Source organism: Microbulbifer maximicatervae (SeqCode), assembly GCF_056231245.1.
Genome location: NZ_CP174334.1, coordinates 2,440,669 through 2,556,011, shown reverse-complemented (window position 1 = coordinate 2,556,011; position 115,343 = coordinate 2,440,669). Strand labels below are relative to the sequence as shown.

Genomic DNA, 115,343 nt, shown 5'->3' with positions numbered 1-115,343 from the left:
CCCCAGCGGTGAGCACTGAGGTCGCAGATTCCCCTGGAACGCTACCTTACAATGCTGACGTTAGTGCATCTGGGAATGCAATTATCAATGTACCCCTGCAAGCTGCTCCTGGGGTTAATGGGTTGCAGCCTAATATTTCCTTGTATTACACCAGTGCCCGCTTCCAGAAGCGTATGAATGAATCACTTCCTGAAGATATTTTGGGATATGGCTGGCGATTGAGTGGATTGAGTAGTATCCGCCGCTGTGTGGTGAATCGCCCGAAAACTGACAGAGTTAAGCTAGATGAAAATGATTCCCTTTGTCTGGATGGCGAACCGTTGGTGCTTGTGTCTGGTACGCACTGGGAAGAAGGCGCACAGTATCGATCTCTCCGTGATAGCTTCCGGCTAATTGAGTTGCAGGAAGACAGTGACGGCAAGCCCTGGTTTAAAGTGAGGACCCCCAATGGCTCAGTGAATGAATACGGATCTACAGCAGATAGCCGTTTAAAAGCTGAGGAGTCCCCGCATTTCGCCTGGAGCCTGAATAAAGTCACCGATGCTTTTGGCAATACCATGGAGTACAAGTACCACCGGGATATTGTTGAGGGGATCAATTACCCCCTAGAAATTACTTATGGTAATCAGGGTGATGCAAAAATTGAATTTCAGTACGGCACCCGTACAGATGCCCCGCCAGTACCCTTAGAAGATATCCAGCAAGAGCAGCTGGTTCTGCTGCATCATATTCGTGTCAGTCTTGATGGTGCTTTGCATAGGGAATATAAGCTGATATCCGAAGAAGAACCTGCTGATCCTAACCAAGATCACTATCGCCGCCTAAAACAGGTACAGATGTGTGGTTATGGAGAAAATGGCAGTGGGCGTCAATGCCTGCCCCCACTAGAATTTAGTTGGAAATTTACCAACTCCTCTAATCCCGACGATTTTGAAACTGGGATCGAAACAATAACTAATGGTCTGGGGGCACAGACAAAATTTATTCTGGAGCGAATCTCCGATAATTCTGGAGAAGAGGAGATAGGTCGCTTTGATGAGGGGGCTACCCTGTTTGGATCTGTTGGCTCGATTCCAGATGCCAGTCAAGAGCTGGCTGTCAATGGGGACTATCGAACTGTTGTTACCAAGTTACAGCGCTCCAATGGTTACACTCAAGGGTGGCATACTACCGAATATGCATATCAAGGCGTGGGACTGACTAGTGACAAACACTGGGGTTTCCTCGGCTATACCGCCCAGCGTATTTACGATACCGAAGCCAATATCGTCACCTACCGCCAGTTCCGCAAAGATTTTCCATACTTTGGAAAGGTAGCGCGGCAGATCCAATACCACAATAACTATCAATTTGGTGAACTGCTGACTAATCAGCGATTCAGCTACGACACGCTTGAACTTGAAGCGGGAAGTAGCACCACTTATTTCCCCTATGTTGCCCAGAGCCTGGACGCGCTTCTGGAGGGGGGAGAAAACCTGGGATATGTCTTAACTGATAGTTTTCCACAAACACTGTCTTTTGGAGATGCTGGTGATTTGCTCAACGGTACTTCCAATACCACCCGTATTGTCGGAAGTACTCAATTCAGCGATACCCAGAGTGTTTGGGGAGAGGTTCTACCAGCTACAAGTTACAGCGATATTCAGCGCAGTGTAGAGAGGACGACCCTGTTGGACAATCGTGTCAGCGGTCAATGGTTGATAGGCTTTCCTAGTGTTCAGGAGCAACGCTACTTTAGTGGTGATGTTACTGGCACGCCGGACCAGGAAGCTAGTAGCACGATGGTTCCTTATTCCAACACAAACAGAGTACAGACACTAACTCAATACCCCGGCGATGCTCAGTACCAAATGGTGGTGACCTATGACTACGATGCATACGGCAACATAAAAAGTGAAACCGCTACAGGTAAGATCGATGCCTCTATCAATGGTGCAGGCACCCAAACCCGCAGTGCCACAGTAGGGGGCGCCTTTGCAGATCGGCGCTACCCCACCAGTCTAAGTAATAGTCTGAATCACTCAATGACTTTGGGCTATGACACCCGCTTCGGCAGTGTTACCCAGATAACGGATGCAAACAGCCAATCCAGCAGCATCCAATACGATCCCTTTGGTCGCGAAGTAGAGCGTACCAACGCCGACAACGTCGTGTTTACCAGCCAGTACAATTTCTGCCACGGTATCTGCCCCACAGTTGGTGGCATAGAGGTTCCTTTCTGGGTGCAGACCGACTCAGATATTACTCCCACCTCAGAATACTATTACGATCAACTGGGCCGTCTGGTGCAGCAGGATATTCAAGCGTTCTCAGGTAGCAATGTATCCCGTCGAGAGTTTAAGTATGACCTGCAAGGCCGCCTTGCCTTGGAAACTGCACCTTTCTTTGCTCAGGGAGCTGTAGCGATAGACGGTTACAAACCTATCGCCAGTTATGATTACGATTTGCGTAACCGCCTCAATTTTATTGAAAAAGCAGATGGCAGCACGGTTGACATCGACTACGCAGTGAATCATGGAGGTAGCGGCAAACAGGTCAAGGTCAGTGTCACCGAGTCTGTTATGGGAGGCAGTGGAACCACATATCAAGTGAAGGAGAGTTACTATGACTCTACTGGCAGCCTGGCTCGCACGGTAGATGACGCTACCGGTGAAGCGGTAGCTACCGACTACACTTACTACGCCACGGGCCTGCCAAAAACGGTTATCGTTACCGGAAGCGGACGTAATATTGAATCCAGTTTTGTGTTTGATTACGCCGGCTTCCGCACCAGCCTGAATGACCCGAACCTAGGTACAGTGACCAGTAATTATAACGCCTTTGGCGAATTGGACCGCCAAACCGACAACAAAAACCAGAGCATTACCTATCTATACGACCAAATGGGTCGCCTGCTGGAGCAGGAGGACGAAGAGGGTCTGGCTCAATGGGAATATGACGCCGCCAATGCAAAGGGGGCTTTGGCGAGCCGCAGTTACACAGAAAATGGCACTCAGGTATTTCTTGAGGAGTATAAATACCGAGCAGATAGCAAGCTGAATAATATCAACACTCATTTAATCATTAATGGGAATAATCCTAGCTATCAACACATTTATAGCTACGATAGCTACGGTCGTATTAATAAGACCGTTTATCCCAATGGCTTGGAAGCGCACTATCAATACAATAACCGTGGGTTTATGCAAAGCCTAAGCAGCGATGCTGCTGGCAATAACTCCCTTCAGACATTTGATAACCTTAATGCCTGGGGACAGGTAGAACAGGAAACCTACGGCAATGGCTTGATTACCAACCGCACCTACAATGCTGATACCGGACGCCTGGAAAGTATCAACACCGACAGCGGGCAGATACAAAACAATGAATATCGCTGGCGCTCCAATGGCACTCTCGAAAGTCGTCTCACTTATAACAGTGCCAGCGTATTACAAAAGCAGGAAGACTTTAGCTACGACGGCCTCAATCGCCTGCGCAACGCCTCCATGGTTACAGGTGGTGACCGTGTGTTAAGTACTCAGTACGACAAGCTGGGCAATATCCTCTCCAAAACCTCCAGCGTGAATAGCGATACCCAGGTCACCGGGTATCAGTACGGCGAGTTTGGCAATGCCGGCCCCAATGCCGTGAGCAATGTCACTATCGACGGTCTCTCCCACAATTTGCATTACGACGCTAATGGCGCCATTGAGCACTACGATGCCGCCACTGGCGATGACAAATGGATCAGCTGGAACGCCCGGCAACTGCCCACAGAAATTGTGGTGGGTAGCAGTCAAAGTGATAGTACACCTACTGCGAAAGACCACTTTAAATATGGGCCGGATGGCCAGCGCTACTATCGCGAAAGTAGTTGGATGGAGAATGGCCAGCTCAAAACAGAAAAGGTCTTTATTATTGGCAGTTTTGAAGTGGTTTGGCCTGAGCACGATTCAGCAATCTGGCGAGTGCAGCGCACCAACCTGAGTGATTCCGTCCAGCATATTGCAATCACAGATCCCGCAGCGATTTCAGATCCCTCAGGCATCACCAGCGAATACCAATACTTACACCGAGACCACCTCGGTTCCATCGAGAAAATCACCGATAACACAGGTACTGAAATCTTAAGTACCGCCTTTAACCCAGACGGCAGCCGCCGTCAGGAGGACTGGAGTGCAGACCTAAGCTCACTGCTGATGTCTGATTTGTTAGCAGTGCAACATGTCACCACCAACCGCGGTTATACTGGCCACGAACAGCTAGATAGAACTGGCCTGATCCATATGAATGGGAGAATTTACGATCCCACACTAGGCCGCTTTCTCAGTCCAGACCCGATTGTGCAGGCGCCAACCTTCAGTCAGAATTGGAACCGATATAGCTATGTATTTAATAATCCTCTGAGTTTTACGGATCCTAGTGGGTATGAGGGGGATGAAGTGGACTCGAAGAAGACCGTGCATCCCATTGATGAAGGGTCGACACCGGATGGTGGACGTGGGCCAGAGTCTGATATGGAGGAGGTTAACGTTACGGGGCATAGGCTTCCCACATTAACCCTTTTCGTTTCGTGGGGGCCAGTACATATGGGGGATGCTACTATAGGTGGAACACGGTATAGTATATATGCTGAGTCGATAGACTCGGCATTAAAGAAGATTTTGAACTCAATTAATTTAGATTTGGCTAATGAGTCTTCTGTGAATGGTATTCCTTCTTTCCATATGAGCGGTGAGCCAGTGCTTAATAATGGAGAGGTAAGTGCACAAAAGGGGATAAGTCCTGTCGCCCCGTATCGCTCGGCAACCTATCCTGGGGGGCCAGGTAATCCAGTTTATGTTGATCCAAACTCTTTGACTGCCACCACCTCCGAATGGGGTAGCCCTGGTATGGCAGAGACCTCTGTATGGGGAGCATTTAAAGGGCTATTTGTGGCAAGGGCTTCGCAGCTACTTGGAATTGGCGCAGCGTCATCATCTCTTGCTGGAACCGGCTTTTGGGGGGCCACCGGGGAGAACTTAACCGTTCAGGTTCAAACTACGACTTATACTGCCAGTGTTTCAGATTGGCATGGCACAGTATATTTTGGGTTAATGGGTGGAGTAAGAGCGATTGATTTTCACGGTTTATCAAATACTAGAACAATGACCTTAGAAGTCACTCGAAGCTATAGAGTTATGGCTGGATCCTCAGTACTTTATACCTCCTCGCCAGAGACTATATCTATGTCCCGAGTGTCAAATTTCATTCCAAACAGTAATGGATATCCAATTAATGATGTCGTTTATTAAAGTTATTTTTAAAGCGAGATTATCATTTATATCCGCTGTTTTAGGTGGGGCATTTATATATTTATGTGTCCCCTTAGCTTTAAGTTTCGGTAAGGTTTTTCTTTCTGGTCCGATGGCTAGTCCGGAACAGATTAGTGGGATTGCACATTTTATAGCCGGAACTTCAGTTTTTATTTTCGGAGTAAGTTTTATATTTGGTGTATATTTTTTTCTTTCAAAGAATATCTCTTTATGGGGTAGGGTTGCTGAGGAATTTTTATTTGTATTCTACATCTCTCAGCTCTTATGCATATCAATTTTGATTGCTGGTTTGTTTTGGTTTGACTTTGAGCCAAGTTTTGCAGCGGAATATATTGGGATTACAGTAGTGATGTTTATTTTTAGTTTTCAGAATTCTTACAGGAAATTCCAAGCTAGGAGCTAGTACATGTTTCAGTTTCAAGAAACTGAATAGAGTAAGCCCTCAAGAAAAAGCGCTAACTATCAGCAGTTAGCGCTCCAATGGCCGCATAGCATGTTCGACCTGACGCTGAGCGATAATCGCATCAATCACCCGAATCACCGTGTCCTTGTCTTGTTCATCAAAAGTCTCCAGTAGCTTGAAGCGCTTAAATAGCACTTCGTTGCGGATGGGGCTTTCCTCCATCGGCTGGCCCATCACCAGATAGTCCAGTGACACCTCAAAAATGTCCGCCAGCTGGATCAGCTTCTCCAGCGGCGGTGCATGCATACCGCTCTCGTACTTGTTGAGGTGGGAGTAGCGGATATCCAGTTTGTTGGCCAGTCCCTTCTGGGTCCAACCCTTCTGTTTGCGCAGTTCCTTGAGTCGTTTCCCGAAGGCTTGCCTGATGTCCTGATCCTGCATGACTTGCATAAGCTCATAAACCATAGAGGCCTCCTAGTGTACGGGTGGGTTCGTAAAGCGAATCCCTTGACTGCCGAAAAACGAAAAAATCCTCAACACCGCCAACAACCTGCTTAAAACCGGCACCACCGGAGCCAGCACCGGCGAACAGATCGCCGCTGCGTTCGTACTGGAGCGCATGGAATACCTGCCGCAAGGCTGGAGCGTTATCGAAGCCTGGGAGCGGCTTGATACCGAATGGCAGTACTACGTGAAGCTGCTGCAACAGGAATGCCGGCACCTGATCGAAGCCATCGAAGAAGCGGCACCACCGTTCTAACGAAGCACCAAGAGGGGCAAACGCCCCTCCGCTTTAACCGCCTGTCGGCGGCCAGGCGCTGGCGCGCCTGCGCCAAACAGAAGGGACCGTTGCCTCTGGAAAAACATCCGGCTAAGGTAAAACCCGCGTCGGGGCAAAAAAAGGGTGAAGAGCCGATGGCGTCGGGAAAAATGGTTGTTAACTCGTTGATTGTGCTAGGGAAAATGGAAAGTTAAGGTACGACTGGCCTCGGGGTGATGTCTTTGCACAAAAGGATGGATGTGCGGTGCCCATGGCTTGCGCAGGATCGCCTGTAAGTTCTACTCCCAATGTGAATAACCCCACTTATCCGCAACCTCATGAGGATCCACTTACTGTTGGGTCAACTCTATTTTCCGCTGCGGGCCTCTTACTTGTTGGAGAAAAAACTTTTCTGGCAGGGTCGAGTAGGCTTCCAATAACCCCCATAAAATATGAATACATAGGTATGTATAATTATGCTGATAAGATACGGGCTGCTAGAGCGCTGAAAATTGGTGGCAACGTTTTAGGTGGTGTTGGATATGTAGTCAGTGCAACTGACTATAGCATTCAGTTTACGAGCGGAAATTATCGTGGAGCACGAAAATCTGGAGTTGATATGTTAATGGGAGCATTAATGTTTAAAGGGCCAGCTGGATTGGCTGTTGGAGCTGCAGGGCTGTATACAAATGCTGAATATCATTCCGATCCAAATAATCCATAGATCATGAAAGTTATTTATAAGCTATTTTTATTAGTTTTCTGGCAGATATTGTTTTCTGAGAAAAAACGTGAGAAAGATATTTTTGTAGCAAAAGTATCCGCTTCAGTTCAAGTGGCAGTGTTGATAACTTTGAATTTTGTGTCATGTTTCTTTGTGGTATATGCATTGCTGAGCATCTATTTCTCTATCGATGCGATTAATACCCAAAGAGAGGTGATTTTGACAATTGTCGGTTTACTGGTACTTGTGCTGACTTTGATCGTATACCGTAAAGTTTGTGCCATTGGTGATGTTGATAGGGCATGCGAATCTTTGTTAAATTCTGAAGCTACTGCGAATTCCAGCTTACCAAAACTTGCAAAAGCTTATCCAGTGGTTTCACTGTTGAGCCTTGTCTGCTCAGTTGCGCTGCTAATTATGGTATGAAGAATTTGCACAAAAGGGTCGAGTAACCAAACGTGGGTTGTCTGCAGGAGAAAGAGAAGTTGCAATTCGTCTCCATCCAGATTTATTAGACTCTGAGTTAGATAGCATAACTATAGACTTTAGCCTAGATATGGAGTGTGCTGGGAATACCGGTATGACCTGCGGTGGTTTTACTCCGTATAGACAGATGAATTACCCTAAGGTCTTGTCGCACTGTGCAGATTTAACTACTTGCGATGGTGGCGCCTATATTGACTTATTTAATCATGAGCTTACTCATGCCTGGACGAATATAAATACGGTCAACTTTTTGGGAATATCGGGGTCGGTCAGAGGATTTATAAGTAATGGGGCGAAAGCTCAAGCATATGGAAGATATTTACCATATAACCAGTATTTGAAGCATGATACTCCAGTAGGGTTAAATTCTGAGAAGATGGCTGATTGGTTTATGTGGTTTGACAAGGATAGGCGTAGGGGAGTGGAGTAATTAATAATGCAAAATCGTACTAATTTTATCTTGATTTTCATCTGTGTGGTTACTTTAATGTCTGCATGTTCATCGCTAGCGAATGATAGTTGCACAACTGTACAGTTGTTTAATGAGGTGGATGCAATGAATTCAATAGTCATTAAATTGAATGCGTCGCAAATAAAAAAACACATAAGATCTATTCATGGCGTTAAGCCTCCTATAGAAGGAGTGGATTTTTATATAAGTATTTTCCCTCCTATGATGAAAGATGGTGAAAAAGTAGATGACATTGAGGATATATGGATTTTACCGAAAGTGAGTGATAGTGATGATTCAGTTGGATGTGAAGAAGTATTAGGGGAAGTGGACAAATTGATCTGCGGTTTTCCTCTCACAAAATCAACTAATATTGCTGTGTTTTTTAAAAGTGTGAATGATCGTAAGAGCAGCTATATTGAAAAGACCAAGTTAATAGCGAATGAAATAGTAAAAACTGGTCTCTGTGAATGGTAAATCCTTGATTCCGGATAATAAGTAAAATTGGTAATGCAAAGAATTCTAGACGCCCAAATATTAGAGAGAGGCACGAGCTGTGTTATTAGAACCAGCTCTAGCGACTATTTCTTTCTGATTTAGTGTTAAGGTGCAGTGAAAGACTGAGAAAATGTACTTGGGGTTGAAAAATCGTGGTTTGGATACAAGCCGGGAAGAGAAGTATCGATAGGTTGAGTGGTAACTAGCAGGATGCTGCAGAAAGGAGGCGCCGACAGTCGCCTATACCGTGCACCCAACGTTTATTGAGCTGTATACAGGCTTGTTGTACTGTCTCCATTGATCCCACCAATCCTTTAAAGCGACTTTCAAAGTTTCTGTTGAGGTATTGCCAGTGTATTGGTGAGATACCTAGTTGTTTGAGGGTGGGTGGCGTACTCTCAGCAATATAACCTCGTTTTCTGGGGTCTAGATGTCGACCACTCCCGTCCACTAGCCCTAAATAGTGATCCAGCCGAAAGGGCAGCCCTTTCGGCATGTTCAGTTTCTCACTTCCCGCTCCTTTTTATACGCACATAAATCTCTTCGCGGTAAACGGAAAGGGATTTGGGAGCTTTGATCCCAACCTTCACTTGATTGCCTTTAACCTCCAACACTGTAACTGAGATATTGGTTCCAATTCTCAAGTTCTCGCCAGTCTTACGCTTTAAAATCAACATATTCATTTCCTACAGAGACTAAAACTATGTACGAATTTTCCGCGATGGGAATGCTTAGTAAGTAATGTGTGATGGAAATGAGAGGCGGTGCACGAGAACGGTAGGCGTAAAAGTAGAAAAGACGGACGCAACGCTGACAGAGCTTGAAGAACCTCTTCAAGCCTCTGAATCTACTCCACTTTATTGAAGACGAGCGGGTTTCTAGCGTATTATCCACTGAGCCACTTTGATAGTTTGCTTATCAATTTGGTTAGCTGGCCCCGGGTGTTGGCGCACCTTGGGTCAGCGCCTTTTACTTACACTTACGTCACGCTACCGTTCTCCTTTGAGAGATGGGTTTTAAAACTCTTGGGTTTCTTGATCTTTTGGTTGCGAGCCTATTCAGGCATGCTCAATTACGGCCAAAATATCGATAAATATCTATCAATTTTACGCAGCTTTGACACTAAAACAAACTGAATAAAATCCAATAAGATCATTTTCGTGCCTATATTTTTACGGCCTTTCATCCATAAAAATCTCAATTTCCTATTAAAAATTGCAGCTTAAATTGGAACCTTCTCTGATTTAAAAAACAGCGTTAAAAAAATAAAAATTATTAATGTCTCAATAGCGGCCGCAGCAGTTTTGAATACAACACCTTCGGCGAGCGTATTGTCAGCACCGATGCCAATAACCGCATCACCGACACCTTCTACGATAAACTCGGCCGGGTCACCGGTACGGTCAACAATGGCGATACCATTGCCAGGTTATACGACCAGAATGGCCACTACGGGCTCTTAACCACCGAAGCCCGCAACGAAGAATACATTCGCCTGTTTGAATACCAGTCGGGCACTTATCATCCGACGGCTACTTACACGGTGATTGACGAAGCCAAGGCCTTCCTGGAAAAAACCGCTTGGGATACCACTTACCACCGGCCCACCGTCACCCGTGCCGCCGATGGGGAAATCTTCCGCAGCCGCTATAACAGCCGTGGCCACGCCTACCAGCACCAGCACTACCAAGCGGATCAAAGCTGGGTCACCACCTGGACGCTCACCGATACCACCGTCAGCGGTGCTCCGGTTATCCAACAGTTTATGGGCGGTATTGAGCAAAAGATCAGCCGCTATGCCGGCAGCGATATTATCGACGGCATCTGTGCCGGCGGTGTCAATTGCCTGCAATCGGACCAGATCCAATCCATCGACTACCGCCACAACGCCTGGGGCAGCGTTACCGGTGAAGCCCACCAGCACAACGGCTTGGATTACGCCTACAGCTACGACACGCTGCACCGCCTGGAAAGCCAGACTGTCACCTCCAGTGACTACCCCCAGTACGACCGCAGCGTAAGTTACGCCTACGACGCCGTCGGTAATCTCACTTCAAAAAGCGACTACGCCACCAGCGTGAGCTACGGCAACAGCGCTAGAAGTGCCGGCGGCAATGCCGGTAACCTGATTACCGGTATTGATGGCCTCAGTGTGGGATACGATAACTACAACCAAGCCAATCGTATCGAACGCAATGGTATCGTCACCGAGTATTTCTACGGCACCGGTATCGATGCCTATAAAAAAGTGGAGACAGAAGGAAGCAACGTTACCACCACCCTCTACATCGGCAATTACGAAGAGATCACTACCAGCAGCTCTACCAAAGAGCGCACCACCCACGGTGGCTACCTGGTAATTACCCGTGAAAACTCAACCACCGAGCAGAGCATCCTACTGCAAGACCGCCTCGGTAGTATCACCACCATTGTCGATGCCAACCTGCAACCCGGTGATAGTGATTTTGTACGGCAGTTCCGCAGCTGCGATCCCTTCGGCCAAAGTCGGGACTTCCAGGGCCAGGACAATCTGGATAGCTCTAACACCACCGATCAGGGTTTCACTGGCCACCGCCACCTGAACGACCAAAAGCTGATTCATATGCGCGGCAGGGTGTATGATTACCAGCTCGGCCGCTTCCTCTCTCCAGATCCGGTTATTTTGGACCCGCAGGACAGCCAAAGCCTGAATGCCTAAAGCTATGTGATGAATAACCCATTGGCGGCGACTGATCCTACGGGCTATGCCCCAGAGGGCGGTGACACCGGGCAGAAGCACAATGGGCGCTCTAAGAGCGAGGATAATCCTACAACTGAGAGTGGGCAGAGAGCATTAAAAAGTCAGAAAAAGAGAAGAGGTCCCCCGAGCCACAGTACTGCGGCGAGTAGGATTGATCGCAGTAAAGGGCAGAAAGCTGATGTATCAGGTAGTGGGGGTAGCATATCGGCTTCCTCTATAACCGTAGGGCAAGAGGCTATTACTGATGCCGGTGAGGGGAGTCGTTCTGGTGGGGCAAGTGAGGAGAGTCAGGCTGATGGGCAGAGTAGAGGGGGGGATGTAACTACTGCTAATCAGTCTCAACCTGAGGGAGGTGCTTCTGCTGCGAGTTCAAATGATGGTGCACAAGAGAAGTGGAAACAGCGCTACGAGTTACTTAGATTTAAGGTTTTTAAAGGTGTCCAGGAAGGATCCGATACGCCTATTCAGTTAAGTCAGCTAGATATAATTACTATCGCAGAGTATATGAGTATTAAGGCTGATGGAGTTAACCCTATAAATATTTCTGAATTTTCAGAAAATTTCATTAGCAAGGCAGACACATTTTTATATGGATATGCTAATCAGGAATTTTATGTTGATAATATTGGGGTCTTCAAAGGGGGTTAAATAAACTATATTGGTGTTGGTGTATTTGTTGGGCGTTATGGATTTTCTGAAGCTACTCTAAATACACTCGTAGGCGCTTGGAATGTAAATGATGTTCTTGCTGGTAAAGGAAGCTACAATTTATATTAGGCACAAACCGGGGGGCTTTGGTCAAGATTTGGTCGAGACTATTACAATATTAAGTGATGATGTAAATGATTAATAAGCTTTTTAACTTTACTGTTATTTTTTTTCTTGGGCTATTCCTAATTGCATCATATTTTGTGATTCAGTTTAATTCGGCTACTAGAGCCCCTTGTTCTAATTTGCAGTCTTTATCTAAAGACGAAGTGTTATTGGAGCAGTTATGGAGTGGTGTGGAAAATGTACTTAGTAATTTCTCAAATTATCGAGTAGATCACTCAAGAGTTGGATTGATGTACGCTGAGAATGCGTACAATAACTTTGATATTGATTGGGAATTATTTGATATCCCCGTTAATATTGCTTCACTAGAATTTCATGGAAGAAATATCGATTATGGTCATTTTGAAGTCTCACAGGTTGAGAGCATAAAAGTTGGTTATGGTTATAGACACTATTTGGAATTCAAACTAGCTCCCCACTCGGTTGGTGCAGATCAAGAAAAAGTAAATGATAAATTAAGATATACGGAAGTTCTTATTGAGTGTAGGGAGTAATTGCACAAAACATGCGACAGCAAAGGGCAAATGAAATTGCTGCTGAGGTAACGAAACAGGGGTACTTCCTTAATAAAGGAGAAACGGGTCTACTATATGAGTTAAATTCGGACCTTGAGTTAAAGGTAAAGTTGGATGCACGGTACTTAACTGTTGATATGAAGAGTTGGTTAAATCAAGGAAATTGGCTCAGAAATCTAAACACGTTAACTGGACCTACTTCTTGTTTACATTGCGGTACAGGATATAAAACAGATTTTTACGGAGATGTAAATGTGAGGATTTTCAAATGATGTTATCTAGAAGAGTCTATTTGATTGGCTTACCTCTATTACTAGCTCTGTTAGTATTTGGGTATTGGGTTGTGGGTGACCCACTATCTCCATTTATTTATACTAAAACAGATGATTTTTATAGCCATATATCAAAAGAAGACTCTCCAGATCAGCAACTAAAAATGGTAGTTCCTTATGGAGTGTTTTTTGTCAAAAAGGAAGGGAGTTGGGTGCATGTAGCACGAATGGATGTTTCGGTTATTGAGTGCGATGCTTTCAATGGAAAACGGGACGAAGGCACGATATACAAAAAGCATTTGGAATATTGGTTTTTAGATTTAGATACAGAGAAAGTAATTGGTCCGTTGGATGAAGCTAGAAGGCAGCAATTTATAAAATCAAATGAATTGCAAGAATATGCAACCAAAATTCCTGAGTCATACTTAAAATATGTAAATGACTATGAGTCGGCGTGTGGCGACTAACCCTTAGTGTATAAGCTATTATTCTGGACACCCAAAGACTGGAGAGAAGTGCGAGCCGTGTTTTTAGTGCCAGCTCTAGCGACTATTTCTTTCTGATTTAGTGTTAAGGTGCAGTGGAAGACTGAGAAAATATACTTGGGTTGGAAATCGTGGTTTGGATACAAGCCGGGAAGAGAAGTATCGATAGATTGGGTGGTAACTAGCAGGGTGCTGAAGAAAGGAAGCGCCGACAGTCGCCTATACCGTGCACCCAGCGTTTATTGAGCTGTATACAGGCTTGCTGTACTGTCTCTACTGATCCCACCAATCCTTTAAAGCGACTTTCAAAGTTTCTGTTGAGGTATAGCCAGTGTATTGGTGAGATGCCTAGTTGTTTGAGGATGGGTGGCGTACTTTCAGCAATATAACCTCGTTTTCTGGGGTCTAGATGTCGACCACTCCAGTCCACTAGCTCTAAATAGTGATCCAGCCGAAAGGGCAGCCCTTTAGGCCTATTCAGGCGCTCATTGCCAACAAACGGTATTAAGTCTTTGGGCTACTCACCTGAGATTGCTGCACGAATGCGTTGTTGGATCGAGGTGTGATTAGAATCTTCTGGCGTTTTTGCCATATTGGCATGGATAGGGTTGAGGTCGACATAGGTCATACAGGCGGCGAGGGCTCTTTCATCTAATAAAGCCTGGGACTTGAAACGACCTTCCCAAAAGCGGCCTGTACAATTATCTTCAGTATTGGCCTGACGGGCTATAGACTCGTTTAAACAGCGCAAAAACCAGCTAAGATCCATCAAGCGATCTCGCCATAGAGCGATGATTCCCTTTAGTTATCAGTGATCGCGGGTACCCCTTTAAGACTATGCAGCTCCAATTTGTAAGTCTTGAATAGTTTTTGCCTATGAAAGATCACATCGGAGTCAGGCCAACTCAACGCTTTCTCTTGGTCGATAAAAATTACGATATGGTAGCGGTTACTCATTACTGCATAGACCACGATATCAAGAGCGAAGATTGAAACTAGATCATCCATCCTGGATTCAATCCGCTTGCGGTCATGTTCACAGTCATTGCAAGATTATGAATACACGGCAAGCTCAATTATAGCTATCTATAGATTGGTACTATTTGTGTGTAAAATTAAAAAATATCAAGAAAATTATCTTGACCTCTTTCCACTCTATATGGTTAATTTAACTCCATAATATGACAAATAAATAGTATCTTATTGTTTTTAATATTGAGCCGATTTTTATATGGGCTAAAAGAGAAGAGTATTTCGATGATCAAAAAAATAGGTGTGATTACTTTATTGCTATTTTTAGCTTCATGTGGATCTCTCCCTTTTAATATTCCAAGCAATTACGTGCTTAATCCACAGTCCGGAAAGGGAGTGGCTGTTTTTTCAGTTACTGAAAATTGTCCTTCCAATATAAGTATAAAATATAGAAAATTAGGAGGAAGATCAGAGGAAGCTATTGCTATTAATCAGGAGAGTGCTCTTCGCCCTGCACCTTTGCAGTGGGAGTTTCCTTGTGGCAGGGTAATAATGCGAGAGCTTTCTGCAGGCGATTATGAATTCTCCTCGTTTATTTTAGTTGATCCCATCCCTGGAGTTACTTATATAAAACCAAGGAGGCTACCTGAGAAAAAGTTTACTATTGAGTCAGGGCGGATTACATATGCTGGTCATTTGAAGTTTACTTTCAGTGATAGCTTTGCAACGTTCTCATTAGAAATTGAGAATCAATGGGAGAGAGATTCTGAATACCTCCACTTACATGCTCCAAAAGTTGATAGTAGTCTAACTATTTTTCAGGTTGATCTTGAGGGTGAGGTTTTTTCTGGGAAAGCCACAGGTGTAAACATTATTTACTAAATAAATGACAGTGAATTTAGTGTTCTGCATGTGTTGGAGTAATTGATTCGGAATCCTCACATGTTAAGGGTGACTTTTGTGGGTGTCTTAACTTATTAAACTGATCACCGGTATCGATGGTCTCAGTGTGGGCTGCGACAGCAACAACCAATTCAGTCGCATCTAACGCAACGGCATAGTGGTCAGTGCTTCTATGGCACCCATATTGATGCTTATAAGGAGATTGAGACAGAAGGGAGTAACATTACCACCAGGAGTTTCGCTAAAGAGCGCACTGCTTAAGGTGGCTATCTGGTAATACTCATGAAAACGAAACCACCGAGCACAGCACCCTGATTGCGATAAAGTCAATGTTTTGCTGGTATACTCAGTCGTGCGAGTACGGGGGAACTCTCTCAGAAATGGCGCCGTACTTTCTGGGGTTTCAATGTCGACCACTCCAGACTATTAGCTCTAAATAGTGATCCAGTCGAAAGGGAAGCCACTTAGGTATATTCAGTCGCTCATCTCCTACAAGTGGTAATAGCTCTTTAGGCTGTTCGTCTGTAATTGCTGCATGAAAACGTCATTGAGTCTAGGTGTGATCAGAACTTTCTGGGGTTGTTGCCATTTTGGCTCAGATAGAATTGAGATCGATATAGGCCATGCAGGCGATGAGGGCTCTCTCATCAAGTAAAGTTTGGAACTTAAAGCGTCTTTCCTAGAAGCAACTTACCTATTGCACCGGTATCTATGAGCTTTGTGCAGATCTAGTGGTTATGTAGAATCGATTATTATAAATGTTGCGTGGGTGTAGCGCGTCCTCGTTCTATACTATTGGCAGTAATCTCCCGACTGGGAAGAGCCTGCAATGAATAAAGTAAAACCTTTTCGGAAGCTTGGGGCTCAGGAAGCACTCTTTGTAGAGTTGACCGAAAAGTCTAACGGTGCAGTTCAACTAGCCGTCTTCTTCAGGACCTGTAGGTCTCTGGGTGTTGAAGAATTACTAAAGGGAATGGAATTTCTCCATAATCTGCACCCAATGCTCCGTTCTCGTGTAGAAAAAAATCATCATGCTTATTGGTTCTGTGATGTAGCTTTTAAAGCTATTCCTTTTGAAATAAAGCATGATGCATTGCCTTTAAATTATCAGGAAGAGTTTAAGCGATTAGGAAGTAAAGTTCTTGAGCTGGATAAATATGCTTATCGTTTCACGGTTTATGTGAATGAGCATGAAGAAGTAAAGTGGATTGCTTTTATGGTAAGCCATGCTGCCATGGATGGACGCTCCTTATTACTCCTAGTTAGAGATTTGGATCGGTACTTGAGAGGCGGGGCTGAAGATGAATCCTCTGCTTCGATAATGAAAAAATCGGTGGTGGATTATGTTAGTTCCATAAAACACCTTAATAAAAGACAGTTGGCAGTTGGTGACGGAAATGATATTTCTCCAAAGTGGCCTGTAGAGCAGGCAGTAAATGCTTCCCTTCGAAAGGGATGTTCTATGTATCGGGTCCTACCCAAAAAATTATTTTCTCTTTTGTATTTACTTTCAAAACATGAGAATGTGCAGGTCACCTCTATCTATAATGCCATTGCGATTATAGCCGCCCAGTCATTACCAGGTTTCCGCTCAACAGCAGAGTTAATGTTGCCTATAAATGCACAATGTTTGTGTAAACACCAGATAGAACGGGATGTTATTGGGGAATGTACAATTGCGTTAACTATATCCTTATCATCAAATGAAACTAGTCTTGACTTATTGAGCCTCGCACGTTTAATTCAAAGAAAATTCTATTTACAGGTGAGGCGAGGGAATTTTTTTAAACCTCCAATTGTGCCCGATTACAGCCTTGTTGATATTAAACATTTGGCTAAAGATTCTAGTGCTGCTAAAGGTTACTTTCCCTCTGGGATTTGCGTATCCAATGTAGGAGATATAGGTGAGTATACGGGCCCTTTGGAGTTCTTTGACTTTGGTGTAGTTATGACGGTACAAACACATGGAGAACACCCGATCATGCTAGTGACTTGTACAATAGATGGAGAAGGGGTGTTCGTTTTTGGATATTGCGAACCGCTAGTTAGCAAAGAAAGTGCTCTAAAGTATGTAGAAAAATATATGAAGACACTAAGAGACTTTTCCGAGAGCAATGATTTACATATAAGTTATTGATCTGCAAAGGATAATGTGAGATTACAAGATCTACCCACAATATCTATATTGAGATCAGAATAGGTCAACACTTGTGTTTTACTGCTTCAACTATCCTCTTCATTAGTCTGGAAGCATCAGTTTTCAAAATAATTCAGGAGGCCTGAATGTTGAATGAAGATGTTAGCAGTGGTGGTAGTGGACCGGGTGTTGCGGTAGTAAGCGATATCTATATAGGGGGCATGTGCTTGCACAGTATTTGATCCTGCTGGTCCTAATGTGTCAATATTTGTAACGCTTTCGCTACGAATTGTGCGACTTTTTTTAATCTAGTTGGATTGTATCTGTACCAAGGAATACTGATGGTGGTAGTAGGTTGCTTTGGAGGGCTTCCATATACTCTGTTAATAGTGCGATATAATTACTTTAGAAAAAAGATTGAGTTATGGGCAAAATCAAATAACGTAGAAATTTTAAGTATAGAAAATAACAACCTAATCAAGAGTAAGTTGATTTGGAAGGTGTCCGATATTCAAGATGTATTTTATTTGCAGGGGCGCGATGAAGAATATTGGGTGGCATGTGGGTCATGGTTTTGGGGGCGTTCAATCGTGAGTTGAAAGTACATAGAGAGTCTAACGGGAGTTTAAGGTTAGTTGCTTCCTGATGAATACAATATTTGACTAAAGGGAGTGGTTGATCCTAAATGATAAATCCAGGACACCAAAAGACTAGAGATGAGAGCTAGTTATATTATTGTAACCGGTACCGAGGGATGTTTCCCTTCAAGTCAGGGCAAAGGTATGGTAAAAAATTAAAAAAACCTAGTTGTGCGATGGAACCCATTAGGTTCGATAAACGCGGCAAGGAGAAGTAACTAGAGGTTGGGGTGATAGTTAACAGTCGCTGAGGAAGTGGATTGATATTTATGAACCTTAATAGGCTCTTATTGTTTTGTTATTGGTTGGTCATATTCTTAATGGTTGTGTTGATTGATTTAACAAATGTTATTGCACATGTGTATTCACTGTTTTTTGATTCAGAGAATGAAAAGTCAATCAACTCAATTCAGATGGGGTGCAAGGTCGGATTTGTAGTTGTTGCTTATCATTTGTTTGTATTTGTTAGGCGGAGAATATTGAGCGGCGTTGACAGTAAGTGAAAGTTCATGAAGGTCCTGAAAGATATCATCAATAAGTAGGTGGAAAGAGATCCCATTACCTATGGCGCCGAGATCTATAAGGTTTGTGAGAGTCTCGTGGTTATCTAGAATCGATTGTTATAAATGTTACAAGGGTATAGCGCTTTCTCGTTCTATACTATTGACAGTGATCTCCCGACTGGGAAGAGCCTGCAATGAAAAATACAAAACCTTTTCGTGAGCTTGGAGCTCAGGAAGCACTCTCTGTAGAGTTGACTGAAAAGTCAAATGGCGCAGTTCAACTAGCTGTCTTCTTCAGGGTATGTAATTCTCTCGGTATCGAAGAATTACTAAAGGGAATGGAATACCTCCATAACCTGCACCCAATGCTCCGCTCTCGTATAGAAAAAAATGATCATGCCTATTGGTTCTGTGATGTGGGGTTTGAAACTATTCCTTTTGAAATAAAGCATGATGCAATGCCTTTAAATTATCAGGAAGAGTTCAGGCGCTTAGGAAGTAAAGTTCTTGAGCTGGATAAATATGTGTATCGTTTCACGGTTTATATGAATGAGCAGGAAGAAGTAAAGTGGATTGCTTTTATGGTAAGCCATGCTGCCATGGATGGACGCTCCTTATTAATCTTGGTTAGAGATTTGGATCGGTTCTTGAGAGGGGGTTCAGGAAGTAAACCCTCTGCTTCGATCATGCAAAAATCGGTGGTGGAGTATGTTAGTTCCATGAAACACCTTAAAAAAAGACAATCGGCAGTTGGTGGCGGAAATGACGTTTCTCCAAAGTGGCCAGTAGAGCAGGCAGCAAACGCCTCCCTTAGAATGGGATGTTCTATGTACCGTGTCCTCCCTAAAAAATTATGTTCCTATTTACATTTAATTTCAAAGCGTGAGAATGTTCAGGTTACCTCTATTTATAATGCCATTGCTGTTATTGCTGCCCAGTCATTACCAAGTTTTCGCTCAACAACAGAGTTAACGTTACCTATAAATGCACAATATTTGTGTAAACGCCAGATAGATCGAGATGTTATAGGGGAATGTACAGCTGTATTAACCATATCCTTATCATCAGATGAAAATAGTCTCGACTTATTAAACCTCGCACGTTTAATTCAAAGAAAAGTTTATTTGCAATTGCGAAATGGGCATTTTTTTAAACCTCCACTTGTGCCTGATTACAGCCTTGATGAGATCAAAGATTTGGCTAAAAATTCTAGTGCTGAGAAAGACTATTTCCCCTCTGGGATTTGTGTATCCAATGTAGGGGATATCAGTGAGTATACAGGCCCCTTAATGTTCTTTGACTTTGGTGTGGCTATGACTGTTCAAACACATGGAGAACACCCCATAATGCTAGTGACTTGTACAATAGATGGAGAAGGGGTGTTTGTTTTCGGGCATTGTGAACCGCTAGTTAGCAAAGAAAGTGCTTTAAAGTATGTAGAAAAATATATGAAGACACTAAGAGAGTTTTCCGAGAGCAGTGATCTTTATGCAAGTTAGCGATCGGTAGGGCATAACTCGATTTTAGTAAACAGGGTGTGGGTACAATCGTCATATTCAAGCGGGCGGCTATAGATTCTTACGCTCCACCACCAATTTGAAGTAACTTAGGGCTGCCAACCACCCTTGTGCGGTGAAGTCCAAAGGGTTTGATATAAACCGCAAGGAGAAGTAACTAGATATTATGTGGGGTTACGTCTGGCAGAAAGGAAGTGCCGACAATCGCTTATGCTGTATATCTGTTGAGGCAGAACTGGGGACAGGATTAATACTCTTGATCTTAAAGTGGTCAAAGCTCAGATTTCATATTATGAAGTTCATATTTTTTGTTACAGGGAAACTGACGCCGGCAGGCAAGTAATTACTGCGTCAAACTCTTTGGCTTGCCCAATAGGAAATGAATCAATCGGGGGCTAATGTTACATAGAGTCCTGCTCTGTAATGACCCGCCCGATACATAAATGAAGGCATCATTATTACCCCTCAGGCAGGTTTGACCTCTAATTGCCAAAGGTAGTGACAGTTTGCCATCTACTTATCAAAATCATTCCCTGGGTGTTGGGTTAGCTCTTCTCGGCGGAGTGCTGATGGGGTGTCTTGGTATTGCCGGTAAGCTGGGTTCTGGTGCAGGCCTTAGCCCATTTCTGCTATTGGCTGCACAGGTCATATTGCTTGCTCCATTGTCGGGTATGTTTCTTCTGATGCGACAGGGGGTGGCGGGGATAAGGCCGGTGAATCCCCAGATCCTTGTCCTTCGCTCCATATCAGGTTTTGTCTATTTTGCTGCCTTCTATTGGGCGGTCAAGGGCATACCCATCGCAGATGCGCTGGTGCTGGAAAGCACGAATCCATTCTTTGCCATGTTGATGGCCCGAGTATTCCTCGGTCACCGGGTTAGTATCGCCACTATCTTTCTTGCGATATTGGCATTCTTGGGCGTATGCCTCATTTTGATCCAGCACAGTGTTCAGGGCATTTTCAATCCCTACTCACTCCTTGCGTTGCTAGCGGGAGTAGCGCGTGCAGCGGGTAGTATCACAACCGGTGTCGCAGGCCGGACCGAGCCACCTGAGCGCATCATGTTCTATTTCGCTGTTGGGATGTTGGTCTTTAGCTTATCTATTGTATTCTGGGAGGATGCGAAGGTAGAGACATCGTCGCTATGGATTCTCGCGATTCCAGCGCTGCTGTTTGTTCCACAGAATCTTGCTTACACGATCGCTAATCGTGTTGCACCTGCTTACCTCGTTGGGGCACTGTTTTACAGTGCGATCCTCGTCGGTGTGTTAGCTGATCGTTTTATGTTTGACACAGAATTCGGTATCCGTGGTGTGATAGGCATGGGTATTACGGTTGCCGCTGGTCTTGGGTTGGCTTGGTTGCGGGCGAAAGAGCTCAAAGAGTAACTTGGTGCTCAGTACTCCAGCGTCAATCAAGTGCCTAAATACTCAAAAATCTATGGAAAAATTTGGTGGGTTAGGGAGCGGTTGTTTACTGGGCCACTTTTCTCAATGACAGAGGCCTCTCCAGAGCTTCAATTTGTTACCTTTTTTGCCTGGTAAATCGCTAAGTCAGCTATTAGACGATAGGAGTTTTCGGAGTAGCCGCCACTGGTTACGGTGACCATAGGCGCATCCAGCGATTGAATCTGGTCAACTAGCCATTGGTCCCTTTTTCTGGCCCCATCGATACTGACCTGGAGCCCCCCCAGCTTGTCCTGGGCAATAATATCTGTGCCTGCATTGTAGATAACCAGTTTAGGCAGTGGGCTCTGCTTAATGAAGTCCGAAAATTCTGACTCCAACCGACTGAGGTAACCTTCAGTATCTGTTCCTTGCTTTAGGGGTACTAAAAATGGCCAGCGAGATTCCTGCTCATCGGGGTGCAAGCCGGGGTAGGCTTGCATATTGTACATATCAAAGATATGTATATTGGGGTCCTCCATGGCCCAGTCAGCAAACCCATTCCCTCTATGGGCATCAAGGTCAATTACCCAGATATTGTCATCTGGTGAGAGCAGGTGCTGTTCGCGGGCACGATTAATAGCAATGGCTACATCGGCGAAAGCACAGAACCCCTCACCGTGACCAGCGAATGCATGGTGATAACCTCCACCGAGATTCAAAGCAGAGGTTTTCTTGCTCAAGGCTTCCCGTACCGCCAAGCAAGTGCCTTCTGCTGCAAAGCGCATTGGTTTCATGAAATATTTATTTAAAACGCCTGCGGGCAGCAAGCGCAGTAGCGGCATCTCTATAACGCGAGCCAGTGTTTTCGATTGATGTAAGCTATCTAAATAGGGCTGCGTATGTACAGATAATAGCCAGTCTTGACTAAGAGGCTCTGAAACAACTCTTAACTCAATGTTCGCTTCTGACTCGGCATTAATCAGTGCCAATGCTTTCTCATATTTACAGCCATCAAAAGGATGCAAGCTGGAAAGCAGCGGCAAGCTGATGTTGTAATTTGGCGAGTAGAATAGCGGTAGGCTCATGAGGTTATCTGGCTTCGAATTTGTAGCGCATAAGCTAACACATCATTGGGTGTCCACATATCAATATGATTACCAAAAAAGCGTAACTGGAAGAGAATACGATGAATAGGACTTGCTGCCCAGTCACTGATTTTGATTCCTCCTTTTCCAGGTGATGCGAACCCTGAGCCAGTCTCAAGTAACCAGGCAACGACCGTCGAGCAATTCTGATCCTTCATATTGTAATGCTTCTGCTCGCCCTTGAAGTTTTCCCAGGCTTCAATCATTTTTGTTTCATTCAGCCCATCGATAAGAATGTTCTGATCCGCATCACCACCCTCGAGGCGTCTATCAACTCGATAACCACTTGGAAAGGAAGGGCTGTGAGATCGGCCGATTTTAAAGTCCTTTTTCCCTGCTGCTGAAGAAGGCCAGTAGCTGATATAGGTGTTATCAATGGTGATGGAAGCATGTCCGACATTCCCGGTCTTTTGCTTCCAGACATGAACAGTAATAGCCATCGCGATCTCCTTATTGCGTAGTGGCTTCTAAATTCAAAACTCAATGAAGAAAGGGCAGTTAGTTCAGTGACTAATTTTATTTAGGCGGGAGGTTAGCATACTTGTATCTGGGTACGTAGTTTCAAGCAATTACACTGAGCTGTTGCCGTATTATTCTACCGATCCAGTAGTCATTGTGTGAAGAAACAGTAGTTTTGAGTTTTTTATTCGACAAGGTTTTGCTATTGGTCGATAAATAGGTGAATAGCACTTCTTTATCTTTGTAGCTTCTTGAGGTCTATTAGTTGTGTGATAAAAATAGAGAGCAAAATCCTCTATTTTTATCACAGCTAGTTTTACTTTCTATGAATGAATCAATTGGCGCTATTTGAGTGGTAAATCATCGCTTGCCAAACGTTTTGCTTGCCGCCGCCGTAACTATCAATTGTAGGGTTCTTGATATATGACCAAGCGACTTTGCCGTTGCCCAGGAAGACAGGCTCGTCAAGTCCGCCCCAACCAAAATTCGTCAGCTTTACAGGGCCTTCCAATACATTTAGGTCTGCATCAATTTCCATAACATAGTAGGCTTTCGGAACAAGCATCCGCATTGCCCCATTTTTAGCGGAACTGCGGTTATAAGAAAGGTTGTCGGAAATACACTGAAATTGAGCATAGCCAAATAGGTAACGCCCATTTTTCAAGTCGATAAGTTGTGGATCACTGATTTGACAGTCGGGCTCTTCTACAAGCCATTTAAAGCCTTCCCCCTCGATACTTCCTTCACCATCCGCTTTAGCAATACCAATGCGAGTCAGGGATGAGGATTCCAGAGCATCCCCACTGCGTAGCCCTTGTCTTGAAATGGTTGGGTTATCGCTGTTTGACATGTAGGAAAAGAAGCAGTTCGTATCATCGGATGAGCATTGCTGGTCAAAAGGCCCTTCAGTGCTGGTATCAATGCCGTATTCGCTTTGCAGGAAGCGATTCATTTCCTCGTCATCAATGTACTTGGGGGAGACGATGAGAGATAAGTTAGTATCTTCATCCACAGGGACTACAGTATGTCCACCTCCGTTAGAGAAAAATGCATTGTCGGAGGGGATCAGGTAATTGTAGTAACCTTCAAATCTACTGGTAGAAGAAATATCCTCCATTTTGATGGCAATAGTATTTAATCCGCGCGATTGATTATATTGACCACCATCGCTAGTGCAAATTGCTCCATACTTTTCGGTACCAGGATTATAAAATGCCCGGATATTCAAGACATGACCGTAGCCGCAAAGCCAATACCAGCCTCTGTTATTACTGCCACTCATATTTAAGGACCAGTTATCGCGATCAATAACAGTCATTCCAGCAGAATAGTGGGAGCCACCATAGCTGCTATCAAAAACCCGAGCAGTTACTGAGAAAGCGTAGCTGGTGCGGCCTTGGCTATCATTCTCGACATAGATAAGCTCTTGGGCTCCGGCGTGGCCACCTCCGTGCATCTTGTTTACAACGTAGGCCGCAGGCTTCTCGCTAAGGGCTAAGTTATCCCACTCCATTAGCCAGATTTGATCATTATATTTATAGCCATTCTCGCGAATATACTCGACCATAGCGTTATAGTCGGCTTCAGAGAGTTGATCGACAATATAAGCCATCTCTTCTTGCATTTCGTTACCTTTAATTGTCTTAAAGGTCGGGGAATTGCCGAAGTCGGTCTCGGGGAAATTTTCTTTTAGCCCAGGTAGGAAGTCCTCGAACTTTAGTGTGGGATGGTCCGTAAAATAGCCAATGTATTGACTGTGATTGGTAGATATCATCAGGCCGATATCCCTTTCAATACGTCCGTCAATAGCACTGATATTATTTTCCATCTTCATCCAGTCGCTACCGTATTGCTCAACCAGATCCCCTTGAACATCATAGCGCTCGTTTGCCTGGTATTCAGTGTTGCACAAGACCGCAACCCGTGAGCAATCAGCGCTAGCTGCGATACCATGGGCTTCGTAGCATTGTTTTAGAACTGTGGTATTGCCGGTTTGGTCGAAGCTTAGAGTTTCAGGATTATATTGCAGCTCATAAACAGTGCCATAAGTGGTTTCATCTTCTCCACTACCTTCGCTAAGGGTTTTGGAAACAAACATCCTGGGTCTATCAGTGTCGGTTGCGCAAGCTGTGGTGTAACTTCGCATGGGCACAGAATGTAGATTGTCATCCTGATTACTATCTGTTCTGGCTATATAGTGTGGGAGCCCATGGACTTCTTCGGCATTGGTTTGGCCATTCGGCAATGTGATATCCCGGGAAGTAATCTGCGCAAACCCCAGATCAGCCGTTTCTATATCGCCAACAGTCACAGTGCCAGGTTCGTTGTCTGGAAGGGTCCCCGATCCGCTATCCCCAGAGCCGCTACCACTACCTGAACCGCCACCATCCCCAGAGCCTTGGCCCCCGCCATTGTCGTCAGATGATTGGGCTGGGTCCGAATCTGAAGAAGAGCCTCCACCTCCTCCACATGAAGCCAGTATGACTGTAAATGCCAGTGCCAAAGTTTTCTTGCTGAATAGCTTGCTCATAATTTTGCCCGTAAATGTGCGATTGGAATCGATTGTTATCTGTGAAATTGTCGACAAAATCTCATTTTTTGAGTTATTAGAATTGGGAGCGCCATTCTAGTTTTCTTGATCTAGCTTTCTGTGGATTACTTAATAATTTCTCTAAAGGGGCATTATTTTGATAGGAAATCTGGTGAAGTCTCTCTGTTTGAGCATTTGAAGAAGCTTTACATGGAATCACTAGAATTTTTGTCGAAGGCCAAGTAGGGTGGTTGCCATCTTAATTGGTATTGTTGATCCTATAGTTTTTACCAATGATTCTGGCTAGCGCTTTGATAAGGTTTTCAAGAGTGAAAGGGTAGGGGGTTAATTTGTTGCTGGAATAAATTCCATTAAAGTTGATGTGGCTGGAGATAAATGTATTAAACGGTTTGAACTAAGTTGCAGCGTGCGCAGGGGAGGAAGCATCGGCAATAGCCCGCGCTAAGATGTCAGCATTTATTGAACCAAATATAAGTTTTCTGTACTGCTCCCACTATCTCACAAAGTCTGCGCAAAGCCTCAAAAAATTCCGGTTCAGAAATGGTCAGTGCCTGATTGATATAGTGGGCTGTGCCGAGATAGGCGCTGTGCTCTCGGCAACACGGTATTCTTGTCTGAGGTCTAAAAATCTCCAGCCCGTATGTATAAAATCTGAATAGTGGTTTGGTTGAGGCGGCGACTGATAAATAGCTTTAAGGTTTCTGTTTCTTCTTGATACGTATATAGATCTCTTCACGATGAATGGGTAGAGACTTGGGTGCATCTATACCTATCTTCACTTGACTGCCTTTTACTTCAATAACTGTTATTACAACATTTGTTCCAATTCTCAGGTTTTCACCAGTCCGGCGCTTTAAAATCAACATGCTCATTTCCTTCGGAAGCTAAATTATGTGCGGATTCCACACGAGGGGAAGCTGGAAAGTGGTGTGTGGAGGAGGGTTAGGAGGCGCACGAGAACGGTAGGCATAAAAGAAGAAAATACGGATGTAACGCTCCCAGAGCCTAATGAAACACCCTAAGCTCCTGAGTCTAGTCAACTTTATTGAAGACGAGCGGGTTTCTAGCGTATTATCCATACAGCCACTTTGATAGGTCTGATATCAACTTGGTTAGCTGGCCCCTGGTGTTGGCGCACCTTGGGTCAGCGCTTTTACTTTTCTCTTATGTCACTTTACCGTTCTCCTTTTGGGGGGGAAGCTTTGATAAAAAATCTTGGAACGATTGATTCTGTTGGACTATTAGCCCTGTAGAAAACCCCTGAATTGCGAACCAAGTACTGATAAATATCTATCGATTTTACGCGGCTTTGACACTAAAACAAACTTAATAAAATCCAATAAGATTATTTTCGTGCCTATATTTTAATGGGCTTTCATTTTTTAAATTTCAATTTCCTGCTGGCAATTTGAACTTGGATCGAAGTATTTTCTAATTTGAAAATAGAGATTACTAATGGCTAAAAATTATCTTTGCCACTTTGAACGCATAATTTTTGGTTGGCATGTATTGGGGGAAAATACAAATCATTGTATTACTAATATCCTATAAGGATGTTTCAGTCGCGTAATCTGAAGGGCTGGCAAGAGTAATTCGACCGGGAGCCTTTAAGACCAGAATGTTTATTGCGAGCATCTGATAATAGATGCTTGGGAGGAATAGACTGTTTACTTCCAATCCGCTAAAAACAATCCAGAGGGTAGGTCTAGCCTAGTCCAGCTAAGAGATTGAAGTTTTGCCAGATAAAACGAACCCCGATAATACAAAGCAGTAAGGCAAAACACAGCTTTAAGCGCTTAGCAGATATTCGGTGAGCAACGCTGGCACCAAGCCTGGCAAAGAGCACGCTGGTAAGTACAATTCCCACAAAAGCCGGCCAGTAAATATAACCACTACTCCACTTTGGTAGTAACTGATTGTCCCACCCTTGCACGGCAAAGCTGATTGAACCAGAAATCGCGATTGGCAGACCAAAGGCAGCTGAGGTTCCGACAGCGCGCTGCATTTTTGTACCAAAGTGCGATAAGTAGGGGACCACCAATGCTCCTCCACCAATACCGAAGATCGCTGCGAGCCAGCCGATTACTCCTCCGGAACAGATCAAGGGTACTGCTCCGGGTAAGTGATCGCCATTTTCTTGCGAGGTTGCCGAAGCCAATCCACCTAAGCCCATGCGCACTGCCATAAATATGGCAAACACGCCAATCAATAGCTGCAGCCAAGCACCAGGTAACATGTCTGCTGTCACGCCGCCCAGCCAAGACCCTAAAAGTATCCCTGGAGTCATAATCCAAAATAGGCTCCAGTCAACGGCACCTTTTGCGTTATGTGCCCAGACCGAACTGATTGAAGTCACGATAATGGTTGCCAAAGAAGTCCCCACCGCCATATGGGTCAGCACCTGCGGGGAGATACCCGTGGCAGAAAAAATCAACACCAAAGCAGGCACGATGATTAAGCCTCCGCCAATCCCCAAGAGGCCTGCCGCTGTACCTGCAATGGCACCTAGTAGAATGTAAACAAATAGCATTTCCATAGTGCATTAGTTTAGTCACTCCTGAAGGTAACCAAATACACCGAATCGGGCCGTTTGATATATTAAATTGTTCCTTAGAATTTTTGTGCTCCAGTTAATTGACTTTCAGAAAAATATTCGAAAGCCCATAAAATGGAGAAGGGTACCTAGCTAGGAATTTCACCCATCAAGTTTGGGCTCTAGACGAGGTTTATATTGGATCGTATAGGGGGGGTAGTTAACGCTTGAGTTAGGTAAGCAAGCTATTTGCTCATATTCCATCCTCACTACTACTAACCGGTGTTACCGCCTCTATAGGTATTGAAGCAGCTGGCTATTTTTGGCCTTTGGTGAAAGCAAACTTGCTTATATATTTGTGCGGTTAGGTCTGAGAAAGTGTAGGAATCAGAGCAGTGAGTATTTTACCAAGATCAAAATATATACTTACCTGACCAGACTAAAAGGTGCTTGAAGCTTCTTTATCTGCGAAATTCCAGATGGGCTTAAGTACAGGGTAAGAGTGACTATTTGCATTAAACAATGATTGCTTTGGATATTGCAAAAAATAGCGTTCATATTTTTTGCACAGTGTGCAAATAGAATCAGCAACTTAATATGTAATATTGTGGTAATAAAAAAGTATGCCAAATGATGATGGAGCCTCCAATTTCGGTGGTCAGAAAACGTGGAAATTCAGCCAGGGAAATTACAGTAAAATACTCAAAAAGCACCCAAATTCTAAAGATGGAATTTGTGAAGCTTTGGCAGTGAGTTGGATTAGTAAGGGGCTTCAATCCGGTCTTCAGGATGCACTATCGACGGGAGGTGATATCGACAAAACGAAGGTGGCAGTAGTTGCCCAGCGTTTTGCCTCTATGTATCGATTTAAGTTTAAAGATGGAAGTGAGGGCGACCCAATGAAGTCTTATCAAATGATACAAGAATCCCAAAAATATTTAGAATCCCAAGGTTTTAAACACATAACTCATTTAGGAACTGCATCAAGGCAAAAAACGGGAAACCCTCCCTTGGATGAACAATTCACCATAGTGTTTGATGGTATTGAGGCTGAACAGTGTTTCACGCAGCAAACGCAAACAATTTATAGTATGTTGAGGTTTTCTGGGGTTAAATGGGCACATGCAACAGCATTTAGGATTGAGCCCACTGCAGATAAAGCTACTTATTATTTTGACCCCAATGCGGGAGAGTACAAATTCCTAAAATTTGCACAGTTTCGAAAGTGGTATGAAAACTACCATAGGAGCTCCAGGTTATATCGGACATCCGAAACAATAGGGTTTCAATTGCTTACTCATAATGATCGCTAACTTGCACAATTGGTCTTTTCAATAAGGCTGACTAGTACAGCAACTAATAACTACCAATAGCTCAAGAATTGATTACACTTCACCTTGATATTCTGCACCTCCGAGTACTTTAGTATCTACTAAATAGATGTGTGTTCTTAGTCATCTTTTAGTTTTCTTTGTGGGCATGGCGCTGATTGTCAAGGTGGATAAAGGTTGGCCGCTAATACTTGGCAATCCCAACTTACGTTGCTACTAGAGTGAAAGTGATGAAAAACATGAACGCTCGGCAATCAGTATTTGAGCATTAAGCTGTAGCTATCGTATAGCTTTTATTGTCATCATCTAACCATTTTGTAGATAGCGACAGTATGAGGTGCTAATTTGACATAGGGTGTGTAGTGGCTCGTACCATCGTACAAGGGATCCGTAAGCGATAAGCAGAAGAAATAGACTTGATTATATTTGTGTCTTGCTATGACCCAATCAAGAATTCATGGGCGTGTAGCTCCTCTAAGTGATATTTGGATGCGGATTCCTGAGCGTATACAGTTGCGTTAGTAAACTCTATTTGTCTTATATTTTGCTTCCTACGCTTTATGCTAGGTTACTCAAATTAAACTTACGGAGTAATTGTTGCCATAAGGGTAGTTGACTAAATTTAGATGGTATGTGATCGACTGAAGTGACAATCCCTCCCTTGTAAGGTGGTATCGTGGCCGACAAATCCAACTTTCTGTCCAGATTATTCACGCCGATAGAAGCGCCAGAGAGCTTTGTCCAGCAGCACTTAAAAGGTTATGGCTGTGTATCTACTCTGCTTATAAATGTTGTCACTAGAAGTAACCAAGATGAAATTACTGATTGTCTAGATAAGCTCTATGACTTAGTTGCATTGACTACCGCGCCTCACCCAAAACGCTTTTACTTAGAAAAGATAGAGGCGCTGAGGAAAGAGCTGACAGGTGTCGTTGGAAGGAAGGCCTTATATAAGAGGTTGGAGGTTGAAAAGATCCCCTTCTACATCCACTTTGATAGCACGTCTGTATGCTTTATAGCAAATCATGATTTTTTTTCCGGTTACACTGGTCTGCTCTTTTCTAAATATGCCAATTGCTTGTTGAAGAAAGATCAGGAAAAGTCAGATGCATATTGCTCTTCAATAATGCATATATACAAGGGGAATGGGCAATGCTCAAATTTTCACCGAGTTATAGGGCTGGCTCAAGCTATATTTATAGGTTTAAGTCTGAGAATGTTTAATAGGAAGGAGAATAAGCCAAATCCATTTCTCTTGGAGGAAAAGGGTTGTATAAAAGGAGATCTAGATGACATCGTATTGGTGTCAGCTAAAGTTGAATCTAGCGAGATATCTTTCGAAAATGTTTTGAAATCTTTTATAGATAATTTTGTCAGTACTTTCGAAAGGCAGCGAGCAAACATATTGATTACCCAAGAGTTTATTCACAACATTCCGGATCAGGGTGAAAGACTGGCCGGGGTAGGAAATACGGCGTCTGGTTTCTATTTTTCTCTAAATAAACTCTCTAGGTATCAAATATACCTATTAAAAAGGTACCATATTGCATATTATGCAATGGTACTCCTCAACATGTTAAAAGTTGAGAAGCAAGTTGCATCAAGTATTAACGAAGACTTTACATTTAGTTATTTGCCTGCTCGAGAGGTCGACTGTATTGCGACCTATTCAATCACAAGAGATGCACTGGTTTTTGTTATTAGTAAAGCTTCTGATGGTTATCATATAGAGGTTGCTGTTAATGAGGCTATTTTCTCTCTTGATAAGGTTGTTCTGTTTCTGAAATCTTTCTCCAGTGAGATTGAACTATCAGATATCTGATAGACGCTTGAAAAATGTATACTAATATTTAGGTGCGTTTAAGTTGGTCACTCATGTCAATTGCTAGCTTGCAGTAGTTGTTAGCCCAAATCGTTTGAATTCGCGATTACTAAACTCATAATAACCGGAAATCCTCTTGCAGATATATTGATAGTTTGGGTTGCTCAAATCTTTAATTTTGTTCTTCTTGCCATTGATTGTCTCTGTTAACTTTATGTTGTCCTGGTGGTAGACAATGGCTTCTTTCATAAAAATTGGCTGTACTTTGAGCTCATTGATAACTCGATAAGCCAGGTCTATGTCATCGTAACCCCAGGTTCCATCGTATTTTTCATCGAAAAAACCAACCTTGATGACATCCTGCCTTTTAAACACCATATTACAGCCATAAAAGTGCCCCCAGGGGTGTTCTGTATTCGGTAATTGCTCTATTTTCCCTAGGCGCCTATCTTTACTGAGTCCATAATTTGATGGGCTATTAAATCTAGGGCATGCGTCAAGGTACTTGCCGTCGCCGTCCATTTCTGCTGGGACAATATCTTTAGAGTGAATAAACTCCCTTATCCCGGTCATGCAGATACTAGGCCCATAATCATTGATTATTTTTTGAATCTCTGCCAGATAGTTCGGGGCGGGGATACAATCACTATCTGTAAATACACACCACTCGTATTTAGCAATCTTTACCCCTAAGTTTCGCGCCGAGTTAAGTGCAAATGGGTCTGGTAATTGAGGTCTGAATAGTAAAGTTAAAGTAAGGTGGTTCTTAAACTGGTTGTAACATGACAGGATGTTGGGGTCTTGCGAGTTGTTATCTACAATAATGATTTCAAAATTTTCCTTTGGAAAGGTTTGTAAAGTGTAGCCTTGTAATAGGTTATACAGAAGGTCAGAATCGTCGTAGCATGGCATAATAATACTGAATCGATCGGACATGCACCTAAACTTCCTGTTGTCTATAGCTTAAAATAATTTTAAGTGAATCAAGTGAAATACAAGATAAGCGATAAATCAAATCTCCTTAACTTGGTGACTGGATTAATCGGCTATCAAACCTGATCCTTGCATTTTAGAATACTTAGAAGTTTTAGCACTTTTGATAGTGAATTAGAGGATTATTGGCAGGGTATATCTTTGTGCAGCTCACTTGGACATTTGCAGGTGAAATAGTGGAAAGCTAGAGCAATTGTCTGCCATGTTATTTGACTTCTTGGTAAAGCTACCTCCTTTCAATTCATAAACTGGAACGTCAAATCTAATTATATAGGGCTATATAATTAAGGCTTTTAACTTGCTCTAGTCTTTAGGGGGTAGTAAATGTCGAGAAGTGAATATTCAAGTCAATTTACTGCTCTTGGAAGGAGGAAATACCTGTTAGGGATTAACTTGTTAATTACATCTCAAGCGATAGACAGGAAGTATTGGATGGAATTTTAACTTACCCAATAGTTTGTGTTGAATTACACGGGGGAACCTTTGAATAAATGATTGAGGCACAGCAAATCCCCACTAACGATGGGATAGTGCTTGGTGCAAGGCTATTCTCCCCTATTGAGGCGCCCAAAGCCGGCATCATTATTAATTCTGCTATGGCGGTTAAGCAGAGCTACTATCGGGATTTTGCTTGTTTCTTAGCCCGGAATGGCTATCTGGTTCTTACTTATGATTACCGAGGTATCGGTAAGTCCGCTATCGAGAGTCAAAGGGACAAACGGCTGACCTTAAGAGCCTGGGGGGAGAGAGATTTGGCGGCAGTGATTGACTGGTGTAGCAAACGAGCTAAAAGCTTGGAGTGGCACTGCATTTGCCATAGTGTCGGTGGTCAAATTGTAGGTCTTGCATCAAATAATACCCGATTTGCAAGTGTGTATTGTGTTTCCTCTCAGAGTGGTTATTGGGGGCATTGGGATGCAAGGTATCAGCCAAAGCTATTATTCGGATGGTACTGCGCATTTCCTTTGCTATCGAATGTTTTGGGATGGGTGCCTGGAGTACTTTGGGGGGGAGAGAACCTACCTGCAGGAATAGCTCGTGAATGGGCTTTCTGGGCTCGACATAAGGATTACGTCGTCGATCAGCATGGTCTGCCGATTCGTGAGGGATTCGAGCGCTTGCAGTGTGATATGAAGTTCCTGCTAATAGATGACGATAAGGACTTTGCACCAGAGAAGGCTGTCTACGCATTGCGAGATTTTTACTGTAATGCGAATACAGATATTGAGGTGATTCAAACCAGCTCTATTGGAAATACATCAATAGGCCACTTTGGGTTTTTCCGAAAGGAGTTCAAGGAGAGTCTTTGGCGAAACGTATTAGGTTGGCTGGACTAGTTTCTCCTGGAGTTGATACGCCCTCGCATCAACAATGATGCCTTTTTAAGCAACTTGAGTCTGTGGTCGTTAGCATGGAAAGACAAGTACTGTGTAGAAGCTTACAAGAACCAGAAGGGCCCGTTTGCCTGCCTGATGGTCGCATTTATGTCACTGAAATGGCAGCCGGTCGAAACTGTATAAGCCGTATTGACTTGCAGGGGCAATATCAACGGATAGGGTATCCTGCTCGGCGTCCTAATGGTATGGCGATCGATGGGTATGACAATTTATGGATCGCAGACGGAGGGGGTAAGCAGCTTGTTTGCATGGGGCTAAATGGGGATCTTATTGAAGCTTATGACGGACCAAAAGATCAGCCCTACTTATGGCCCAATGATCTGGTTTTTGGTGAAAATGGCTTACTTTACATAACAGACTCGGGGATTGACCCGGATATTTTTGTTCAGGGGCAGGTGATTCGAGCTGATTGCCGATCTTGTCGCTACGATGGACAGGTATTAGAGATAGATCCTCGCAATGGAGATGTGTTGCGACAGCTTGATTCCGGATTGCGTTTTCCCAACGGTATTGCCATTGATGATCGGGGCCAGCTGTATGTAGGGGAGACTATTAGCGGCAATATCTACCGCTACGATCTCGCTTCGTTAACGCACCCCAAACGGGAGCTTTTCGGCAATGTAGTTGTTGGGGCGCCAGAGGGATTTGTAGGGCCAGATGGGATGGCTTTCGGTAGTGACGGGCGATTGTATTGTGCAGTTTTTGGTCAAGGTGACGTGACCGTTCTTGATGGTGAGGGAAGGGTGGCCGAACGTATACCCACCTGTGGTAAACGCCCCACGAATATAGCCTTTTGCGAAGACTCGAGAGGTGGGGCGGTAGTAACGATTCTGGATGCAGGGTGCTTAGAGTGGATAGGAATACCGTGCCGTGGTAGGGAGCTATATCGCCCAAAGATATAGACTTAGTGGATTGTCTACCTAATGATATTGTTTAGGGGCAAATAAAAGCAGCTTCAACGTCAGTTTTTAGATTTCTGTTGTATATAGTTGCGCCATCCATGAAATCGGGAAATATCTTCTTGTTGCTGAGTTAAATAGTTTTCTCCTAATATTCCTAAAACTTGCCCGCCATTTTCTAAGACTACTTTACCCAAAGTTAGTCCCGTCGCCTCTAAATTAAGCACTTCAATTAAACTGGCCTTGGGTAAGGACCAAATTTCAATGTTGAACCATGTTCCACCAGTACGCACTCTCTGCATCGAAGGATATTCGCCTTTGATTGCCCACATCCGGTAAATGGCTTCTGTTTTAGCCTCCCTGACAAATGTTGCATTGTTTTGTATTAAGTTTTTATCTAAGGCCAGGCCACGCATCAATGGTCCATTTACTGCGACTTCTGTGTGTGTACTCATTTCGATTGTCTAAATCAAATATTTGATATTAGTGCTACTGACCGGTTTTATTACTACTCATACCCATACTCTCAGCATAGGCTCGCCAGCCATGCCACTTGGATATATCTTTCTGGTTTTGGACAATATAGTTTTCACCCAGTATGCCTAATACTTGTGTTCCATCCGCTAAAGCAACTTTACCTAAAACTAACCCTTTGGCCTCCTCCTCTAATAGATTGACCAAGTTGGCTTGCGGAATCGACCAGATCTCCAGTGTAATCCATGTGCCGCCGTTGAGAACTCTTTCCATTGCGGGGTATTTGTCTCCAATTGACCACATGCGATAGATCGACGCCGTTTTAGCCTCTCGTACAAAAGTGGCGTGATTTTTAAGCATATGTTTTTCGAGGGCGAATCCACGCATTAGCGTGCCATTAACTGCGACGTCAATAGATTCTGCATTCGCTAGTGGCACCAATACCATTAAACTAGCAGCAATATATTTGAGTATCCTGAGCATTTATTTATCTCGAGTTGACGCCTTATGAATTTAGCTTAGATATGGAGGCAAGAAGACACTAAATTATGCTTGTGCCTTCCTTATTATTTTAGAATGGTACCAGAGATATATTTTGTCGCTTATCAATAAAAACCAGTGGAAACATATTATGAACCTGACAGATTTGTTGTTACCTACGTATATACAACTATTGGAAGCACTTTCTAGTTGGTTGGATAAGGCAAAAACAGAATTTCCAGAAGATGAGTCTGAAGCCCTCCTTAAAGCGAGGCTTGCCCCAGATATGTTTCCTTTATCATCCCAAGTGGGGTTTAGTTGTTTACAGGCGCAAGAGGCAATATTTCGATTGAAGCGGTGTGCGCTTCCAGATTTTCTGGAGCAGTTGGCTCGTGAAGGGCAGAGAGCTGATGAAAACCCCGGGTCCATTTCCGAAGCTCAAGAGCGAATTCGAGAGGCACTGGCATTTTTAAGAAGCGTTACGCCAGAAGCAGTGATGGTAGCAGTGGATGAGCCTGTGACGATTAAGCTCCCGAATGGGATGACTTTCGATATGACTAATGAGCAATATGCCAGGGACTGGGCGCTACCTCAATTTTATTTCCATATCAACACGGCCTATGCAATCTTGAGAGCCCAAGGTGTTTCCTTAGGTAAAGCCGACTATGTACAGCACGCTTTTGCTTATCTCAGGCCAGAGATGATTTCAGATTGCTAATGGTTAACAACGCTAAGTTTTTCAAGTTCATAGCTGATGGGGAGGGGGACTTTGCTTTTCTCCATCTGACTTTTGTGTATTAACTCCATAAGTGTTAATTTCGAGAGAAAAAGAGATTACTAGATAAAAAGTCAAACTTCTTTGTTGGTACGTTCTTCTATAGAATCCGCTCCCTTTCCGATTCTTCATGCGTACGATAACAGGAAGTTTATATATGACCATCTCCCGCCGAACCTTTGTCCAGGCTATGGGTGTTGCACTTTTGACTCCCTTTACGGTCCGTTCTCTCGCGGACACTGATAGTGAAACCTATGCACGTTTTGTACTGGGCGGCACCACATTTGCTGATCAAATTGATAACGACGGAATTGTTTTTGATTTATCAGTAGCCTCGGGAGATCCCAGTCAAACTGGAGTGGTCCTTTGGACGCACATTAACCCTGACTCCTATATCGCGGGTCAGTCGCTGTATGTAGATGTCGCGCTGGATGAGGAGTTTACCCAGCCAATTCTAAGTGCTGAGATTAATGCTAGCGATATCACGGCAGACCGTGATTACACCGTTAACATTGACCTGGAAGGCTATTTATCTTCTGACCAACGTTACTATTACCGCTTCAAATACGGGACTGTCAGTAGCCGCGTTGGTCGTTGTCACACACTGCCTACCGGTAGCCTAGAGAATCTAAAGATGGCTGTGGTTACCTGTCAGGATTACACTACCGGTTATTACAACGCCTACAACCATATCGCGGACGAAGATGTACATTGCGTACTGCATTTGGGTGACTTTATCTATGAATACGCCCAGTACGAGGGCTTTGAAAGCTCAATAGTGCATTCGCTCTCTCTGCCTTCTGGCGGCTCTGTTGCGATGGATCTTGAGGACTATCGTCATATTTACAGAGAGTATCGCAAGGACAAGAACCTGCAGCGAGCGATGGAAATGCACTCATTTATCATCACCTGGGATGATCATGAAACTGCAGACAATGCTTACTGGGATTACGAGCGGGATACTCTGGGTGTGCCATCTCATCCCTACCAGACTGGCGATAACAACCCTGACCAGCTGCGCCAGTTGCGTCGCGATGCTCAGCAGGCCTGGATCGAATATGTTCCAGCGCGGGTAAAAGTCGATGAATCCGCAAGCCACGCTTTTGACTACTTGCAGATTTATCGTTCTTTCCAGTTCGGTGACTTGGTTGATCTGTATATGACAGATAGCCGCACCTATAGAACCAAGGAGCCGTGCAAGGATGGTACAGCTTGGGAAAACTACTGGTGCACAGATTATGAAGAAGATACCCAAACCATGCTGGGTAAGACTCAGCGGGATTGGCTGATTGATGGAGTTGTTAACTCCAGTGCCCGCTGGAAAGTGTGGGGGAATCAGACTTTGCTGGCACAATTGGCTGGTACTATTTTGGGGCGCTCTCTTGTGTATGCCAATTATGATGCCTGGGATGGTTACCAGTGGGAGCGGGAAAAGATCCTGTCATCTGTTAAGGACAGCAATGTCGATAACTTTGTAGTGCTGACAGGGGACCTCCATTCCAGTATCGCTTCATACCTGAAGGTTGATTTCAGCAAAATTAGCAACTGGGACTACGACAACCTGGTCGGCGTTGAGCTGATGACTCCTTCCATATCTTCTCCCAATATGAACGATACGATTGAGAAAGGTATTGATGTTGGCAGTGTGTTTACATCATTGCTAAATGGTGGGGTTCAGGTCAATAACCCACATATCAAAGATTTTGTTAGTAATATCTATGGATATGCAGTGATTGAATTCAATGTCAACGAACTGAACTGGACCGTATACAACATCGATAAGAAGAGTGATAACCCGGATACCGAAAAAGCGGTATATAAGAAGTTTAATTATGAGCCTGTTGGCATGTGGTTAACCGAAAAGTAGCTGGTTCCCAGTTAATATGAAGTTGTGGGGCGCTTGCCCCCAACTTCACAAGATTCCTCTATTTCTATCCCTTCTGCATCATATTTAGCTTGAACAAGTAAGAAAGTCCTTCCCCGGTAGCAAAACTAATAAGCCATTGAACACGCATTTGATATATGCCTGCGGGTCATCTATACCCGACGATGGGCACAATGCTGTATCTAGCGTTGGGGCACTCTTGATAGATCAAGACATCAAGTAAAAGGATATTACCTTGCTGCAAGAATCTTACCCTTACTACCTGGCCAATGAAGCAGTGCATGCCAACACCGATCTGGAAGTTACTGACAAGTATTCAGGGAAAGTAGCTACCCGGGTTGCAATGGCTGATGCCAAGGTTATTGACAGTGCCATCGACTGGGCGCTTTTGGCAGAAAAACCGATGGCTAATTTGCCGTCTTACAACCGCCAGGAAGTTTTACAGCATTGTGTTGTACGTTTTCGTGAAAGGTTTGAAGAGCTGGCCGAAGCGTTGTGTATTGAAGCTGGTAAGCCGATTCATGATTCGCGGGGCGAGGTGCTGCGTCTAATCGATACATTTCATGTGGCCGCTGAAGAGGCAGTACGTATCAATGGTGAGATTATCAATCTTGAGATATCCAAGCGCTCACGGGGCTATCGCGGATATATCAGGCGAGTGCCAGTAGGCGCATGCTCATTTATATCGCCGTTCAATTTCCCTTTGAACCTTGCCGCTCACAAGGTGGCACCTGCCATCGCTGCCGGATGTCCCTTTGTACTAAAACCCGCTAGCCGCACGCCCATAGGGGCATTGATCATCGCTGAAGTTCTGGCCGAAACACAGTTGCCGAAAGGTGCTTTTTCTGTATTACCCTGCCATAGAGAGGGAGCAGAGCTGTTTACAGTGGATGATCGATTTAAGCTGCTGAGCTTTACCGGCTCACCGGCGGTCGGCTGGGACCTAAAGGCCAGGGCGGGACGAAAGAAAGTGGTTTTGGAGTTGGGAGGTAATGCAGCCTGCGTTATCGATCGGGATACAGATCTTGATGATGCTGTAGAGAGGTTAATTTTTGGTGCTTTCTATCAGTCGGGTCAAAGCTGTATCGGCGTCCAGAGGATCTATGGACATTGCAGTCTATATGAAGACCTGAAGCGACGTCTGGTTGAGCGTACCAAAAAGCTTAAGAAAGGCGATCCTCGATCAGAAGATACATTTATTGGCCCAATGATTTCTGAGGGAGAGGCTACCCGCTTGCATTCCTGGGTGGAAGAGGGGGTTCAAGCCGGGGGAACCCTGCTTTGTGGAGGTACACGAGATGGCGCCATGCTTGATCCAACGCTATTGGAAAACGTGCCCCATGACTGCTCCATTGTGCAGCAGGAGGCATTTGGTCCAGTTGCAATTCTGGAGCCTTTCGATAGCTTTGATGATGTTTTAGACAAGGTGAATGACAGTGCCTTTGGTCTGCAGGCTGGCATATTCACTCGTGACCTTTACAAATCCCAGCAAGCCTGGGATACCTTGGAGGTGGGTGGTGTGGTTATTGGTGATGTACCCAGCTGGCGGGTAGATAATATGCCCTATGGTGGTGTTAAGGATTCGGGTCTTGGTCGGGAGGGAGTACGCTGGGCTATTGCGGATATGACCGAGGAGCGGTTGATGGTGGTGCGTGAGTTAAATAGCTAGAAAATTAATAGATCACCAGGCCCACAACTCTCTTTGCAGCTGTGGCCTTGGACTAACGATTGACCTTACTTATTAGTTTGGGTATGTCTGGCTGAGATGCTGGGCATGAAACCGAAGATGTTCCTCAATAAAGCTGGCGATAAAGTAATAGCTGTGGTCATAACCTGAATGACGGCGAAGTTGGAGCGGGTAGTTACTTGCTTTGGCAACCGCTTCGAGCATCTCGGGTTTCAGCTGTTCAACAAGAAAGCTATCGGCTTCCCCTTGATCCACCAACATCGGCACAGACTTCTCGGCATTTTTGAGCAGTTCGCTGCTATCGTAGTCTCGCCAACTATCCCGATCTTTGCCCAAATAAGCTTCAAAGGCTTTTTGTCCCCACGGACACTGAGAAGGATTGCTGATGGGGCTGAAGGCTGATGCGGAAACATAACTTGCCGGATTGCGTAGGGCGATCATCAGTGCACCATGGCCGCCCATTGAATGTCCTGCAATAGCGCGCTGTGTTGTCACAGGGAAGGTGGTCTCGATAAGTGCTGGCAGTTCTTCCACCGCATAATCATACATGTGGTAGTGGCGACTCCAGGGCGCTTGGGTGGCGTTGATATAAAATCCAGCACCTTGCCCCAGATCATAGGCTTCATCATCGGCAACAGATTCTCCACGGGGACTGGTGTCGGGAGCAACGATGGCTATCCCTAGTTCGGAGGCAATCCGCTGGGCTCCTGCCTTTTGCATAAAATTCTCATCGGTACAGGTCAGACCTGACAGCCAGTAGAGCACCGGAACCTTGTGCATTTGTGAAGCTTGCGGTGGCAAATAAATAGCAAAACGCATTTTGCAGTTAAGTGACTGAGAGTCGTGAAGGTATTGCTTGTGCCTGCCGCCAAAACTCCGGTTGGCACTGATATTTTCAATAGACATGATGGATAGCCCTAATTGGACCACCTCCAAGGGATGGCCCAATTGATCATTGCTAGTTATTGATCGAAGTGAATGACGGTGCGGATACTTTCGCCTTTATGTAACAGATCGAAAGATTTATTGATGTCATCCAGGCTCATGGTGTGGGTGATAAAGTCGTTGAGCTGGAATTCGCCATTCAGATAGCGCTCTACGTAGTCTGGTAATTCGGAGCGTCCTTTAACGCCGCCGAATGCGGACCCGCGCCAAACTCGGCCTGTTACCAGCTGGAACGGACGGGTGGAGATCTCCTGGCCGGCACCAGCTACACCGATAATGACCGATTCACCCCAGCCCTTGTGGCAGCACTCCAGAGCGGAGCGCATCACATTGACGTTGCCGATGCATTCGAAGGAGTAATCCACACCGCCCTCGGTGAGTTCGACAATGACTTCCTGAATTGGCTTATCGTAGTTGTTGGGGTTGATGCAGTCCGTCGCCCCCAGTTTGCGGGCTAATTCAAACTTGCTTTCATTGATATCGATGGCAATGATTCGCGAGGCCTTTGCCATGGCAGCTCCGATAATCGCCGAAAGGCCAATGCCCCCAAGGCCAAAAATCGCAACAGTATCGCCTTCTTGAACTTTGGCGGTGTTCATCACAGCGCCCATACCAGTAGTGACACCACAACCCAGCAGGCAGACTTCCTCTAAAGGTGCAGCCGGATTTACTTTTGCCAGTGAAATCTCTGGCAGTACGGTGTACTCCGAAAATGTAGAGCAGCCCATATAGTGATAGATGGGCTTGCCATCTTTATAGAAGCGTGTGGTGCCGTCAGGCATCAGGCCTTGGCCCTGAGTTTCACGGATCTTTTGGCAGAGGTTCGTCTTGCCGGACTTGCAGAATTTACACTCGCCACATTCCGGGGTGTATAGGGGGATAACATGATCACCCGCTTTGACACTGGTAACCCCTTCACCGACCTGCACGACGATACCGCCACCTTCATGGCCCAAAATACAGGGGAATTTGCCTTCCGGGTCGTCGCCAGACAAGGTGAAAGCATCGGTGTGACACACTCCCGATGCAATGACCTTGATCAATACTTCACCAGCCTTTGGCAGCATGACATCCACTTCTTCGACCGATAACGGTTGGCCAGGCGCCCAAGCGATGGCGGCCTTCGACTTGATAAATTGTTCAGACATAAGATTACTCGCTGTTAAATCATGTCATTCAGGGCCTGGAGTTGGTTGGCCCCGCTGTGACGACTGGGGAGCCATTATATTGATTACAGAATTGATTATAATTGGGTGTTTTTGAAACTTACTTTTACATATTTGCAATAATGAAAGACTGGGAAGGTATTACAGAGTTTGTTTATGTCGCTGAAAGCGAGAGCTTTACCCTCGCAGCGCAGAGGCTGGCTATTTCCACCGCTAAAGTCAGCCGCCAGGTCAGTGCTTTGGAGAGCCGCTTGAATGTCAAACTGCTATATCGAACCACGCGCAAGGTGTCACTGACACAAGAAGGTACGCTGTTTTACCAGCATTGCCGGGGGGTGCTCGATGGGCTGGAAGCGGCGGAACGAGCAGTAACTCAATTACAGAGCCACCCACAGGGCAAAATCAAACTGACGGCACCGGTCACTTATGCTGAAAAGAAGGTTGCACCACTGATCAATGATTTTGTGATTCAAAACCCTAAGATTGAGGTCAATGCCTATTTCACCAATCGCCAGGTTGACCTTATAGATGAGGGTTACGATATCGCCATACGCCTGGGTAAGTTGCAGGACTCAACCTTGATGGCAAGAAAGTTGGCGGACCGGCGAATTCATCTGTGCGCCTCACCGGATTATCTTGAAGAGCACGGGACCCCACACTCGTTGTCGGAATTGAACAGGCACAACTGCCTGCTGGGCACACTGGATTACTGGCGATTCAATACCAGGGAAGGAGAAAAAAACCTTAGGGTCAAAGGTAGCCTTCGCTACAACAACGGCGGGGCGCTTTTAGATGCTGCGCTTAAAGGCCTGGGGGTTGTGCAGTTGCCCGATCACTACGTCGAGCAATATATCGCTGAAGGAAAATTAATCACCCTCTTAAGTGATCTCGAAGATAGGGATGAAGGGGTATACGCAGTTTACCCCGGCAATCGATATATCGCGCCGAAAGTCAGGCTGCTGATTGATTATCTAGCCGAGTATCTCACTTGAGAAAAGGGAGGAGGCAGATTAAGGGTTTGGTGTAGTAAAGGGTTCACAGTGATTTATTGCTAGTGGAGGTGGTTTTTTGAAATTGTTGGCTTACCCACGTGCTGCAGAATTCCGCAATCCGTTTCCATTTTGGCTCCAGCATTAAATAGTGACCATAACCTTCTGCCCGGTAGAAGGTGGTATTTTTACCTTGCCGCTCCGCGATTAACTGTGCTGTGGAAGGGGGAATTGCCAGGTCATCGGTTCCCGAAACTATTAAAGTGGGGCAATTGATTTTTTGATAGTCAATTCTGGTTGTTTTATTGCTGTCAAAAATCCAGAAGAACAATTCAAATAGGACTTGCCCAGATTCAGGACCTAATCGATCGAAGACCTTGTGCTGGTCGTCTGGATTAAGTTTATTCAACCCGAATTTCGCCATTGTCGCGAAATCCGGTAACAGGACATCATTCCAAAATTCACCCGCAGCCATAAACAGCTTGCCCAGCGCACGCTCTTCTTCTGTGGTGGGCAGTATTCCCCAGTTCACGCTTCCGTTAAGCAATACGATTGCCCGTGCCAAATCCATAGTTGCCAATTTTTGTGCAATAACACCGCCCAGGGAGTGGCCGACTACAACAGGTTTTTGATTTAAAGATTGTACAAATGCCCGGATGTCATCAACGTAGTCGGCAATACTCAGTCCTTTAAGGTGTTGCTGATTTTGTTCTGACTTTAGATCTTCATGGTAGCGGTAGCTTGGGCTGTGACAATAGAATCCTTCCTCTTCAAAATGCTGGTGGAAGTTCTCCATTGTCCAGGGGCCGGCATTGGTTCCGTGGATAAAGACGATAGGGGTATCCAAAGCCAGCTCCCGGTTTTTCAAGGCTTCCTTAGACTTTAGATGCGAGGATATCCGCAGTCATAATTTGTGGTTCTGATGCGAGCAGTTCATCCGCTTTGCCAAGCAATGCTGCAGCGATCTTGCCGTTAAGGTGTGCAGTTAAGCCGTCTTCATCGCTAAACGTGTCGAAAATAGCAAATCGCGTAGCGTTGATTTGTACGGCATACCAGCTCAGGGTTCCTTGCTCTTCCACAGCGAGCGGTTGGGCTGAGGTGAGCAGCGCCTTTACCTCATCAGCCTTATCCGCTTTGGCGTCGATCAGTGCCACGATGGCCAGCTTAGCTTCAGTCATTGTTTTCTCTCACGTTGTTTGGTGATGAGTATCCTAGGGGAAGCTCAGGCTTGACTATCAGTGTCCAAAAAGACAATGATCAGACAAAATTCGCCACTTTGAGGATTTATGGCCCAGATAGTCATCTTATCTATGCCAGGAGTTTTGCCGTCGGCTCTTGCTGGCGTTCAAGATATGTTTGCCCTGGGTGGCCTCCGCTTATCTGAAAGCCAGCACTCCCTGGACCCTGCCTATCAACAATCCTGGTCCCCCGAAATCATAGTCGCCAGTGCTGATGGCGCCGACATTGTAGACGGGCAGGGCAGGCACTTTGCTGTAGGCTATGGGGTATCACAAATATCCAGTTGCGATGCCGTGATAGTCCCCGGATTTATGCCCAACCAGTTTGGTGTGCCTTCTGAAAAGTTACTGGACCAGCCGACTTGCGAATGGTTGCGAACCCAATATAGGCGCGGGGCAATTATCGCGGGTTCTTGTAGTGGCGTTTTGGCGCTGGGTGAAGCGGGTTTGCTAAATGGACGACAATGCACAACCACCTGGTGGTTACACAATGAGTTGAAATCCCGCTTTAGCAATTCCTGCCCGCTATGGGCCAGTGGACTATTGGTAGATGAAAATATAGTGACAGCGGGTGGCCCTTTATCTTGGGTAGATGTAACTCTACAAGTGATCAAGATGCTAGCTGGCGAAGAAGTTGCAACCAAAGTGGCTGATCTCGCTGTTGTGGATTCCCACCCGCGTTCGCAAACTTTGCATGTACCAAAAGGCTACCAGGTATCAAAAGAGCAGTTTCTGGTGGATGCTGAAAATGTGGTTCGTCAATATTTTGGTCAACAGTTAGGCAGTCAGTTGCTGGCAAAAGAACTGTCGATATCCGAGCGAACATTACACCGGCGGCTAAAACAGTTAACAGCGCAAGCACCCAAACAATTTATCGATAGCGTCCGTATGGAGTACGCTCGCAGCCTTTTACTAAACCCAGCCAATAAAGTTGCCAGTGTTGCGCAAGAATTAGGCTATTCCGATGATGCAGTATTCCGACGTGTATTTAAGTCGCATGTGGGTATGAGTCCCAGTCAATTTAGGCAGAAATACCAGAAAAGCTGATTTTCTTGGTGATAGAAGTCAGCGCCCCAGGTTCCTGGAAAAAGCCAAGCTAATTTGGCGGTAGATAGACATTCACCGTCTGTGCAATCTCCTGCGATAGTTCTTTCCCAAATAAGCAGGTGACGAGTTCAAAAGCGAACTCGATAGCGGTCCCGGGTGATTGGCTGGTGACCAAATTCCGGTCGACAACCACTCTCTGATCACTGGTTTCCTTTACATATTGACTAAGTTCACCGCGAAAAGTCTTGTAGCAAGTGGCCTTGAAATTGGTAATTAACCCTTGCCGACCAAGAACGATTACGGGAGAAGTGCAAATTGCCCCTAGCCAGCGGCCCGACTCAAGTTGTTCTCGGATGAGCTTTATTAGGGGGGCCGAGTTATGCATTTGCTCGGCACCTTCCTTACCGCCTGGCAGGGCTATTAGATCCCACGTAGAGTCTAAACAATCCTCTATGGAGCAGGGGGCTTCAATAACAAGGTTACGCAGGGAGTTATACGCCTACTTGGCATAATCGATGCTAAGGCAAGCTCTGCATCCGTGCGGCTCAAAATATCGTAGATGGCAATGGTTTCGATATCTTCATTACCATCGGCGACGGGAATCAGTATTTTAGGCACGGTCGCAGCTCCAAAACGATGGGGTTTACCTATTTATAGGCTTTTTGGGCTAATCCTACATCTTTGAGTTGGTAGAACCCCTAACGGGCTAAGATCATTCACCTGAAAGGCCTACCTTAGGGTGCATCCCGCTCGAAATTTACGTCCTTCCAACTTTATTAAGTACTCGTGATGCTACATTTCACTTGATCGCCACCGGTTATGGCAATCAGGATATTGCCGGGACAGGCCTTTTTCTCGTTGACGCGATCGATTTGTGTGGTAGCCATCGGCGCCAGGAAAGGAGGTTCGCTCAATATGCTTGCTACTAGCCGAGTATTTGGATTAGATAGTGGGGCTTGGGGGCAGATTTATACGAAGCAGGTTGTGGGCTTCCTCTCGGTAAAAGAGAGGAGGCCCATAGGGTTGAAGCGAATTTGATTGACTGGTTATGAACTTTATCATTCATGTATTTTGCGTCGACCCTGCTGATACTTTAAATGCTCTTTCAGAGACTGGTCAGGTTCTTTTTTAAAGCTTTTGAGCCTGTTGATTTTTTCGTTGACTTTAACTTCTGACTCTATTTCCTGAGAGAACGTTTCGTCTATCTCGTGATGTGTTAGCCGTGCGAGATTGGAAGCAGCTCTACGAAATAATTGCGAGCTTTGTTTTTTCCTCTTACGGATATTTTTACGGCTGCTCTTGTCATTCTCACGATAGGAGTTTCTTCTATCTTTTTCATAGCTAAGATTTTTCTTTTCTTGTGGATTCTTAACTTTACTCATTTTTACTTATAACGATGTATTAACGGGCGCACATATTTCAGTGTATTGCTGATAAGCGATAGTGAATGAATTAAACACTTGGTTACGTCCTTTTTTATATGAGGCATATTACTAATATTGCTATTAGCCAAAAACAAATGCCTAGAATACAAACGGCCATAGCGCCTAGGTATACTTGGCCTGACCTCTCGATAAGTGTAAAGCCTGTCTGGTGCTTTCTTTTCTTGCCGGTTCCCTTGTCCTTTATAATTTTATCAGCTCTCCACTTGCCAAATGACACTATAGGTGTCAACAAGTAACCAGTACTATACGATATTCCCCAGTATAAAACTTCGACAAACAGCAAAATAAATATGATTCCAATAAAGTCTTCCATAGATACTTCCGTTGTAGGCTACACATAGCCCTTCAATAATGGGCAGCTGCACGTAGTGTAGAGGTCTAGCCCTATAAGGGCGATATTGATTAATTTGTTAAACATTTTGCTCCAATGTTTGACCGCATGCTACACACAATTTAGCTTTTGGTGTGCGGAACAATTTGCTACACTTATTACACTTTGGGCCATAGTTACTACGCCTTAAGTAAGGCATAACGTCAGAATCCATGTTCTGATACCCCGTTAATTCCTCGAACTTCACCACTGCTTCCGCGCTGCAGTTGGTTCTAGCTGTTGGAATATCACAACCGTGTTTACCACGATAAGCCTTAATTTTCTTAATGGTATCCGTAAGTAGTGGACCGAGCTGTGACCACTCCTCTTCGTTTAGCATTGGTAGCTCTTTGTCTACCCTCCAGCAATACTCTATATTCATGACTAGTAGTTCTTAACGCTCAGCTAAGGGGCGAAGTGCGCAGTACTTAATCCTACACTAGTGCGAGTCTCAGTGTTATTCCTTTTTCCCTACTTATAATTTCGTTGGTCTAGTTAATGCCTTTAATAGCAGTCAAAGCAAGAGCTTGGCTGCCCAGTTTAGCCGTAGGCGGAGATGGATAGGTTAAATATTTTAGTTGTGATTATTTATGATGTATTCCAGGTGCCTTGCATCAGTGCCGCAACAGCCGCCTAATATATTGAACCCGCTATTCTGATTTAAGTGAAGCATAAGATTACCCCATTTCGATATGCTGTCGGAGTGCGTTGTTTTGCTGTTTTCTAGTTCAGTATGCGTTAGTGATGAAGCATTGGCTTGTATGCCGATTAGTCTGTCAGGTAATTGACTTGAAGCGTTTAGAAAAGAAGGATGAGAACAATTAATAAAGTACCCAGAAGGTTTAGGCGAAATCTGATGATCAATATGTGAAATTGCTTCTTGAATGGTATGGCCATCTAAAAGGCGACCATCTGAGCCAATGACAAAGCTAATAAAATATGGCTTAGAGTGCTTTGACATTAGAGATGCAATGCCAAGTGCCTCTGGTACAGCTGGTAGGGTTACTCCCATGAGGTAGTCAGCATTAGAGGCTCCGAGCTTATCAATTTGCCAACGATGATAAGAAATAGATTCTTTGTAAGTTAGGCCTTGTTCTGGTTTGTAGCAGTCATTTTTACAGCCGACTAGGCCTCCTACATATACATTTCCCTCTTTTGGCAAGATATTCGAAAGAAAATTAACAGCGTCTTCATTGATAGACGTAGGCGCCTTGGCTAGAGAAACTCTCTCTGAGCTGGCCCTCCATGTGGGAGTTGCAAGCAAAAGAGGGAGTTTTGCATCAATTGCAAGGTTTATGTATTCACAGTAGATTCGTTTAAGGCTTTCAGCACCAGTTTTGCTATAGATTAATTTAGCATGATCGACATGGCTGCAAAGGCTTATATCTTTGTTACGCCTGACTCTTTCGAGTATGGCCGCTTCAGTAAGAATCAATTTCTCTGAAAGAATTCCTTGCATGATGCTCCTCAGTGTAAGCTGTCGGACGCCGAAAGCGCGAAGTGAATTGACTTGTTATGAATTACCTCGCACCTTGCTTTTTACTCCAGTTAGCTCCAAGGGTGCGAGATACATTTTCGAAGTTTTTAATATAACTGAAGTGACTAAAGGTGCCACCAAAAATGTCACCACTACAAAGCTAATTTGATTTAATCTTGCATCTTCTAGAAGCGCTAGAGCCGCTTGAAGTATCAAAAAATATAGGAAGCCCGCTCCAATAATCTGCACAAATCTGAACCAGCCACGAACCTTAAAGATAGATACACAGTTCCGGCAGATTAAAGTTGTCGAGAACAATGGAATTTCCAGAGTCCTACTCTTACACTCTGAGCAAGTTCGTTTAAGTACTCGTAATTTCAACGGATTCATAATAGTGCTAGCGGGCATTTTGTGTGAAAAGTGTACAGGGTGATCTGCCCCGTGAAGGGCCAGATGAAGCGACTTGAGCAAAACGTACACCGGGTAAGTTATCTCATGGAGGGCCGAAGACCTGAACTGAATTGTCGGGCATTGTTATACATGGCCACTACACTATCAGCTTCTGTCCTGCCAAAACTATGGCAACAAAGAGCCCAAGGTAGTACGCACTCCACAAGTTGAATTGCCTATCACGTAATTTCTGGATACCACCAAACAATAGGAAAATGGAAGGTATAAGAGCGAAGTTCATTACAAAGCCAAATATTGCAGGTAAGACTGCCTTCTCGTTTTGAACAATGGCAATTGGTGCAAGTGAAACTAGTGCAGCGACTATAGTTAGCGCAATTGCGATTTCCTTAGGAAATTTTTTCTTCTCTTGTATCTCAAATTTATCCACTTTAATTCTCTACGATGCGTAACGCCCCAAACACTGGCTTGGGGAATTTGGCGGCTTTCTTGGTACAAAATAGGTGACAGCTTTGCGAAATCCGCGTGCTTTGACTTATTATAAGTGATTTCCATGATGTACTCATAGGTTTCAGCAATTTGAAATAAGCATCAATACAACAAGTTTCTTCATGCTTGACTTCTTTCTAGCCTAAGACTCAACTGGCCCAACTTGGGCGTAGCGTAGATCGTACCGCGAATGGTTAAAGGCCCGTAGCAACCTGTTTGTACTTGTTAGGCATCGGGTTTGACTATTCTAATGAACGGTTTAATATCCCTAGGAGGTCCATTTGGTGAAACAACAGGGCGGTAACTAAGAAATTCTGACAAAACATAAGAAATTTCAAAAGCAGAACTGCCATCTAGCTCCAAGTTAATAATTAGCTTTTGGTGTTTATTAATTTTGAGGCCAAACATACAGCTATAAACTTTACCAATTGCATCTTCTGAACGTTCGATAACATCGCAAGAGCCTCTATTAGTATTCAAAATCGAAACCTTTACCGGGGCAATATCAAAGTTTCCTGACTTAGAGTAGGTTCTAAAGCGAAAGTATATATTTTTCTCTTCACTCGAAGGCACCTCATTGCCACCCAAAGGAATGATAGGCAAGCCCAGAGGGCCCACTGAAAGCTCTTCATGACTCAAAAATATTGGATAGATAACAAGGAAACCATCATCTATGGGCATAGAGTAAAGAGGCGGATTGTAAATTCCAAAACAATGCTCGCCAAAAACACCTAATGCAGCTTGGTCTTCTTCGCACCAGTCGTAAACATAGGTTCTATGATACTTTGGAGAAGGCTCAACTTCAAAGTTTGCAGTTTTACTAAAGGTGGAGCAACCGGAGCAAACTAAAAATACAACAAGTACTGAAAATAGCTTCAATTTCAAAATTCCTTATAAATGCCTAACACCTCGATCGCGGGTTAACGAAGCACGAAGCATTTTGGTTGTCCGAGCACGTTTGTGTGTAGGTGTGTTGCAACTCGTTATACGTTCTAGTTAACCTCGACACCGAAACTATCTCCTTCTGCCATGTTAGATAGCTCTTTATGTATATCCACAAAAAAAGCTCTTCGTTCAAAGTTGGACCTAATATAAATAAACACCATTTTCTGCTTCTTTAGTACAGAAGAGCGGGTATTCGAACAGAAGCTTCCCAGGGTTGCTTGCGGTAAGAAGTTTTCGGCAGCGTCAGTATCACTGAATAAAGCGGCTCTTTGGGACTCCATTCTAAGGTTTCTGGTGGCCCTAGAGAAACATGTACTTCACTTTGCTTCCGTGATTTACGTAATCAGCTAATTCTTTTCTACTTATAAAATTCAAGCTAAATCTGTTTTCGATGGTTTTGACGCTTAACGCAGAGTGTGTGGGCGGTAGTGCAGGCCGCCCAGCACGCCGTTTATGTTTTGTTATAACTGTCCTCTAGATAGGGAGAAGCTCTTTAACCAATTTATCAATTTTCCCAGAAACCCTGCCATGTTTGGAAAGGTCTGCTCTAGGAGCTCTATATTCGGCTCTACCAACAAGCTTGTTATTTTTGAATACTTTCAAATCTGCGGTTGCAAGATATACACCCCAATGCATTCCATAAGTTGCAGTGTATGTTGAGGTGACATCACAATCGTGGCCTGTGGGTTTCTTAATAGTAGCCTTGTAACCGAGTTGTTCCACACTCTCTTTATAGGCATCCAAAAATGCTCTTCGAACACTTGGGTTTTCAATGATGCAAACTTCGTCGCCTTTGGAAACGCTAACGGCCCTTGATACTGTTTGAGAAATACAAGCTGTCAATAACAGTACGAGGGCTCCAATAAATATGATGGTTTTCAATATACTCTCCGTAGTTTCTTGTTATAACTACTTATATAGTAATCATACTGATCACTATTATCCTGATTACTATTTTAGAATCAATTTCTTTGCTAAAACGAAAATACTGTTAAAAATTATTGGTTGAAACTTAGTTGTCACGGCCGTGCAAACTACGGGAACGATCACTTTGACCACTGTCCCATTTTTTTATCACTCTGTAACCCTTAGATTTCCAGCTGATTTTTCTATAATTCTTGCCAGCTCTCTAAATAACGGTTAGGAGAGCAATAAACCAGAAGCGAGCGCAAAAGGGCAATCCCCCGGCGTCGCCAGGGGATATTCACTCGGCTTACCCTCGAATACGCCGCACTCGAAATTTACGTCCTTTCAACTTTCCGTTTTCAATTTTCTTAAGTGCTTGTGATGCCACATTGCGTTTAATTGCAACATAGGCAGTCATATCCAGTACGTTGATCTTGCCAACATCTTTACCGTTAATCGGGCGGTCGCCGCCGGTTAGGGCACCGAGGATATCGCCGGGGCGGACCTTTTGCTTCTTGCCGCCATCGATTTGCAGGGTAGCCATCGGTGCCTGGAAAGGGGGTTCGCTTAATATGCTGGCTGGTGGCGGTGTATCTGGGTCGGATAGTGGGTCCTGGGTTAGGTCCATACGAACCAGTTTGTGGCCTTCCTTCTCGGCAAAAAAGGAGTAAGCGCAACCGCGCTCACCGGCGCGGCCTGTCCGCCCTATACGATGGGTATGAACTTCCGGATCTTTGGCGATATGGAAGTTGATAACCGCATCCAGCTTGTCGATATCAAGACCGCGTGCCGCTACATCGGTGGCCACCAGAATTGAAGCGCTGCCATTGGCAAATCGAATCAGGGTTTCATTGCGCTGGCGCTGCTCCATATCACCATGCAGGGCGAGGACATTGAAGCCAGCCTGTTTCAGATCATCGGCCACCTCATCGGTTTCGCGTTTGGTGTTGCAGAAAACCAGGGTATTGACGGGTTTGTCATTGAGCAGAACACGCCGTGTCATCTCCAGGCGATCCTCGAAACTCTCAGTTCTGTAAAAGCGTTGTTCGATCACCTCGTCACTATGGGCAGAGTCAATTTTAACCATCACCGGTTTTTGCATCACTCGGGTGCTGAGCTTTTCAATTTCATCGGGATAGGTCGCGCTGAATAGTAACGACTGTCGCCCAGTTGGAACCTGCGCCAGAATAGTGTCGATAACGTCCTGGAATCCCATATCGAGCATTCGGTCGGCTTCGTCAAAGACCAGAGTATCGACATGCTCTAAGGAGAGTGTTCCTTTGCGCAGGTGTTCTTCGATGCGTCCTGGAGTACCAACGATGATATGGGCACCATGGGCCAGGGAGCCGATCTGCGGGCCGAAAGGCATGCCGCCGCAGAGAGTCAGAATCTTTATGTTGTGAATTGCCCGGGCCAGTCGGCGCAGTTCCTGCGCAACCTGGTCTGCCAATTCCCGCGTTGGGCACAGAATCAGCGATTGAATCCGAAAGCGGTTGACATTGAGCCGATGCAGCACCCCCAAACCGAAGGCGGCCGTTTTACCGGAACCGGTTTTTGCCTGGGCGATTACGTCCTTGCCGTCAAGAATGATCGGAAGCGTTTTGGCCTGAACCTCGGTCATGGACTTGTAGTTGAGTGACGCCAGGTTTTTCAGCAGGGCGGGGTTTAGGGGAAGATCGGAAAAAGGTGCAGTCAAGGTGAATCCTGGAGTCGTTAAATGTCAAATACACGTATTACACAAGCAGTAGGGAAAGTGATCGTCACCTACTTAGCCTTTGTGATCGCTGCAATTTTGCAGTTTGTGCAATACAAAATTTGTATGGAATTTTAACAGTTAACCCTGAAGAAACCTATGAATCACCTTGTTCCCGTCAAAGTCTCTTCTATCCAGATTACCTTCTTGTGAGAAGAGAACTGGGGCATTGGGTAGCATAAACCCGGTGCCCCAATTTACTAACGTCAGCTTTGCTTTCCTTCGCGGGCCTTCCACTGATAGAAAACCCCGGGCATCACTAACAATACAAACAGCAGTGTGGTTATGGTGCCGCCCACCATTGGTGCTGCGATCCGTTTCATAACATCTGCACCGGTGCCATCGGAAACCATGACTGGTATCAATGAAATTAACAGTGTCAGGCTGGTCATTAGCATCGGGCGAATACGGCCAGCTGCCGCTTGGGCAACAGTCGCAGTATTGCCGCGATCAGAGTTATTTCCGGCGGCAGATAAGTAATGCAGCATTAACAACCCCATCTCAGCGGCGAGACCAGCCATGGCAATCATGCCTACCCATACAGCAACGCTCAGTTTGTAGTCGAGCAGGTACAGCAGCCAGAAGGCGCCGATCAGTGCCATTGGCATGGCGGTGAGTACAAACAGGGTGTCGGATAGCCTGCCTCGATGCAGATACAGGAGGAAGCACACAGCCAACAAAGTCAGGGGCACTAACCATTGCAGGCGGGACTTGGCGCGCTCCAGGTATTGGTATTGGCCGGCCCAGGCGATACGTTGCCCGGGAATCAGATTAACCTGATCGGCAACAACCTGCTTTGCGCGATTAACATAATCTGCAACGCCGATATCGCCCTTCAAGTCGACAAATACCAAGCCCACCAACTGCCCATCCTCATTGCGGATCATGGGCGGGCCAGTGCGGAAGTCCAGATCAGCCAGCTGGTTCAGGGGCACTTGGGAACCATCAGAGGCGGGGACCAGGATTTGTTCCAGCTGTTCAGGAGTATCCCGGTAGTCGCGGGCATAGCGCACTAACACATCGTAACGTTCGCGGCCTTCGATGGTCTGGGTTGCGGCCAGGCCACCAGCCGCTGCGGCGATCACATCTTCGATATCCTGTACATTCAAGCCGTGGCGGGAAGCCCGTGCGCGATCGATATCAAAGTCCAGGAAGTAACCGCCGGTTAGACGCTCGGCGAAGACGCTTCGGGTTTGCTCCGAAGTGCGTAGGTCACTGCGCAGTGCTTCTTCGATGGCCAAAGCAGTCTGTTCGATTTCCTCCAGGTTATCCCCAAACACTTTGATGCCGAGCTGGCTGCGAATACCAGTGGCGAGCATCTCAGTGCGGGTTTGGATGGGCATCCACCAGATATTGGGCATGCCCGGATAGCGCAGCTTTTCATCCATTTCCGCCAGCAGGTCGTCCCAAGTCATGCCGGGGCGCCACTCACTTTTAGGCTTCAGAGTGATTACGGTTTCTACCATTGAGAGCGGTGCAGGATCGGTGGCGCTATTGGAGCGGCCAATCTTGCCAAAGACATGCTCAACTTCTGGGAAGGCTTTCAGTTCCTCGTCCATTTGTTGCAGCACCTTGCCCGCTTCGGTAACCGACATTCCGGGTAGGGCGGTAGGCATATACAGGATGCTGCCCTCATTGAGCGGCGGCATAAATTCACCACCTAGCTTGCTAATGGGGTAGGCCACAGAAACCAGAGCTAGTACCGCGAGAGTGGCTACAACTTTGCGTTGCCGCACACAGAAGTGAATCACTGGCTGTAGTGTATGGACTAAAACGCGGGAAATCGGGTTTTCCCTGTTGCGAATTTTGCCGCGCATTAGCAGTACCGCGAGCGCTGGAATCAAGGTGATTGCCAATAGGGCGGCGAAAGCCATGCTGTAGGTTTTGGTGTAGGCGAGGGGTTTGAATAATCGGCCCTCGGTAGCTTCCAGCGCGAATACCGGCAGAAATGAAACCGTGATAATAATCAGGGAGAAGAAAATACTCGGCCCGACTTCCTGCATTGCCCGAACGATTAGCGTTCTTTTCTCGCCTGGAGACAACTTCTTATCCCCATCGGCTGCCAGCTTTTTGTGGATGTTATCCACCATTACCACTGCCGCATCCACCATGGCACCGATGGCTACGGCAACACCTCCCAGTGACATAATGTTGGCGGTAAGCCCTTGTAGGGACAGTGGAATAAAGGCCAGTAAAACTGCAATCGGCAGAGTGATTACAGCTACCAATGCGGAGCGGGCGTGGAGTAGGAAAATAGCGATCACAGCGGCGACCACTAGCATCTCTTCAATCAGGGTGTTCTTGAGATTGTCGATCGCGCTGTTAATTAATTGTGAGCGATCATAAGTTACTACCAGCTCAACGCCTTCCGGTAAGCCCGCACGGACTTGCTCGATACGCTCTTTAACTCTCTCAATAACCTTGAGGGCATTTTCACCGTAGCGCATCACCACGATGCCACCTACGGTCTGGCCCTCGCCGTCCAGCTCGGCAATACCGCGCTGCATCGCAGGCCCCAGGGTAATATCCGCTACCTGATCCAAAGTCACCGGAATCTTTGCCGCATTGACCCCGATCACCACCTCTTCGAGGTCGTCAACACTGCGGATATAGCCACGGCCACGCACCATATGTTCGTGGCCAGCAATCTCCAGTACCCTTCCTCCGGTGTCATTGTTACTGCGGCGAATGGCCTCGACCACTTTGCCAAGCGGAACCTTAAACATCTGCAAGCGATGGGGGTCGATTTGGACCTGGTACTCCTTTTCGTAGCCGCCAATGGAAGCCACTTCGGCCACGCCCTCGACAGAAGTGAGCCAATAGCGCAACTTGAAATCCTGTAGCGCGCGCAGTTCTTGCAGGTCGTTATTACCGCTTCGATCAACCAGCGCGTACTGGAACACCCAGCCCACTCCGGTAGCATCCGGGCCAAGCTTTGGCTGAACACCTTCCGGGAGCTGGTCGGCTACCTGGTTGAGGTACTCCAGAACCCGTGAGCGGGCCCAGTAAATATCGGTGCCGTCTTCAAAGATGGCGTAGACAAAGCTGAGACCAAAAAAGCTCTGGCCCCGCACATATTTGACTTTGGGCAGCCCTAGCATTGCGGTGGAAAGCGGGTAGGTGATTTGATCTTCGACCAGGTCAGGGCTGCGCCCCGGCCAGTCTGTCATCACAATCACCTGGGCGTCGGACAGGTCCGGAATAGCATCCAGGGGGACACTGGTTAGCGCCCGGTATCCAGCCAGGGCTGCGATCGCTACAAGAATCAAAGTGATCCCCGGCTTACCGGCGCAGGCCCCAATAATTCGGGCAATCAGCCCTTTGGGTTCGGAATTTACCACTGCTGTACCCCCGACTTCAGGCGGCTTTCCGCCGCGATCAGGAATACTCCAGAGGTGACAATTTTATCTCCGGCCTGGAGGCCAGAGCGGATAACAATCCTATCGCTGTCGCCATATCCGGTGCGTACTTGTACCGGTTCAAGACGACCCTGGCCCAAGTCGCGGAAAACAATGCGTTTCTTGCCGGAGATCAATACTGAATCCCTGGGTACCACCAAGAGGTTTCCCAGTTCGGCGGTTAACATGATGTCCGCAAACAGTCCCGGGCGCAGTTCACCATCGGTATTGGGCAGGGTCACACGCAGCCGTGCACTGCGGTTATTGTGATTAAGGAAGGGATCAATCTGGGTGAGGGTGGCAGGGATTTCCTCATGGTAGACGTTGGTTAAACGCACCTTGGCCGGCATGCCTTTTTCTATCAGCGGCAACTGATCTTCGTAGGCGTGGGCTTCAATCCAAACCTGGCTGAGGTCGGCTATACGCAGCAGGTTGTCGCCCTTTTCAAACGCAGAGCCCGCGACAATATTCTTCTCAATAATCACACCACTGGCGGGTGCAAAAATCGGGATATAGTCCTGCGCTTTTTGCTGTTCAACCAGCCAGTCGATTTGCTCTTCAGAGAGACCCCACAACAGTAGACGCCTTCGTGCTGCTTTCTCCAGGGCATCGCCACGACGGCGGGCCTTTAGATACTCGTCCTGGACTGCGAGCAACTCCGGGCTGTAAACAGAAAACAGTACTTCGCCGCGCTTAACCTGCTTGCCTTCAAAATCTGCATCTAACTCACCAATCCAGCCGTCGAAGCGCAGGCTGATATCCCGCAAGCGGGTTTCGTCATAGGTAACCTGGCCGTGCAGGTGAATGGGCAGGGCGAATGGCTGTCGCTCGACGATACCGGTTTTGATACCAATGGCCTGGCGCCGGCCGCTATCCACTACAATGCTGCCACTTTTCAGTTCATCGTGGCTCACAGGCTGGAGGTTCATACCGCAAATAGGGCAGCTACCGGCTTCAGCAGCTCTTACCGATGGGTGCATTGAGCAGGTGTAATAGGCGGTATCTGAAGCCTCAGGCGCAGATTTCAGGCGCAGGCCTTTGCGATTGGTGCTCATATCAAAGGCCAGATCGACGTGCTTATCGTGGCCTGTCGCTACATCTACCACCATGGGCCAGGAGCCCACCATTGCCAGCTCAATTTCACCGGTGAAAATACCGGGGCTGGATTCACTGATATCGGCGACGGCACGCATAGCTGGCATGGCGCCCATGGCGGGCATCTCGGCTACCGCGCGAACTTCAGCTCCAGATACCGGCTCATTGTCAGCATTGCGAACTTCAATTCGAATTTGGTTTTTACCCGCTTGGGGTTGCAGCGGATCGACAGACACCGCGATCTGGAAGGGGCCTGCTTGCACAAAATCGGCATTTGGAGCTTCGGCTTGTACAGAAGTTTTCTTCCAATAAAAGGCCGCGCCGGCAGCGGCTAACAGCAGGGTAAGGGCGATTAAGCTCAATGTTCTTTGCTGGCTCATAGGGCACCCTCCTGAATGAAGGAAAGGGGCATCTGCGCGCAAAGCACGTTATCAATGAGCAGGCCACAAATGGCCGCTATAGCTTGTTGGGAAATCAAAAGGTTCACTCCTAGAACAATCTTTCTGAAGCCGCCAGCAAACATGGGCTGGGGGCATATTTCGCTAGTCAGAGAGAAAGGGAGTGATCAAATACGCAAGCGCAAAGTGGCAAGCCAGGTTCGGTTGCCGGGGTGGGATTCTGTCGCAGTAGGAGATAATTCAGGGGTACCGAAAGGCGGAGCCAGAATTTGGGGCCATTGGTAAGTTGGCGGTGGCGCCAACTGGGGAAGTTCCAGATTCAAGTATGCGGCGGTGACGGCAACTTGATGGTCGTCCAGCGAAGTCTTCAGGGAGACTTGGGCGTCATAGCCACAACAGTCATCATCTGAGTCTGACCCCTTGGCCATATCATCGCAGCAACATTCCGCTGATGGCTTGGGGTCCTCCATCATTTCGCAGGCGAGCACGGTCTGCACCTGCAACATCAGCAGGAGCAGGGCCGCCATAGCTATCAGCTTGGCGCGAAATGTGGACGAATAGTTTTTCATTACTGATAAATCATACACCAGAGATCGGTTGCTCGACAAAGGTTGCTTTCGCTATGTGACCAAGGGGTACTTCCAAGTTTTTCCTTCTTCCATTAAGGGTAATTACGGCACAGGTTAACCCTTCGGCAGAGATTTCTTAACGATAGTTAGTAGATTCCCTTGGATAAATGGGACTACAACAGCACCACAAGGTGTCTCTATGAAATTAACTCCTCCGGTTTGCCTCCTTCTGATCTGTTTATTGGCGGCACCTTCTTTTGCAGATTCTAAACGCACATCTCTCGAGGAGTTATTTGCGACTACCTATAAGCACAATGAAGAGATTAACAGTGAATGGGTGCTGAGTAGGGAGCGGAACTGGGCTGCCTGGCAAAGAATGAGGGCTGTTAGGGAAGCTGCTAATAGGGGGGAAGACTTGTCATACCTCAGCAAGTATGGGCTTGAGAGAAAGTCCGCGTGGTACGAGATTGATTTAGGAAAGCAACGAGCGTGGCTGACGTCATTCAGACTGCTAGGGGTACTCTCTTCTTGGTATATGTTAAAGACGAATCAGGAGGAGCTTTATGAGCTTGGTATGACTGTGGCTGAAGTGGAAAAGTTGGGTCGCTATGTTATCGCCAATGACATCAAAGAAATAAACATCCAGGCAAGATTGGATTATTTCCACAAAGAGGAAGCTGGTTACATAGGCCGGATCCTTCAAGGCGGTGAGGACTTTGCCGCTATCTATTTAGAGCTTCAAGGTAATCTTGAAGCTCTTGAACACCTCTTGGAAACTAATTGGATCATAGATCTATTCAGAAAGTTTGATAGTGAAGCTCAAGAGATATTACTGACCTATAGCTTATCGAAATATAACTCACGAGAGGGAATGGGACGTAGTAGTTACAGTCTGGATCAAGAAGCCGAAATGTTTGTAAATCAATTTCTCTCTGGAGAGATCAGCGCAATGATGAGGGAGGGTTTGGAAAGTCATAGGGAAAGTAGATTGGCTCAAAAAGCTAAGATCAATGTGGAATTTAAGCCCCCGGTTGATTCGCCCGTAAATGAGTGCAAGTGTCCTCCCGATCAATGTTCCTACAATAATTCTTGATTATACTTAATTTAATAGATTTCCCGTCATAATCGACCGCGTGGCATGGTCTTCACTTCGAGTGGTAGTTGTAATGACTGTAACAAGGATCTGTTTTTGGCTTGTCGCGCTTTTCTATTCCTTATCCCCCTTTGCAGATGAATATATAGTCCAGAGCGAGGACTACGACCCGTTTACCCAGATGACAGAACTCTGGCTAAAGGGTGAAATATCAAATCGTCAGATAAGGGATTTGGCACTAAGAGGCCGATATCAAAACAGCTCTGCCGCTAATAGTGCTCATGTCTCCTTCTTTCTTGATGAAATGCAGGTGATTGCGCGGGGGAATTCTGTATCGGGTCGTTCGGCCCAGATATCCGTCCAGGTTGATGAGTCAATTTTTGACTTGGATTATGACCTTGTTTCTATGCATATGATGATCAATGGTCATGGAAATGGGTTATCAAGCAAGCAGAAATTCCTTTTGGTTACTTTTATGTACCGGTTAGCAGCAGAAGGCTGGAGCAAGTCTTCTGGAGTCGATGAAATGGAGAAACATCTTATTTATCGAACTCTCGATTACTTATCTGAAATGCCTGCAGATTATAAAATGTGGGTGATTGCCAAAGAAATACAATACCCGGTTCATTAGGTTGTTAATCTATAACTTCATTAAAGTTTAAGTGGCTTAAATGGCCACAACAGACTTTAACTGAAGGGCTAAAGGATAAGATTCCTGGCAGTTATTCAGATTATTGGTAGAGGTTCAATTTATTCAGTTTTTATTGCTGTGAATAGCTATATATCAACTATTTAAGGATTCGGTGAACCTAAACTTCTTAGTCACGCTGAATGTACTGTAAAAAGGGAATTTATGGATTTGTCTGATAAAGTTGCTGTTGTTACAGGAGCGGGAAGTGGGCTAGGGCGGGCTTTAGCAATACGTTTAGCCGAAAAAGGAATGAAGTTGGTATTAGCCGGATATACCCTAAGTCATCTCGAATCAACAGCCAAGTTGATAGCACGAGAAGGTGCTGAGTGTATATGCGTACAAGCAGATGTATCTAAACTTGGGGATGTGCAAAACATCGCCGATAGAACTTTAAAACACTTTGATAAGGTACACTTGCTCTGTAATGTGGCCGGAATAGGTCCTTTGGGGGCTATAGCAGAAACCTCTATGGATGAGTGGGAGTGGATTTTATCAGTGAATTTGTGGGGACCTATTAACGGTATTCATGTATTTCTCCCTCATATCGAACAGAATGACGAGGGCCATATATTGTCTGTAGCATCGGAATCCGGCCTATATGGTATAGGGTACTTAGGGGCCTACAATGTTTCAAAATTTGGTGTTGTAGGTTTAATGCAAAGTTTAGAGCGGGATCTTCGTTTGGCTAACTCGCCTATAAAAACTTCTGTATTTTGTCCTGGTGCTATAAAAACTAATATTCTCGACTCTTCACGTAATAGGCCTGCAAGTGTAGCGGTAATTCACCCTGAGTCTGAAGTCGAGAAAAAAGTTAAAGCCAAAGTTGTCAAGGTGGTTTCTGAAGGTATGAAGCCAGAAAAAGCTGCTGATATCATTACTAGTGGTATAGAAAGCGGGCAGTTTTGGATTTTCTCCCATCCTTATGTACCCGAAACTGCATTTCAGCAGGCGAAGGCGATGCTAGATAGTAATACGTTAATTGATATTTAGCTTAGTTAGGGAACTTCTGATTAATTTCGAGCCAACTTGGTAGTATTCCGCTATTCGTCAAGATCTTGTACCTAGCCACCTTTGACGAAGCAGCATATAATCTGAAGCGCCATGGAACTCGCTGCGAGAAGTTTTTTCTCAAATGCATGCTCTCATCCCATGGGGGTGGCTAGAAGTCCATTTATCAAAGCTTCCTTAGAAAGGTCCTAGTTGGTACCTGCGATCAGAAAAAATATAGCGATTTCTTCCTCTTTTCCTGTAATCTCCACCTCTTTACATCTGTAACGTATTTTAGTTTTAAAAGGACTTATATGCAGGATCGAATATCACAGCTGGATTTGTTAAGGGGAGTCGCTTTGTTGGGGCTTCCTTTAATGAATATGATAAATTTCTCTATGCCTATGGCGGCTTATTTGAATCCAAAGGCCTATTTGCCAAATGGCCCTTTGAATGATTTTCTCTTTAGCTTTTTCCATTTGTTTGCTGATCAAAAGTTCATGGGGCTTTTTGCCATGCTTTTCGGCGCAGGCATCATACTTTTAGCTGAGAAGCGCGAGCAACAGAATAAGTCTGCTGCAAAAATTCATTACAGTCGAAATTTCTGGCTGTTATTGATAGGCCTTTGTCATGGCATCTTCATTTGGGAAGGCGACATCCTGATGATCTATGCCTTTATAGCCATGTTTGCCTATTTGTTCCGCAAGTTGCGCGGAAGCTGGCTGATTGCATTGGGGGTGATTACTCTTGCCTTGTCAGCATATAGCTCATATCTGGCAGGAGCTTTTATACAACCCCTAACAGGGGAAGCTCGATATGCAACGGCAGCCATTTTTGCCCCTGATACAGCGCAGATCCAGCAAGATATAGAAATATATCGAGGAGGGTTCTGGGATCTGGTCGGGAGTCGATTAGTTGCTGGTAATTTAGCTTCTAGTCCGGAATCAGCAATCGTTATTTCCTACTTTAGTCTCTCCATTGTTTTAAAAGCTGCCGCTATGATGTTGCTGGGAATGGGCCTGTTTAAGTTGGATATCCTACGTGGCAAAGCCAGTTCGTCTGCCTACAAAAAACTAGCTATTGCTGGGGTGGCTATTGGTGTGACATTGACCGGTATAGGGCTTATTTGGAACTATAGTCATGACTGGAGTATGGATGATTATTTCACCTATGGTGCCATTTTTAATTTGGTAGGGTCCACATTTACCAGTATCGGTTATATCGGCTTGATCTGCCTTTGGTTCAAATTAGGTAAACACCTATGGATCAAAGGCAAGATCCAAAGTGTTGGGCGGATGGCATTTACCAATTACTTGGCTCAATCATTTATTTGCATTTATATTTTTTATGGCTTTGGATTGGGTTTATATGGTGAGCTGACACGTATAGAAGTACTTGGGGTCTGTGTGCTGCTGTGCCTGTTTCAGCTGGCCTATTCGGATCTTTGGCTTAAAGCATTTCGTATGGGGCCGCTAGAGTGGTTTTGGCGAACTTTAACATATTTCAGGTTTGCACCGATGATAAAGGAAAGGGGCGTACCGGCGACCGAACAGCGCTTATAGAGTTCATAGCTAAAATTAGGCGGGCTGCTGTTAACCTTGAGAATAGGAGTCATCGGTAGCTCGTTACCTGTACCACAGATTTTTTATTGTGAGGTCTTTTAAATATTTTTATAGGATGATTGGCCGTAAAGATAAGATGTTATCACATTAAAAATAGGCATGATTGAACTTGATCTGACAGGGCTTCTTTTAAGAAGCGGGTAACTGTCAGATCAAGTTGAAAGTTAGTAGATCTCTAATTACCTTAAGACAAAGAACCCTATAATATCTTTTTAGTAATCTACAGTTGTTATTATAAAGTCACCTTCAATTGTACCTTCACTATCCTGGTCAGTATAAGCAATCCAGGCTGCTGTCTCACTGGCAGCTGCCAGCTTACTTTTCAATGCGAGTGCTTCCATCATATTGCGAGGCACATCGAAGTGCCATTGAGTACCCAGTGCCTGACATTCACTCTCTCCATTCGACCAGGTAGACTTCCTCGTAGTCAGTGACCACATAACAGGGTAATCGATAGCGCCATCATCTTTTAAGTCGTTTACATGCAGTTCTCCATTTAACCGCCTTTTACAAGCAAATGAATAAGAGCGATCACATTGACGGTCGTTAAAGCGCCCGTCGCTTCTGATAACAGCGCAGTCCTCTCCGTTACCATGATCATTGGGTTCTCCCTCTCCCCAAGACCATAGTCCTTTATTTTGAAATCTGCTGTCTGTAGCACTGACATCATAGTGTTCTACGGTGTTGATACCGTCATCCCAGTTGTCCAGGGAATCGTCATCGCCACTCTTCCAGTGCCGGTCCAGTCCTCCCCATCCATCGAATATTACATCGAATGACTCATTATCATCCCCAATATTGCTGTCATTTTTTGTCCAAAAAAATACGAATCTCTTTTTCCCATTTACACCATCATGTTTACGGACTGTCTCCCGTGATAACTCTTGAGAGGGAAGTGAGGTTCGTTTATAGCTCGTGACTTCAACCCCATTGGGAAAGTCCTCTCTATAGTCTTGGGGTGTGTAAATGTATTCCAGGCCTATCTGATCTATAAGATGGTTTTTAAAAGTTACCTGGGCACCGGACGATACCGCATTTTCGATATGTATGATTACTGTACGGTTAGTGCCATATTGATCCTGCTTGTAAGCCCAATCCCTCAAATCTCCCAATACAGTAGAGATAGGAACGCGTTGAGGATCAAGCCAGAAATTACAGTAGAATGAGCCATGACAAAAATATTGTTCACCACTGAACTGATGCAGGTCCAGCTCAATAATTTCAGCACCAATATCAATTTGGTCTTTAACCCTGGCAGATTGTTCAGAGCCTACCCAGATAGCACCATAGGCATCAGAGTTATAACTGTTGTGTGTTGCAAGGACTTGTGTATAGCGAATTGGTGTTGAGTAAGTCAGGCGCCGTTGTAGCTCGAGTGCATATTTTGCGTGGTCATTGGTACCTTGTTCTGTCTCGTAATCGTAATAGAGGTTGAATTGAACCAACATTGAATAAGGATCGGTCTCTGCAAATAGAGGCGTACTCATCAACGTTATATAACTAAATAAAGCGATACAAATCTTCTTTAGCCCTTTCGAGAGTGACCATGAATAGTTTTTTTTCATTATTATTCCTACTGTTCGCCTGAGTTTGTTATTTTTTAAACAGATTTAATTGCGCTCTCTATTACGACTGCCGAGATAAAAGTAATCGCATGCAGCAATACTTGCGTCTCTAAACGTATGAAGTTTATTTCTACCCGTCTCCCTTGTGAGGTCGGATATCAGGAACTTCAATAATCTTCAAATGTTTCAAGTATAAACCCCTGAAGGGCAATAGAGTGCGAAAGCAATGATATCGAAAAGATATAACCTGTTAGCTACTTTAAATGTATTAACGAGAAGCACCTCACAAAGTTATAGTTTTATAATGCTTAAACCAAAAACTATTTACTATTATTTAAAGGTTAAACACTTTCTAGCTAATACCCTAATAGTCAGTCGGTGACGAAAGGGTAATCAAAAAACGAACTGCTCGTGGAAGTAGCGATAGATATCATATAAGTAAAATAGGATAATAAGGGTAGGGCTAGGGCTTTCTGGCTGATAATACCGAGAAATAGCCGAGTGCCTGGTATGATTGAGGATTTACAAATCCTGCTGTCTCAAGCATCCGATAAAGCGCTTTGGCTGAGTATAGTTGGGAGCCGTGGTTCATAAACAAATGAAAGCAGAACAAGCTTGGCGTTAAACGAGTATCATCGAAGAGCATATCGTGGATAAATACCTGCCCACCTTTTGGTAAAAGTGCGAAGGCTCTGTCGATTAAGATTTGGCATGTAGCATGCTGCCAATCGTGCAACACATTGCTAAAGCAAATGCCATCGAACCCCTCAGGCCATGGGTCTCTAAAGAAATCCCCCTTAACTATCTGGATTTGCTGGTTTTTCTTGAACTTATTTATATACATTGCTGCTATATCGCAAACCGGCGGCAGGTCGAAGAGCAGAGCATTGCGCTCAGGATAGGTATCGCAGAAGGCGAGAGCAATGGTTCCAGAGCCTCCACCGGCATCGAGTAAGGTTTGAGCGTTTTCAAAAATACCGCAGGAAGCAGCCTCAACTGCGGAGGCAAACCCCTGCGAATGCATCAGATGAGTAAAAGCTGCTGCCGAGTCATTGTCCATGTCATTTTTTTGCCACATGTCGGTTACAGAGCGACCTTTACATTCCAGCTCATATTCTCTTTGTAAGCTGGTGAGTATCTTTTTATCCAGGTGATTGATGTCATAGATTTGAAAAGGATCGAGTAAGACTTCCCCCCAATAGTAGTGACTATTTTTGGAGAGGTAGCATTTCCCCAGCTCTGTATTTTTCACTTGTTGTTTGTCGAAGCAGATATACCCCAAATGACTCAGAATCAACAGAAAGAAGCCCATTCCTTTATTGCTGAGCTGCAATTCCTTACTGAGTGCTTCGCAGGAATCGTAACCGCGTTCAATTAGCCCGGTGATATCCAACCTTGCAGAAACCATCAGGCAGGCAAAATTATAGTTTCCCATAAGACGGTCCCACATAGGGCCGTCGGATGCACTAGGGGGAGTTATGATTTGAGTTCTACCGCTATTTCCCATCGCTCATTCTCCAAATTACCCGGGGAACTTTGTTGGTGCGTTCGATACGCTTAAGTCGCTCGGCTTTTTGTATTGTGAAGGACTGAGGGTACTGTCTGACAACAGAGGCGAGGTTGTGAATGTTGTACAAAATACGCTCACAGATGCTCTTGGCACTTGCCGTGCCTGTGAACTGAACGACTATTGAATCGGCAGACTTTTTTGTTTGTGTGTCGCCGCTGAGAAGTAGTTGAACTTCTTCGACGCCTTCACATTCATAGGTGAGTTCTATGATCTTATTGAGGTCCAGAAGGGCGCTGCATAACCCGACATTGTCATCTGCTCTCCCCTGAATAGATAGGCCATTAGGGCGACCACAGGGACAAGTTGCTTTTTGGATTAGGTCACCTAACCGGTAACGCACTATGGGTACTGTCCACCCTGTACCTACACGGGTAAGCAGGGCGCCTTGATCGTCAGTTTCGATCAATTGGTCAGCTAAAAGGTGATATATGTTCAAATCACACTCAGGGGAATTGACAGCAATGCTATTGGTTTCTACCGATCCATAGTCGCACCACAGCCCAGCATCAGGAAAAGCCTTACGTATGACCTTCAACTTTGCTTTGGTCCAAGGTTCCCCCATCCAGATAATTGTCTTTATTGGGAGTTGGCGGCCTGAACCTAGTACACCTTCGGCAAAATCTGCCAGTCCTGTGGGTGCGCCAGCAAGTGAGTCCACATCGATGTTATGTAGAAGTTCCAGCCAATTCTCCACCTCACCGGGTATAAAGGGGCCTGTAGGTGCAATGGTGCATTTGGAAGCCTCTGCCAGTGTTTGAATAAAGTAGTGTGCACCCCATAGCCGCCCAGGATTAAAGAGATTAAGAAGAACACTTTGAGAGCTGAGCGGGCGCCATTCCTTGAGCAATCTTTGAATTGCCTGGTGATAAGGTGTATAGGCCAGCTTCGGCTTTCCAGTTGTGCCGCCGCTAGACATGATAATGGCTCCGTGTTCCTGCGCGGCATTTTGGCTGATATGTTTCAGTTCAACGGGGCCACAAACGGGAATGTCATCGAGACATACGGCAGAAACCGGTATATCTGGTCCACCGTAGAGTGAAAGACTGCGGGCGTGGGCGAGAATGGCATTCCAATCCAGGTGGCCGATGTTCATAGCGTTAAGGTAGCTCCCGTTCAATCCCGTCTTCCTGGGGTGGTGAGGTATCGGGTGGAACTGAGGAAATTGTAGTAACAGGGCGCCTAGGTAGAGGGTGGTCTGGCCAATTGGGAGTTATCCTCATCAGTACCGATGCATTTCAGCAGCAATAGATCACGCCAGCTTTTGCCAGGGACTCCACTTCATCTTGTAGGATACCCAAGTCACCAAGGATCTCTCGAGTGTTCTCTCCGTAAAGTGGTGCTTGCTGGAAAGGCACTGGAGGAGTGTCGGGAATAGAGAAGGGGGCGTTTATAAATTGTATTGAGTCACGGCTTGTACTGCGTGTATAAGGAATTGATACAGTCTTGTCGTTATCTTGGACATAGGGGTTGTTAAGCGCCTCGGCGATATCATAGACCGGGGCACAGGGGATTTTACCCTCCATTTGAGCGCACCATTCTTTTGTTGTTCTCTTCTGGAAGTGCTGGTCTAGAGCTTCTGTCAGCAGCTCTCTGTTTTGCATCCTGCTTTCATTGGTCAAAAAGCGGGCATTAGTTTGTAATAAATCGGAGCCTAGTTCGTGACAAAGCATTTCCCAGAATTTCTGGGTTAAGCAGGCCACGTAAAACCAACCATCTGCTGTCTTTACTAATTGGCAAGGTGCTTGGGATGCGTGGGCTGAGCGAGGTTGCTTCCCTGGGACTATCCCCTCGTTGAGAAACCATAACCCTTGGTAGCAGAGGCAATTTAGCGCAATATCGAATAAGTTAGTGTCAAAATCACCGCCTTTTCCTGTGACTTCGGTCCTCAGTAACCCTGAAACGGTACAGAGGGCTGAATAGACACTCCCCAGGAGATCCACTACTGACACGCCAACTTTGGTTGGGATCGATCCTGGTTCTCCAGTCACTGACATCCAACCAGTTTCTGCCTGCATAAGGAAATCATATCCTGGCCAGTGCTTTCTATTGTTGTCTCTGCCATACCCTGAGAGATGGGTACAAACTATTTTGGGGTTCGCCACTTTGAGGTCAGCATAGGTAACGCCTAACTCTTCGGGCAAAGAACCTCGAAAGTTGTCGATAACAGCATGTGAGTTATTCACAAGCTTCAAGAATACCTCCCTGCCAGTGGGATCCCTGATATCCAGGGCCAAGCTCTTCTTGTTGTGGAGCGTCGATTCACTTGTCTCATTGTCTTCGCGAGCTTCATCAAGATAGATAGATCCCATTTTTCTAAGTGGATTCCCACCTTGTTTGGGGTCTTCAATATTGACTACTTCTGCGCCCAGAAAAGCTAGTAAAGTGCCATGAAAGGACCCTGCGCCCCAGGTTTCGAATGAAAGAATACGCTTTCCGTGGAGAGGGAGCATCATGATATACCTGATTTGCGCAAACAAAATTAATGGCCAGCCAAGTTTTGCCACTTAGTTACAAGTGGGTATTAGTTTATAGATCACTGTGTAATTCTGATGTGGGAAAAGAGAGTACGAAGTTTGCATTGGTTATTAGGATCTATTGAAGTTACGGCGGACATTGAGTGTTTAATTATTCCTCTTAGGTTTGACTGACAAATAGTATCCCGATCCGAGAAATAGTTTTTACATAGTAGTAAGTCTAAGTATGCGCCACCAACGCACAACCGGGTATTGCAAACTAGACTCTTTGAGATCCAGTTAATGGCTTTTAAGGATGTGAATATGGATCGTTTTCATATCAGTAGGGTGGAGTTATATGCGATAGCCGATAAATGTGCGCCGCCAAAATGATATTTTTTTGCGTGACAACCCTGGACGCAATTTCGTATTCATTGACCGGGGTTGCCACAAAGAATCTTGATGCTGAGGTAAATGTTATGCCAGCATAAAATAGTTGGTCAAATGACATAAAACGGCAAGGGATCGCGGAGTGTCCTGATTTTCAGCCCTCCTCCTTGTGTTGCTCGGCATCAAAGTATGAATAATATAAGAGTATCGTTTTTGATTGTTGTTTATATCTGAAATTCAGAGTATTTAAACGGCGTGTATAAATCTAACGGCTTCGTTCTTACATTGTTGGTTTATGCCCGTTCATCACTTTGCTAACACCTTTCGCTACCCTGGCAGTAAATTGAGCCCTGGAAGTTAGGAGTAACTGCTATTTTTAAATTTATAGGAGTACAAATTTACTTTGAATCCATAGCTTTTCATTGCATAAGAACACCATTTGTCGATATCAAGATGGGAGCTTTGACAAATTGTTTTTTGTTCCGCTGTAAAGGACTTTTAGTCATATCGACAAATCAATGTATTGGATTCTGTGAGGGTCTTGAGTTGTGTAAAGCGACAAGGAGGTTACTATGCGCCTGCACTCAGCTGTCATTATTGGATCACTTATTTTTTCCATGGAGGCCATAGCTGCTGACTATGGTAGTCTAGAAAACCCGTGGGGGGTTCGTCCATATATTTCACTGAATGGTGGAGTTAATAGGCTGGAGGTTAAGCAGGATTATCGTACTGTGGGTGTATTTTATGACCCATATTTCTACTACGATTATTTTTACGAATATAGTTACTACAAAACCTCAAGTTCAGGAAGTGAGCCTTGGGGCAGCGTCGATATCGGGATCGACTTCAATGGCTACCCGTTTGAACTTCGCTTTAGCTATGGCAGAACAAATTTAGGGCGATCGATATTGGTAGAAAATATCGATTATATCGATGACGAAGTTACAGTTGTTGAGCGATACCAGGTCAATCAGAAACATCGCTTGGATGTATTTTCAATTACAGGAACTCTGGATTTATCTTGGTATTGCGACAGGTCCTGCATGTATTTGTTGTTGGGCTATAGTTTTGCGCAGCTGGACTGGTCATATACTATGGATGAATTTTACGCTGGTGGTAACTATTATGGGTCAAATGAATTCAGTAAAAGCTATTTCCATGTAGGTCTAGGTGCGCGATACAACTTTAATAATTCTTTCCGTATAAGTGCCGAATACATGCTGCATAATGTTGGTAAGGTGGGGGAGTATTATATAAATGACTTTGATCATATAGAATTTGATTTAAGGAACCTTAATGTGTTGCAAGTTGGTATATCCTTTATATTCTGATTTATACTTCTTGTTCATTTAAAATGAAAGTATGGGTTAAAGCCATACTTTCATGAATATGGGTGCTCAATCTCTCAAATAGTACTAATCGATAAGATCTAAGAGCTTCCTCTTATCAACTTTCCCGACTGCGGTAACCGGCAGACGAGATAACACTTTAAGCTGCTCAGGTAGCTTAAAGCTGGCCAGGCCCCTTTCGGTTAAGAAGTCGCGCAACGTTTGCAAGCTTGGCGCTTTATCCGTACATACGATAGTCGCTCCAACTTGCTCTCCCATTTCTTGGTCTGGCAAAGCAATGATAGCTGCTTGTTGGATGCTGGGGTGGGCGAGTAGATGCTCTTCAATTTCGTCACATGCAAATGTTTCCCCGCCCCGATTTACAACATCTTTGAGTCGTCCAGTAACTACAATATTGCCATTGTCCAGAATGCGTACACGATCCCCGCTGCAATAGAATCCATCTGGGGTAAAAGCGCGTCGGTTATGTTCTTCTGCACGGTAATAGCCTCTCAGTGTATAGGGGCCGCGAGTAAGCAGTTCTCCTTCTTCTCCGGCTTTCACTTCCTGCCCGTACTCATCAACCACTTTTAGAGTATCGAGGGAACTCATAGGTCTTCCTTGAGTATTGGTGATGGTTTCATTGTTATCTTCGCGATGGGTGTAACAAATCAACCCTTCGGCCATTCCGAATACCTGCTGTAGTGCACCGGGAAAAGCATCTATCGCAGCATAGGCGTCAGTTGGACTCAGTTTTGAGCCACCAACTTGAAGTAAGCGGAGAGAGCTTAAATCAGCATCTTCCCATTCTGTCGCTGCAGTCCAGACTTGAGCCAGTGCTGGGACCAGGGCTGTGGCGGTTACGCCGTAACGCTCTATCAGCTCAAAGCAGTAGTCCGGGCTTGCATCTTTGGTGAATATTACCTGCCCACCCATGGATAGCGTGCCCAGAATGCCGGGGCAACCCAATGGAAAATTATGGGCGGCGGGGAGTACTGCCAGATAGATTTCATCTTTTCCTAAATTACAAGCAGCCGTAGCGCAGGTAATGTTGTAGCGATAGTCATTGTGGGAGCGTGGAATAAGTTTCGGAAGTCCTGTAGTGCCACCGGAAACGAGGAATAGAGCTGGGGCGTTGGGGTCTACGGGAACAGGGGTGAAGCCTTGGCATTCTCTTCTGGGCAGGGAGGGGAATGTGTCATTTTCATCAGAACTGTATATGCCTCGCAAAGTCGGAGATTGCGAAGCAATTTGTTCTATCATGCTGTGACGGCTTGCATCACTTTCCGCTCCTGAAGTGATATAGATACTGGCACCCGAGACCTGTGCAAAATGGCATATTTCATTTTGGCGATGCGCAGGCAAAGCTAGTACAGGAACCAGTCCCGCTCGAAATAAGCCGAGCAGGGTTGTAATAAAACTGACCTGATTGCTCCACTGGAGTATTGCCCGCTCCCCAACTTTGTAGCCTTGTTCCACCAGGCCTGCAGCAATGCTATCGGCCTCATTAACCAATTCAGCATAAGTTAATTGATCCGATAGGTCCCGAACTGCGCATTGATTGGGAAAGTTTTTCGCATTACGTGTGATCAGCTCCCAAATAGGTTGGTTATCCCAAATTCCTTGTTGCTGATAGAAATCCTCTAGTTCCTTTGGGTGAGGCGTGTATCCATTAAGTAAATTATTTTCCATGCTGGTCTCCTGAAATGTTTGGGTGGAGCAGGGGAGTGTTTTTTTGAATCTTCTTCAGATTTCTAAATTAAGAATTAACAGTTAGTATTCACGGCTTCAAATTTCTTATTGAGATAAATCTATGTCCGGCGCTTGGCTACAAATCCCTCGCCCTCAACCTAAAGCGGCTATCCGACTTTTGTGTTTGCCTCATGCTGGTGGTACAGCATCACTTTATCGACCTTGGGCGAAATTATTGCCAGATTCCATAGAATTGGTGCTCGTATGTTTACCGGGTAGGGAGCAACGCTGTAATGAAACTATGCCCACAAATATGCAAACTTTAATTGCTTTGTTATGTAGGGCTATCAAACCTGTCATCGATAAACCCTGGGCAGTATTTGGGCACAGTATGGGAGCTACAGTTGCTCATGAATTGGCTCTCTCCTTGTATCGCGAAAAATTGTGCGGTCCTGAACACATATTTGTCTCTGCGCGCGAAGCTCCACAATTTCAAAAGATTGGAAACGTACACCAGTTGAGTGATGAATCTCTGTGCCAACAACTCATTGAGCTTGGCGGCACCTCTCCTGAATTATTGGAAATTCCTGAGTTAAGGGCTCTACTACTTCCTGCTATACGCCAGGATTATCGATTGATCGAAACCAGCAAGATGTCCTCGGACCAACTTTTAGATTGTCCCATCACCGCGATGCTAGGACGGGATGATCCTGAGTTGAGCACCGATGAAGCTCGGGGTTGGCAGCAGTGGACCAATGGTGAGTTCCAATTGAAAGAATACGCAGGTAACCATTTTTATCTGTCAGATTGTCCTGATCTGGTGGTTGGCCATATTGTTCAGAAGCTCCGCTTGGCCTAACTGCATGTAAAGTTAAGTTGGCCGTATAAAATCTTTCTGTTTCTTGTAACGCTATCGAAATTAATTGTCGGGAGAATAGGGCTGTTGAGCGGCCCTATATTCTCCATCGTTCAATAGATAGCGGATCTCTGCCTCGATTAATCCGGGATCATTATTTTTGATGATGTTCGAATTATTTCTCTTTAGTAACAAGTAGCACACACTCTCTCCACCCTGACGCCCAAATCCAAAACAAACATCCCGTTGATTTCGAAAATGATATGTTATAACGTTTCATTATCGATGGGAAGATGAACAGCTTAGGTGATGGAGTTTCTATGCAAGCAACGAAGCTACCAATGGAGTGTGAAAATCTGAATGAGATCCGCCAAGGTATCGATTCCATTGATCGTGAGATCATCAGGCTGTTGCAGCGGCGTATGGGGTATGTTTTGTCAGCAGCCCAGTTCAAGCCGGATGAAACGAGTATTCCTGCTCCAGACCGGGTTGCGGAGATGTTGATTGACCGCCGTCGTTGGGCTGAGAAAGAACAACTTTCCGCAGATTATATAGAGCAGCTTTTTACCGGGATTATTCGCTGGTTTATCACTCAGCAAAAGCTGCATTGGCGCGCTGAGCGCGGCTTGCCAGTTGAGGAAGGTGTATGAAGGGCCGCTCTAAATATGCTGGCCTGGAAGCCTGTTTGCAGGAAGCCAAGTCCAGGGTAAGCCAGGGACAGCCAGAGGTTCTGGCATCGTTTTCATCTCCATGTCATAGACGCAGCCCAATAGGGTTGTTTGCCTCCGGCTATCAGCATGAAAGGTTCGCGTCTCTGTGGGGTGTGCCCTCTAGAGATGAATATGCTGTGACCTTTGGCTCTGCCTGTGAATTTAGTTGTGCCCCAGGGGAATCTTGGTCTGAAATCCAAGCCAATTGGCAAAAATTGATGTCCTCCGCTGTGGTAAGCGGGGGGCATCGGCCGGTTTTGTGTGGTGGGTTTGCTTTTGATAGCCAAAAAGATTCCTCATCCTTGTGGCAAGACTTTCCCGCAGGGGCGCTTACGTTGCCCGAGTTGGCCCTTTACTGTGAAGGGGATCGCAGTTATCTGGTAATGAATTTTATCGTTACCGATCAAACAGAATGCAATCAGACTGCGGAGCGGCTGAAGGCGCGGTGGCAGCATATTTTGTCTCGTAGCTCTGACCTTTCTGCGAATGACAATTTGTTTTCGATGGAGTCTGATTTTAGCCAAAATTATGCAGGCCAAATGGCTTGGCAGCAGCGTGTAGTAGGCGCGGTCGAATCAATCAAGCGCAACGAATTTCAAAAAGTAGTTCTCGCTCGTTCTGAATCACTGAGCGCGGATTGCTGCCCGGGAAGTATTCTCGGATATTTACAAGAATCTTACCCCGATGCCTATTTATTTGCCTTTTCCCGCGGAAAAAGTTGCTTTCTTGGGGCTTCGCCTGAGCGCTTAGCGGCTGGTAAAGACGGGCGTATTAGCACAGTGGCTTTGGCCGGTAGCGCACCTCGGGGAAAAGATCCGGCAATTGATTATAAATTGGGGATATCTCTGCTTGACAGCGATAAGGACCGATTTGAACACGACCTGGTTGTCCAACATCTCCTTTCTATTTTGCGCAAATACTGCCACAGCGTAGCGGAACCAGAACCGCCCCAACTCTGTAAATTAAAGCAAATTCAGCATTTGCTGACGCCTCTAGAGGGCTTGGTGAAAGATGGCGTAAATCTGTTGGATATCTTATCGGATTTACACCCCAGTGCTGCGGTGGGAGGCCTGCCCAGGAAAAAAGCACTGAAGTATATCCGTGAAAATGAAGGCCTGGATCGCGGTTGGTATGCCGGACCTGTTGGTTGGCTCAATGCCGAGGGGGAAGGGGAGTTTGCTGTTGCACTGCGTTCTGCACTTATTACTCCGGGCACGGTAACACTATTTGCCGGTTGCGGCCTGGTTGAGGCTTCCCTTCCTACCCACGAGTATCGTGAAAGTTGCATCAAAATGCGTGTTATCCGAGACGCAATAAGGAGCGTATCTCTTGTCGCCGAAGCCGCAGAATAAATTAGAGCCAATCAGCCCGGCCAGCTTGTTAAAGGATTTAGTTTGTCAGGCTATTGATGCCGATATTAATGGTATTCATCCGCAGGCTGACTTAATTGCACTGGGGCTCAACTCAGTACAAATCATGAAGATAGCTGGTCAATTAAGGCAGAAAAAGATCAAAGTAAAATTTGCTGATCTTATTGCAGTGCCTCAATTGGAAGCCTGGCTTTCTCTACCTCAGTTGGCTACTGGAACTGAAGAAAGTACCAGTGAACATTTATCTGTGCCGGGAGCCTTTGATGAAGGCACTCCCTTTGATTTGGCACCGATGCAACATGCCTATTGGATTGGACGAGACCCGAATCAATATTTAGGGGGCGTTGCCGCACATTTTTATCATGAGTTTGATGGTCAGGATGTAGTACCTGATCGATTGGAACAGGCTGTGCGCTCCCTATTCGAGCGGCATGGGATGCTGCGTGTTCAAATCCTCGATGATGGTCGACAGCAGATTCCCGCAGAAGTGAGCTGGCCCGGTTTAAAGGTTCATGATTTCAGGCATCAGGCTGCCGCAGAAGCGGAGCAGAGTCTTATCGCTGTTAGGGAGCAACTCTCCCATCGGCAGCTGGATATATCGCAGGGCGAGGTTTTTGATGTACAGCTCTCAATGTTACCTGCTGAATTAAAAGCTGGCGGCACACGCCTACATATTAATCTGGATATGGTAGCTGCAGATGCCTTTAGTCTGCGCGTGTTACTGAATGACTTGGCCAAGCTCTACCTGGAACCAGAACAGCCTCTGGTTCCGCTTAATTACAGTTATCCGCGCTACCAGGCTGACCGCAGCGCTCTTCACTCAAAGGAAGAGCGCCGAGCTGAGAAGCAGCAGGCCAAAGAACACTGGCAGGATCGCCTGGCAGATTTGACTGGTGCTCCTCAATTACCCACTGCAATAGGTATTGAGTCTAAAGACACTCGTCGCGTTGTTCGTCGCCACTATAGTCTGTCTGCTGATCGGAAAAACCAGCTAGCGGAATTTGCGAGTCGTCACGGTATTACTTTATCCATGACCTTGGCAGCGGCGCTTGCGGAAGTGCTTACGGCCTATAGCGAAGAGTCAGATTTCCTGCTGAATCTCCCCCTGTTCGACCGGGAATCCCTGCACCGGGATGTCAACTCTCTGGTAGGAGACTTTACTTCTTCGATCTTGCTTGCCTGGCAGGGCAGCCAGAGTGGAACCTTTGTTGAGCGTGCACAGCGTTTACAACACAACTTCCGTCAGGATGTAGCGCACGGGAGTTATTCCGGCGTAGAGGTGCTGCGTGACCTCAGCAGGCAACAGGGACAAACGGTGTTTGCGCCGGTTGTTTTTACCAGTGCGCTTGGGTTGGGAGAATTATTTGGCGAGTCAGTTCGGAGTGCCTTTGGAGATGTCAATTGGATTATCTCCCAAGGGCCACAAGTGTGGCTGGACGTACAGGTTATGGAACTCAAAGGTGGCCTGTCCGTAAACTGGGATGCGCGGGAAGCTGCTTTTGCTCCCGGCGTCCTGGATGGCATGTTTGCCGCCTTTACGCAGTTACTGGAATGCCTGATCGGCAGCCCGGAATTCTGGGCCCAGCCGATACCATCGCTGCTGCCAGCGGAACAAAAGCAGCAGCGCCAGCAGGTAAATTCCACAGCCAAGCCATACCAGCCTCACCAATTACACGAACATTTTTTTAGCAATGCCAAAAACTGCCCAGAAGCAGTGGCTCTCTATTGGAGCGGTGATCAAATCCGTTACGGGGAGTTGGCCCACAGTGCTTTGGCGATGGCCGCGTATTTACAGCTTCAAGGCGTTGAGCCCGGTGATTTGGTCGGTATTTTATTACCCAAGGGACCGGAGCAGATTATTGCAGCCTTGGGCGTATTAGCGGCAGGAGCGGCATATCTGCCGCTGGGTATAGACCAGCCACCGCTACGTAGAGAGCGCGTGATAAAGCTTGCTGGAGCCAAGCTGGTTATAGATAACTTGTCTGTGCTCTCCGGTGTCGCGCCTTTATCCAAGCCTGTCGTGGGAGAGGCCAAAGGTCTCGCCTATACCATTTTCACCTCCGGCTCTACCGGTGAACCCAAGGGCGTAGAAATTAGTCACGGGAGTGCCTGGAACACAATAGCGGACATTAACACGCGCTTTTCGGTTAACGAAAATGATCGAGTGCTCGCCGTATCAGCATTGGATTTCGACCTTTCCGTTTACGATATTTTTGGGCTCTTGTCCGCCGGCGGTGCATTGGTATTGGTTGAAGAGGAATCCCGGCGGGATGCTGAGCGCTGGCATCAGCTGGTGTGCCAGCATGGCGTTACTGTGTGGAATACGGTGCCGGCGCTTTTGGATATGCTGCTGACCACGGGTGGTAATACCCCAGCTGGGGAGCTGCGCCTGGTATTAAATTCTGGCGACTGGATCAGCCTTGACCTGCCGGAACGATTAAAGCGCGTAAACCCAGGTTGCCGCTTTATCGCTTTGGGCGGGGCCACCGAAGCTTCTATTTGGTCGAACAATTTTGAAGTCAAAGAAGTTGATTCCTCTTGGCGATCTATTCCCTATGGTTACCCTTTGGCCAACCAGCAATTCAGAGTGGTGGATGCCCAGGGGCGTGATTGCCCTGACTGGGTGACAGGGGAGTTATGGATCGGTGGTGCTGGCGTTGCTTTGGGGTATCGCGGTGCTCCCGATATCACCGCAGCCCGTTTTGTGACAGACGAAGGCGAGCGCTGGTACCGCACCGGAGACTTGGGCCGCTATTGGCCGAACGGGTGCCTGGAGTTTTTGGGCCGCGCCGATAATCAGGTCAAGGTGCGCGGACACCGCATTGAACTCGGCGAGATTGAAGCGGCACTGACTGCGCACAAAGGGATTGCGCAAGCGGTCGCACTGCTGACTCAGCGAGGTGTGGTTGCGGTTGTCGTTCTGGAATCCAAATTATCGCAAGGGAATATAAATCCAGAAAAGTGCTTTGTTGATTTGCAGCAGTTGCAGGAACCTTTGAACGATTTGCGGGAGTTCCTGAGTCAACGATTGACCAGCGCCATGTTGCCCAGTGAGCTTTGGTGTCTCACTGAAATACCGCTTACCGCCAATGGCAAAGTTGATCGCGGCGGTTTACAGCAGTTTGCCGATGAATCCCTGTCGCAGTACCAGACAAAGCAGAACCCACCGCAAGGTAAATTAGAGCAGCAGGTGGCTGCCGCCTGGTGCAAATTCCTCGATGTTAATGATATAGCCCGGGACGATAACTTCTTCGCACTTGGAGGTGACTCCCTGTTAGCAACCCGTGTTGTGCGAGATCTGCGCGAGTCTGGCTTTGAAGGTGTCACACTGTCGGAATTATTTAGCCAGCCCAGCTTGGCCGACTTTGCTGCGACATTAGTTCAAGATCCAACTGAGAACCCACAGCGAAATAAAGACACTACCGAAATTACTGTTACACCCTGGCAATCGGATAAGGCCAATCGGTACGCCGCTTTTGAACCTACCGATGTCCAGCGGGCCTATTGGCTGGGAAGGGACCCGGAATTTGTTTTGGGTGGTATCGGTTGTCATTTTTATCGCGAATACGACGTTGTTGATCTCGATCTGGAGCGTTTGGAGTCTGCACTAAATGCGATGATTGCCCGCCATGAAATGCTGCGGGCTGTATTCGACAGTGAAGGTCGTCAGCGCATCCTTGCCGATGTGCCGAGATTTTCCATTGATGTTACAGAGGTAGACCGCGATCCAGCTTCTGCTTTTGCTCAACTGCGACAGGAGTGCGCTGAGCAGGTGTTTGAGCCCAGCCGGTGGCCACTGTTTGATGTCCGTGCTGTGCGCTGTGGGCGCAATACCCGATTGGCTATCGGTTTGGATAATTTGATTCTCGATGCCTTCAGTATTCTGCTGTTTTATCGTGAGTTAAATATTCTTTATCAAAGCCCTGAAACCCATCTACCTTCTATCGAACTCTCTTTCCGCGACTATGTGCGCAATGTATTGCCGCAAACTACCGCAGTATTTGATAGTGATCTTGCCGAAGGTCCCCTGGCTGCCGCAAAAACATTTTGGCAACACAAATTATCGGAGCTGCCTCCCGCGCCTCAGCTGCCCATAGTGCGGGAGCCGGCATCCATTGAGCGCCCGCACTTTGTGCGCCATCAACAGCATATTGATAAGCGGACCTGGCAAAACCTGGTTGCGCGCGCGGCTGAGCAGGGAATCACTCCATCAAGTCTGCTTCTAACAGCTTTTGCCGAGGTGCTTAGTCGTTGGAGCAGTCGCCCTGACCTGAGTTTGAACCTTACCCTGTTTGATCGCCGTGAAGTTCATCCAGATATCTATCGGGTAATGGGGGATTTCACCTCCCTGACCCTGGTGGGTTACCGACCTGAGGCCGGTGACAGCTGGTTGGTGCGAGCGAAAAAAATACAAGGGGAAGTTGGCGCGGCCCTGGAACATCGCGATATTTCCAGTGTTAGCTTGATGCGGGAATTAGCCCGCCGACAGAGCGACGCGGAAGCCACAATGCCCGTGGTCTTCACCAGTGCACTGGGTATTCCCGGTGGCACAGCGGCACCGGAGGATGGGCCTCTGCGGGAACCCATCTGGGCCCTGACACAAACGCCGCAAGTCTGGTTGGATCACCAGGTGGTCGAAGTCGAGGGAGGCGTTTTCTTAAATTGGGATGTGGTCGAAGCGCTTTTCCCTGAGGGGATGTGCGCGGAAATGTTCCAGGCCTATATCGGCTTGCTCCAATGGACGGGTGACGCTGAATGGGATTCCACACCGCCTGATTTATTACCCAAGTCTCAACGGGAATTGAGAACCCAGCTTGAAAAGCGTACCGCAATTGACCCAACAGATAATTTGTCGCAGCGATTTTTCCAGCAAGCAAAAGCGAATCCCGACAATATCGCCTTATATTGGGGTGACGATAATTCCCTGAGTTATGGCGTCCTGGCAGAGCGTGCTTTGCGTATCGCTGCCTGGTTATTGGAAAGTCAGGTTTCATCTGCCGAGGTGGTGGCCGTTAACCTGCCGAAAGGACCCGACCAGATTGCCGCTGTTTTGGGGGTACTCGCAGCGGGAGCTGCTTATTTGCCTGTTGGTATCGATCAACCGAAGGCCAGGCGCGAGTCAATGTTGCGCCGTGCCGATGTAAAAGTGGTACTCGACCAAAGTGCAATTCATCAGGCCGAACAGTTCACTCCTATTGGTGAACCGATTTCTGAGCCTATTTCTGAGCCTATTGCAACAGAACCTGAGCAACTGGCTTATATCATTTTCACTTCCGGCTCCACGGGCGAACCCAAGGGCGTCGAAGTCAGTCACAGTGCCGCCTGGAATACCATTGCGGATATCAACGAACGTTTCTCTGTTGATGAAAATGATCGTGTACTGGCCATTTCAGCCCTGGATTTTGACCTCTCTGTTTTCGATATTTTCGGACTGCTATCTGTCGGTGGTGCGCTGGTATTGATTGATGAAGAGGACCGGCGGGATGCCGAGTGCTGGCATCAACGGGTATGTCACTACGGCATCACCATCTGGAATACGGTACCGGCGCTACTGGATATGTTACTCACTGTCGGTGCAGGTACACCGCCTGGCAAATTGCGTTTGGTATTAAATTCCGGCGATTGGATTGGCCTGGATTTACCCCAGCGCTTAAAACAAGTACAGCCCGAATGCCGTTTTATCGCACTGGGTGGCGCCACGGAAGCTTCTATTTGGTCCAACAGTTTTGAAGTTATAGACGTTGCCCCAAGCTGGCACTCGATCCCGTACGGATACCCCCTGGCTAACCAGAAATTCAGGGTGGTGGATGCCCAGGGGCGCGACTGCCCTGACTGGACAACGGGTGAGCTGTGGATCGGTGGTGATGGTGTCGCCATGGGCTATCGCGCGGCTCCCGAGTTGACCGAAGCGCGCTTTGTTACGGTCGATGGTGAGCGCTGGTATCGCACAGGGGATCTTGGACGCTACTGGCCGAATGGATGCTTGGAATTTTTGGGGCGCGCCGATAGCCAGGTGAAGGTCCGTGGCCATCGCATAGAGCTGGGTGAAATCGAAACCGTATTTAATCGTCAGATGTTTGTGCAGCGCGCGCTGGTGCTAACCACAGAAGAACAACAGCTGGTCGCTGCCGTTGTGCTCGCACCCGAATGCCCACCAACTTTTAGTACTGATGACTTGCGCGAGTACCTTCGCCACCATCTTCCGTCTTATATGGTCCCGGATTTCATTGTGACCTTGCCGGAAATGCCCTTGAGTGCAAACGGCAAATTGGATCGGGCTTCAGTATTAAAGCTCGTGCATGCGGTGGAAAAACCGCAACAGGAAAAAGCGGCTGAGCTGGCAACAGATAACGAGCGCCTGGTCGCACTGATCTGGCAGGAACTTCTTAACCTGCCAGCGATAAACCGCGATCAAAATTTCTTTGAATTGGGTGGCGATAGTTTATTGGCCACCCGGTTTATCGACCGCTTAAAACAGCAACACCGCTTGCTGCTTCCCCTCAGACGTTTATTCGCCTCTCCGAGACTGGCAGATGTTGCCGGTGCCCTAAGTGCAATGAAACCGCTAGTGGATGTTGATGCGGATATGGTGGAAGAGGGTGTGATATGAGCTTGTTGGCAATTTTATTTTTCAGCGATTGGACGGAGTTTTAACCCCATGACGGCTATGGAACTGATCGACGAATTACAAGGGCTTGGGGTGGAACTCTGGACCGAGTCTGAACAACTGCGCTTTCGCGCGGCCAAAGGCCTGCTGTCGGAGCAGCACAAGCAGAGGCTGCGGGAACACAAGTTACAAATTATCGAAATACTGAGCGCTGCTCAAACAGCCGCTGGCAACGACCAGGATCTGGGAGTGGTGGTTGAGGCCGATAGGGAAAATCGGCATGAACCATTCCCTTTAAGCGATGTGCAGACCGCCTACCTGTTGGGTCGACAAAATGCATTTGGCTACGGCGGCGTTGCTTGTCACGGTTACCTGGAGCTGGAGTACCCGGGATTAAATCCAAAAGGTTTACAGGAAGCCTGGAACCAACTCATTGAACGTCACCCGATGTTGCGGGCGGTTATCGAGCAGGAGGGATACCAGCGGGTTCTCCCCCAAGTGCCGCACTACGAAATGAAAAGCCAAGACCTTACCGGTTTGGACGAGGACGCCCTGGAGCTTGCCTTGGAATCGGTGAGAGATGAACTGGGCCACCGCAACTACCCCATTGGTGAGTGGCCCATGTTCGAGCTGCGCCATAGCCGCACAGATAAGGGCCATATAGTGCATTTCTCTATGGATGCACTGATCGCAGACTGGGCCAGTGCAGGAATTTTATTTAATGAGCTCGATCTCCTGCTGTCTCACCCCGGTACAGCCCTGCCGCCAATGGAAATTGATTTTCGTGATTACCTACTGGCCGAACGAAGTTTATTGGACAGCCAGGGCTACCAAAATGATCGTCGCTATTGGTTGGATCGCCTTGAGCAATTGCCGCCCGCACCTGAGTTACCGGTTTTGCCGCCTGCTGCAGAAGCGGAATCTGTACGTTTTAATCGCCACCACTACCGCCTGGACACCGCGCACTGGCAGACACTGAAGCAGCGAGCCAGTACTGCCGGCTTGACCGCGTCGGTTGCCGTGCTGGCTGCCTACGGAGCGGTATTGCAGCGGTGGAGCCGCCAGCCATGCTTTAGCCTGAATCTTACCTTATTGAATCGGCTGCCCTTACACCCTCAGGTTAACCAGCTGATTGGTGATTTTACTTCGGTCAGTGTGTTGGCGATTGGTGATTCCAATGGAAAAACCTTTCGCGATTGGGCGGCAGGCATTGGCGAACAGTTGTTCAGTGATATTGATCACCGCTTGTTCTCCGGTGTGGAAGTACTGCGGGAAATGTCCCGTGCGCGAGGACCCGAGGCCGCATTGATGCCGGTGGTATTTACCAGTGCTATTGGCCTGGGAGATACAGAAAAACCCGCTAGCGGTAGAAAGTCCGGCAGAGGAATTACCCAGACACCGCAAGTCACCCTGGATTGCCAGGTAAGGGATGATGCCGATGGCCTGGAAATTAACTGGGACGTGCGCCAGGGCGTTTTTCCATCGGGCCTGGTAGAGGATATGTTCGCGGCCTTTACCGGCTTGTTGAATGAGCTCGCCGCTGGCGGCGACGGGCAATGGCTTGGCAAATCTCCGGTTTCTTTACCCGAGTGGCAGCAACAGGAGAGGCATCAGGTTAATCAAACCGATGGGCCTGTTCCTTCAGAGCTATTGCATCAGGGCGTATTTGCCCAGGCTGCGGCAACGCCAGAAGCTACCGCCATCATTGATAGCAATGGCAGTGTAAGTTATGGCGACCTGGCAAAAAAAGCGGCGGGTATCGCCAAATCGCTGAGCAAAGAAGGTTTCCAGCTGGGCGGCCGCGTGGCCATTGCAATGCCGAAAGGGCGGGAGCAAATAGCGGCGACCCTCGGTGTGCTCCTGGCTGGTGGTATCTATTTGCCACTGGACGCGGCACAACCGGAAATACGGCTCAATAAACTGTTGCTCAGTGCAGAGGCGGAATACGTCCTGACACTCAGCGACCTCGCCAGCCAAATTAAGTGGCCATCAGAAGTGCAGGTGATCAGTGTAGATACCCTGGCACCTGAAACTGAGATTCCGGTAGCCAGTAATGGTGACCCCGAGCAGCTGGCTTATGTTATCTACACCTCCGGCTCTACCGGCGAACCCAAGGGTGTGATGATTAATCATCGGGCCGCTTTAAATACGGTGCTGGATATTAATCGCCGCTTCGAAGTGGGCCCGGGCGATCGCATTTTGGGTTTGGCCCAACTCAGTTTTGATTTGTCGGTCTACGATATTTTTGGCCCCTTGGCAGTCGGTGCGATTTTGGTATTGCCCGATCCGGCCCGCGGTGCAGACCCTTCACATTGGGCGGAGGTCATGGATGAGCACCGGGTGACATTGTGGAACTCCGTCCCCGCGCAGTTGCAAATGCTGGCCACCTATCTGGATACAGAACCTCGGCCGCTGTCTGAATGGCGATTGGCAATGCTATCGGGGGATTGGATTCCGGTTACTTTACCGGAACATATCAGGCGCCATGTGCCCGCACTCAATCTGATCGGCATGGGTGGGGCTACAGAAGCTGCAATCTGGTCCAACTACCACCGTATTGAGCGAGTCGATCCCGCCTGGAGCAGTATTCCCTATGGCGTGCCGCTGACGAACCAGGGCTTCCGGGTGCTGGATAGCCAGTTGCGCGATGCCCCTGTGTGGGTAGCGGGTGAGCTGATGATTACTGGCCTGGGGTTAGCCGATGGTTACCTCGGTGATGCGGCCCTCTCTGAACAGAAATTCTTCTCTCATCCGGTGGACGGTCAGCGCCTTTACCGCACCGGCGATTTGGGCCGTTATTTGCCCGGTGGTGAACTCGAATTCCTGGGTCGTGAAGACGGACAGGTAAAAATTCGTGGACACCGTATCGAACTGGGAGAAGTGGAGTCTGCATTATTGGCCCACCCCGCAGTATCAACAGCAGCGGCGGTGATTGAGAGGAAAGAGGGCGATTCGGGAGCGGACTTAAATCTGTTGGGCTTTGTGGAAAGTCGCCGGATGGATGATGCCGAGCCGGCGGTTATCGATCCCGAGCTGGTAAATTCAGTGCGTCAGTTTGCGCACTACCAGGCGGGCGAGCCGGAAGCTGTCAGTGTCGGCGACTATGTGCAGGCGCTTGAACAAGCGGCCCTGTTGTCGATGCTTCACGGCTTGATGGGCCTGGGGGCATTTACAGATTGCGAGCAGGGATACAGTGCAGAAGAAATTCTTTCACTAGCGGAAGTCCACGAAAAGCATCACTGGCTGGTGCGTCGTTGGTTGGACCTTCTCGTTAACGCAAAGCTGCTCAGCTTATCCACTGCCAGCTCCAGTACTGAGGAAAAATACACGCGAACCCAAGAAATTGATGCTTCCGCTGTTGATGCTGTGTGGAAGCGAGTTGAGCAGGGGATTGAAAGCGGTTTTTGTGATCGGGAATTCCTGCAATATCACCGGGATCATGTCGAGTTATTACCCCAGTTACTAGCGAATCAACAAAACCCGTTTGAATTGTTGTTCCCCCAGGGCGACCAGCAGGTGGCTTTGTCCCTCTATCGGGACGATCTTATTGCCCGCTATAACAATGCCGCCGTTGCCGCATTAATTAACCGCATTGCCGCCCAGAGCGATAGAGGGTTAACGGTTCTTGAGTTGGGTGCTGGCACAGGGGCTACCAGTGCGTCGGTTATTCCCATGTTGGATGGATATGAGGTTGACTATCTATTTACCGACATGACCGCATTTTTCCTGACTGAGGCTCGCCGCCAATTTAAAGAATGGCCTTGGGTGCGCTTCGGAATAATGGATCTCAATACAGACTATCGCGCCCAGGGTTTGGCGCCCAATAGTGCAGATGTCATTTTATGTGCTGGGATGCTCAACAGTACTCGAGATCCAGACGTGGCTATTGCCAGTGCAGTCGAATTGCTGGCGCCCGGAGGCTGGTTAATCCTGACTGAGCCAACGGTGGATCACGCCCATATCTTACTCACCCAGGGTTTTATGATGGACCCGGCTGGCGATAATCGCGCTTGTGGTGCGACCAAGTTCCTGTCTATCGAAAAATGGCAATCGCTGTTAAAAGCCCATGGTGCCGGCCAAGTACTCTGCCTGCCGGAAGATGAGCATCCTTTGTCGGCTTTTGGTATGAACTTATTGGCCGCGCAGATGAAAATTGATCGGCAATATTTGAGTGCCGGGAAGCTGCGGGACTTTTTAGCGAATAGATTGCCCGCGCATATGGTGCCCGCTCATTTACAAGTTCTCGACCAGCTGCCGCTCACCGCCAATGGCAAAGTCGATCGCAAAATGCTCGCCGGTTGGCGCCCTGCGACTGGCGATGCACAAGAGGCTGCGCACTCAGAACAGATGGACCCTCTGGAAACGGCTCTGTGCAAGCTATGGGCTAATGCACTGGGTCTCGATAATGTGGGCCGACAGGACAGCTTTTTCGATCTCGGTGGTGACTCGCTGATTATGGCGCGGGTTGCAGGGCGCTTGTTGGAAGAGATTCCCGAGGCAAAATCGTTTACTTACGACGCCTTGTTGCGCCACATGCTCAATGGACCAACGGTTGCTGCATTGGCCAGAGCACTGAGAGTTGAGCCGGGTGCCGTTGCCGAGGAACAGGCAGACACGGATAGCGACAACCTGGTTGCAACTACCCGCGAGGGCAGCAACTCCTTGATGGTGCCTTTCAGCCATAAAAGCGAGGGTAAAGGGGTATCTAAAGAAGAGGCGCCGGTACGGATTATGTTCCATGCGGCCCTGGGTACCCTGGATTATTTCCAGCACCTGGGCAAAGCGCTTGCGGCCCAGGATTTGGGCCAGGTATTCGGGATTGCTGTCGCCGATACTGAAATGTATCTGTCCATTGATGCCAAAGAGTTAATCGAGCGCACCGCCGATGATTACGCACAAAGAATCATCGACGAGGGCTATCAGCGTTGCCAGTTAATTGGCTACTGCTTGGGCGGCCTGCTGGCAACAGAAGTTTCGCGCAGACTGCTGGAGCGCGGTGTCGATGTGATTGACCTGAGCCTGATCGACAGTATCCCAATGTTTGTCGATACCGATGAAGAGCTGGCTTTCGAAGCGATTTTTGCCCCCAACCTGAATCTCGACCCGGTAAAAGCGGTATTTGGTGAGCATATCGAGAGCGAAGATATTTCCCGCGCGATCGAGACCTTAATGCAGAAACACAACGGTCGTGTTCCCGCCGGTGCAATGGCAGAACTCGACGGTGATGCCGGGCTTAAAGCGGTAGCGGAAGCCGTGCGGCAACGCTCTCAACTCACCCAGGAGCAGCGCCTGGCCGGTTATACCGAGATGGCCTCTGCCCAGGCGGGTGTGCCGGTTGAAGCTGCGATGATACCGGGACTTTTCCGGGTGTGCCGACACAGTATGCGCGCTGCCTGTTTTGACCTGCCTCCCTATATTGGCGATATGACCTACTTGCGCTGCCAGGAAGAGCAATCCTTCGGTGTCACTGCCGGCGTAGGCCATATGGCTGCGCCTTATTGGCAGGATGTTTGTCTGGGGGATTTTGAATTAATCGATGTACCGGGTAATCACTTCAGCGTGATGGAGCCGCCGCAGGTTGCCACTGTCGTTGAGCATTTGGCAAAACCATTACAGCGCGGTAAAGCGGGCGAATAGATGTCTGAGCACATTTTGCCAAATTCCAACTTGCGAAAGCACAACCTGCGGGAACTGATGCGTCCATTTCGTAGCCTCGTGTGGCTGGGGGTGGTGCTCGGTGCCTGTGGTGCGCTCACTTCACTGATTCCTTTTATCGGTATCGTTGAGTTGGCTCGCCTGTTCCTGGCGCCCGATATCAGTGATGTCGCCGAGGCGATTATTCCCGTTGTATTCGCGATAGTTGCCGGGCTGGCGATGGGTTGGATCTGCACCGTAATCGGCTTGTGGTTAACCCATATTGCCGACCAGCGTATGCAGGCGGAACTGCGACGGGCCCTGGTGCGGAAATTGGGACAGGTGCCCCTGGGTTGGTACAGCGAGCACACCTCCGGTGCTGTGCGCAAAGCGGTGCAAGACGATCTAGATGATCTTCACCATATGGTTGCGCACCATCAGGTGGAATTGGCCGCTGCGTTTGCACTGCCACTGGCGGGTCTGGGTTATTTAACCTGGCTCGACTGGCGCTTGGCCCTGTTGGCGATATTCACCCTGCCAGTTTATCTAGTGTCCTACGCCTGGATGATGCGTGGTTTCGGGGAAAAAATGCAGCAGCTGGATAAGGACTTTGGTCGGGTCAGCGCTGCGATTGTCGAATTTGTTCACGGCATTGCGGTGGTTAAGGTTTTCTCGCAAACCGGCCGCGCTCACAGAAATTACCAACAGGCCGTCGAGGATTTCAGCCGCCGTTACACGGGCTGGGTGACACCGCTTGTCCGTTTGGAGGCCGTAACCTCTCTGGCCTTGTCGGTGCCAGTCATTATGTTGGTGAGTCTGGCCGGAGGCGCTTGGCTGGTGGTGAATACAGCCATACAGCCGATTGATGTTCTCGCAACAACGCTGATCGCCGTGATAATTCCCCAGACCATCCTGACCTTGAGCCAGGGACTGACCGCCCAGCAAAAAGCCAAAGCTGCTGCAGGTAGGATCGATCAATTATTGGAGGTTGAGCCTCTGGCTGTTACCTCTGAACCCAAAGAGCCCAAAGATGCAGGGCTGCTTTTTAAGCAGGTCAGCTTTGCCTATACCCAGGATCGGCCTGTATTAAGCGATATTACTTTGCGCTGTCGCCCCGGCTCGATCACAGCTTTGGTTGGGAGTTCCGGTGCCGGGAAATCCACCCTGGCCAAGCTGGTGCCCCGTTTTTATGACGTGACCCAAGGTGCTGTACTCCTGGGGGACGTCGATGTTCGTGATATTGCTCCAGACAATTTATATCGACATGTGGGTTTTGTACTTCAGGAGACCCAGCTGTTGGCTGGCACTGTGGCAGACAACCTGCGCCTTGGGCGCCCGGATGCCAGTGACCAGGAGCTGGTAGATGCAGCGCGCAGTGCCTGCATCCATGAACACATTTTAAGTTTCCCCCAAGGATACCAGGCGGTTATTGGCAAGGATGCTTTTTTTTCTGGTGGAGAAGCACAGCGTTTAAGTATCGCGCGCACGCTTTTAGCAGATGCCCCTGTGTTGATTTTGGATGAGGCCACAGCTCACGCCGATCCGGAATCTGAAGCCCAGATTCAACAGGCATTATCTTGTTTGGTGCGCAATCGTACTGTGCTGGTGATTGCTCATAAGCTGCACACCATCGCCGGCGTTGACCAGATTGCGGTTCTGGACAATGGCCGCCTGGTTGAATGCGGAACTCATCGGCAACTGTTGGCTGAGGGCAAGCACTACGCAGAATTATGGCGTTTGTACAACAGTGCCGAACAGAGTGAAAAAGCAATGAGTGATGAGGCTCACGTTACTAGCGGGGTCTCATCATGATTCGCAGTTTGCTTGCCATTCTCGGACCTGCGTATCGCCGTGAAGTTGGCATTTATGCGGTATGGCTTCTCGCCTATGGGGTTTTGCAGGGAATCGCGGTGACGCTTCTGGTGCCTCTGCTCAGCTCACTGTTGGCCTCTGAGATGGAGGCGGTTGGGTACTGGTTGCTTTCCCTGTTATCGGTAGTTGTGATTGCTTGTATTGCTCGTTACCAGCAAACCGTAAAAGGGGCTGCACTGGCCATCCTGGTATTGAAAACCCTGCACAATCGTTTGGGTGAACACCTCTCTCAACTTCCCCTCGGTTGGTTCAGTGCAGAAAAAGTCGGTCGTTTGTCCCGCAGTGCAACCGGGGGCACCTTGATGGTGACTAACGTTTTTGCCCACCTGTTGCCCCCCACTGTCAGCGGTGTTGTCACTCCGCTGACAGTGGGGGTGGCAATGTTGTGGTTTGACTGGCGACTGGGGCTGACCGCTTTGTTGTTTGTGCCCTTGATTTATATTGGCCATCGCTGGTCCGCCCAGTGGATAGGCGCCATGGAAACGGAAGTGGATGCTGCCGGTGCTCGCGCCAGTAGCCGGGTGGTGGAGTTTGCCCGCAACCAAGCGGTACTCAGGTCTTTTGGCAAAAATGTCAGCGGTTATCTCCCACTGGAAGAGGCGATTGCCGGGCAAAGCGGAGCGGCGGGTTCCATGTTGCGGCAGACCTTCCCCCGCTTGTTTGCCGGTGGATTTATGGTGCAACTCGCCTTTGCCGCAGTGATTGCCGTGGGTGTTTGGCTCACGCTCAATCAACAACTTCCCCCTATTGAATTGGTGGCTTTGCTAGCTTTGGCGGCCAGATTTACCGGTCCTCTGGCGGAACTCGCCGGGCGCAGTGGTCTGCTGCGCATGGCCGGTAATGATTTGCACAGACTGGCCGCTATCTTTTTTGAGCAGTCGCTACCTGAGCCATCCAGATCTCAGCCTTTTACCGAGCAGGGTGGGTTGGTTGAATTTTCAAATGTGAATTTTAGCTACGAGTTGGGGCAACCGGTATTGAAGGATCTTTCCTTTAGGGTTTCTCCGGGTACCACTACAGCGATAGTCGGTGCATCAGGCTCGGGTAAAACCACCATCACTCGTTTGTTGTTGCGTTTTTTTGATACCGACCAGGGCCAGGTAAAAGTGGGCGGGGTGGATGTGCGGCAACTGCGCACAGAAGACCTGATGCGGCAGATCTCTATCGTTATGCAGGATGTGTATCTGTTCAGCGACACCCTGGAAGCGAATATTCGATTGAGTCACCCCGAAGCCAGTCAGGAAGCCCTGGAACGTGTGGCGAAACTGGCTGGAGTAGACGAGATTATTGAGCGCTTGCCCCAGGGATGGCAGACGCAGGTAGGTGAGGGGGGCGCTGCACTTTCTGGTGGCGAACGCCAGCGGGTTTCTATCGCCCGTGCCCTATTAAAAGCTGCACCTATTGTTGTGCTGGATGAAGCAACAGCAGCACTCGATCCGCGCAATGAAAAGTACCTGAACAGTTCCCTGCAGCAATTAAAACAAGGGTCCACTGTCATTGTGATCGCCCATCAATTATCCACCGTTATGAACGCGGATCAAATAATCGTACTTGAAGAAGGTGCGGTGGCTGAAGTTGGCAATCACCGCAAGTTGTTATCACAGCAGGGTCTGTATGCACATTTTTGGCAACAGCGCAGTCAAGCTACTGGCTGGCGTTTGGTTGAGTCCGATATGGAGGTAAGCCTATGACAATTGCGATTTTAGGTGGTTATGGCGATGTGGGTGCAGCGGTTACCGGTTATTTACAGTCCCTCGAGTTGGGTGCTATGCGTATCGGTGGTCGCAACGCACATAAACAGCCGCTATCCAGTGATTCGGTAATTTCTTATCAGACGGTGGACTACCTGGATGCAGCCTCACTGGATCAGTTTGTATCTGGCTGCGAGGTTCTGATCAATTGTGCAGGACCTTCACATTTAATTGGCGACAGGGTTGCCAAAGTTGCGGCACAAGTGGGAGCAGCCTATATCGATGTTGCTGGCGATGAAGCCCTCTATGAGCAACTCGATGGATCCTATTACCAGAGCCATGGTCTGACCGCAGTTTTATCAGCCGGCTTACAGCCGGGGCTCAGTAGTCTGCTACCACGCTGGCTGGCAGAGCAGGAGTTTTCACAGGTAGAGAGCCTGATCAGCTATTTCGGCTTGCGCGATCGATTTACCGATGTCGCCGCCGATGATTATTTGCAAGGTGCCAATGAACAGCACAGTAAACCCTTGGCAGCCTGGCGCAATGGACGCCGGGTGAGTGGAATATTGAAACGCCGTTCCGATGTCGAGCTGCCCTTTTTTCCTGAATCTACCACTGTGCTTCCGTATTTAAATAGCGAGGGCGAGCGCCTAGCTCAGGATTTATCCCTCTCTGATGGTGATTGGTATAACGCGGTTAGCGGCTCTTATATTTTATCCGCCTTTAATACTACCCATGGTTTTAGCCGCGACGAAGCGCGGGCAGCACTGTGTCGGGCCAGTGCGCTGGATCTGGCGGGGCGCGATCCTTATGTGCTGATGCTTTTGCAACTTACCGGTAAATACAACGAGCAAGAGCGCACTCGCACAGCCGCGTTGCGGGGCACTGGCAATGCAGATCTAACAGCAGCGGTAGCCGCAGTCACCACTATGGCTGTACTTCGCGATGAAATCCCACCGGGTTGTCATTACTGCGCCCAAGTATTGCCGCCGGCATTGGCGATGGAACGCATGTCGAAGATTGGGGCATTGAGTTTTTTAACCACCCTGGAAACAAGTATTGAAGATATGGTGTGCCTTGAGGAGGGAGCCATTTGAAAAACCTAACACCTCCACCCGCCGATACCGCCCATGAGGCTGGGCTGGCAGCTTTACCCGCTGAGCTTGCTACAGACAGTGGTTTGGCAAAACTGCCGGCTGCAATGCAGAGGCTTGAGTTTATCAGCCTGCGGACGATTATGGAGTTATTTTCCTCCAGCGGAGTGCTGACTCCAGAGAGTGTTGGGCGCGGCAGTGAGGAAATTATTAATACGCTGGGTGCCGCTTCCCGACACCATTGGCTGGTTCGCCGCTGGCTGGTGGCCTTGGTTGAACGAGAGTTTTTGAGGCTCAGTAATGGCAACTACTCCTGGGAGCAAATTCCTGAGAGTGCAGTCGGAGCAGATAAATTACCGGAGGCCTACAGTGCGCTGGGATTCCCCCCTGAAATGGCCGAGTCACATCAAAAGCTCCTGACGCATTTGTCTGAACTGGTGCGGGATCAAGTCTCCATTAATCAATTGCTGTTCGAGAATGGAGAAATACTAACGGCACTGGCCGCCTACCAGAACAACTGGTTTACGACGTATCTCAATTATGCCGCAGCGTACATCGTAAAACAGGCCGTCAAGCCAGGGCCTATGCTGAGAGTGCTTGAATTGGGGGGAGGTGCAGGCCTAACCACTTCGGCAATTTTAGATACTTTAGCCGGAAGGCCGGTTAATTATCGCTTTACCGATGTATCGCCAGTATTTACCACTGCGGCACAGAAAAAATTTCGCAATCACATCGGTTTGCGTTGCAGCCTGCTCGATATCAATGTCGATTTTTCTGCGCAGTCAATTGCGCCGGCAAGTACCGATATCGTTGTGGCTGGCAATGTTTTGCACAACGCTGCTCATATTGGCCAAACGCTACAGCGTATTCGCAGGTCGCTTGTCCCTGGTGGCTGGCTATTGTTTAGCGAATCCACTCGGGATAACCACGCCATGTTAACGGCAATGCAGTTTCTGCTTTCCCCTGCTGAATCCGGGACTCTTTTGGGCAGTGAAGATCGGCGAGGGGGCTCGGATCAGGTATTTATTGATAGCGCAGCCTGGCAGGAAGAGCTGGTTAGCGCTGGCTTTGAGATTAAGTATTTCCTGGCACCCTCGACATCGTCGCTATCAGTAGCGGGCCAAACCTTATTTGTTGCAAGGGCTGTTTAAGGGGCTGTGATGAAAATAGAAGCAATAGCAGCAAATATTTTAAGTGGTTTGGAACAGTTGGGTGAATATCCCGCATTATCACTTGAAGGCTGTGACTGGAGTGGCAGTCAGGTGCTGACTTGGACTGGTTCCGTGGTTGCAAAGCTCAATGAGCAGCTTGCAGAACAGGGCTCACAGCGAGGCAAAACACTACTCTGGCAAGCTGATAATTCTGGGAATGGGTTGCCTCTGCTGATGCACCTGGTGGCACTAAGGCTGGGCATCGGGTTTGAACTTGTGCCTGAGGCGAACCCAGAGAAGGATTGCTTGACCTTAGAGGTACAAATCCCGAATGCGTTAGAAGGCCATCGAGGTGAGTTTTCGGTATTGCTGGCAGAAAACACCACCGTGGAGACAAACCTGACCTTACTCGAAGCGCAGCAAGAAGCTTTGGGGCCTATTCAGGGAAAGGTCGCCGTATTTTCTCCGCTCAATGAATTTGCTCGCTTTGGTATTTTCGCAGCATGGAGTTGTGGGCTACCTGTGCGATTGCAGGACCCCGCTATCAACCCAGCTAAAGCGCTGGTTGCTCTGGAGCGTTCAGGGTTTTCCGGTGTGGTATTGACGTCAACTTTGCTAAAAGGCTTGGCCGCACACCCGGCATTGGCCTTGACCAATCTCAAAAGCCTGCAATGCCTTTTGTATGAAACCGATGTCTTGCTATCACAATCTCTGTTGCGGGATATTCAACGCTTATTGGCAAACGATATTTCCGGTTGGGTCTGTACCGATAAAGGTATAGAACCCGTTGCAAAGGTCCAGCAAGCCCAGACCCAAAAGCTTGCGACTCTTGTCGAAAGTGTGGCGAAACACCCTGCGGTCGCCAGCTCCGTGACAATTCCCCTTGCTGGAGAGAATCGCTGGGCGGTCTTTGCGCAGCCCAAAATGCAGGCAGAGGCCAGTAACCTTGATATGACAGGGTTGTTCGCGCGAATTAATACCGAGCTGGATGCGGAATTTGCCCATATTGATTTGGAACATGCGGTAAAGGTAACGGAACAACTTAACGCTACTGCTTTGCTATCCATGCTGAATGCTTTCAGCCACCTGGGATTGTTTTGCGATCGACATTCAGTACACAGCTTAGCGGAAATACTTGAAGCCCCTCCGGTGGCTCAGCAGCACCGAGCTTTGATCAAGCGCTGGATCAAGGTTTTACAGGAGCAGCAGTTACTTCGTACTGATGGCGAGTATTGGTCGCCAGAGGTAGATCCAGACAGCTACAGTGATGCTGCCTTGGCTCTAGCATGGACTCGGCTGGAACAGGAATGGCGGATGCTGTCTGGAGCCAGTAAAACGATCGATTACGCCCGCGCTAACGCGGAACAATTACCGGATCTAATTCGGGGCAAAGTCCAGGCTGTGCACCTGCTGTTCCCCCGTGGTAGCACTGAGTTGGCGAGTGCGCTTTACCGGGAGGGTATAGCGGCCAGGTACCAGCAGCATTCAGTAAGAGCTTTATTGAAGTCCATCTTAAATAATTGGGAAGGCCAGCAACAGACTCTGAAAATACTGGAAGTTGGCGCTGGCACTGGGTCGACTACCCAGGCTCTACTGCCAGTGTTGGATGATGTCAGTGGCCATATCAACTTTGAATACCAGTTTACGGATATCTCTGCGGCTTTTCTCGATAGCTTTTTCGCAAAACATGGGGATCAGGAGCAGCGCCCCTGGTTGCACCGTGGATTGTTTGATATTGATCGTTCACCGCGCAGCCAGGGATTTTCCCCCAATAGCTTCGATGTAATTATTGCCGGCGGTGTTTTTAACGCCGCCCGCGACACAGATGCATCATTGCGCAGGGCAGCCGAGTTATTGCGCCCTGGTGGTTGGTTCATTATGACGGAGCCAACCAGTGAGGAGTTTTGGGTGATGGCATCACAGGCGTTTATGCTGGTGGATGCCGTCGACGAACGTACGGATTCCGGTGCAACATTTCTATCACTTTCCCAGTGGCACAATGCCCTGGAGGCTGCCGGATTAGAGTTGGCTATGGATTTGCCTGTATCTGAACACCCCCTATCCAGGCAGGGACATCGCTTCTTTGCCTGTAGAGCCAAGCAACATCAAATGCGACTGTCAGCAGATTGCCTGGCCGAATATCTCGATCACTTTAAGTCAGAAATTTATATCGAAGTTTTGGACAAATTGCCTTTGACTCTTGAGGGGCAGATAGATAAGGACCAATTAGAGAAATGGGCCGTGTCCATGGCTGAAAACCGGGGAGAGTCAAATGGGAATTGATAACCGCAAGCGGGTTGTCGTTGCAGGGACAGGCTTTGGCCGCATTTACCTTGAAGCCCTGACATCTTTCAGATTACCCGGCCGAGAACATTTTGAACTCTCAGGATTATTGGCTCGTGGCAGCGATTATTCCAGGAGCTGTGCCGAGCAATATGGAGTACCGCTCTATACCGAGGCAGAGCAGGTCCCCGATGATATCGATATTGTGTGTGTTGTTGTGCGTTCTGGTGCAACCGGGGGCGAGGGTTCTGAAATAGCGCAATCGTTTCTTAAACGAGGCATTCATGTATTGCAGGAGCATCCGGTCCACACCAAGGAAATTACCGCCAATCTGCTAGCTGCAAAGCAGGGGAATTCGGCCTATGCCGTTAACACCCTCTACCCCAATTTGCGCCCCACCAGGCAGTTCCTGGCTGCGGCAGAATACTTGCGTCGGCACCAGCGCCTGGAAATGATCGATGCTATTTGCAACAGCCAGATGGCCTATCCGCTATTGGATGTTATTGGTCGTGCAGTGGGCGAGCTTCGCCCCTGGTCTTTTAGCGAGCCGGTGCAACCAGAGGGCCATCCTTTTCAAAGTCTGTCGGCTACCTTTGGTGGTGTGCCCATGACTTTGCGTATTCAGAATCAGGTTCATCCACAGGACCCTGATAATCATTCCCTGCTATTACATCGGCTTGCTATAGGTGGCGAGGCTGGGGTTTTGACTTTGACTGATACTCACGGCCCCGTGCTCTGGAATCCCAGGTTACATTCGGCAAGGGACCAAACCGGCCGGCTTATTTTAAAGGGTGAGGGTACAGAGCGGCTGGCCGTTCCCAGCATGGTTACCCTGGGCGATACGGAAATGCGTAGTTACCACGATATTTTTGCCCTCACTTGGCCGGAGGCGGTTATTGAGGCTCTGCACTCCCTTTGTACTGATATCGCACAACCCGAGAAGCGCAAGCAAAGTGGTCAATGGGCATTGAGTGTCTCAATGGCGTGGAGTGATTTAACGGCCCGAATCGGTATGCCGACGTTGATCCAGCCAGGGGAACCGGAGCCGGTATCAGTTCAGGCACTCGCGGATATTGTCGGTCAGGCTTGCGACTAGAGTTTTAAGAAAACACGAACAGCACAAAAAAAGTGATTACGGAATTTTTACTTATAAAACGGGGTTAGGAGGAGAGATGCAAAATCAATCAGGGTTGATCATCGAAGGGCTCTTTAAGACATATAAAAATGGGGTGAAGGCGTTAAACGGCGTTAACTTGGAAGTTGGCCCCGGCATGTACGGATTACTTGGGCCTAATGGTGCCGGGAAAAGTAGTTTGATGCGTACCTTGGCTACCCTGCAAACCCCGGACAGTGGTCGGATCATGCTGGATGGTGTGGATGTGCTGGCAAAGCCGGACTTTATGCGCAGTAAACTGGGCTATTTGCCGCAACATATCGGCGCCTATCCTGGAATTGCAGCGCGGTCATTGCTGGAGCGTTTTGCCTGGCTCAAAGGCTTCACTGAAACAAGCGCAAGACGCCGTGAAGTGGATAGGCTATTGGAGCAGGTCAATTTGGCCGATGTAGCCGATCGAGCCGTATCAACCTATTCCGGCGGTATGCTGCGTCGTTTTGGTATTGCCATTGCATTGATTGGCGAGCCGCGCCTGATCATCGTTGACGAGCCAACCGCTGGCCTGGACCCGGCTGAACGCAATCGCTTTCACTGTGTTTTGGCGGATGTCGCGGCGGATGCCATTGTATTGCTCTCTACTCATATTGTTGAAGATATCGAAAACCTGTGCCAGCGCCTGGCCATATTGGCCTCTGGGCGTATTGTTGTTGAGGGCACAGCCCCGGAGGTCACAGACCCTCATATAGGCAAGATGTGGCAAGCACTGATTCCCCGTGGCGAATCACTTCCCGCATCCCTGCACAATATTGCCAGACCCGATGGTACCCAGGTAATCGTACACGGGGAAAAACCCGCAGACTCTCGTTTTACTGCCCACACGCCTCGCCTGGAAGATATTTATCATCTGGCTATTGAGCAGGTAAAAGACCAGCGGGAGGCTGCATGAACAAGCTGGCGCTTATTGCCCATGAGGCAAAGCTGGAGATAAGAGCCGGATTTAGCAGCGGCATCGTGGCTTTAGCCTTCTGGGGGCTGGTGATCTACCTGCTTCTGAATTTGGTCAATGCCGACTACATGCAAAAAATGGGGGCCACAGATATTCCCCGGAACTCACCATCACTCATTTACCTGATGGGTGCGGGATGTATGTTCTTTCAGTTTTTTGCCTGGGCCTGGGTTTTCTCGCAGCCTATTTTGCGGGACCGCAAAGCCAGTCTGCATGAAGTGATCTATACAACACCGAATTCCCTGAGCGTAATGCTTTGGGGGCGGTTTCTTGGCGCAGCGGTAATAGGAGCCATATTAAGTGCATCTGCGCTGGTAGGATTTTTGGTCTCGCCGGTATTGGTGTGGATGGGCTTGCTGCCCGAAACAGCGATTGGCCCAGCGCCCTGGAAAGCCCTTGGGTTTGCATGGATCTGGTTACAGATTCCCGCGAGCATCGGTATTGGCGCTCTGTATTTTGTCGCTACGTTGCGAACTCGCAGCCTGGCCGGTCCTTTTGGACTCGCAGCGGCTTTAATGATGCTGTGGATGTTTGCTGTGATCGTTCTTCGGGGTGGCAATATTAATCCGCAGCTGGCTGCGGTAATGGACCCCTCGCTATTTACTTTCGTTTATACGGAGGTTACTTCCTGGACACCTCTGCAAAAATCAACCTCGCTACTGCCGTTTACTTTGGGTTCGGTACTGAATCGAATTCTATGGTGTCTTGTTCCTTTGCTTGCCTTGGCGGCTTGCCTGAAATACTTGCGAAGGGAAACACTGGTACTGGAAGGGGCTGCCAAACCTGCCCGGGCGAAGGCCGCTAAAAAGGCAGCCACTCGCAAGGTTAAAGATTTCTCTCCATCTAAGCCCGATACCGCATCGGTTGGCCGCGCCTTGCGTCAACTCATGCTGGAAGCTCGCTGGAGATTATTTCACGTATGGAGTAGTCGCGCTTGGTGGGTCGGTGTTGCGGTCCTGGTAATAATGGGGGTGGCTAGCTCGTTTACCCAGATCATCTGGCACGCTGAAGGGCCTATGGCACCGCGCTTGGAAATGCTATTGCCGCTTCTCAAGGATGTTATTTTCCTGGTTATTGCTTTTGTAATCGCCGCATTGACTGGCTTGGTGTGCCGCAGGGATCAGGTGCCTGGGTTTGACGACATGCTGTCTGCAACCCCCGCGCCCGACTACACACGATTATTTGGCGTTGCCCTTACCGTATTCGCCATGACGGTGCTGTTGGCCCTGTTGCCGGGTCTATCGGGCATTATTACTGTGCTTCTCACCGCTCCTGCATCTGTCGATATCGTACAGGCGTTCACTTATCAATTGCTGATAGTGACAGCTCCTTTATTGGAGTTGTCGATGATGGTGCTTTTGGTGCATGCACTGTTCCGCCATGCGGGCTTTGCCTATTCCATGTCAATGTTTGTGACCTTTATTCTGGTCCTCAATCATGAGCTGGAGCTGGTGCATTACCCGCCCTATGAAGTGGGTATCACCGCTCATATTCAACTGTCAGCACTCAGTGGTTGGGAACCCTGGATCGGTTATTTATTGGCCTTGGATGGATTTAAAGTTGCGCTTGCCATATTGATGATCGGCCTGTCTGCTCTTTTGATTCCCCGTGGACTGGATAGCCGCATGTCTCAGGGTTTTGCCCTGATACGTTCACGTCTTATGGCCCCTCAGGGCGCTCTGGTGGCTTGTTCCGCTTTATTTCTTCTCGGTCTCGGTTCTGTATTGGGAGATAGGCTGGTAGTGCAGGGCGGGTATCAATCACCAGAGCAACTCAAACAAGAAGATGCCCTCTGGGAATCTTATTGGCTGCCGAAAGCGAGTGGGTTTGAGGTGTCCGGTGGTGAATTGAATATCAATATCAACCCGGATAACCAAACAGTAGAAGGTGAGTGGTTATTGCATAAAGTTCATGTCGAAGGGCAGGGCTTGCAGTTTGAATTACCCCACGGATTTGTATTGGTTAAGGCCTCAGTGGGCGGGCGTGAAGTCACACCGGATCAACGTTACGACCATATGTCGCTGCCAGTATCAGGCTGCTCTGATCAGGGTTGTAATATCAAACTGTTGTGGCAAATGAAGGCGCCGGGGTGGTCCGCAGAGGGAGAACCCTCAGGGCTGACTGCCAGTGGAGTCTGGTTACAAGCCAGTGATATTGTTCCGCGTCTAGGCATTGATCCCGAGCGTATTTTGCGGGTGCCAGCAGAGCGCGAAGCACTGGGTTTAAGCCGTGAGTTTACGCTGCCAACCGCACAGCTGGCCACAACCCTTGAGGGCGCGGCCCCTTCGGGAGATTGGCGTTGGCAAGTTCGTATTAAAAGCGCTGACAAGCCTGTCTTCAGCGAACAGGGCAGTACTACTGGCCCCTTGGATTTCTCCATTCAATGGGCACCCAATACGAAACTAGCGGTATTCGATGGGTTTGATATTTCCCATGATTCCGATCGCTCAAATATGGTTTCTGCCATTGCTAAGGACGTTGGGCAGATGCAGGCCTGCGTGAGCCAGCGGCTGGGTACTGATATCGAAATTAAACGGATTGCCCAATGGCCAAGAGGACTTGGAGAGACACGGGCCAGCGGTAATTTGCTGCAATTGTCCGAGGGGCCTCATTGGGATATTGCCGATGAAGGTACAGGGCGTTGGCTGCGGCGGGTCGATATCGCCCGAGCTTTGGCCCGCCAGCATTTACTGGAAAGTTCGGACATACGACGTATTGCCGGCTCCGCGTGGCTCAGCGATGGAGTTTCCGGAGCGATTGGCCTGCTTTGTGTAGCGGAAATCGATGGCATCGAAGTGCTTGATGATGTGCTGGTTCGATACTCCGATAAGACGACCAGAGACCTGGCTGGCAGTGAGGTACCCGTTGAGCGCTTGAGCACCGCACCGATTTCCGGTTGGACTCGCTACTATGCGCCGGTGGCCGCACTGGACTGGACGCTTCTGCAATCTCCTGAGTCCCTGTCCGCGTTACTCGATGACATCAAGCAGCAGAAGAATATTGAAAATGTACTGAGCGCTTATGTCGGTGAGACACGGACGCAAAATATGCTCGGGGCTCCTCTTTCATCAGCTCTAACGGTCGAGTACCTGGAGTCCGGTCAAATACGCCTGGACGGACAGCGTTGGCGCTGGGAGAAGGGTGGATGGCAACCGGTCGCACAAACGGCCAGCTACCGTTTGCTAGCCGATATCAATGAGTTGGATTCCGAGGTCATCAATGGAAAAACGCTGATTGAGCGTCTGCCCTCGGAGAAAGTTCTAGCGCTGGATATCTGGCCTTCCTATCAGCGGGACCCTGCACAGAATTTACTGGCTGAGAGTTCTGAAGTATCGAATATCAATTAATAGCCTAAGTAATAGAAAGGAAATTCAATTTATGCTCAGCTTAAACCTAGATAAGAAAGTACTTGCGAAACAAATTTCGCTAATATCGGCAAGTCTGCTATACGCTTCCGGAGCCTACTCTGCGGCGGAAGGAGCGGAAAAGGAGAGTTCTTCCGAAACAGAAATGGAAGTCGTTGAAGTTACTGCCCGGCTTACAAAAGAGAAAGCCAAGGATGTTCCCTTCAGCTTGAGTGTTGTTAGCGAAGAGGATTTGAAAAACCGATTGCTGCTCAATTTTGAAGATGCATTGCGCAGTGCACCTGGAGTAGATGTTTATTCTTCCAGTGGTGCGGTGGATGCAAATATCCGTATTCGCGGGGTTGGTTCACTGACTCAGGTAAATAAGGATGATGGCTCCGTTGTAGTGAACCTTGATGGCGTATCTATGCCTGCGGGAAATGTGTCCCTTGGGACCCTTGATATCGAAAGACTGGAAATATTAAAGGGTCCTCAAGGGACCTTATTCGGGCGCAACAGTGAAGCTGGCGCTATTAATATTACCACTAACAAGCCAACCGAAGAGTTTGAAGCTTACGGACGTGTAGAGCTCGGAGAGGATAACCAGAGTTTATATCAAACTGTTATCAGCGGCCCATTCTCTGAATCACTCCGTGGCCGAGTAGCCATCCGACATATCAGTGAGGACCATTGGGTTGAGAATACGACTAACGGCGATCCAATGACTGAACCCAAAGACCTGGCTTTCAGAGGTAGTCTGGAATGGGATTTGGGTGCGAAAACATCAGCCTTATTTATTGCTGAGAAGCAACAACAGGAAGGCTTTCTGAACCTTCAGTTATTACAACCTTTCGGTGATGACCCTGGCAGTGAACACACACCAGGAGCTTTTGACGATAATGAAAAAACCGTTGAGCGATTTTCCACTGAAATCAATCACCAATGGGCTAATACTCAACTGACTTCTATCACTGCATTGGTCAACACGGATTTTAGTTACCTAACCGGTTTTGACCAAGAGACTGCCCAAGCAGTGTTCAATTTCCCAATGGAGTATCTTCGTGGCGATAGCCAGGACGAGCAGACCATCAGCCAGGATCTACGCTTGTCCTCATTGCCTGAGGCATCTACATTCTGGGTGATTGGACTCAATCTACAAGAAGGTGAAAGAAGTTTTGACTCAATTGATTTGGTGTCCTTCGCCAATCAATACCGGGATTACGATACTGATAGCCAGGCTATTTACGGTGAGACTACATTACCTGTAACTGACTCCCTAAAATTTACAGCTGGATTACGTTACACCCAAGAGAGTAAGAAGTACGCCGGTGAGTATTCCAGCTACGGTATGGATGGCAATCTCTACGTTTCTCAAGATCAAAGAGATTTGGACGATAGTTATACAACTGGCCGCTTGGCTCTTGGTTATTCGCTGTCCAATTCCACAAATATCTATGCAGTTGCCGCACGAGGCTATAAATCCGGTGGGTTCAATGACTTTGCTTTGCAGTCTGCCGATAGCGTTGCTTACAAGCCCGCAACTGTCGACACCTTCGAGCTAGGCATTAAAAATGAGTCAGACAGTTTGAATATCAGTGGTGCTGTATTCTTTAGCTCAGTGGAAGATGATCATTTGTTAGGCTTTGATTTTGCTTCCTATTCCTCTGCTGCAGTAAACGCAGATACGGAGACATTTGGTGCAGAGCTTGAGGCCGATTGGTTTATTACCGAGCAGTTTAGTATTGCCGGTGGCTTGAGCTTCCTGGATACGGAAATTACAAAAGATGTGTATGGTGTTTCCGGTGGTGACGTTTTGGCGGGTAATGAAGTGCCTGACGTACCCAGCTGGAGTGCTAGCCTGGCATTGAATTACTACCAGCCTCTACCAGACTTTATGGGGTTAAGCGCACCGGCTCTCAATACCAACCTGACTGTACGTCATGTAGATGAGCGCCCGGCAGATGCACAAAACCACTTTAACCTGGATGCTTACAGCAAGGTGGACCTTCGTGTAGCACTGCAAACGGACTCTATGGAGCTTTATCTGTTTGCTGACAATCTGCTTGATGAGCAGTATCAGTTATATGGCTACACCAATGCGATATTTGCCCCTGATGCCAGAATAGGGGCGCCGGCAAAAGGACGTCGTGCGGGAGTTGGAGTTCTATACCGTCTGTAATAAGATTTCGACTGTTTAGTTAACGACTGTTTTATCTATCTTGATGGTGAGTGGATCAATCTCTGTAGAGATTGATCCACTAAATAGCTCAGAGGCTCCTTAGCTTGCTGGGTTGATTTTACTCCCATGCAAAAGAGTCGGGTCCAAATTTTCTCTCAGACCACTAACCTCTATACCCGTAACTTTGGTTGTAGGCCCGGGTTTGATATTAAATGTGGAATCTTTATCGATTAAACGTTGTACAGTTTTCCAGTCCTGTTCACTGACTTCCATGTGCACTTTACTCAGGCCAGTAGCACCATTTTTATGGTTTGTTTCTTGAGGGTACTGAGGTGGGTTATATGGACTTACAATAAATGGCAGTCGCTCAGAGCGAGGATAAACAAAGCGGAAGCTGGTTTTTTGTCCGTTTGGCTTGGTTCGTTGCCAGGGAATCACTCGCCCGGTTTGAACACCCTCACGCTTCATCGCTGAAAGATCATTATCAAAATCGTCACTGACTAAGGCAACATCACAAAAACCTTCTCCTTCTTGCGACCAACGTATCATCCTACGTCCTGCGCCCCGGCCGGCAAAGAGGTCAATAATCCATTTGAAGTATTGAGCATTGGATGGTGATGTTAGTAACTCAATAATCGCTCCCTCACGAAACCAAATATGTGCGTGCTGAGCACTTTTTTCTTTCGTTGCATAATCTACGGTAAAACCCAGCTGGCGAAAATCCTGTACGGCTTGATGAATATCCTCCACCCAGAGTAAAACGTGGCTACAGCGTGTTCTCATAAGAGTGCCTTTTGTCTAAAAATAGTGTTGCTTGTTTGGTTTTTATTTTTTAGGCGGCAGTTGTTAGTTAATCATTTCTTGTGGTTGATTTAACCATACCAGAAATTACGATAAGGGTGATTTAACTTTTTCCGAAATTTCAATAATTATGAAAGTAATATAATCTACTTGGTGATTCTTTCATGAATTGTATGGCCTCTAAACAGAGTAGGGATCAACGCTCCGTACTGCGAATTGGGTATCTATTTCTAAAAAGCACAAAAGACTGATGTGACTTGGATCGCGCAGAAATTACTCTGAAACCTCAGGTTTCATCCCCACGCAATATTTGGCGGGAACCTCATCTAAGCTAAATGCCTTCATCAGTTTTCTGCTTGCTCCCACATAGGACTCTGCCGTTGCACCTGACCAGTAACCCGTATCACAACTCAGGGAAACACAATCGCCTCCAAAAGTTACAAAAGACTTATCCCGTACAATCTTGCATGTGCATATGGCTTTAAGTGGATTCATCGGGTCGACAATGCAGGGTTGATCCAGGCAATCAGTCCACGGTTTACCTTCGGGGCAGGAAAGTACAGGCTTGGTGGGAGCCTGCGCGAAAGAAAATGTCGATAAGGCTTTTTTGACGTCGTTTGAGTCAGTCACAGGAGTTCGGTTTTTACATTCAGAAAACCCGAAGTTCAACCCCTTATTAACGTCACATCTGCAAACTGCATTTGAATCTGGATTACTGGGATCTGGAATGCATGGGGCAGATGTGCATAGAACATACTCATTATTACAAATGATGCCCTCACTATTCTTGATTGAGTTATGACTATTCTCTTCTGCTGCCGTTTTAGCTCCCATAAAAGCAAGGGAAATCAAAATTATTGTGAATAGAAGTGACAGTTTCATCATGAGCAGCTCTTTTATACGTTAATCGCCAAAATAGAATGTAAGCTGATATTTCTCAGATGAAGACGATTGAAGTGTCGTTTTTTCGATTGGACTTGACTTCATCCCGCTCGATATCTCATGGACTATAAGCCCGTTTACGGTGCCTCTGTTCTATTCGACAAGGGATCTTTGGAGTTAAAAGATACACTGGGGCCGCCGTGGGAGTATGGTTGGGAGGCTGAAGGTTTTAGCGGTAAAATTTGGGATCGAACCCTGGCTCCATCCTTGGGGCCACAAAAGAAGTGGGTAGCGGCTAGGTCAATGACATATAGATAAAACTCAAGTTAGCTTGCGGTGGTTTTGGCCAATTTCAATAATCCAGCTTTCAGAGACACCGGAGGCTTCAGCGAACTGCTCCCAATTTGCTACCGCACTTGCGACCTGATCAATTATCTCCATTGGACGCTTAATGCTGATGGATTCCCCTAATGTTATTAAGTCATCTAAATTGAAGTGATCACGCTTTCCGTTAATACTCATCTGGTGTTGACTTGTCCAAGCTCCGCCAGGATTGTGGGCATAAGTCAGGTCAAAGGCTGGTGAAAGAGACCATTCTCCGGCTGGGTCCATAAGAAATGCAATATTCTTTGTATGATCATCTTGATTCCTGGCCAATACGTTGAAGACCATACGGCGATATTGCTGAACGGCTTCATTTTTAGACAGATATAGTTCACGTATTATGCTGAATACTTGCTCATAGGAGTGTGCGCCTGCCATGTTGAAATCTAAGTGCGCAATACCACATAGAGACTGCATATGAAGCTTTTGCCCGTTTACCCGATCAAAGCGCCGCGTCATAAAATGCGCTCGGCCATTTTCCTCCAGTAGCCCGCACTTCGCCATATTGATACCCGCTTCGCGAGCCATATGATAATAGGCGTATTCAACCCGCCCATAGCCATCGCTTGCCCTGAGTTCAAGATCTCCCGCGCCGTCAAATTTTAAAAGCCAGTAGTCATAGCCTTTAGGGGCGGGGACCTGACCAGAGCGAATATCCCCCTTATCATTCATGGCAATAACTGCTTTTGCTCGAGCGCCTCCGGCACTGGTGCCAACGCGCAAAATGTCCAGCAAGGAGCCTGATTTTTCAGTATCACTATGTCCAAATTGCGTATTGAGATCCGTCTGCCTATTGGTAATTGCGGCAGCTAGATTGACTAATTCTTCAACGTTCAGGTCGACAGAGTCTTTGAAGGTGCCGTCCACCGCTGGTTGAAATTCAAGCGCGCCCATGCCACGAGTACCGGTGTAACAGAGTCGCTCAATAGGGTTGAAGCTGTCTGGAGTTCGCCCTTGGCGTGCGAGCCAGGCATCAATCACCGCATTGCCGAATTTGTCAGGCAGGCAATCGGCGAGGAGTCCCGGTAATCCTTTAAATGTTTCCCGACCGAGGCCGCGAAATGTATATGGCTCTTGTGAAGTTTCAATTGGCATGGTTATCGGAGCAATATCCAGCCCCCGACGCAAGAACTCCGGTGCATACTCGAATGAACCATAACCACTGTCACCCCAGTGGACAGCGCCTACCAACTCGCCCCACAAGTGAACTGTTGCGGCATTTGTCTGGCTTACCATTCTGGCTTGCTCCTTTTCTTATTGTTGTTCACGGGCAGAGTATCGCGCTGATTCTGTGAGCTACGGCTGGCTCTCTGCCGTTGCTTGCCTTGAGTAGCAATTTGCATCGGACTTACTGCCGGTTCAGGTAAAAAGTTATCCAATGAATCAAGTTGGCGAAGTACCCTTAGTGCAGCAACAAGGCTATCAAGCCTGCCACGACCAGCCTCCAGCCCTTTAATGGTGGAGGTGGATAGGCCTGCACGCTCAGCCATGTCATCCTGAGTAAGGTTCATTCGTAAGCGGTACTTTTTGAGGCGATTGCCCAGCTTCCCAAGTATTTGCTTATCTGATTGACCGTAAAAGCCCATAATAGTTGCCTTTCCACCCTTTAATTGGGCTTTGTTAAGTTAATGGGTGCTTTTTGATCTATTATAGCCTGCATAGGTCAAAAGTGTTAATAGGTGGGAATATAGCCATTAAGGCTAATTTTAATCGTTTACAGGTGCTTTTTCGGCTGTTATATGTATTAATTCTAATTTCTATAGAGGCTCGCCTTTACCGGAAACCCAACTTCTGCTGGAGATAAGAGAAACACCTGTTCTACATAAGATTTGATGCCATAGGCGGGCGACTACTTTCCTCGGGGGTGATTAGGCTCCACTGCTGCTATTAGATTTCTTGCCGTTGCCAAATGGGAACAACTAAGAGGTTTCTATGGAGATTTACATTAGCTACTGCCATGAACAGTGGCCGCAAATTAACTAGAAGCAAATTGTTTCCCTATATTGTTCTATGGGTAAACCAACAGTAGCTGACCGTTACAAAATTTATCCCTGTTAACTCCTAGTTAATAGGAAAGCTTATTTATAAGCTTACTTGTAGTTTGTGGGGGAAGTTTGGTTGTGATTAACTTTTTATAAATCTGAATACCAGTTTTAGTATAGAGAGTGTCAGCTCTTCTAAATCTTATATCTTCTGCTATTTACGTTGTCTTAGGTTCTTAGTTAATGGACTATCGTACAAAAAATATCGGGATAGCTCGCATTGTGACTCCATATTGGACTTTCGAGTGAAAAACGCCTTTACTAAGCTCCTCGTACAAGCAGGTATTGAGTTAATTGGGTTTGCAGTCTAGTTTCACTGGTGCGCATCCATTTCGTATTTGAAAGCCACTCTAAGTATTGTAGAAAAGTAGATAATGAAGAAAAAAATTGATGCGGCTATATCAATAGTATTAGTGATTTGTTCATTGTTGGCCGTAGGCAAGGTTTGGGCAAGGGAAGAAGTTGCTACGTCTCCCATACCAGATTGGGTTACAAAGGTAGTAGTTCCTGAAGTAAATGAGCGGCCTGTGGATAAGATCCAGGATGGGGTTCACTATCTTCTGCTGGACTCCCAGATCAAAGCAGGGGATGAGCCAGGATTTGAATACTTCTTTCGAATGGCTGAATACATTATTAACCCTGAAGGGGTTGATGAAAGCTCACAGATAAGTATTGATTATGACCCAGAGTATCAAAAGGTTACATTACATACTCTTAATGTGATCCGCGATGGACAGGTTTTAAATAAACTCAATACTGCGCGAATAGATCATATTCGGCGCGAAGAGGAGATGGATGAGTCAGTCTACCATGGTCAATTAACACTCAATATTTTGTTAGACGATATCAGGGTGGGTGATGTTGTAGAGTATAGCTACACGCGTTCGGGGGTGAATCCTGTTTATCAGGGGATATTTGCATATAGCTCCAGTCTGAATTGGTCTGTCCCACTTGAGAGACTCTATTTGCGTATATTGTGGGAGAAGCAAACACCTCTCTATAGTTCAATTTTAAATAGCGATTTGGAACTCAAACAAAAAGATCTGGGTGGTGCCAGAGAGTATGTCATCGAGGACAATAAACTTGATCCAGTTAAATCTGACGATGGGACTCCTTCCTGGTTTAGTCCTTGGGGCGCTATTTACTTTAGTGAACAGGCAACCTGGGAAGCTGTTGGTGTCTGGGGGTTAGGGTTATATCAAGGAGTTTTTAATGTTGATGCGGAGATAGCTAAATTAGTCGCTGACATCAAGTTAAATCACAAAGATAAGAGTTCCCAAATCTCTGCCGCACTTCGGTTTGTCCAGGAGGAGATACGTTACTTAGGAATAGAGTTGGGGGAAAACTCACACAAGCCCAGACCAGCCAGCACGACTTTGCGGTATAGATATGGAGATTGTAAAGATAAAACTGTACTGTTTTTAACTCTATTGAAAGAACTTGGAGTTGATGGCTACCCGGCTCTAGTGAATACCGAAACAAGACTTAAAGATAGAATCCCCAGCGTACGGTCATTTGACCATGTTATCAGCTATTTTGAATTTGAAGACAAAGAGTATTGGGTAGATCCAACGCGTAGCTATCAGCATGGTGACTTGAGTAGTATTTTTCAGCCAGATTATGGAAAAGCACTAATACTCAGGCCGGGCACTGATGACTTGGTAAATATGGAGCCAGATGTCGCAAAGTATGGAGTATTTGTAAAAGATGAGTTCACAGTACTGGATGACGGCCCTGCAACCTTTACAACCACTACTGTAAATTATGGTAAGGACGCCGAAAGGCAGAGACAGCGTTTAGCTAGCAATGGGCGAGATCAAATCCAGACAGAATATTTGGAGTTCTTTGAGGATTATTATCCCGGGATTGAAGTCGCTGCTCTAATTGAGCTAGAAGATAACCCAGAGCGAAATATATTCACCTCTCATGAGCAATATAAGCTGGAAAATTTTTGGGAAGATAAACCAGATAGAAAGCGCCACGAGGTTGATTTTTATGCAAACATTGTTAGCCCATGGGTATCTGAGCCGGATGATCAGGATAGGCACCATCCGTTGGCTTTATCGTATCCAGAGCATATAGAACAGGTTATTGAAGTTCACTTCAATGGAGATGATTGGTTTTTTGATAGTGAGTATTTTGAAGAAGACAACAGCTTTTTCTATTTCAAAAATGAAGTTTCCTTTCAGGAAGACAGTAAGACGCTTTCTCTGAAATATATATACCGCAGTAAGGCTGATCATGTTAAGCCGAGTGAATATCAAGCCTACGTAGAGGCTATTAACAAACTCAAGAATCAACTGAGTTACGGTATCTATCAGTCTTATGAAAATACCTCAGGAGATACTGAGAGTGGTTTCTTGTCACAGTTATCGCTCGCCACGTATATCTATATCTATGCCGCCATGTATGTCTTCCTGGTCTTTATGTGGCGCTTTGATAGATGGAAGAATCCTGTAAAGGAAGATACGATTTTTTACCCTGTCTCCCTGGGTAAGCTGACGGCGATGTGGGTTTTTACATTCGGAATTTTTGGTGTTTATTGGTTTTATAGAAACTTCAAATATATCCGGGAGCAGGAACGTAGTGCGATCATGCCGCTCGCTAGAGGTATTTTTAACAAGTTCTGGTACTTCCCCCTTTGGAATAAACTCCGTGAAGATAGTGAAAATCGATATGGTAAATCATATTTGCCAAACAAAGGATTTGCAGTTGTATTGGCCATTACCTTTTTGATCTCACCAGTCTTGGGTAGATATACGGGCTACCCCCTGGTGTTCCAGCTTCTAACCGTGCTAACAGTATTGCCATTGGCAAACTATTTACTGTTTGTGAATGGTGATAAGTCACCAGCGGTAATTGAGGGTTCCAAATGGCGTGCTAGGCATGCTTTGTTAGTGGTGTTGAGCTTGCCGGTGTGTGGGCTGGTGGTCGGTGGAGAGTTTGGTATTTTAGCTAGCGACAAGGTTGTTGAAGGCAGTGAGATATCAGATAGGGACCTCAAGTTTATGCAGAGAAAGGGGATCCTAAAGGCTACTGATGAGATAGCATATTTCTATAGTGACGCGCTTCTATTCGTGAGTGAAGATGGCAATGGTTTTACACAGCGCCATGTATTTTCCTATTGGAAAGATGGGGATATTTTGGAAAAGGAAATGGCATCTTACGAAGATATTGAGGACCTACAAGTAGACTGGTCCAGTTCATTAGGCGATACCACCACAGTAACTGTTGTCAGAAAAGATGGTAGTGATTTTATACTTTATGTTTCCAATCTTGGGGGGAAGGATAAGGTGTTTATATCCTCTCTGAAAGAGCGGTTGAAAGCTGTTCTATAGGTATGGTTGGGGTCTGCTGGAGCTTAAATTTATAAAATAGCTCCAGCTGTCCTACCTTGAATTTTTTAGACTTGGGATAAGGTAAAATTCATAAATACCTCTTGTACTTTTTCAGTCTTCAGGTTTCATACCTAAAGACTGAAAAAGCCTCTGATGTTGTTCAGGTTCCATTTCTTCAAACTTATGGTGCTATGCGAGCGTTGAGGCTTCATCAATCCCTTCGGCTCTAATGATTTCTACCCATTGGCTCTTTGTGACCATTATTCAATAGAGAGTTGTCCGCTTTCTTTCCTACGCACCCAGCTTGCTGCCAGTAAAAATTGCTGATAGATTCTAAATGTGATCACATTTCAGCTGGGCAAAAATGTAAATAAGTTAAAGGGAAGGGATAGTTTATGGTGAGTCCGATTGTAAGGGCCGGGGCGAAGCAGAGTAGTGAGGTCGCAGGACTGGTAACAAAATTGCTGCAAGCTCTTGTCGGTCATAAGCGCAACATCGATCCAGAGGTGATGGCAGTAACGGCTAAGAAGCTGTTATCACAAAATAATGGATTCCATGCTTTCCTATATTATGCCGATGGAGCTCCTGTAGGAGTTATTACCCTATCCAGATCTGCCGCTATTTATGCCGGAGGCAACTACGGGGTAATCGAGGAGCTGTATGTTGAACCAGAGTTTCGCTCGCAGTTTATTGGCAAGGCTCTTTTGGCTGAGGCGATCAGCTTTGCGAAGGAGGAGGGCTGGCCACGGTTGGAAGTTAGTACTCCAGAAAGAGAAAACTGGCAACGAACAATTGATTTTTACCTCCGAGAAGGTTTCCTTGAGAATTCGGTGGGGGAGAGATTGAAGCTGGAGTTGTAGTTACTCAGGATAAAAGGGGAGAAGTCGTTTTGAATAAAGAAAAGCTAATGGGTGAGTTTGATCTGACAGGGTAATTCAAAAAGTAGCGCTGTCTGCCAGATCAAGCTTTAGCCAAAGGGCTCAGTGGTGTGTCAAACCAGAGGTGCGGCTAGCTTCAAACAAAAACCATGACCGCTTTTCTGCCTGATCAATATACTCTTCCAGCAAGCTTGCGGTAGCAATATCTCTATGCTCATCACAAAGTTCGTGGACTTTACGCATACTTGAGATCATTTCCCGGTTATCTTCGCCTAGCTCTAACAACATATCTTGCGGATCTACATACTCGGCATCATTGTCTGAAGATCGTTGTAGCTTGGCGATATGGCCAATGGAGCGAAGCGTAGTGCCTCCTAGTTTGCGCACGCGCTCCGCCAGGGCATCGGTCATCTCGAATACTTCATCGGCTTGATCATCGAAAAGCAAATGATAGTCCCTGAAGTGGGGGCCGCTAACATGCCAGTGAAAGTTCTTTGTCTTCATATATAGGCTGAAAGTATCTGCCAGCAGGGTATTAACGGCAATAGTAATACTGGCCCTCGCACTCTCACTTAAATCAGAAGGGGCGGCTAGCCTGGATTGTGTGCCTACCGCTTCTCCAGTTGCTTTTCTCATATCAAACCTCACAAGTTATGACAAAGGGACAGGTGTGGCAGTCGGTGTCTCCATGGCACTAGATTAGACACCTATATGGCGACTAGCCATTCACAAAGGGGAAGATATTTAAGGTCTTCACGAGGGGCTGCGCAACTTGGGGTATTTAAACATTGATAGCGAAGATAGGCTGGAAATAATTGTTTGTCGGCACTGCTTAAACCACCAAAAGTATGCCCTTGCCATTGAAGTTGCTACTGCTCTTAAAAAGAATGTCCTCTCTGAGCTCGATACTTCTCGGGGCAACAAAGAAGCCTATGCCTATAAAGCTATAGCCAGGTGTGATCGTTTAATTTCACTGGCGAAAGAACACCTGTAAAGACCAAGATATAGCAGCTATACAACTCGGAGAAATTAGATTTGCTGCTGATTTATCAAACGGTGAATGGTTAGCTCAAGTAAGTGGCTGATAACTAGTGTCGATTAAAGTAGTAGATTTTTTCTTTTCTTTCATGCTCGCAAGAGCGCCCATCCCTCATTGAATCAACTTACCAATAATCAAAAGTCATAGTTAAATAAAATATTTTTGATGTGATATAACATCGCCTTATACTTAAGAGATAAGGCCGTATTTTTTGTCATAAGTGATCTGTTAATCCTCTTTGGCTATGTCTCTCGTGAACCATTCCACACTTTTTTGCGGAAAAATATTTATTACCAAAGTTTTTTGTAGAGATTTAAAACTTGTCATCGCAGTCCACATGAGTTTCGAGATCTCCATTGAGGACAACAATTTCCAAGTCGTTATACATTTGTACCAAGTTGAAACAATGGTACTAATTTCGCTCAAGCTAACTAAATGATCCTAAATTCAGCAGTTTTTGGGCTTTCCCTTTATAGAATTTATTTAGCCAAAGCGGGGCGGTTTAGGAGTAACCGATATCGAATAATTTTTTGGTATTGGAATAAATATAACTTCGGAGAAACCACAATAATGAATTTATCTTTAAAATTTCTTTTACAAAAGACGGCTTTAGCAAGTGCATTCTCATTGCTATGCACTGCGCCTTTTGGTGCCTATGCGGAAGAAGCGGATAACACGCTGCTAACTGATCGCATCATCGTTAAGTACAAAGAAAGCGCTAAAGTTGGACGGGCCGCTACTATGGCTCAGGAAACTGTGGAAAAAGCTTCCCGTCGCGCTGGCCATAAAATGAACCATCTGCGCCGGATAGCTACTGGCGCTCAGGTAATGCGCCTGGAAGGTCGAAAAAATAGAGCCGAAGTAAATGCAATTATCGATCGCCTGAGGCAAGACCCGGATGTGGAGTACGCAGAACCAGATCTGATCTTGAAAGCAGTGGCTGTACCTAATGACCCAAGTTACCTCAATCAGTGGCACTACTATGAATCTACCGGTGGTTTGAACCTTCCATCAGCCTGGGATACCACTGCGGGTAATGGGGCTGTGGTCGCGGTACTCGATACTGGTTATCGACCCCATGCAGACCTGGCGGCCAACATTTTGCCGGGCTACGACATGATCGACGATACCTTCGTTTCCGTAGACGGCGATGGTCGCGATAGCGATGCCACCGATCCGGGTGATTGGTATAGCTCTGGTACTTGTGGGGATAGCTCCTCAAGCAACAGTAGCTGGCACGGTACCCATGTTGCCGGCACTATCGCTGGCGTTACCAACAATAACCTCGGTATCGCTGGAGTCGCCTACGAGGCAAAGATTGTTCCTGTCCGTGTGCTCGGCCGTTGCGGTGGCTATACGTCAGATATTGCTGACGGCATCATTTGGGGCGCTGGCGGTTCTGTCAGTGGCCTGCCAGCCAATGCGAATCCCGCCGACGTACTCAATCTCAGTCTTGGCGGCAGCGGAAGCTGTGGTACTACCACACAAAATGCCATCGATACTGCTCGCAGTCTCGGTGCGACGGTTGTTGTAGCTGCTGGTAATAGCAATGCTAATGCAAGCCAATTTACTCCTGCCAGTTGTGATGGGGTGATCTCAGTGGCTGCGACTAATCGCAGTGGCGGTCGTGCTTACTACTCTAACTACGGCAATGTAGTAGATGTTGCAGCACCGGGTGGAGCACAGAGCTTCGCCAATGACTCCGACGGCGTCCTCTCTACCTATAACAATGGTGCTACTGACCCAGGCAGTGATAGTTACTATTACATCCAGGGCACCAGTATGGCGGCGCCTCATGTGGCCGGTGCCGCAGCATTGCTCTACTCTGTAGACCCTACCTTGACCCCAGATGAAGTTGAATCAATCCTCACTAGTACCGCGCGGAGCTTCCCGGCTTCTTGCAGCAGCTGTGGTTCAGGTATTGTCGATGCAGCAGCGGCCGTAGCCTTAGCCAATGGTGGAGGCGGCGGTGGTGGCGGTAACGACGGCGGTGAACTTGAAAATGGTGTTGCTGAGACTGGTATCGAGGGTAACAGTGGTGATGAAATTAACTTCACCCTAGAAGTGCCTAACAACGCTACAGACTTGTCTTTTGTAATGTCCGGTGGAAGCGGCGATGCTGACCTCTACGTTCGCCATGGCAGCGCTCCGACAACCAGCACCTATGACTGCCGCCCCTATACCTCAGGCAATAATGAAACTTGTGATATCGATAACGTACAGGGAGGAACCTATCACGTCATGGTACGTGGATATAGCTCCTTCTCTAACGTTAGCCTCGTAGGCAGCTACACCGCAGGTGGTGGCGGCGGTGGCGGTAGCGACAGCTGGGAAGAGACAAATCTCAGTGGTTCCCGCAACAGCTGGCAGCACTTCACTATCGACGTTGACAGCGGAGCTTCAACGCTGAGTGCCGTAATGTCTGGTGGCAGTGGGGATGCAGACCTCTATGTTCGTTTTGGCCAAGAGCCCACCCGCACAGCGTACGATTGTCGTCCTTACGAGTGGGGTAATGATGAAAGCTGCAGCATCAGCAATCCAGACGCAGGTACCTGGTATATCAGTATCCGCGGTTACTCTGACTACTCTGGAGTTTCTTTGAGTGCTAGTACTGAGTAAATGGGCCAACTCCCACTCGACAGGTTCCTGTGGGGTGGGTTGATAGCTGTTCTACTCAAATAATGCCAGTCAGTTAAGCTGACTGGCATTTTCATTTAACACGTTGATCTCCGCAGAATCCTTTCCCAGTTATATTGCCGGCAATATCACCAATTCTGTGATGATCATTTCCACTGCTCGATTAAAGCTCGTTTTATCAGAGTGGATTAACTTCAAGCTCCAGCCTTTTCTTTAAAGTTGATAAATTTCGAAAAGTATTTTGCAGCCTTTCCGTGCACAGTGATTGGAAAGCCCTTAGTTATCTCTATATCGGTGCAAAGACAGATAAATAAGTTTGTTTAGGTGGAGGCTGTCACAAGAATAGAAAGAGGCCGGCAATCACCTAAGAAGGATACATCGGTTGCCACTACTATCCCTGTGGGCAAAATTGAAACACTGGTACTAATTTTGTCTCGATATCCAGCCATGA

85 protein-coding genes (1 of these 85 running past the window's edge) are annotated in these 115,343 nt (G+C 47.1%); 46 read left to right on the top strand and 39 right to left on the bottom strand.

Features of this window, described 5'->3' with window-relative positions; genetic code table 11:
- Both ACJJIS_RS11025 and ACJJIS_RS11020 read left to right on the top strand, forming a co-directional pair.
- Positions 1-5,273, top strand: partial view of an RHS repeat-associated core domain-containing protein gene (locus tag ACJJIS_RS11025; RefSeq protein ID WP_475710300.1) — the 3' portion only. 715 nt of this gene lie to the left of the window's left edge; 5,273 of the gene's 5,988 nt are visible here — the last part of the coding sequence; its start codon lies off the left edge, out of view; it ends in the stop codon at positions 5,271-5,273.
- A complete protein-coding gene (locus ACJJIS_RS11020; RefSeq protein ID WP_475710299.1) occupies positions 5,257-5,697 on the top strand; it encodes a hypothetical protein in 441 nt (146 codons plus the stop codon). Before ACJJIS_RS11025 ends, ACJJIS_RS11020 begins: the two co-directional genes overlap by 17 nt.
- Positions 5,698-5,763: 66 nt before the next feature.
- On the opposite strand, the gene ACJJIS_RS11015 is transcribed toward ACJJIS_RS11020, so the two are convergent.
- The gene (locus ACJJIS_RS11015) at positions 5,764-6,162 is read right to left on the bottom strand and encodes a helix-turn-helix domain-containing protein (RefSeq protein ID WP_475710298.1); all 399 of its coding nucleotides are present in this window, start codon (positions 6,160-6,162) and stop codon (positions 5,764-5,766) included.
- A gap of 154 nt (positions 6,163-6,316) precedes the next feature.
- On the opposite strand from ACJJIS_RS11015, the gene ACJJIS_RS11010 reads away from it, so the two are divergent.
- The 5 genes from ACJJIS_RS11010 (at position 6,317) to ACJJIS_RS10990 (ending at position 8,595) form a co-directional block, all read left to right on the top strand.
- Positions 6,317-6,457 (top strand): hypothetical protein, encoded by a 141-nt coding sequence (locus ACJJIS_RS11010; RefSeq protein WP_475710297.1) that lies wholly within the window; start codon positions 6,317-6,319, stop codon positions 6,455-6,457.
- Between the two features lie 466 nt (positions 6,458-6,923).
- Complete coding sequence (locus tag ACJJIS_RS11005; protein WP_475710296.1) at positions 6,924-7,181, top strand: hypothetical protein; 258 nt, start codon at positions 6,924-6,926, stop codon at positions 7,179-7,181.
- A gap of 3 nt (positions 7,182-7,184) precedes the next feature.
- Positions 7,185-7,607: a hypothetical protein gene (locus tag ACJJIS_RS11000; RefSeq protein WP_444940135.1), complete on the top strand. Its 423-nt coding sequence runs from the start codon at positions 7,185-7,187 to the stop codon at positions 7,605-7,607.
- A gap of 37 nt (positions 7,608-7,644) precedes the next feature.
- The gene (locus tag ACJJIS_RS10995) at positions 7,645-8,097 is read left to right on the top strand and encodes a hypothetical protein (protein WP_475710295.1); all 453 of its coding nucleotides are present in this window, start codon (positions 7,645-7,647) and stop codon (positions 8,095-8,097) included.
- Positions 8,098-8,103: 6 nt separating this feature from the next.
- Positions 8,104-8,595: a hypothetical protein gene (locus tag ACJJIS_RS10990; protein ID WP_475710294.1), complete on the top strand. Its 492-nt coding sequence runs from the start codon at positions 8,104-8,106 to the stop codon at positions 8,593-8,595.
- A 527-nt stretch (positions 8,596-9,122) separates the two neighbouring features.
- Here the strand turns inward: ACJJIS_RS10990 and csrA (ACJJIS_RS10985) are convergent.
- Positions 9,123-9,293, bottom strand: a complete 171-nt coding sequence (gene csrA, locus ACJJIS_RS10985; protein WP_475710293.1) for a carbon storage regulator CsrA — start codon at positions 9,291-9,293, stop codon at positions 9,123-9,125.
- 866 nt (positions 9,294-10,159) lie between these two features.
- On the opposite strand from csrA (ACJJIS_RS10985), the gene ACJJIS_RS10980 reads away from it, so the two are divergent.
- The 4 genes from ACJJIS_RS10980 to ACJJIS_RS10965 all read left to right on the top strand — a co-directional run bounded on the left by ACJJIS_RS10980 (position 10,160) and on the right by ACJJIS_RS10965 (position 13,444).
- Complete coding sequence (locus ACJJIS_RS10980) at positions 10,160-11,314, top strand: RHS repeat-associated core domain-containing protein (RefSeq protein WP_475710292.1); 1,155 nt, start codon at positions 10,160-10,162, stop codon at positions 11,312-11,314.
- A 9-nt stretch (positions 11,315-11,323) separates the two neighbouring features.
- On the top strand, positions 11,324-12,004 hold the full coding sequence (locus ACJJIS_RS10975) for a hypothetical protein (RefSeq protein ID WP_475710291.1): 681 nt from the start codon (positions 11,324-11,326) through the stop codon (positions 12,002-12,004).
- Positions 12,005-12,198: 194 nt separating this feature from the next.
- A complete protein-coding gene (locus ACJJIS_RS10970) occupies positions 12,199-12,684 on the top strand; it encodes a hypothetical protein (protein ID WP_475710290.1) in 486 nt (161 codons plus the stop codon).
- Between the two features lie 289 nt (positions 12,685-12,973).
- Positions 12,974-13,444: a hypothetical protein gene (locus ACJJIS_RS10965; protein ID WP_475710289.1), complete on the top strand. Its 471-nt coding sequence runs from the start codon at positions 12,974-12,976 to the stop codon at positions 13,442-13,444.
- 535 nt (positions 13,445-13,979) lie between these two features.
- Here ACJJIS_RS10965 and ACJJIS_RS10960 read toward each other — a convergent pair.
- Positions 13,980-14,231, bottom strand: a complete 252-nt coding sequence (locus ACJJIS_RS10960; RefSeq protein ID WP_475710288.1) for a transposase — start codon at positions 14,229-14,231, stop codon at positions 13,980-13,982.
- A 32-nt stretch (positions 14,232-14,263) separates the two neighbouring features.
- The gene (locus tag ACJJIS_RS10955; RefSeq protein WP_475710287.1) at positions 14,264-14,470 is read right to left on the bottom strand and encodes a hypothetical protein; all 207 of its coding nucleotides are present in this window, start codon (positions 14,468-14,470) and stop codon (positions 14,264-14,266) included.
- Between the two features lie 249 nt (positions 14,471-14,719).
- On the opposite strand from ACJJIS_RS10955, the gene ACJJIS_RS10950 reads away from it, so the two are divergent.
- The 4 genes from ACJJIS_RS10950 (at position 14,720) to ACJJIS_RS10935 (ending at position 21,520) form a co-directional block, all read left to right on the top strand.
- Positions 14,720-15,316: a hypothetical protein gene (locus ACJJIS_RS10950; protein ID WP_475710286.1), complete on the top strand. Its 597-nt coding sequence runs from the start codon at positions 14,720-14,722 to the stop codon at positions 15,314-15,316.
- An 850-nt stretch (positions 15,317-16,166) separates the two neighbouring features.
- Complete coding sequence (locus ACJJIS_RS10945; RefSeq protein ID WP_475710285.1) at positions 16,167-17,474, top strand: hypothetical protein; 1,308 nt, start codon at positions 16,167-16,169, stop codon at positions 17,472-17,474.
- Positions 17,475-18,809: 1,335 nt separating this feature from the next.
- Positions 18,810-20,114, top strand: a complete 1,305-nt coding sequence (locus ACJJIS_RS10940) for a condensation domain-containing protein (RefSeq protein WP_475710284.1) — start codon at positions 18,810-18,812, stop codon at positions 20,112-20,114.
- A gap of 524 nt (positions 20,115-20,638) precedes the next feature.
- Positions 20,639-21,520 (top strand): DMT family transporter, encoded by an 882-nt coding sequence (locus tag ACJJIS_RS10935; protein WP_475710283.1) that lies wholly within the window; start codon positions 20,639-20,641, stop codon positions 21,518-21,520.
- Between the two features lie 128 nt (positions 21,521-21,648).
- Here ACJJIS_RS10935 and ACJJIS_RS10930 read toward each other — a convergent pair whose 3' ends face one another.
- From ACJJIS_RS10930 to ACJJIS_RS10910, 5 genes are all read right to left on the bottom strand, one after another.
- Entirely contained in the window at positions 21,649-22,605 is a 957-nt protein-coding gene (locus ACJJIS_RS10930) for a histone deacetylase family protein (RefSeq protein ID WP_475710282.1), read from the bottom strand.
- Positions 22,602-23,105: a hypothetical protein gene (locus ACJJIS_RS10925; protein WP_444927951.1), complete on the bottom strand. Its 504-nt coding sequence runs from the start codon at positions 23,103-23,105 to the stop codon at positions 22,602-22,604. The genes ACJJIS_RS10930 and ACJJIS_RS10925 overlap by 4 nt, the downstream gene beginning before the upstream one ends.
- Before the next feature lie 353 nt (positions 23,106-23,458).
- The gene (locus ACJJIS_RS10920) at positions 23,459-25,654 is read right to left on the bottom strand and encodes a hypothetical protein (RefSeq protein WP_475710281.1); all 2,196 of its coding nucleotides are present in this window, start codon (positions 25,652-25,654) and stop codon (positions 23,459-23,461) included.
- A gap of 713 nt (positions 25,655-26,367) precedes the next feature.
- The gene (gene csrA, locus ACJJIS_RS10915) at positions 26,368-26,541 is read right to left on the bottom strand and encodes a carbon storage regulator CsrA (RefSeq protein ID WP_444897449.1); all 174 of its coding nucleotides are present in this window, start codon (positions 26,539-26,541) and stop codon (positions 26,368-26,370) included.
- 839 nt (positions 26,542-27,380) lie between these two features.
- Positions 27,381-28,211 carry a sulfite exporter TauE/SafE family protein gene (locus ACJJIS_RS10910; protein WP_475710280.1) on the bottom strand — a complete coding sequence of 277 codons (831 nt, stop codon included), beginning with the start codon at positions 28,209-28,211 and terminating at the stop codon, positions 27,381-27,383.
- Positions 28,212-28,831: 620 nt separating this feature from the next.
- Between ACJJIS_RS10910 and ACJJIS_RS10905 the strand changes: the two genes are divergently transcribed.
- Positions 28,832-29,521 carry a YopT-type cysteine protease domain-containing protein gene (locus tag ACJJIS_RS10905; RefSeq protein ID WP_444941644.1) on the top strand — a complete coding sequence of 230 codons (690 nt, stop codon included), beginning with the start codon at positions 28,832-28,834 and terminating at the stop codon, positions 29,519-29,521.
- 694 nt (positions 29,522-30,215) lie between these two features.
- Positions 30,216-31,361 carry a hypothetical protein gene (locus tag ACJJIS_RS10900; RefSeq protein ID WP_475710279.1) on the top strand — a complete coding sequence of 382 codons (1,146 nt, stop codon included), beginning with the start codon at positions 30,216-30,218 and terminating at the stop codon, positions 31,359-31,361.
- Positions 31,362-31,424: 63 nt separating this feature from the next.
- Here the strand turns inward: ACJJIS_RS10900 and ACJJIS_RS10895 are convergent, their stop codons facing one another.
- Positions 31,425-32,297 (bottom strand): glycosyltransferase family 2 protein, encoded by an 873-nt coding sequence (locus ACJJIS_RS10895; protein ID WP_475710278.1) that lies wholly within the window; start codon positions 32,295-32,297, stop codon positions 31,425-31,427.
- Positions 32,298-32,845: 548 nt separating this feature from the next.
- On the opposite strand from ACJJIS_RS10895, the gene ACJJIS_RS10890 reads away from it, so the two are divergent.
- On the top strand, positions 32,846-33,691 hold the full coding sequence (locus tag ACJJIS_RS10890) for an alpha/beta hydrolase family protein (RefSeq protein WP_475710277.1): 846 nt from the start codon (positions 32,846-32,848) through the stop codon (positions 33,689-33,691).
- A gap of 74 nt (positions 33,692-33,765) precedes the next feature.
- Entirely contained in the window at positions 33,766-34,653 is an 888-nt protein-coding gene (locus ACJJIS_RS10885; RefSeq protein ID WP_475710276.1) for an SMP-30/gluconolactonase/LRE family protein, read from the top strand.
- Between the two features lie 59 nt (positions 34,654-34,712).
- On the opposite strand, the gene ACJJIS_RS10880 is transcribed toward ACJJIS_RS10885, so the two are convergent.
- Entirely contained in the window at positions 34,713-35,105 is a 393-nt protein-coding gene (locus ACJJIS_RS10880; RefSeq protein ID WP_444933321.1) for an allophanate hydrolase-related protein, read from the bottom strand.
- 34 nt (positions 35,106-35,139) lie between these two features.
- Positions 35,140-35,607, bottom strand: a complete 468-nt coding sequence (locus ACJJIS_RS10875; RefSeq protein ID WP_444933320.1) for an allophanate hydrolase-related protein — start codon at positions 35,605-35,607, stop codon at positions 35,140-35,142.
- Positions 35,608-35,755: 148 nt separating this feature from the next.
- Here ACJJIS_RS10875 and ACJJIS_RS10870 point away from each other — a divergent pair, with 148 nt between their 5' ends.
- From ACJJIS_RS10870 to ACJJIS_RS10860, 3 genes are all read left to right on the top strand, one after another.
- Entirely contained in the window at positions 35,756-36,322 is a 567-nt protein-coding gene (locus ACJJIS_RS10870; protein ID WP_475710275.1) for a DUF1993 domain-containing protein, read from the top strand.
- 214 nt (positions 36,323-36,536) lie between these two features.
- Positions 36,537-38,246 (top strand): alkaline phosphatase D family protein, encoded by a 1,710-nt coding sequence (locus ACJJIS_RS10865; RefSeq protein WP_413662096.1) that lies wholly within the window; start codon positions 36,537-36,539, stop codon positions 38,244-38,246.
- Between the two features lie 253 nt (positions 38,247-38,499).
- On the top strand, positions 38,500-39,933 hold the full coding sequence (locus ACJJIS_RS10860) for an aldehyde dehydrogenase family protein (RefSeq protein WP_475710274.1): 1,434 nt from the start codon (positions 38,500-38,502) through the stop codon (positions 39,931-39,933).
- Positions 39,934-40,005: 72 nt separating this feature from the next.
- Here ACJJIS_RS10860 and fghA read toward each other — a convergent pair whose 3' ends face one another.
- Positions 40,006-40,857 carry an S-formylglutathione hydrolase gene (gene fghA, locus ACJJIS_RS10855; RefSeq protein WP_475710273.1) on the bottom strand — a complete coding sequence of 284 codons (852 nt, stop codon included), beginning with the start codon at positions 40,855-40,857 and terminating at the stop codon, positions 40,006-40,008.
- A 56-nt stretch (positions 40,858-40,913) separates the two neighbouring features.
- On the bottom strand, positions 40,914-42,044 hold the full coding sequence (locus ACJJIS_RS10850) for an S-(hydroxymethyl)glutathione dehydrogenase/class III alcohol dehydrogenase (RefSeq protein WP_475710272.1): 1,131 nt from the start codon (positions 42,042-42,044) through the stop codon (positions 40,914-40,916).
- A 140-nt stretch (positions 42,045-42,184) separates the two neighbouring features.
- Between ACJJIS_RS10850 and ACJJIS_RS10845 the strand changes: the two genes are divergently transcribed.
- Complete coding sequence (locus tag ACJJIS_RS10845; RefSeq protein ID WP_444941658.1) at positions 42,185-43,054, top strand: LysR family transcriptional regulator; 870 nt, start codon at positions 42,185-42,187, stop codon at positions 43,052-43,054.
- A 43-nt stretch (positions 43,055-43,097) separates the two neighbouring features.
- Here the strand turns inward: ACJJIS_RS10845 and ACJJIS_RS10840 are convergent, their stop codons facing one another.
- Together ACJJIS_RS10840 and ACJJIS_RS10835 are read right to left on the bottom strand one after the other, a co-directional pair.
- Positions 43,098-43,898, bottom strand: coding sequence for an alpha/beta hydrolase (locus tag ACJJIS_RS10840; protein ID WP_444941659.1), 801 nt, complete (start codon positions 43,896-43,898; stop codon positions 43,098-43,100).
- Positions 43,899-43,926: 28 nt separating this feature from the next.
- Positions 43,927-44,229 (bottom strand): putative quinol monooxygenase, encoded by a 303-nt coding sequence (locus ACJJIS_RS10835; protein ID WP_444908198.1) that lies wholly within the window; start codon positions 44,227-44,229, stop codon positions 43,927-43,929.
- A gap of 108 nt (positions 44,230-44,337) precedes the next feature.
- Here ACJJIS_RS10835 and ACJJIS_RS10830 point away from each other — a divergent pair, with 108 nt between their 5' ends.
- Entirely contained in the window at positions 44,338-45,336 is a 999-nt protein-coding gene (locus ACJJIS_RS10830) for a GlxA family transcriptional regulator (protein WP_475710271.1), read from the top strand.
- Between the two features lie 49 nt (positions 45,337-45,385).
- Here the strand turns inward: ACJJIS_RS10830 and ACJJIS_RS10825 are convergent, their stop codons facing one another.
- From ACJJIS_RS10825 to ACJJIS_RS10765, 13 genes are all read right to left on the bottom strand, one after another.
- Entirely contained in the window at positions 45,386-45,790 is a 405-nt protein-coding gene (locus tag ACJJIS_RS10825; protein WP_475710350.1) for a DJ-1/PfpI family protein, read from the bottom strand.
- Positions 45,787-45,954 carry a hypothetical protein gene (locus tag ACJJIS_RS10820; RefSeq protein ID WP_475710270.1) on the bottom strand — a complete coding sequence of 56 codons (168 nt, stop codon included), beginning with the start codon at positions 45,952-45,954 and terminating at the stop codon, positions 45,787-45,789. The genes ACJJIS_RS10825 and ACJJIS_RS10820 overlap by 4 nt, the downstream gene beginning before the upstream one ends.
- Before the next feature lie 440 nt (positions 45,955-46,394).
- Positions 46,395-46,718, bottom strand: a complete 324-nt coding sequence (locus ACJJIS_RS10815; RefSeq protein WP_475710269.1) for a hypothetical protein — start codon at positions 46,716-46,718, stop codon at positions 46,395-46,397.
- Between the two features lie 94 nt (positions 46,719-46,812).
- On the bottom strand, positions 46,813-47,094 hold the full coding sequence (locus ACJJIS_RS10810) for a hypothetical protein (RefSeq protein WP_475710268.1): 282 nt from the start codon (positions 47,092-47,094) through the stop codon (positions 46,813-46,815).
- Between the two features lie 631 nt (positions 47,095-47,725).
- On the bottom strand, positions 47,726-48,610 hold the full coding sequence (locus tag ACJJIS_RS10805; protein ID WP_475710267.1) for a homocysteine S-methyltransferase family protein: 885 nt from the start codon (positions 48,608-48,610) through the stop codon (positions 47,726-47,728).
- Positions 48,611-49,175: 565 nt separating this feature from the next.
- A complete protein-coding gene (locus ACJJIS_RS10800; RefSeq protein WP_475710266.1) occupies positions 49,176-49,466 on the bottom strand; it encodes a hypothetical protein in 291 nt (96 codons plus the stop codon).
- 284 nt (positions 49,467-49,750) lie between these two features.
- The gene (locus ACJJIS_RS10795; RefSeq protein WP_475710265.1) at positions 49,751-50,404 is read right to left on the bottom strand and encodes a hypothetical protein; all 654 of its coding nucleotides are present in this window, start codon (positions 50,402-50,404) and stop codon (positions 49,751-49,753) included.
- Between the two features lie 113 nt (positions 50,405-50,517).
- Positions 50,518-50,751 carry a hypothetical protein gene (locus ACJJIS_RS10790; protein WP_475710264.1) on the bottom strand — a complete coding sequence of 78 codons (234 nt, stop codon included), beginning with the start codon at positions 50,749-50,751 and terminating at the stop codon, positions 50,518-50,520.
- A gap of 193 nt (positions 50,752-50,944) precedes the next feature.
- Positions 50,945-51,352, bottom strand: a complete 408-nt coding sequence (locus tag ACJJIS_RS10785) for a hypothetical protein (RefSeq protein ID WP_445361782.1) — start codon at positions 51,350-51,352, stop codon at positions 50,945-50,947.
- Between the two features lie 331 nt (positions 51,353-51,683).
- Positions 51,684-53,072, bottom strand: coding sequence for an ATP-dependent RNA helicase DbpA (gene dbpA, locus ACJJIS_RS10780; protein WP_475710263.1), 1,389 nt, complete (start codon positions 53,070-53,072; stop codon positions 51,684-51,686).
- Positions 53,073-53,335: 263 nt separating this feature from the next.
- Positions 53,336-56,470 carry an efflux RND transporter permease subunit gene (locus tag ACJJIS_RS10775; RefSeq protein ID WP_475710262.1) on the bottom strand — a complete coding sequence of 1,045 codons (3,135 nt, stop codon included), beginning with the start codon at positions 56,468-56,470 and terminating at the stop codon, positions 53,336-53,338.
- Positions 56,464-58,002: an efflux RND transporter periplasmic adaptor subunit gene (locus ACJJIS_RS10770; RefSeq protein ID WP_475710261.1), complete on the bottom strand. Its 1,539-nt coding sequence runs from the start codon at positions 58,000-58,002 to the stop codon at positions 56,464-56,466. Before ACJJIS_RS10770 ends, ACJJIS_RS10775 begins: the two co-directional genes overlap by 7 nt.
- Positions 58,003-58,187: 185 nt before the next feature.
- Positions 58,188-58,589 carry a hypothetical protein gene (locus ACJJIS_RS10765; protein WP_444941669.1) on the bottom strand — a complete coding sequence of 134 codons (402 nt, stop codon included), beginning with the start codon at positions 58,587-58,589 and terminating at the stop codon, positions 58,188-58,190.
- 199 nt (positions 58,590-58,788) lie between these two features.
- On the opposite strand from ACJJIS_RS10765, the gene ACJJIS_RS10760 reads away from it, so the two are divergent.
- The 4 genes from ACJJIS_RS10760 (at position 58,789) to ACJJIS_RS10745 (ending at position 62,922) form a co-directional block, all read left to right on the top strand.
- Positions 58,789-59,682, top strand: a complete 894-nt coding sequence (locus tag ACJJIS_RS10760) for a hypothetical protein (protein WP_475710260.1) — start codon at positions 58,789-58,791, stop codon at positions 59,680-59,682.
- 73 nt (positions 59,683-59,755) lie between these two features.
- Positions 59,756-60,313, top strand: coding sequence for a hypothetical protein (locus ACJJIS_RS10755; protein ID WP_282932883.1), 558 nt, complete (start codon positions 59,756-59,758; stop codon positions 60,311-60,313).
- A gap of 222 nt (positions 60,314-60,535) precedes the next feature.
- Positions 60,536-61,363 (top strand): SDR family NAD(P)-dependent oxidoreductase, encoded by an 828-nt coding sequence (locus ACJJIS_RS10750; RefSeq protein WP_444897412.1) that lies wholly within the window; start codon positions 60,536-60,538, stop codon positions 61,361-61,363.
- A 311-nt stretch (positions 61,364-61,674) separates the two neighbouring features.
- Positions 61,675-62,922, top strand: coding sequence for a DUF418 domain-containing protein (locus ACJJIS_RS10745; RefSeq protein ID WP_475710259.1), 1,248 nt, complete (start codon positions 61,675-61,677; stop codon positions 62,920-62,922).
- A 272-nt stretch (positions 62,923-63,194) separates the two neighbouring features.
- On the opposite strand, the gene ACJJIS_RS10740 is transcribed toward ACJJIS_RS10745, so the two are convergent.
- The 4 genes from ACJJIS_RS10740 to ACJJIS_RS10725 form a co-directional block, all read right to left on the bottom strand.
- A complete protein-coding gene (locus tag ACJJIS_RS10740; RefSeq protein ID WP_475710258.1) occupies positions 63,195-64,547 on the bottom strand; it encodes a lectin-like protein in 1,353 nt (450 codons plus the stop codon).
- A 463-nt stretch (positions 64,548-65,010) separates the two neighbouring features.
- Positions 65,011-65,982, bottom strand: a complete 972-nt coding sequence (locus ACJJIS_RS10735; protein ID WP_475710257.1) for a methyltransferase — start codon at positions 65,980-65,982, stop codon at positions 65,011-65,013.
- Between the two features lie 61 nt (positions 65,983-66,043).
- Positions 66,044-67,234, bottom strand: coding sequence for an AMP-binding protein (locus ACJJIS_RS10730; protein ID WP_475710256.1), 1,191 nt, complete (start codon positions 67,232-67,234; stop codon positions 66,044-66,046).
- Between the two features lie 118 nt (positions 67,235-67,352).
- Positions 67,353-68,570 carry a CaiB/BaiF CoA transferase family protein gene (locus ACJJIS_RS10725; protein WP_475710255.1) on the bottom strand — a complete coding sequence of 406 codons (1,218 nt, stop codon included), beginning with the start codon at positions 68,568-68,570 and terminating at the stop codon, positions 67,353-67,355.
- Positions 68,571-69,532: 962 nt separating this feature from the next.
- Here ACJJIS_RS10725 and ACJJIS_RS10720 point away from each other — a divergent pair.
- Positions 69,533-70,291, top strand: coding sequence for a putative outer membrane beta-barrel protein (locus ACJJIS_RS10720; protein WP_475710254.1), 759 nt, complete (start codon positions 69,533-69,535; stop codon positions 70,289-70,291).
- 84 nt (positions 70,292-70,375) lie between these two features.
- Here ACJJIS_RS10720 and ACJJIS_RS10715 read toward each other — a convergent pair whose 3' ends face one another.
- On the bottom strand, positions 70,376-71,980 hold the full coding sequence (locus ACJJIS_RS10715) for a (2,3-dihydroxybenzoyl)adenylate synthase (protein ID WP_445358322.1): 1,605 nt from the start codon (positions 71,978-71,980) through the stop codon (positions 70,376-70,378).
- 121 nt (positions 71,981-72,101) lie between these two features.
- Between ACJJIS_RS10715 and ACJJIS_RS10710 the strand changes: the two genes are divergently transcribed.
- From ACJJIS_RS10710 to ACJJIS_RS10645, 14 genes are all read left to right on the top strand, one after another.
- Positions 72,102-72,839 (top strand): thioesterase II family protein, encoded by a 738-nt coding sequence (locus tag ACJJIS_RS10710; protein WP_475710253.1) that lies wholly within the window; start codon positions 72,102-72,104, stop codon positions 72,837-72,839.
- A 317-nt stretch (positions 72,840-73,156) separates the two neighbouring features.
- Positions 73,157-73,486 carry an isochorismate lyase gene (locus tag ACJJIS_RS10705; RefSeq protein ID WP_444908227.1) on the top strand — a complete coding sequence of 110 codons (330 nt, stop codon included), beginning with the start codon at positions 73,157-73,159 and terminating at the stop codon, positions 73,484-73,486.
- Complete coding sequence (locus ACJJIS_RS10700; protein ID WP_475710252.1) at positions 73,483-74,898, top strand: isochorismate synthase; 1,416 nt, start codon at positions 73,483-73,485, stop codon at positions 74,896-74,898. The genes ACJJIS_RS10705 and ACJJIS_RS10700 overlap by 4 nt, the downstream gene beginning before the upstream one ends.
- A complete protein-coding gene (locus ACJJIS_RS10695) occupies positions 74,876-81,526 on the top strand; it encodes a non-ribosomal peptide synthetase (protein WP_475710251.1) in 6,651 nt (2,216 codons plus the stop codon). Before ACJJIS_RS10700 ends, ACJJIS_RS10695 begins: the two co-directional genes overlap by 23 nt.
- A 48-nt stretch (positions 81,527-81,574) precedes the next feature.
- Positions 81,575-87,160 (top strand): non-ribosomal peptide synthetase, encoded by a 5,586-nt coding sequence (locus ACJJIS_RS10690; protein ID WP_475710250.1) that lies wholly within the window; start codon positions 81,575-81,577, stop codon positions 87,158-87,160.
- Positions 87,161-88,969, top strand: a complete 1,809-nt coding sequence (locus ACJJIS_RS10685; RefSeq protein WP_475710249.1) for an ABC transporter ATP-binding protein — start codon at positions 87,161-87,163, stop codon at positions 88,967-88,969.
- Positions 88,966-90,720, top strand: a complete 1,755-nt coding sequence (locus tag ACJJIS_RS10680) for an ABC transporter ATP-binding protein (RefSeq protein ID WP_475710248.1) — start codon at positions 88,966-88,968, stop codon at positions 90,718-90,720. The genes ACJJIS_RS10685 and ACJJIS_RS10680 overlap by 4 nt, the downstream gene beginning before the upstream one ends.
- Complete coding sequence (locus tag ACJJIS_RS10675) at positions 90,717-91,817, top strand: saccharopine dehydrogenase NADP-binding domain-containing protein (RefSeq protein WP_413662057.1); 1,101 nt, start codon at positions 90,717-90,719, stop codon at positions 91,815-91,817. Before ACJJIS_RS10680 ends, ACJJIS_RS10675 begins: the two co-directional genes overlap by 4 nt.
- A complete protein-coding gene (locus ACJJIS_RS10670) occupies positions 91,814-92,965 on the top strand; it encodes a class I SAM-dependent methyltransferase (RefSeq protein WP_413662056.1) in 1,152 nt (383 codons plus the stop codon). The genes ACJJIS_RS10675 and ACJJIS_RS10670 overlap by 4 nt, the downstream gene beginning before the upstream one ends.
- A gap of 9 nt (positions 92,966-92,974) precedes the next feature.
- A complete protein-coding gene (locus ACJJIS_RS10665; RefSeq protein WP_475710247.1) occupies positions 92,975-95,248 on the top strand; it encodes a class I SAM-dependent methyltransferase in 2,274 nt (757 codons plus the stop codon).
- Positions 95,238-96,344 (top strand): Gfo/Idh/MocA family oxidoreductase, encoded by a 1,107-nt coding sequence (locus ACJJIS_RS10660; protein ID WP_475710246.1) that lies wholly within the window; start codon positions 95,238-95,240, stop codon positions 96,342-96,344. The genes ACJJIS_RS10665 and ACJJIS_RS10660 overlap by 11 nt, the downstream gene beginning before the upstream one ends.
- Before the next feature lie 76 nt (positions 96,345-96,420).
- Positions 96,421-97,308, top strand: coding sequence for an ABC transporter ATP-binding protein (locus ACJJIS_RS10655; protein ID WP_282932862.1), 888 nt, complete (start codon positions 96,421-96,423; stop codon positions 97,306-97,308).
- The gene (locus tag ACJJIS_RS10650; RefSeq protein ID WP_475710245.1) at positions 97,305-100,715 is read left to right on the top strand and encodes an ABC transporter permease; all 3,411 of its coding nucleotides are present in this window, start codon (positions 97,305-97,307) and stop codon (positions 100,713-100,715) included. The genes ACJJIS_RS10655 and ACJJIS_RS10650 overlap by 4 nt, the downstream gene beginning before the upstream one ends.
- A 31-nt stretch (positions 100,716-100,746) precedes the next feature.
- Positions 100,747-102,891 (top strand): TonB-dependent receptor, encoded by a 2,145-nt coding sequence (locus tag ACJJIS_RS10645; protein ID WP_413662052.1) that lies wholly within the window; start codon positions 100,747-100,749, stop codon positions 102,889-102,891.
- Positions 102,892-102,990: 99 nt separating this feature from the next.
- On the opposite strand, the gene ACJJIS_RS10640 is transcribed toward ACJJIS_RS10645, so the two are convergent.
- The 4 genes from ACJJIS_RS10640 to ACJJIS_RS10625 form a co-directional block, all read right to left on the bottom strand.
- Positions 102,991-103,674 carry a VOC family protein gene (locus ACJJIS_RS10640; protein ID WP_282932858.1) on the bottom strand — a complete coding sequence of 228 codons (684 nt, stop codon included), beginning with the start codon at positions 103,672-103,674 and terminating at the stop codon, positions 102,991-102,993.
- A 291-nt stretch (positions 103,675-103,965) separates the two neighbouring features.
- Positions 103,966-104,577 (bottom strand): hypothetical protein, encoded by a 612-nt coding sequence (locus ACJJIS_RS10635; RefSeq protein ID WP_282932857.1) that lies wholly within the window; start codon positions 104,575-104,577, stop codon positions 103,966-103,968.
- 318 nt (positions 104,578-104,895) lie between these two features.
- Entirely contained in the window at positions 104,896-106,194 is a 1,299-nt protein-coding gene (locus ACJJIS_RS10630) for a type II toxin-antitoxin system HipA family toxin (RefSeq protein WP_475710244.1), read from the bottom strand.
- Positions 106,188-106,544, bottom strand: a complete 357-nt coding sequence (locus tag ACJJIS_RS10625) for a helix-turn-helix transcriptional regulator (RefSeq protein WP_444893934.1) — start codon at positions 106,542-106,544, stop codon at positions 106,188-106,190. Before ACJJIS_RS10625 ends, ACJJIS_RS10630 begins: the two co-directional genes overlap by 7 nt.
- A gap of 830 nt (positions 106,545-107,374) precedes the next feature.
- Between ACJJIS_RS10625 and ACJJIS_RS10620 the strand changes: the two genes are divergently transcribed.
- Both ACJJIS_RS10620 and ACJJIS_RS10615 read left to right on the top strand, forming a co-directional pair.
- The gene (locus tag ACJJIS_RS10620) at positions 107,375-110,338 is read left to right on the top strand and encodes a DUF3857 domain-containing transglutaminase family protein (protein WP_475710243.1); all 2,964 of its coding nucleotides are present in this window, start codon (positions 107,375-107,377) and stop codon (positions 110,336-110,338) included.
- 395 nt (positions 110,339-110,733) lie between these two features.
- Positions 110,734-111,198, top strand: a complete 465-nt coding sequence (locus ACJJIS_RS10615; protein ID WP_475710242.1) for a GNAT family N-acetyltransferase — start codon at positions 110,734-110,736, stop codon at positions 111,196-111,198.
- Positions 111,199-111,318: 120 nt separating this feature from the next.
- Here the strand turns inward: ACJJIS_RS10615 and ACJJIS_RS10610 are convergent, their stop codons facing one another.
- On the bottom strand, positions 111,319-111,852 hold the full coding sequence (locus ACJJIS_RS10610) for a Dps family protein (protein WP_445361807.1): 534 nt from the start codon (positions 111,850-111,852) through the stop codon (positions 111,319-111,321).
- A gap of 973 nt (positions 111,853-112,825) precedes the next feature.
- On the opposite strand from ACJJIS_RS10610, the gene ACJJIS_RS10605 reads away from it, so the two are divergent.
- Positions 112,826-114,874, top strand: coding sequence for a S8 family peptidase (locus ACJJIS_RS10605; RefSeq protein WP_475710241.1), 2,049 nt, complete (start codon positions 112,826-112,828; stop codon positions 114,872-114,874).
- The last annotated feature ends 469 nt before the right edge of the window (positions 114,875-115,343 follow it).

Bases quoted from the DNA above. Each gene is read 5' to 3' on its own strand.
- ACJJIS_RS11020 (WP_475710299.1), top strand. From the start codon at position 5,257: ATGATGTCGTTTATTAAAGTTATTTTTAAAGCGAGATTATCATTTATA.
- ACJJIS_RS11015 (WP_475710298.1), bottom strand. From the start codon at position 6,162: ATGGTTTATGAGCTTATGCAAGTCATGCAGGATCAGGACATCAGGCAA.
- ACJJIS_RS11010 (WP_475710297.1), top strand. From the start codon at position 6,317: ATGGAATACCTGCCGCAAGGCTGGAGCGTTATCGAAGCCTGGGAGCGG.
- ACJJIS_RS11005 (WP_475710296.1), top strand. From the start codon at position 6,924: ATGTATAATTATGCTGATAAGATACGGGCTGCTAGAGCGCTGAAAATT.
- ACJJIS_RS11000 (WP_444940135.1), top strand. From the start codon at position 7,185: ATGAAAGTTATTTATAAGCTATTTTTATTAGTTTTCTGGCAGATATTG.
- ACJJIS_RS10990 (WP_475710294.1), top strand. From the start codon at position 8,104: ATGCAAAATCGTACTAATTTTATCTTGATTTTCATCTGTGTGGTTACT.
- csrA (WP_475710293.1), bottom strand. From the start codon at position 9,293: ATGTTGATTTTAAAGCGTAAGACTGGCGAGAACTTGAGAATTGGAACC.
- ACJJIS_RS10975 (WP_475710291.1), top strand. From the start codon at position 11,324: ATGAATAACCCATTGGCGGCGACTGATCCTACGGGCTATGCCCCAGAG.
- ACJJIS_RS10970 (WP_475710290.1), top strand. From the start codon at position 12,199: ATGATTAATAAGCTTTTTAACTTTACTGTTATTTTTTTTCTTGGGCTA.
- ACJJIS_RS10965 (WP_475710289.1), top strand. From the start codon at position 12,974: ATGATGTTATCTAGAAGAGTCTATTTGATTGGCTTACCTCTATTACTA.
- ACJJIS_RS10960 (WP_475710288.1), bottom strand. From the start codon at position 14,231: ATGGATCTTAGCTGGTTTTTGCGCTGTTTAAACGAGTCTATAGCCCGT.
- ACJJIS_RS10955 (WP_475710287.1), bottom strand. From the start codon at position 14,470: ATGGATGATCTAGTTTCAATCTTCGCTCTTGATATCGTGGTCTATGCA.
- ACJJIS_RS10950 (WP_475710286.1), top strand. From the start codon at position 14,720: ATGATCAAAAAAATAGGTGTGATTACTTTATTGCTATTTTTAGCTTCA.
- ACJJIS_RS10945 (WP_475710285.1), top strand. From the start codon at position 16,167: ATGAATAAAGTAAAACCTTTTCGGAAGCTTGGGGCTCAGGAAGCACTC.
- ACJJIS_RS10940 (WP_475710284.1), top strand. From the start codon at position 18,810: ATGAAAAATACAAAACCTTTTCGTGAGCTTGGAGCTCAGGAAGCACTC.
- ACJJIS_RS10930 (WP_475710282.1), bottom strand. From the start codon at position 22,605: ATGAGCCTACCGCTATTCTACTCGCCAAATTACAACATCAGCTTGCCG.
- ACJJIS_RS10925 (WP_444927951.1), bottom strand. From the start codon at position 23,105: ATGGCTATTACTGTTCATGTCTGGAAGCAAAAGACCGGGAATGTCGGA.
- ACJJIS_RS10920 (WP_475710281.1), bottom strand. From the start codon at position 25,654: ATGAGCAAGCTATTCAGCAAGAAAACTTTGGCACTGGCATTTACAGTC.
- csrA (WP_444897449.1), bottom strand. From the start codon at position 26,541: ATGTTGATTTTAAAGCGCCGGACTGGTGAAAACCTGAGAATTGGAACA.
- ACJJIS_RS10910 (WP_475710280.1), bottom strand. From the start codon at position 28,211: ATGGAAATGCTATTTGTTTACATTCTACTAGGTGCCATTGCAGGTACA.
- ACJJIS_RS10905 (WP_444941644.1), top strand. From the start codon at position 28,832: ATGCCAAATGATGATGGAGCCTCCAATTTCGGTGGTCAGAAAACGTGG.
- ACJJIS_RS10895 (WP_475710278.1), bottom strand. From the start codon at position 32,297: ATGTCCGATCGATTCAGTATTATTATGCCATGCTACGACGATTCTGAC.
- ACJJIS_RS10890 (WP_475710277.1), top strand. From the start codon at position 32,846: ATGATTGAGGCACAGCAAATCCCCACTAACGATGGGATAGTGCTTGGT.
- ACJJIS_RS10885 (WP_475710276.1), top strand. From the start codon at position 33,766: ATGGAAAGACAAGTACTGTGTAGAAGCTTACAAGAACCAGAAGGGCCC.
- ACJJIS_RS10880 (WP_444933321.1), bottom strand. From the start codon at position 35,105: ATGAGTACACACACAGAAGTCGCAGTAAATGGACCATTGATGCGTGGC.
- ACJJIS_RS10875 (WP_444933320.1), bottom strand. From the start codon at position 35,607: ATGCTCAGGATACTCAAATATATTGCTGCTAGTTTAATGGTATTGGTG.
- ACJJIS_RS10870 (WP_475710275.1), top strand. From the start codon at position 35,756: ATGAACCTGACAGATTTGTTGTTACCTACGTATATACAACTATTGGAA.
- ACJJIS_RS10865 (WP_413662096.1), top strand. From the start codon at position 36,537: ATGACCATCTCCCGCCGAACCTTTGTCCAGGCTATGGGTGTTGCACTT.
- fghA (WP_475710273.1), bottom strand. From the start codon at position 40,857: ATGTCTATTGAAAATATCAGTGCCAACCGGAGTTTTGGCGGCAGGCAC.
- ACJJIS_RS10850 (WP_475710272.1), bottom strand. From the start codon at position 42,044: ATGTCTGAACAATTTATCAAGTCGAAGGCCGCCATCGCTTGGGCGCCT.
- ACJJIS_RS10845 (WP_444941658.1), top strand. From the start codon at position 42,185: ATGAAAGACTGGGAAGGTATTACAGAGTTTGTTTATGTCGCTGAAAGC.
- ACJJIS_RS10835 (WP_444908198.1), bottom strand. From the start codon at position 44,229: ATGACTGAAGCTAAGCTGGCCATCGTGGCACTGATCGACGCCAAAGCG.
- ACJJIS_RS10830 (WP_475710271.1), top strand. From the start codon at position 44,338: ATGGCCCAGATAGTCATCTTATCTATGCCAGGAGTTTTGCCGTCGGCT.
- ACJJIS_RS10815 (WP_475710269.1), bottom strand. From the start codon at position 46,718: ATGAGTAAAGTTAAGAATCCACAAGAAAAGAAAAATCTTAGCTATGAA.
- ACJJIS_RS10810 (WP_475710268.1), bottom strand. From the start codon at position 47,094: ATGGAAGACTTTATTGGAATCATATTTATTTTGCTGTTTGTCGAAGTT.
- ACJJIS_RS10805 (WP_475710267.1), bottom strand. From the start codon at position 48,610: ATGCAAGGAATTCTTTCAGAGAAATTGATTCTTACTGAAGCGGCCATA.
- ACJJIS_RS10790 (WP_475710264.1), bottom strand. From the start codon at position 50,751: ATGGAGTCCCAAAGAGCCGCTTTATTCAGTGATACTGACGCTGCCGAA.
- ACJJIS_RS10770 (WP_475710261.1), bottom strand. From the start codon at position 58,002: ATGAGCCAGCAAAGAACATTGAGCTTAATCGCCCTTACCCTGCTGTTA.
- ACJJIS_RS10765 (WP_444941669.1), bottom strand. From the start codon at position 58,589: ATGAAAAACTATTCGTCCACATTTCGCGCCAAGCTGATAGCTATGGCG.
- ACJJIS_RS10760 (WP_475710260.1), top strand. From the start codon at position 58,789: ATGAAATTAACTCCTCCGGTTTGCCTCCTTCTGATCTGTTTATTGGCG.
- ACJJIS_RS10755 (WP_282932883.1), top strand. From the start codon at position 59,756: ATGACTGTAACAAGGATCTGTTTTTGGCTTGTCGCGCTTTTCTATTCC.
- ACJJIS_RS10750 (WP_444897412.1), top strand. From the start codon at position 60,536: ATGGATTTGTCTGATAAAGTTGCTGTTGTTACAGGAGCGGGAAGTGGG.
- ACJJIS_RS10745 (WP_475710259.1), top strand. From the start codon at position 61,675: ATGCAGGATCGAATATCACAGCTGGATTTGTTAAGGGGAGTCGCTTTG.
- ACJJIS_RS10740 (WP_475710258.1), bottom strand. From the start codon at position 64,547: ATGAAAAAAAACTATTCATGGTCACTCTCGAAAGGGCTAAAGAAGATT.
- ACJJIS_RS10735 (WP_475710257.1), bottom strand. From the start codon at position 65,982: ATGGGAAACTATAATTTTGCCTGCCTGATGGTTTCTGCAAGGTTGGAT.
- ACJJIS_RS10725 (WP_475710255.1), bottom strand. From the start codon at position 68,570: ATGATGCTCCCTCTCCACGGAAAGCGTATTCTTTCATTCGAAACCTGG.
- ACJJIS_RS10720 (WP_475710254.1), top strand. From the start codon at position 69,533: ATGCGCCTGCACTCAGCTGTCATTATTGGATCACTTATTTTTTCCATG.
- ACJJIS_RS10715 (WP_445358322.1), bottom strand. From the start codon at position 71,980: ATGGAAAATAATTTACTTAATGGATACACGCCTCACCCAAAGGAACTA.
- ACJJIS_RS10710 (WP_475710253.1), top strand. From the start codon at position 72,102: ATGTCCGGCGCTTGGCTACAAATCCCTCGCCCTCAACCTAAAGCGGCT.
- ACJJIS_RS10705 (WP_444908227.1), top strand. From the start codon at position 73,157: ATGCAAGCAACGAAGCTACCAATGGAGTGTGAAAATCTGAATGAGATC.
- ACJJIS_RS10700 (WP_475710252.1), top strand. From the start codon at position 73,483: ATGAAGGGCCGCTCTAAATATGCTGGCCTGGAAGCCTGTTTGCAGGAA.
- ACJJIS_RS10690 (WP_475710250.1), top strand. From the start codon at position 81,575: ATGACGGCTATGGAACTGATCGACGAATTACAAGGGCTTGGGGTGGAA.
- ACJJIS_RS10685 (WP_475710249.1), top strand. From the start codon at position 87,161: ATGTCTGAGCACATTTTGCCAAATTCCAACTTGCGAAAGCACAACCTG.
- ACJJIS_RS10680 (WP_475710248.1), top strand. From the start codon at position 88,966: ATGATTCGCAGTTTGCTTGCCATTCTCGGACCTGCGTATCGCCGTGAA.
- ACJJIS_RS10675 (WP_413662057.1), top strand. From the start codon at position 90,717: ATGACAATTGCGATTTTAGGTGGTTATGGCGATGTGGGTGCAGCGGTT.
- ACJJIS_RS10665 (WP_475710247.1), top strand. From the start codon at position 92,975: ATGAAAATAGAAGCAATAGCAGCAAATATTTTAAGTGGTTTGGAACAG.
- ACJJIS_RS10660 (WP_475710246.1), top strand. From the start codon at position 95,238: ATGGGAATTGATAACCGCAAGCGGGTTGTCGTTGCAGGGACAGGCTTT.
- ACJJIS_RS10655 (WP_282932862.1), top strand. From the start codon at position 96,421: ATGCAAAATCAATCAGGGTTGATCATCGAAGGGCTCTTTAAGACATAT.
- ACJJIS_RS10650 (WP_475710245.1), top strand. From the start codon at position 97,305: ATGAACAAGCTGGCGCTTATTGCCCATGAGGCAAAGCTGGAGATAAGA.
- ACJJIS_RS10645 (WP_413662052.1), top strand. From the start codon at position 100,747: ATGCTCAGCTTAAACCTAGATAAGAAAGTACTTGCGAAACAAATTTCG.
- ACJJIS_RS10640 (WP_282932858.1), bottom strand. From the start codon at position 103,674: ATGAGAACACGCTGTAGCCACGTTTTACTCTGGGTGGAGGATATTCAT.
- ACJJIS_RS10635 (WP_282932857.1), bottom strand. From the start codon at position 104,577: ATGATGAAACTGTCACTTCTATTCACAATAATTTTGATTTCCCTTGCT.
- ACJJIS_RS10630 (WP_475710244.1), bottom strand. From the start codon at position 106,194: ATGGTAAGCCAGACAAATGCCGCAACAGTTCACTTGTGGGGCGAGTTG.
- ACJJIS_RS10625 (WP_444893934.1), bottom strand. From the start codon at position 106,544: ATGGGCTTTTACGGTCAATCAGATAAGCAAATACTTGGGAAGCTGGGC.
- ACJJIS_RS10620 (WP_475710243.1), top strand. From the start codon at position 107,375: ATGAAGAAAAAAATTGATGCGGCTATATCAATAGTATTAGTGATTTGT.
- ACJJIS_RS10615 (WP_475710242.1), top strand. From the start codon at position 110,734: ATGGTGAGTCCGATTGTAAGGGCCGGGGCGAAGCAGAGTAGTGAGGTC.
- ACJJIS_RS10610 (WP_445361807.1), bottom strand. From the start codon at position 111,852: ATGAGAAAAGCAACTGGAGAAGCGGTAGGCACACAATCCAGGCTAGCC.
- ACJJIS_RS10605 (WP_475710241.1), top strand. From the start codon at position 112,826: ATGAATTTATCTTTAAAATTTCTTTTACAAAAGACGGCTTTAGCAAGT.